We start from the raw sequence: 115,343 nt of genomic DNA on the forward strand, positions 1-115,343 counted from the left end.
TTAAAAAAACTGTCGTACTCGTCACGGAAATTAACCGGCCAATATCGTTCCGTATCTGAATCATATAAGCAAACAACAAATTAAAACCTTATGGAATATAAAAATGAATTTTTATTCCTTAAAGGGATATTGCTGGGATGTATTTTTGCGAGGAATAGCTCAGGAGGAAATACTGGCAGGGCTGGATTCACCAACCCTGCGACAGACGCAGTTAAAGACGTCCGGTATAGTAATAACCTACAAATTTAAGCAATTTAAGCTGACGACGAATACGGCTCGGCTGCGACAGCAGGCGATACAGCCATTCTAACCCTAGATTCTGCCAAACCTTAGGCGCTCGCTTTACATGGCCAGTAAACACGTCATAAGTACCACCTACGCCCATATACAGCGCATTAGGGTGAACCTGACGGCAATCGCGCATAAAGATTTCCTGCTTTGGCGAACCCATAGCCACCGTCACAATCGCTGCGCCGCTGGCAGCAATGCGGGTGAACAAGGCGTCCCGCTGTTCTGGAGTAAAGTAGCCGTCCTGTGAGCCGACGATATTCACATTCCACTGCGCCCGCAGTTTTTCTTCTGTTTCTGCCAGGATTTCCGGCTTACCACCGACCAGAAACACCGGTGTCCCCTGCTGACCAGCACGCTGCATCAAGGCTTCCCACAGGTCTGCCCCTGCAACGCGCGACACTTCAGCACCGGCATACTTACGGCGAATCGCACGTACCATGCTGATGCCGTCGGCGTAGAGATACTCCGCATCGTTCAACTGGGTTCGCAATGCGGCGTCATCTTCCGCCTTCAGCAGCTTTTCCGCGTTCATCGCCACCAAAGTACCGGTTTTTACTTGTTCATTTCCCAGCAGATAATCCAGCACCTGGGCCATATCGCGGAACCCCCAGATATTGAAGCCACGCAGGTTGTACTTAGGAATTGCTGTTTTTTGTTCCATTTCTACACTTAAACCTTACAGTTGACTCGTCGTGTCGGCAGAAGAAGCATTGTTCGCCCCAGTATAGCTGCGACGAATACGTTGCGTTATTAGTCCGCTGACGTCGAATAACCAATACAGCAGTTTCGCTACCACCAGACAGGCGCCGAAAATAATGCAAAAGAAGACCACTCGAGAAACAAACGAATCCAGCCCTTCACGCGCCAATACGATCATATTAAATACGGCTCCGAAGCAGAAGCTTTGCAGAATCGCCGCCTTGTAGCGGTTAGTTTCCGCTTTACCTTGCTCGTATAGCCAGTCAAACCACTTAATAATCAGCCCGACAATAATCGCACCGATAGGGATAAACAGCGCGCCGCCCATAACCACCAGAGAACCAATCAGCGTAGGGGAAATCGCCAGCCCGGAATGGTTATCCAATACGTCCCAGGTGAAGTAGTTCGCGGTATTCAGCACCAAATCAGGACGCCCCGGCCAGAGCCAGCTTGGGATAAACACGTAGAAATCTCGAACTATTGGTGCCAGTCCCTGGAAATCTATCTTGTCGTAATTTTGCAGCAACAGCCCCAGATTTTCCCACGGCGAGAAGGTGTCTCGCGTTAGGTACAGGAAGGTATAGAACGCCTCCGCGCCGCTGACATCCAGGCTATAGCGTTTCAGCGCCAGCCAGAACATACCGACAATACCGAATACGCCAGCTGCCACCAGCATCCACAGCGTAATCCAACCGCGCACAATGCCGATAAACAGGAACAATGCAAAAGCGATAATGATATTGGCGCGGGTTCCCCCCACGATAACATAGGTCAGAATGCCGAAGGCTACGGTGCTGGCGAGGAAAAAGAACCATGCCCGCATATCCTGTTTAAGGAAATACACCACCAACATCGCCGGAATGAAGAAGTAGAAGAAACGCTTCAGAGCCACGCCGGAAACATCACTGGAGAATATCTGGCTATAAGAATTCAGCTTAAATAACAGGAAGCCGTTCTGTAGGAAGAAAATACCTACGGTGCCAATCGCCACCAGCGCCAATAAGATCCAGGTCAGGTTGGTTTCAACCCGATTCATCGTAAATATCGGCCGCCGTGGCTGAGTTCGTGGCTTCCGCAGACGCGTTTTATAGGTGACATAGTAAATGGCGTAAAACGCCGTGGCGGACAGTATGGCGTACAGCAAATAGTCCGCCGGAACTACTGCGACATCAAACTGAAATACCAACATGCAGGTCAGCGGAAAACCGAAGTAAAACGTCAGTAAATACAGCATGGAAAAGAAGACGTTAAAGTTGAAGCGAACCCGCCTGAACTCCTGATAGGTCAACGTGAGGATAAAAATCACTGCGATCAAATAGACGCTCAGCAAGCCGCCAAATTGCCCCAACGTCATGGGTTTTCTCCCGCCGCCAGCGCTAATGCCTGCTGCCAACCATCGATATAATTAGGGTTAAAGAAAGCGATGGATTGCTTATCCAGACCGGCCAATTGCCGTTGTGCTTCACGTATCAAAGCTTCATCCAGCGTATCACCGTAGAACAACACTGGAATATGTTGCTCAGCCAAATCCTGCCAGAACGGATTCAGACGGCTAAGGACAAAAGGCACGCCAAATTGGGTTAACAGACACAAAGTGCCGATTCCCTGCTGACGATTAAAAATAAAATAGCCTAAATCGCATTCGCGCAGAATATTCAGATAGTCATCGAAGGCAATTTGTTCGGTCAGAATACGTAGATTTTCTGCCGGAAATAACTTCAGCCCAGCGGTTCGCACCTGATCGATATAAGCATCATTGTTCGCGGGATAGCCCATCGGCAAAATCACCCGAACATCGGCGCCAAACTGCTGACGAATGGATTTCAGCGCTTCAATATGTCGGTTAGTGGTATCACCGGAATTACCGACCAAAATCGTCATTGGCCCGACTAAAGGCTTCTCAGCCTGAACGCCGGTCAGCGTCGGGTCCATACGCGTTGGGAAATAAAGCAAAGACGCTGGCACTCGCGGATGACGCTGCTGATAGTGAATCAAATCCCCGCGAGTAGCAAAAACGTGCCCGACACGCCCTTGAGCCAAGCGGCGCAGCAGGTAAAACAGGCGGAATTTCCAGCTTTTTGCATCTTCATACAGATCGGCACCCCAAACGTGCCAGAAAACCTGATATGGCTTAATTTTGCCGCTTAATAAAGCCAACCACAGCGTGGCATTAAACTGTCCATGCCAAAAGAAACGGGTATTACGATCGGCCTGCGCGCGCCCAATAACCGCCTCAGCCAACGCTTTCTTATTGGGCAGAGTTTCAATCTCTAAAGCATCAAAAACAGCAAAGGAGGCACTGTCTTTCGCCGCGACCATAAAATGCCGCACCTGTTCGGCGGGCAGGCGCGCGGCCAGCACATCGTTAAAGAAGCGCAGCACCGTCTGGTTATGATGCGGGATGTCAGATCCCAATACGTGAATCAGGGTTTTCATGTTTTTCTAGGTAACGAAGATCTACGGTAAATGACGAATACGCAGCTACACAGGGCAAAATAAACGATATAAGTTGCCATATAAGCCTGGGCTGCGCCAAGAGAACCATGTAACGGAATCAGCCAATGGGCAAAACCGGTCAACAACAGGAACTGGCTAACTTCCGCTAGAATATAAAATCGCAGGGAGGCTTTTGCGATAACCAAATAGCCGAAGACATAAGACCCTACTTTTAGCACGTCACCCACCAACTGCCAGGCAAATAAATCGCGCATCGCGGTAAACTGCTTAGAGAATAACAGCCAAATCGCAAAATCACGCAGTAACCACACCATCATGCTGGCTGCGGCAACCACCGGCAGTACAAACTTCAGCGAGCGTAAAATCTCGCGGGAAATATCCGCTTTATCCTTTAAACGCGACAGCGTCGGCAACAAATAAACGGTAAAAGAGGCGGTAATAAACTGCAGGTAGGCATCTGAAATACTGCTTACCCCTTGCCAAATACCAACTTCATCCCAGCCATACTGTTTTGCCAGAAGATTACGCATCATCACGTAAGCGACAGGAAGCGTTACTGAGGTAATCAGCGCCATTATGGTGAACTTACCCAAATGGCTGGCCAGCGCCTTATCCCAACTTAGTTTAAGGTAGCTGAAGGGAATAGTCTTGCGACGCACCAGAATAAAAGTCGCTGGCACGACGACCAACGCAGGAACCAATGCTAAACCCACTAACGCGCCAAAATAGCCGCCTAATCGGAAGCAAAGATAATAAGCCACTACGCCAATCAGACTACCGCCGATAATCGCCAGCGCGTTGCCCATCGCATCGCGATAACCTTTAAGAATAGCCAGAAACAGGTTCGCGTAGGCGATACCCATTTGAATAAAGGCGACGGCACGCACCACGTTCTCATAATCAGCACGGCCAAATAGCGCCACGCTCACCGGTTTTGCCGCAAATAAAAACAGCAAAGCCAATAAGGTAGAGAAACCCAACACTATCGCCGACGAGGTGCCTAATACCGCACGTAGCCGCTCCGGTTGCTGATGATATTCTGCGACATATTTGGTAACGCCGTTAAAAATACCGGCTCCTGATAATACGCCTAATACCGTAATTAACTGGCGGAAGTTACCCGCCTGTCCTACGCCGCTGGGGCCAAAAGTGACCGCCAGCAGTTTAACTACCAGCAAACCTACGCCGATCTTAATCAGCGTAGAGCCTGCGGTCCAAATAGATGCTTTTGCCAATGACATATCAGGCGAAGAAACTCAGTACGCGGTTAATAATGATTTTCTGGTTGGCCTCGGTCAGCATATAGAAGATCGGTAGACGCACCAGACGCTCACTCTCTTTGGTGGTAAAGCAATCCTCACCGGATAAACGGCCAAATTCGGCACCCGCCGGGCAGGCATGCAACGGAATATAATGGAAGACCGTCAAAATATCGGCTTCTTTCATATAGCTGATAAAGGCCGAACGCTCTTCAATATCACGAAGTTTGATATAAAACATATGAGCATTCTGTTCAACATCAGCAGGGACTATTGGTAAATCGATACGGCCTGCGTCAGCAAGAGGCTTGAATGCAGCGTAGTAATTTTGCCACAGAGACAGTCGACGTTGATTAATCTGTTCAGCAGCTTCCAACTGCCCCCATAGATAGGCAGCCTGTAAATCAGCCATCAGATAGCTAGAACCGATATCACGCCAGGTATATTTATCCACCTGACCGCGGAAGAACTGGCTGCGGTTGGTGCCTTTTTCACGGATGATTTCGGCGCGATCGATCAGAGATGGATCATTAATCAGCGTTGCGCCGCCTTCTCCACCCGCCGTGTAGTTTTTGGTTTCATGGAAGCTAAAGCAACCAATATGGCCAATAGTACCCAGCGCTTTGCCTTTGTAAGTCGACATCACGCCCTGAGCGGCATCTTCAACCACAAACAGATCGTATTTTTTTGCCAGCGCCATGATGGTATCCATCTCGCAGGCAACGCCAGCATAGTGAACGGGCACAATCACTTTAGTTTTATCGGTAATCGCCGCTTCAATTTTGGTTTCATCGATATTCATGGTGTCGGGACGAATATCGACAAATACCATTGTTGCACCGCGCAATACAAAGGCATTAGCGGTGGAAACAAAGGTAAAACTCGGCATGATCACTTCATCGCCGGGCTTAATGTTCAGCAACAAAGCCGCCATTTCCAACGATGCGGTGCAAGAAGGGGTCAGCAAGACTTTCGGGCAGTTAAAACGCTGCTCCATCCACTGCTGGCAACGATGGGTAAAACCGCCATCTCCGCAAAGCTTCCCGCTGTTAATTGCATCTTGCATATAACCCAGTTCGGAGCCAACAACCGGTGGTGTGTTAAATGGAATCATTTCATCCCCTGCATAACCAATAAGCGGTGCTCTCAATAGATGCCCCGCTACGAATATAGAGACGCAAAGCTGCGATGTTACTCATCTGAGTGGCGACATATAGCCGCTGTAACCCGTGATGCTGACACCACTGCTTTGCCGCCGACATAAGTTTTGTACCAATACCTTGCCCTGCGGCTCCCGGAAACGCCGCCAGCAAACCAATTCGAGCCGAGCCATCCTGCAAATTACGCAAAGTGACAAACCCGATAGCCTGATTATGGCTATCGACCACCAGCAAACATTGGTGGTCGAAAGTTCCCAGTACCGCTTTTTCGGCCCATAGCGCGTAGAAACGCCCGCTATCCTGCGACTCATACCAAGGCGCACGGAAACGACTAAGAGCAAAAGCGCGGGCTGCGGCGCTGCGCAACTGAGGAATATCCAATTCAGTTGCGATCCGAACTGAGCCTGCAGCCAGCATATCGGAAAAGGCGGAACTCGCCGTCGTTCCCGAATGGTCAGCGACAGAAGCAGTTTCCGTGCCAATTGGCAGTGAAAGATCGATTTCACTTTCAACCAGACGAAAACCCAGCAGATTAAGGGCATCAACCCAATCCAGACGGTGCGCAGGGATTTTAGCCTGAACCAAAGCATAGGCATCCAATTCTGCCGGGTTCAGCAACGGGGCAGAATCAGATAAATTCAGTTTTGCGCTGTGTCTCTGGAAAAATTCACTTTCCCAGTTCAGCGGTTCAATATTGGCGCGGACGAGCATGCAATAAATCCAGCAGATATTTACCGTAACCCGTTTTTGCAAGAGCGGTGGCAGCGCGTTTTACGCCATCATCATCCAGCCAGCCATTACGCCAGGAAATTTCTTCCAGACAGGCGATTTTAAAGCCCTGACGCTTCTCTACCGTTTGTACGAAGGTACTGGCTTCAATCAGGCTATCGTGGGTACCGGTATCTAACCAGGCAAAGCCACGACCTAGTAGCTCAACCGTTAACTCACCGCGCTCCAGATACATCTGGTTGATGGTGGTAATTTCCAGTTCACCGCGGGAAGAAGGTTTAACCTGCTTGGCAAAATCAACCACTTGATTATCGTAGAAATAAAGCCCGGTTACTGCCCAATTGGATTTAGGCACGCTTGGCTTTTCTTCGATGGAAAGCGCTCGGAAATTATCGTCGAACTCCACCACGCCAAAACGCTCTGGGTCCATCACCTGATAACCGAAAACGGTCGCGCCTTTCTGTCGGGCAACGACACTTTTCAGTTTAGGGCTAAACCCTTGACCAAAGTAGATATTATCCCCAAGAACCAGACAGCAGGATTCACCGTTAATGAACTCTTCGCCGATCAAGAAAGCCTGCGCCAAGCCTTCTGGCTTCGGCTGCTCGGCATAACTTAGGTTAATACCAAACTCAGAACCATCACCCAGCAAACGCCGGAAGGAAGGCAAATCTTCAGGAGTGGAAATAATCAGAATATCGCGAATGCCGGCCAGCATTAAGACTGACAACGGATAATAAATCATCGGCTTATCGTAAACCGGAAGCAGCTGTTTAGAGACGCCGCGAGTAATAGGGTGTAAACGGGTACCGGAACCGCCCGCCAGAACTATGCCTTTCATAGAAACTCCTGATTTGACCTGTAACAACGCGCTGTTCAAATGAAGCAGCGCGTTAGATGGCCGTACAGTGACTTTTAGACGTGCTGGCGAAATTTAATCGCTCAGACCCAAACGTTCGCCGGCATAAGAGCCGTCCTGTACGCGTTGCCACCAGGATCTGTTGCCAAGATACCAATTGACGGTCTTACGAATACCGCTCTCAAAGGTTTCCTGCGGACGCCAGCCCAGCTCTCGCTCAATCTTCCCGGCATCAATGGCATAGCGCATATCGTGGCCTGGGCGATCTTTGACGTAAGTGATCAAATCACTGTAGTGGGCGATTCCCGCGGGTTTGTTGGGCACCAGTTCGTCTAGCAAAGTGCAAATGGTTTCTACCACTTCGATATTTTTGCGCTCGTTGTGCCCGCCGATATTGTAGGTTTCGCCTACTACGCCCTCGGTCACTACCTGATATAGCGCGCGCGCGTGGTCTTCTACATATAACCAGTCGCGAACCTGAGCGCCGTTGCCATAAACAGGCAAAGACTTACCGGCCAGCGCGTTTAAAATCACCAGCGGAATCAGCTTTTCAGGGAAATGGTATGGGCCATAGTTATTGGAACAGTTAGTGACCAACGTCGGCAGGCCATAAGTACGCAACCAGGCTCTAACCAAATGGTCGCTGGAAGCTTTTGACGCAGAATACGGGCTGCTTGGGGCGTAAGGCGTGGTTTCGGTAAAGAGACAGTCCGTGCCGTGCAGATCGCCATACACTTCATCGGTAGAGATATGATGGAAACGAAATGCCTGCTTTTTCTCTGCTGCCAGCGCCTGCCAGTAGTGCCGAGCAGCTTCCAACAGCGTGTAAGTACCCACAATATTGGTTTCTATAAAAGCGGCTGGGCCATCAATGGATCGATCCACGTGGCTTTCAGCGGCCAGATGCATCACTGCATCTGGCTGATACTGCGCAAAGATACGATCCAGCGCGGCGCGGTCGCAAATATCAACCTGCTCAAACGCATAGCGATCGCTGTCTGCCACGACGGTCAGAGATTCCCTATTCCCTGCATAGGTGAGTTTATCAACCACCACAACGCTGTCGGCCGTGTCATTGATGATATGTCTCACCACGGCGGAGCCGATAAAACCGGCGCCACCAGTGACCAGAATACGTCTCAACGCCATACTCCTTTGGTATCAACAATCCACTGTTGCTTCACTTCTTCAGGTTTAATTGCCTTAAACTGGCTGTGATCGACCAGCATCACCAGCACATCTGCTTGCTGCAGCGCTTCCGCCGTGTTTTTCAGCGTAACGTTACCTGCTAATGATTTCGGCAATTGCTCTACGTTCGGCTCAACCACCAAGGTTTCACCCGCATGCCATTCTGCAATCAGGTGTGCGATTTCTACCGCCGGGCTTTCACGTAGGTCATCAATGTTTGGCTTAAACGCCAGACCGAAGCAGGCAATTTTTACTTCTGATGCACGCTTGTCGCTGTTCGCCAGACAATCAGCCACCGCCGCTTTCACGCGGTCGACAACCCATAAAGGTTTGCCATCATTGACCAGACGTGCGGTATGGATCAGACGCGCCTGCTGCGGATTTTGCGAAACGATAAACCATGGATCGACGGCGATACAGTGGCCGCCAACGCCCGGACCAGGTTGCAGAATATTGACGCGCGGATGGCGGTTCGCCAAACGAATCAGTTCCCACACGTTAATGCCCTGGTCGGCACAAATCAGCGACAGTTCGTTAGCAAAAGCAATGTTGACATCGCGGAAGCTGTTTTCAGTCAGTTTGCACATTTCAGCGGTGCGGGCATTGGTCACCACACATTCGCCTTCCAAGAAAATCTTGTACAGCTCACTGGCGCGGGCAGAACATTTTGGCGTCATACCGCCAATCACCCGATCATTCTGAATCAGTTCAACCATCACCTGGCCCGGCAGTACGCGCTCTGGGCAATAGGCGATATTAATGTCTGCTGCTTCTCCAGCCTGCTGTGGGAAGCTCAGGTCTGGGCGGAATTCAGCCAACCACTGAGCCATTTGTTCTGTAGCGCCAACCGGCGAAGTCGACTCCAGAATCACCAGATCGCCTTTCTTCAGCACCGGTGCAATAGATTTAGCCGCAGACTCTACGTACACCATGTCGGGTTCGTGATCGCCTTTAAACGGCGTTGGCACGGCAATCAGGAAAGCATCGGCAGCCAATGGCTTGGTGAACGCCTGCAAATAGCCGCCTTCAACGGCAATTTTGACAACTTTATCCAAATCCGGCTCGACGATATGAATCGCACCGCGATTAATGGTCTCGACCGCATGAGCGTTAACATCGACGCCAATCACCTTTTTCTTGCGCGAGGCAAAAGCGGCTGCGGTAGGTAAACCGATATATCCAAGACCGATAACAGAAATAGTTTCAAAACTCATAGCGTCACCTGATGATTCTTTAATGCTTCTAGGATGCGTTGACAGGCGTGCCCGTCACCGTAAGGATTATGTGCCCGACTCATTTGGTGATATGCATTTTCATCCACCAGCAAATGGGTTACAGCATCTACAATTTTTTTAACGTCGGTGCCCACCAGCAGAACGGTGCCTGAATCTACCGCTTCTGGGCGCTCGGTAGTGTCACGCATAACCAGCACCGGCTTGCCTAGCGATGGCGCTTCTTCCTGAATTCCGCCCGAGTCTGTCAGAATCATATAAGCATGGTTCATCAGGTAGACAAATGGCAGGTAATCCTGCGGATCGATCAGAATGATGTTGTCGACACCGTGCAGGATACGGTTAACCGGCTCGCTGACGTTGGGATTAAGGTGAACTGGGTATACAACCTGCACGTCCGGGTGATTACGGGCAATTTCAGCCAGTGCGCTGCAAATGCGCTCAAACCCGCCGCCAAAGCTCTCGCGACGATGGCCTGTCACCAGAATCATTTTTTTATTGGCATCGAGGAAAGGATAGCGAGCGTCCAGATCCTTACGCAGTTTCTCGTCTTTCAACACCCGATCGCGCACCCAAAACAGCGCGTCAATCACGGTATTTCCAGTCACAAAAATACGATTATCCGGCAGCAACTCACGCAACAGGTTCTGACGCGAATTTTCCGTTGGCGCAAAATGGTACATGGCCAAATGGCCTGTAAGCTTACGGTTGGCTTCTTCTGGCCACGGAGAATAAAGGTCTCCGGTACGCAGGCCCGCTTCAACGTGGCCTACTGGAATTCGCTGATAAAACGCGGCCAAGCTGGTTGCCAAAGTCGTGGTGGTATCACCGTGGACTAAAATGACATCCGGTTTAAATTCGGCCAGAACGGGCTTTAAACCTTCCAAAATACGGCAGGTTATTTCAGTCAGTCCCTGTCCCGGCTTCATGATATTCAAATCATAATCGGGCTCAATTTCAAACAATCTTAGGACCTGATCCAACATCTCTCGGTGTTGAGCAGTGACGCAGACTTTTGATTCAAAGGCTTCATCCTGAGCCAAGGCATGCACCAGAGGAGCCATTTTGATGGCTTCAGGACGGGTGCCAAAAACAGTCAACACTTTCACAGTGAATCTCTTTTAGGTCAGTTAGCCGCAGACAACGCCTGCAAGTTGGGCGCTTACGCGCCCATTAGCAATTTAGTGCTTTACGCCGGGACGACGGGCCAATGCCACGCCAGCTCCGACTAGTGCGCCAATCGCTCCCCACATAATCATCAGGAAAGCGCGACGCGGGCTATCGCGAGTTACCGGATCTTCCGGAGTACGCAGGTAACGGTAGGTCTGGAATTTCTCTTCCAGAGTCGGCCCAACGTTTAATGTTGCCAGCATAGCGCGGTTTTGATCGTAATCGATATCAAAGCTTGGGCCTGATGCTGCCAGAGTTTCTAAACGCGCCTGAAGCATAGGTTTGCCCAGCAGGAACATTTTGGAATCCGGCAGTTGCTCCGCAGGCGTATCCGTTTGGTTACGGCTAATACCCTGTTTTTCGGCCACTTTCAGCGCTTGCTTAACCGCATTCAGCTCACGATCGTAAACCGCCTGCGCTACGGCTTCCTGCCGCTTAACCTGTGCTTTCATTGACTGAGTTCGCGCGGCCCATGCCCCTTGAATTTCATCATTTAAGTGACTGGCAGCACGCTGGCTAGCAAAATCGACATACTCACGTAGCAATTTGTTCGAGTCAGTAGCGGTTTCCGCGGTCAGTTTCACGCTGTCGTTCAGCACTTTTTTGTCATCGTGCGGCGTGAATTGAATATTATTGACCAGCTCATCCAGCAAAGCTGCATCCGCTTTGGCATCCCCTTCCTGACGTTGCTTGTAGTAATCACTCTTCAGCCAGAAGTCACGACGGGTATCGTAAGCCGCTAGTTGAATAATGAACTCATTATAAGCTTCGTCAGAAATACTCGGCTGCTCGCTAGCCGAACCTGAAACTAAACGGGAATCCAGGTTACGCAAAAACTGCTGTTGGGAATAATAGCCGCCCAGATTATTAACTGTTGGCTTATCGGTAATCGCAGTGGCGCTCCACTGCTGCTTCACTAAGTAGGACACGCTTAGGGCAATGACGGCAAACAGAACCGCCATACCGATAATCCAGGCTTTACCACGCCACAGCGTGCAGCAAAGGCCGCGGATATCTAACTCGTTATCGACAGCCAGTTCATTGTTAGTAGACGTTTTTTCTGGTTTCATCACTGCCCAAAAGCCTCTGATTAAGATACATGCTTATTATTAGCCCGCCGCATCCGGCGCTTAATACGCTTGATGAAACGCGCCACTCGCCAGGCTCGTTTGATGCAGTAGCCATACAGGAAGAATGCAAGCAAGAATAATGCCAACATTACCCATTCAGGAACAAATACCAGTCGTTCGCCGATAACACCGACGGCCGCCAGCAAGGCCGCAGCCAAGGTAATTAGGACAAATGCCTGTCGGGAAGTGAAGCCTGCACGCATGATGAGATGGTGGATATGCTGGCGGTCAGGCGAGAACGGACTCATACCTTTACGCAAGCGGCGATACATAATGGCAATCATGTCCATTAGCGGAATCGCGATAATCCACAGAGCGGTAACCGGATTGATCGGATGGGTTTTACCCTGAGTGGTCTGCAACAGAATCCAAATGGCGGTAAAACCAATCAGCGTGCTACCCGCATCGCCCATAAAGACTTTATAGCGGCGCCCCAACAAACCGAGATTTAGCAAGATATATGGCGTAATCGCCGCAATCATCGCAAAACACCAAAACGCCAGTGCCATATGCCCGGCCTGATAGAGCAAGATGCCCATCGCACCGAATGACACGCAAGACAGCCCACCCAGCAGCCCGTCAATACCGTCAACCATATTGAATGCATTGATAGCCGCCCACACGGCAAACAGCGTAACCACGTAACCGAACGGGCCGAGAACCATTTCCCACGGGCCAAGAACGTGTCCAAGGCTGTGCAGATAGAGTCCGGCAAACGCCATCATTACTACACCGACTAAAGCCTGAACAAAAGCGCGGATTTTAACGCTAATATCAAAGCGGTCATCCAAAGCACCAACGAACACTAATAAACCGGCGCAAGCCAGATAGAGTGAACCGAAGGGAATTTGCTGGCTGGATATCAGGAAGGCAAAACAGATACCCGCATACACAGAAATACCGCCGACTAAGGGAATCAGCCCCTGATGGCGTTTACGGTAATTGGGTTTATCGACGAGACCGATTCTCTTTGCCACTTTACGGGCGATGAATAAAAAAGCTAAAGAAAACAGCAGGACGATTAGAATCTCTGTACTCATGGTGAGTAATTTCACGTTAAACAGCTCTCTGCAAAAGATAAGGCAGCTTAGCATGTGAGTAAACTTACTCCACGATGCAAAACAACCTTTCAGTCATTTCCTATTAGGGTGACAGCCTATATTGTTTTTACAACAATATCCTCGTTCTATTCACGGAGAACCTAGAGCTAGATACGAAAATGCCATCACCATTAACGGTGTAGATCTACTGATCAAATAAATAAGCGTATTTATCGTATATTCCAAACGTGAAAAACGCCACGACTGAGCGTGGCGTTTTGTTCGTTTTATTTAAATTACGAACGTCTCATCATATCGAAGAAGTCGTCGTTGGTCTTCGTCATAGCTAATTTATTAATGAGGAATTCCATTGCATCAATTTCACCCATTGGATGGATAATTTTGCGCAGAATCCACATTTTTTGTAATTCTTCAGTCGTGGTGAGCAACTCTTCTTTACGAGTACCGGAACGGTTGTAATCGATAGCAGGGAATACACGTTTCTCAGCGATTTTACGCGCCAAGTGCAATTCCATGTTACCAGTACCTTTAAATTCTTCGTAAATCACTTCATCCATCTTCGAACCGGTATCAACCAGAGCGGTTGCGATGATGGTCAGGCTTCCGCCCTCTTCCACATTACGCGCCGCACCGAAGAAACGCTTAGGACGATGTAGGGCGTTAGCATCCACACCACCGGTCAGAACCTTACCTGAGGCAGGCACCACGGTGTTATAGGCGCGAGCCAGACGAGTAATGGAGTCCAGTAGGATGATAACGTCTTTTTTGTGCTCAACCAGACGTTTCGCCTTCTCAATAACCATTTCGGCTACCTGAACGTGGCGAGACGCTGGCTCATCAAAGGTAGAAGCAATAACTTCACCTTTAACCAGACGCTGCATCTCGGTAACTTCTTCCGGACGCTCATCAATCAACAATACCATCAGCACGCAGTCTGGGTGATTGTAGGCAATGCTGGTTGCAATGTTCTGCAACAACATGGTTTTACCCGCTTTTGGCGGTGCTACGATCAAACCACGTTGTCCGCGGCCAATTGGCGAAGCCAGATCCAACACGCGCGCCGTTAAGTCTTCTGTTGAACCGTTACCGCGTTCCATACGCAAACGTGAATTTGCATGCAGCGGGGTTAAGTTTTCAAACAGAATTTTATTACGGGCGTTTTCCGGTTTGTCATAGTTAACTTCGTTAACTTTTAACAGTGCAAAATAACGCTCGCCTTCTTTTGGCGGACGAATCTTACCGGAAATGGTGTCACCAGTGCGGAGGTTGAAACGGCGAATTTGACTTGGGGATACATAGATGTCGTCGGGACCGGCGAGGTAGGAGCTGTCTGCTGAACGGAGGAAACCAAATCCATCCTGCAATATCTCCAATACGCCGTCACCGAAGATATCTTCTCCACTTTTAGCATGTTGCTTCAGGATAGAGAATATGATGTCTTGTTTACGCATCCGGGCCAGGTTTTCCAGCCCCATATTTTCGCCAAGTGTAATCAGATCAGAAACCGGCGTATTCTTTAATTCGGTAAGATTCATAATGGTGGGTTCTTAAACTCGGGGTATGTCTCGAACTTTAGTCGTGAATGGGTATGGCAGCGTCATCCGTGCCTGTTTAATGGACATTCAATCTCGGCCTTGTGTGCTGCGCGAGTAATAGCTTGCGCAAAATTCGCACTCAACGACGGCAATAAATTGAAGGTACCTTAGACTGATTTTTTAAAACCGTTAGACTGTCAAAAAACCGATTGAGTTCATATATATTCTCAACGCAAATGTTTCGACATAGAGTAAAACTTTAGATTCAAACTATTTAGGTGCTACAGAATTTTTTAGATGCTACAAACCTAGATTCTACTCACAGGTATGTTCTATACGCAGTGGAATAAACTTAACACGCTTCTTTGCAGGCGTCTAGCGGTCAGTGTGAAAATCACACCCACCGCAGGACACCCGGCTTTTGACACTAATATCGACTACAGATTTTCGTCCAGGAACGCTTTCAGCTGGCTCTTGGACAGGGCACCCACTTTAGTTGCCGCAACCGCACCGTCTTTAAACAGCAACAACGTCGGGATACCACGGATGCCGTATTTTGGCGCGGTGCCCGGGTTCTGATCGATGTTCAATTTAGCGATGGTCAGTTTGCCTTCGTATTCTTCGGCAATCTCATCCAAAATCGGAGCAATCATCTTGCACGGACCACACCATTCAGCCCAGAAATCGACCAACACCAGGCCAGTGGCTTCCAGCACGTCAGTGGCGAAGCTGTCGTCACTCAGGTGAATAATTTTATCGCTCATGTTCTACTCCAAAGGATTGTGTCTACCTAGTTGATGTAGCATTAACCAACATTAGGTTGACTTTATTTCACCGGATACGCTTTCGTAAAGCAATAGTTAGCTGATATTCTACCACACTATGAGCAAAACACACTTGACTGAACAGAAGTTTTCCGACTTCGCCCTGCACCCGCTAGTTGTTGAAGCCCTTGAAAACAAAGGGTTTCAATATTGCACGCCGATTCAGGCGTTAGCATTGCCTCTCACCCTGTCTGGGAGAGATGTAGCAGGTCAGGCGCAAACCGGTACCGGAAAGACGCTAGCATTCCTGGCGTCTACTTTTCATTATTTGCTTTCGCACCCAGCAGAAGAGGGTCGTCAGACTAACCAGCCTCGTGCATTAATTATGGCACCGACGCGGGAACTGGCGGTACAGATTCATTCTGATGCTGAAGCCTTATCCCAGATTACCGGTTTGAAACTGGGTCTGGCCTACGGCGGTGACGGCTACGACAAACAGCTTAAAGTGCTGGAAAGCGGCGTCGATATTCTTATCGGTACCACTGGCCGTTTGATCGACTACGCAAAGCAAAACTACATTAATCTGGGCGCTATTCAGGTAGTGGTACTGGATGAAGCCGATCGTATGTACGATTTGGGCTTTATTAAAGATATCCGCTGGTTGTTCCGCCGCATGCCTGCGGTAGAAAAACGTCTGAATATGCTATTTTCCGCTACGTTGTCCTACCGCGTACGTGAACTGGCGTTTGAACAGATGAATAACGCCGAATACGTGGAAGTGGAGCCGTTACAAAAAACCGGCCACCGCATTAAAGAAGAACTCTTCTACCCTTCAAACGACGAAAAGATGCGCCTGTTACAGACGCTGATTGAAGAAGAATGGCCTGACCGCTGCATCATTTTTGCCAACACCAAGCACCGCTGTGAAGAAATCTGGGGCCATCTGGCTGCCGATGGACACCGCGTTGGCCTGCTGACCGGCGATGTCGCGCAGAAAAAACGTCTGCGAATTCTGGAAGATTTCACCAAAGGCGATTTGGATATTCTGGTAGCAACCGATGTTGCGGCTCGTGGCCTACACATTCCGTTGGTGACTCACGTATTCAACTACGACCTGCCTGACGATTGCGAAGATTACGTTCACCGTATCGGTCGTACCGGTCGTGCTGGCGAAAGCGGCCATTCAATTAGTCTGGCGTGCGAAGAGTATGCATTAAACTTACCGGCTATTGAGACCTATACCGGTCACAGTATTCCTGTCAGCAAATACAATAGCGATGCGCTGTTGACTGATTTACCGGCACCAAAACGTCTGGCACGTACCCGCACCGGGAATGGCCCGCGCCGTAATTCTGCCCCTCGCCGTAACGGCGCGCCGCGGAACAACAACCGTAAACGACCAGGCTGATAACGCGATGCTAAGCTCCACCTCACTTTATGCTGCCATCGATCTTGGCTCCAACAGTTTCCATATGTTGGTGGTACGTGAGGTGGCTGGCAGTATCCAAACGCTGGCCCGAATTAAACGCAAAGTCAGGCTGGCCGCAGGATTAGATGCTAATAACCATCTGTCACATGAAGCAATGGAACGCGGCTGGCAATGTTTGAAGCTGTTTTCCGAACAGTTGCAGGATATTCCGCGGCAACAAATTCGCGTGGTCGCCACGGCAACCTTGCGTTTGGCCTCAAACGCCGACCAATTCCTGCAAACGGCCATTGAAATTCTGGGTTGCCCGATTCAAGTGATTAGCGGTGAGGAAGAAGCGCGGCTGATTTATCACGGCGTCGCTCACACTACTGGCGGGCCAGAAAAGCGTCTGGTGGTCGATATTGGCGGTGGCAGTACCGAGCTGGTAACAGGTTCCGGCGCTCAGGCGTCCATATTGGTCAGTCTGTCGATGGGCTGCGTAACCTGGCTGGAACGTTATTTCAGCGATCGCAATCTGCAACAGGAAAACTTTGACCAAGCCGAATTAGCGGCGCGTGAGATGATCAAACCGGTCGCGGCACGTTTTCGTGAGCACGGTTGGCAAATTTGCGTCGGCGCTTCCGGCACGGTGCAGGCTTTACAGGAAATTATGGTCGCCCAAGGCATGGACGAACTGATTACGCTGCCAAAGCTGCAACAACTGAAACAAAGAGCCATTCACTGTGGCAAGCTGGAAGAACTGGAAATTTCAGGTCTGACGCTGGAAAGAGCCTTGGTATTCCCCAGCGGCCTATCGATTTTGATCGCTATTTTCCAGGAATTGGGTATCGAAAGCATGACGTTGGCTGGCGGCGCACTGCGCGAAGGTCTGGTGTACGGCATGCTGCATTTACCTATTGAGCAAGATATTCGCAGCCGCACTATTCGTAATCTGCAACGCCGCTATTTGCTGGATATTGAGCAAGCCCAGCGCGTCGCGCAGTTAGCGGATAACTTTTTTCTACAGGTTGAGAAACAGTGGAAACTAGAGGGTCGATGTCGGGAATTATTGCAAAATGCCTGTTTGATCCACGAAATCGGCCTTAGCGTTGATTTCAAGCTCGCTCCGCAGCATGCCGCCTACCTGATTAGGTATCTGGATCTGCCTGGATTTACCCCCGCGCAAAAACTGCTTCTCTCCGCTCTCTTGCAAAACCAAAGCGGCACTCTGGATTTATCACTGCTTAGTCAGCAAAACGCGTTACCCGTAGTCATGGCGCAGCGTTTATGTCGCTTGCTACGTCTGGCGATCATTTTCTCCAGCCGTCGTCGGGATGACACCTTACCAGCGGTAAGATTACGCGCCAATGGCGACACTCTGTGCGTGCTATTACCACAAGGCTGGCTGCAGCTGCATCCTTATCGTGCTGAATCACTGGTACAAGAAAGTCACTGGCAAAGCTATGTTCAGTGGCCTCTTACTCTGGAAGCGTTTGGTTAAGCATTATCTCGGGCGGTTATAGATAGCCGCCCATTATTTCTCCCTTTTCTTATTCAGTAACCCTCCCTCACCACTATTTCGTCTAAAAAAACAGTAAGCACTCGATATGTGATCGCCTTCATCTTAAAAATAAAACTATGTGTGTATTTTTATAGAACAGCGTTTCTATTTTAAAATTATCTCCTCCATCAGAAGACAGCGCTGTCTGCGACAACTCTCTCCATTTCAATGAGGAATAAGAATGCGCGTACAGCTTCAACGTCGTCATCCCCTGAATATGCTGTTGATTCTTTCTGGTTTGGCACTTGCCCCTGCCACAGCATTGGCCGAACTGAAAGCACCGCAAAATCTACAGGTTCCCACGCTGGCTTATGACGAAAACAGCTTAGTATTAGTGTGGGAAGCGCCGCAAGATAACGGTCAAATCGTCGATTATCAGGTGTATTCCGCAGGGAAACTGCTGGGCCTTGCCAGTGAAAATAATGACCGATACTCTCCGGCCAAACCCTATATCAATCATTTCTACGCAAATGATAAGCAGCAATTTCAGCACAAGATTCTGATACAGAATTTCACCGTACAGGGGCTACAACCTGACACGACTTACTCGTTTAGCGTCAAAGCGCGCTATGCTGACGGTTCACTGTCACCTGACAGTCAGGTGATTACCGCGAAAACAACGGCGTTACCTCAGGTGCTGAATATTCGTGATTTCGGTGCCAAAGACGATGGAAAAACCCTCAATACCCAAGCGATTCAACAGGCGATCAATAGCTGTAAACCTGGTTGCCGCATTGATATTCCCGCTGGGGTGTATAAAACCGGCGCGCTGTGGCTAAAAAGCGATATGACGTTGAATCTTGAGGCTGGCTCGACCTTGCTGGGTTCGGAAAATCCGACGGATTACCCCGCAGGCTATTATCTTTATAGCTATTCCACCGTCCAGCGTCCGGCTTCGCTGATTAATGCCATAAATCCTGATCAGACCGCGCCGGGCACCTTCCGAAATATCCGCATCGTTGGCTTTGGAACTATCGATGGCAATGGCTGGCTCCGCGCGAAAACCGGCGAAATATCAGATGAATTAGGCAATAAGCTGCCGCAATACGCCGTGAGCAAAAATACCAAAGTGCACGAAGACGGCATTCTAGCCAAAAATCAGGTTGAACAGGCTGTTTCCGCAGGAATAGATCTAAAAACGGCTTACGGCCAGAAACGATCCAGTTTGATCACCTTGCGCGGCGTAGAAAATCTGTATCTAGCCGGATTCACCGTTCGTAATCCGGCATTTCACGGCATTATGAATCTGGAAAACCATAACGTGGTGGCTAATGGTTTAATCCATCAAACTTATGATGCTAATAACGGCGACGGTATTGAGTTCGGCAATAGTCAGAATGTCATGGTGTTCAATAACTTCTTCGATACTGGCGATGATTGCATTAACTTTGCCGCAGGCACTGGCGAAATGGCTCAGCAACAGGAGCCAATGAAAGGAGCGTGGTTATTTAACAACTATTTCCGCATGGGCCACGGCGCTATCGTCACCGGCAGCCATACTGGCGCATGGATTGAGGATATTCTGGCGGAAAATAACGTGATGTATCTGACGGATATTGGCCTGAGAGCCAAAAGTACCCGCTCAATCGGCGGTGGCGCGCGCAACGTCACTTTCCGCAATAATGCTATGCAAGATATCGCCAAACAGGCTGTCGTCATGACGCTGGACTATGCGGATAGCAATGCCAATCTGGATTATCCTCCGGCGAAAATTCCTGCTCAATTCTATGATTTTACAGTAAGAAATGTGACAGTGAATAACCAGACAGGAAAAAACGCATCCATTGAGATTAAGGGTGACAGTGACAAACAGGCCTGGCACCGTCTGGTGCATTTCGACAATGTGAAATTCGATCGGGTCACGCCAACGGCAATCAGCGATTTACGTGATAGCCAGTTCAATCAGGTTATTTTCACCCAGCTACGTGGCGAAAACCCTTGGCATTTCAGCGCGATAAAAAATGTAACCGTAGATGGGAAACCCGTGACACCATAGGGTTCATCAACAGATTTCCCTACCCATTATTTCTTGGCATTTGCCAATTGAGCACGAATACTGGCCAGATGACTCTGGCCTTTTTGCATCCGTTCTTCCGGCGTAATCACTTTACGCTCCGATTCCCAGTCCAAATCATCCTGCGGCAATTCCATCAGAAAACGGCTAGGTTCCGGCCGCATTAATTCACCGTATTGCCGGCGTTCCCGACAGTGTGTGAAGAACAGTTCCCGCTGGGCGCGAGTGATGCCAACGTAGGCCAGACGTCGTTCTTCATCCACATTATCTTCGTCGATACTGCTTTGGTGAGGCAGTAGCCCTTCTTCCATGCCGACTAAAAATACGTAGGGAAATTCCAGACCTTTCGAAGCGTGCAAAGTCATTAGCTGCACCTGATCCAACTCTTCGTCGCTTTCTCCGCGCTCCATCATATCCCGCAGGGTGAAACGCGTGACAACCTGGGTCAAAGTCATTTGCTCGTCCAGTTCCGAGCCTTCCAACATTTCCGTCATCCAGCTAAACAGCATGTTGACGTTTTTCATCCGCATTTCTGCCGCTTTCGGGCTGGGAGAAGTTTCAAACAGCCAACTTTCGTATTCCATTCCGTGAAGCAAATCCCGCACTGCGGCAATAGGTTCACGCTCCACCAGCCGAATAATACTCTCCAGCCAGTGGGTGAAACGCTGTAAAGACTCTAGTCCACGGCCTGTCAGATGCTGGCTCAAACCTAAGTCAAAGCTGGCGTGATACAGGCTCTTGTTTCGGATATTCGCCCATTCGCCTAGTTTCTGAATCGTTGCCGGGCCGATTTCTCGTTTAGGCGTATTCACAATGCGCAGGAAGGCGCTGTCATCGTCCTGATTGGTTAAGACACGTAGATAGGCTAGCAAGTCTTTGATTTCAGGGCGAGAAAAGAAAGAGTCTCCGCCGGAAATGCGGTAAGGAATTCGGTTTTGCACCAACAATTTCTCGAAAAGCCGCGATTGATGGTTACCGCGGTATAAAATAGCGTAATCACCGTACTGAGTTTTCTTAATAAAGTGATGGGCGATCAGTTCTCCCACCACTCTTTCGGCTTCATGGTCTTCATTATTGGCGGTAATAACCTTCAGCGGTTCGCCGTAACCTAATTCGGAAAACAGTCGTTTTTCAAAAACGTGCGGGTTATTGGCGATCAAAATATTGGCCGCTTTCAATATCCTCCCAGAAGAACGGTAGTTTTGTTCCAGCTTAATCACCTGCAACTGAGGAAAATCTTGATTCAGCAACACCAGGTTCTGCGGCCGAGCGCCACGCCAGGAGTAAATTGACTGATCGTCATCTCCCACCACGGTAAAGCGCGCCCGATTGCCCACCAGCAACTTAACCATTTGATATTGGCTGGTATTAGTATCCTGATACTCATCTACCAGCAGATAACGTAGTTTGTTCTGCCAGCGTTCGCGCACTTCTTCGTTTTTTTGCAGCAGCAGCGTTGGCAGAGAAATTAAATCGTCAAAATCCAGTACGTTGCAGGCTTTTAAGTGATCGTCATATAAGGTATAGCAGTGAGCAAAGATCTTATCGCGTTCCGAACGCGCCTGTGCAGCCGCGGCGGCCGGAGTCATTAGATCGTTTTTCCAATTAGAGATCGTCGAGATCAACTGCTGTAGCTGAGTTTTATCTTCTTCCAACCACTTGCTGGTAAGATCTTTTAGCAACCCCATCTGATCCTGTGCGTCAAACAGCGAGAAGTTAGATTTCATCCCCAGCGCTTTATATTCTTTCTTAATGATTTCCAGCCCCAAAGTATGGAAAGTTGAAATCATTAAACCGCGAGCTTCTTTACGCCCCAGCGTTTGCGCCACGCGTTCTTTCATCTCGCGAGCGGCCTTATTGGTAAAGGTTACAGCGGCGATATGGCTGGGCTTATAGCCACACTGACGGATCAAGTGCGCGATTTTATTAGTAATTACACGGGTTTTACCCGAGCCAGCACCGGCCAGCACTAGGCAGGGTCCGGTGACAAATTCGACGGCTTGTTGTTGGCTGGGATTTAATCGCATAGCGCTCGGTTACTCACGGTTACTCTGTGGGATGGTGGGGAGGAAGAGTGTAGCAGAAAGAAGCGGGTGAAAAAAAACGCCTGTCATTTTGCTTTCCCGCTTTCAAGCCGCCAAAAGCTTCAATCGTCGGCAAAATACGCTACACTGGCGGCCGATTAAAGGCGATATTCATTCAAATTACATTGTGGTGATAAGTATTATGGCGAACAAAGCTTCTGCGTTGCATATTCTGGTCGATGATGAAAAACAGGCAAATGATATTCTGGCGCAGTTGAACAATGGCGCTAATTTCCAGGAATTAGCCAAGAAATACTCTAATTGTCCGTCTAAACGTAACGGCGGCGATCTGGGCGAGTTTAACAAGGGCGATATGGTGCCAGCTTTTGATAAAGCGGTATTTAGCTGTGAATTGCTACAACCTTATGGCCCGGTAAAAACCCAGTTCGGTTATCACATCATTAAAGTGCTGTACCGTAGCTAATATTGCTGAGCTTGAATGTAAAAAAACCGGCACGCATGGCCGGTTTTTTATAGCGAACATCTCGAGCACTGACCCATCTCAAAATGGCCAGCAAGGTAGCTTGATTAGCCCGCAACCGCGATGCGCTTCATATCCTTCATATACCCACGCAGCTTATGCCCTACCGCCTCAATCGGATGGTTACGAATCGCTTCGTTAACATCACGCAACTGAGCGTTATCTACCGCAGTACCCGCTACGCTTTTGCCCAGATCCCCGGCTTGCAGAGAATCCATAAATTTGGCTTTCAGCAGCGGTACCGCTGCATTAGCGAACAGGTAGTTACCGTATTCTGCGGTATCAGAGATAACCACGTTCATTTCATACAAACGCTTACGAGCGATGGTATTGGCGATCAACGGCAGCTCATGCAGCGATTCGTAATAGGCTGATTCTTCGATAATACCTGAATCAACCATGGTTTCGAACGCCAATTCTACCCCGGCTTTTACCATGGCAATCATCAGCACGCCGTGGTCAAAATATTCCTGCTCGGAGATTTTACCTTCGAACTGCGGCGCGTTTTCAAAGGCCGTTTTACCGGTTTCTTCGCGCCACTTCAGCAGTTTCACGTCGTCTTCTGCCCAGTCGGCCATCATGCCGCTGGAGAATGCGCCGGAAATGATGTCATCCATATGTTTTTGGAACAGCGGCGCCATGATTTCTTTCAGTTGCTCTGACAGCGCGTAGGCACGCAGTTTCGCCGGGTTGGACAGACGATCCATCATCAGAGTGATACCGCCCTGTTTCAGCGCTTCGGTGATGGTTTCCCAGCCGAATTGAATCAGTTTTTCAGCGTAGGCTGCATCAGTACCTTCTGCCACCAGTTTGTCGAAGCACAGCAGGGAACCCGCTTGCAACATACCGCACAGAATGGTTTGCTCACCCATCAGGTCGGATTTCACTTCCGCAACAAATGATGATTCCAACACGCCAGCGCGGTGACCACCGGTTGCAGCAGCCCAGGCTTTCGCGATTGCCATGCCTTCGCCCTTAGGATCGTTTTCCGGGTGAACGGCGATAAGCGTTGGTACACCGAAACCGCGCTTGTATTCTTCACGTACTTCGGTGCCCGGACATTTCGGCGCAACCATCACTACGGTAATGTCTTTACGTACTTGCTCGCCAACTTCCACGATATTAAAACCGTGCGAGTACCCCAGCGCCGCCCCGTCTTTCATCAACGGCTGAACGGCCTGAACCACGGCGGAATGCTGTTTGTCTGGCGTCAGGTTGACCACTAAATCAGCCTGCGGAATCAGTTCTTCGTAAGTGCCAACTTTGAAGCCGTTTTCCGTCGCTTTGCGCCATGATGCCCGCTTCTCTGCGATGGCTTCTTTACGCAGCGCGTAGGCTACGTCCAGGCCAGAGTCGCGCATATTCAAACCCTGATTCAGCCCCTGAGCACCACAACCGATGATCACCACTTTTTTACCTTTCAGGTAGTTCGCTTCATCTGCAAACTCTTCACGTCCCATAAAGCGACATTTACCCAATTGCGCCAACTGCTGACGCAGGTTCAATGTGTTGAAATAATTAGCCATAGTGGTACTCCGTTCGATGTTGTGTTGCGTTATTTTCACATCCCCCAATCTGTGTGAGGGATTCTCTTGAATTCACTATATGTCAGGAAATCCGTTGCTGAAATTGATATATTTACAAGGTGTCGTTGCAGATTTTGCAATATAACAATTTCCTCGCCAACGAGAGCCAGCGCTATGGATTTACGTGACCTGAAGCTGTTTTTACATCTGGCTGAGAGCCGCCATTTTGGCCGCTCGGCCAAAGCAATGCATATCAGCCCATCTACCCTTTCCCGCCAGATTCAGCGGTTGGAAGAAACCATAGGGCAGCCGTTGTTTCTGCGGGATAACCGTACCGTGCAACTCACCGATGCCGGCACCCAGTTGAAAGCCTTTGCTCAACAAACCTTATTGCAATATCAGCAATTGCGTCATGCGCTGGGGCAGCACGGGCCGTCACTGAGCGGCGAGCTAAGACTGTTTTGCTCCGTTACCGCCGCCTACAGCCACTTGCCGCCGATTCTGGATCGTTTTCGCGCCGAACACCCACTGGTGGAAATCAAACTGACCACCGGCGACGCCGCCAACGCCGTAGACAAGGTGCAGTCTAACGAAGCCGATTTGGGGATTGCTGGTCGCCCTGAAACCCTGCCTGGCACGGTAGAATTCACCCAAATCGGCGAGATTCCATTAGTACTGATTGCGCCTGCGCTCCCCTGCGCCGTTCGTACTCAGGCTGCTGAAGCTCATCCTGATTGGAACAATATTCCGTTTATCCTGCCGGAACACGGCCCGTCGCGAAAACGCATCGATTTATGGTTCCGCCGCCATCGCATTACTAACCCACTGATTTACGCCACCGTTTCCGGTCATGAGGCGATTGTTTCGATGGTTGCGCTCGGTTGCGGTATTGCCCTGATTCCGGAAGTGGTGGTGGAAAACAGCCCAGAACCCGTGCGAAACCGTATTTCTTTACTCGATAATATTTCGCTGGTTGAACCCTTTGAGTTGGGAGTCTGCGTGCAGAAAAAACGTTTAAACGAACCCTTGATCGAGGCATTTTGGGGGCTGCTGCACAGCCCCGTTTGATGCAAATTAACCGGCGAGGAAGAATCTAAACGCCGGATTATCGGTTTCATCGTGGCAAATGTAGCCCAGCGCAGTCAGGTGCTGTTCAAATTCCGGCTCGATCTCGGATAGCTCGAAGCCCGCCAGCACCCGGCCAAAATCAGTGCCGTGGCTGCGATAATGGAACAACGAGATATTCCAGTGGGTACCGAGCGTATTGAGGAATTTCAACAGCGCGCCCTGTGATTCCGGGAATTCAAAACTGTACAAACGTTCGCGCAGCGGCTTAGGAGGACGACCGCCAACCATATAGCGCACATGCAGTTTGGCCATTTCATCGTCGGACAAATCCACTACCTGATAACCATCCGCCTGTAATTCAGCGATGATTTCAGCCCGTTCGGCGAATCCTCGGGTCAAACGCACCCCGACAAAAATGCAGGCGTTATCCGCGTCCGCGTAGCGATAGTTAAATTCGGTTACCGCCCGACCGCCCAGCAATTGGCAAAAGCGCAGGAAACTGCCTTTTTGCTCAAGGATCGTTACGGCTAACAGCGCTTCTCGCTGCTCACCTAGTTCACAACGCTCTGAAACATAACGTAAACCGTGGAAATTAACGTTAGCGCCAGAAAGTATATGAGCCAGACGTTCACCTTGAATATTATGCTGCTGAACATATTTTTTCAGCCCCGCCAACGCCAGCGCACCGGAAGGTTCCGCAATCGCACGAACGTCTTCAAAAATATCTTTGAGCGCCGCGCAGATGGCGTCGCTATCCACGGTGATAACGTCATCCAGATATTCCTGACACAGGCGGAAAGTCTCGTCACCAATGCGTTTCACTGCCACACCTTCGGCAAACAGCCCGACGCGAGCCAAATCAACCGGAGCTCCCGCCGCTAATGCCGCTTGCAAACAGGCAGAGTCTTCCGCTTCCACGCCGATCACTTTGATTTGCGGCATCAGTTGTTTAATTAATACCGCCACGCCAGCGGCCAGACCACCGCCGCCAACGGGAACAAAAACCCGATCCAAATGGGCGTCCTGTTGCAGTAGTTCCATCGCCAGCGTGCCTTGTCCAGCAATGACCGCCGGATGATCGAAAGGCGGTATAAAGGTGTAACCCTGCTGGCGGGAAATTTCGATGGCTTTAGCTTTGGCCTCATCAAAATTGGCACCAAACAACAGCACTTCGCCACCAAAGCTACGCACCGCATCCACTTTGATGTCTGCGGTGGCAACCGGCATCACAATCAGCGATTTAATGCCCAGTTTACTAGCAGAAAGCGCCACGCCCTGTGCGTGATTACCCGCAGAAGCGGTCACTACGCCGCAGGCTTTCTGTTCTTCATTCAGCCCCGCCAGCATGGCGTAAGCGCCACGCAGCTTAAAACTGTGTACCGGATGGCGATCTTCCCGCTTAACCAAAATGGTGTTACTCAAGCGAGATGAAATTTTCTCCATCACCTGTAATGGCGTGACCTGCGTAACTTCATATACCGGCGCGCGCAGCACCGCTCGCAGGTACTCTGCGCCACTGGGCGCATCGGGTAACGCTTGTGATTCCGCCATAGCCCTTAACCTCCCAGCTTACTTTTATCACGAACAGCGCCTTTATCTGCGCTGGTTGCCAGTGAGGCATAGGCACGCAAAGCGTAGGAAACCTGGCGTACGCGGTTTTTAGGTGTCCAGGCAGCGGAGCCGCGAGCTAATTCGGCTTCATGACGAGCCGCCAGTTCAGCGGCCGGTACATCTAATACCATGCTGCGCTGAGGAATATCGATATTGATCATATCGCCGTCCTGCACTAGGCCAATCAGGCCACCGCTGGCCGCTTCTGGCGAAACGTGGCCAATAGACAAACCGGAAGTCCCACCGGAGAAACGCCCGTCGGTAATCAAAGCGCAGCTTTTGCCTAAGCCCATAGATTTCAGATAGGTCGTTGGGTACAGCATTTCCTGCATGCCCGGCCCGCCTTTCGGCCCCTCGTACCGAATAATCACTACGTCCCCGGCAACCACTTTTCCACCCAGAATCGCCTCTACGGCAGCGTCCTGGCTTTCATAAACTTTGGCTGGGCCACGGAAAGTCAGGCTTTCTTTATCCACACCGGCAGTTTTTACGATACAGCCGTTTTCAGCCATATTGCCGTACAGCACGGCTAAGCCGCCGTCCTGACTGTAGGCATACTCGCGCGTACGAATGCAACCTTCCTGACGGTCGGTATCCAGCGACGGATAGCGGCAATCTTGCGAGAAAGCTTTGGTGGTACGAATACCCGCAGGCCCCGCGGAATACATGCTTTTGACTTTTTCATCGCTGGTCAGCATAACGTCATAGGCTTTCAGAGTTTCCGGCAGACTCAGCCCCAATACGTTTCGGACTTCGCGGTTCAGCAAGCCGGCTCGATCCAACTCCCCCAAGATCCCTACAACACCACCGGCACGGTGCACGTCTTCCATATGGTATTTCTGAGTACTCGGCGCCACTTTGCATAAATGCGGAACTTTACGCGACAGACGATCGATATCCGTCATGCTGAAATCCACTTCACCTTCCTCCGCCGCCGCCAGCAAGTGCAGAACGGTATTGGTAGAACCGCCCATGGCGATATCCAGCGTCATGGCGTTTTCAAACGCAGCCTTGTTGGCGATATTGCGTGGCAGCGCACTGACATCATCTTGCTCGTAATAGCGTTTAGTCAGCTCAACGATATGTTTGCCGGCATCGAGGAATAATTGTTTACGATCGGCGTGAGTCGCCAGCAATGAACCGTTACCTGGGAGCGCTAAACCTAAAGCCTCATTCAGGCAGTTCATCGAGTTGGCGGTAAACATACCGGAGCAGGAACCGCAGGTCGGGCAGGCGGAACGTTCAATTTGCGCGCTATCTTCGTCGCTGACGTTCGGGTTCGCGCCCTGAATCATCGCATCGACCAAATCCAGCTTGATAATTTTGTCTGACAGCTTGGTTTTACCCGCTTCCATTGGGCCACCGGAAACGAAAATAACCGGAATATTCAGACGCAGAGACGCCATCAGCATCCCTGGGGTGATTTTGTCGCAGTTGGAAATACACACCATGGCGTCGGCACAGTGCGCATTAACCATATATTCCACGGAATCCGCGATTAACTCTCGTGAAGGCAGAGAATAGAGCATGCCACCGTGTCCCATGGCGATACCGTCATCCACCGCAATGGTATTGAACTCTTTTGCCACGCCGCCTGACGCTTCGATTTGCTCGGCCACCAGCTTGCCTAAATCGCGCAAATGAACGTGTCCAGGTACGAATTGGGTAAAGGAGTTAACCACCGCAATAATTGGTTTGCCGAAGTCATCATCGGTCATACCCGTAGCGCGCCAAAGTGCTCGGGCACCAGCCATATTGCGGCCATGAGTGGTGGTATGGGAACGGTACTTAGGCATTATCTCTTCACTCCTGTGTCTTTTATAAAGCAGGTGGCGAACGAACCACCCGCGGGTTCTGTCTGTCACTTTTTAGTTATTATTGATTGATAGGATCCAGCCAGCCGTACTTGTCTTCAGTTTCGCCGGTGAACAGGCCAAAGAACGCCTGCTGGATTTTCTCGGTAATTGGGCCACGTTTACCTATACCGACCTGAATACCATCAACGCTGCGTACTGGGGTAATTTCGGCGGCGGTGCCGGACATAAACACTTCGTCAGCCAGATACAGAGATTCGCGAGACAGCACCTGCTCACGCACTTCCAGGCCCATATCTTTAGCCAGCTTGATAATGGCATCGCGGGTAATACCCGGCAGAGCGGATGAGGTAAATGGCGGAGTGAACAATACTCCGTCTTTCACTTCAAACAGGTTCTCGCCCGCACCTTCGGACAAGAAGCCGTGAACGTCCAGCGCAATCCCTTCCTGATAACCATGACGGCGCGCTTCGCTGCCCACCAGTAAGGAAGAAAGGTAGTTACCACCGGCTTTAGCGGCAGTTGGAATGGTATTCGGCGCAACGCGATTCCAAGATGAAACCATTGCGTCAATGCCCTGTGCCAGCGCTTCTTCTCCCAGATAAGCACCCCAAGGGAATGCGGCGATGATAACGTCGGTTTTGTAGCCTTCCGGCGGATTAACGCCCATTCCCACGTCACCGATAAACACCAGAGGACGGATGTAGGCGCTAGTCAGTTTATTTTTGCGCAGCGTCTCGCGACAGGCTTCCATCAACTCATCGACGGATTGTGAAACTGGCATCCGATAGATCTTGGCCGAATCATGCAAACGCTGCATATGTTCGCGATGGCGGAATACAACCGGGCCTTTATGCTTGGTTTCATAGCAACGGACACCTTCAAAGACTGATGTTCCGTAATGTAACGCATGAGACATTACGTGAACTTTGGCTTCTGCCCACGGAACCATTTCGCCGTTAAACCAAATGTAATCAGCTTTCTTAGTCATTCTGTACTTTCCTTCTAGCGCCTCAGGCGCGTATTTGTAATGTATTGGTCTGCTGGATTTCTACACTCGCAACATCCAACAACTTATTCAACTGAGAAGACAGTAAATCTACCGAACGTTGGCTAGCAACGGTCAGCTCGATATTAATATTTTCGTTATTAAGGATAGGCGACATATTCATAGCACAAACCTGAAAGCCGCGGTGGCGCACCACTCGCAATACGCGCTCTAACATTTCAGGGCGGAAGCGGGCTTGGATCGAGAGCTGATGTTGCATCATGAAATTTTCTCCAGCATGGTTTCGTTACCTGCGCCCGGCGGAACTAACGGCCAGACATTTTCGAGTTCGTCGATGGAAACCTGAAGCAGGTACGGGCCGGTACTGTTAAACAGAGCGTCCAATGCGGCATCGACTTGGTCTTTGCGGGTGATACGTTGGCCGGGAATATCAAAAGCGCTGGCCAAAGTGATGAAATCGGGGTTATCGGATAAGTTGGTCTCACTGTAGCGGGCATCAAAGAACAGCTGCTGCCACTGTCGAACCATGCCCAAACGCTGGTTATCCAACAAAACGATCTTCAGCGGCAACTGTTTGCGCTTTATCGTTCCCAGCTCCTGAACATTCATCATAAAGGAGCCATCGCCGGACACGCAGATAACCATGTCGTCCCGACGAGCCATTTGCGCACCGACGGCCGCCGGAACACCAAAGCCCATCGTGCCCAACCCGCTAGAAGTGATGAAGTTTTCCGGACGGGTAAAACTCATATGCTGTGCAGTCCACATTTGATGCTGACCGACATCGGTAGTGATAACGGTTTCAGGCCCTTTACGATCGGAAATCTGTTTCAGTAACAGCGGCGCATAAATTGCTTGCCCCGGATGGTCATAACGCCAGCTATGCTGCTGCTTCAACGCAATAACTTCATCGCGCCACGGCTGGATGTCCAGAGGTTGCTGCAACGCGGGAAGCAAGGTTTTCAAATCACCCTGCAAAGCAACGTGAGCCTGCCGCAGTTTGTTCAACTCCGTCGGATCGATATCCATATGAATAACTTTGGCTTTCGGCGCGAACGCGTTCAACTTACCGGTCACTCGATCATCGAAACGTGCTCCGACGGCGATCAACAAATCGCACTCCTGCACCGCCAGATTGGCTGCCTTAGTGCCGTGCATACCCAGCATGCCTAAATAGCAAGGATGCTCAGCGTCAGGGGCACCCAACCCCTTCAAAGTCACTACGGCGGGAACCCCGGTTTCAGCGATAAACGCTCGCAAGGCAGGCACCGCCTGTGCCATACCTACGCCACCACCGACATAAACGATCGGTTGTTTGGCCGCACTTAACATGTCGTAAGCCTGCTGGCGTTCGGCACTGGAATCCAGATAGTGTTCTTCCACCGACAGCAAATGCGGATGTAACTCTGCGACAGCTAACTGAATATCTTTCGGAATATCAATCAAAACCGGCCCAGGGCGACCGCTACTGGCGATGGCAAAGGCTTCAGCCATAATGCCCGGCAACGCGTCTAAAGACTCAACCAGAAAACTGTGTTTGGTACAGGCCAAAGACAGCCCCAGCACATCAATTTCCTGAAAAGCGTCGGTGCCGATTAAGGCAGAACCCACCTGACCGGTGATAGCGATAATCGGAACAGAATCCAATAACGCATCTGCCAGACCTGTGATCAAGTTAGTGGCTCCGGGGCCTGAAGTGGCGATGCACACCCCGACCTTTCCGGTTGCACGAGCATAACCGATGGCAGCCATTACTGCCCCTTGCTCATGGCGACACAGTAGATGTTCAACGCCACCGTCATACAAGGCATCGTAGACTGGCATAATTGCCCCACCCGGATAGCCGAATACCGTCTCTACCCCTTGCGCACGTAGCGCTTGAACCACCCACTGAGCACCATTCATAGTTATTTCCCCGAACTTTTGCGAGCGACACAGGATTTTATTCTGTTGTGCATTTTACGTTCACCGCGTCTTTTTACCGGCCAATAAAAAACCCCCGGACCTTTCGGTGCGGGGGTTCTCTTGTGATTAAGGCTTGATTTTTATGCCTTTCTTCGTCCAAGTGCAGCCCCGCACGGTGGGATAATAATCACCACCACGCTAATTAGGACTAGGTTAATCACTTGGACGAAAGCTTTCATAATCGGTTGTTCACATGTCTGTTGTCGAACGAATACCTACAGAGTTATCACAGTTATTATCGCTATGACAATATTTTTTTAAAAAGTCATTTTGTGACCCAAGACTACAATTGCAATAATTGTGTTAATTATCAAACGATAAAACCGATATTTCTTTCCCTGATTTTTGTACAGAAAATTTACGCTTAACGTCCCCATGCTTAAAAAAATGTCAGAGATACTTTTGCACTGAGCCTGAAATTTCTTCATAACCGAGACGTTTTTACGATAGGCCACGCAAAATTCATGTCTTCCCTCGTAATCAAAACGATAGTTTTCGCGCCTTCTCGCAGGCTAAACACCACCCTAATGACAAAAAAACTCAATTCGGCAAGATACCAAACATCAGAAGGGGGAAAACTATGTCACTGGCCGTCATCCATACCCGCGCTTCCATTGGCGTACAAGCACCTCCAGTCACCGTTGAAGTGCACATTAGCAACGGGTTACCGGGGCTGACATTAGTCGGATTACCCGAAACAACGGTGAAAGAAGCGCGGGATAGGGTACGTAGCGCCTTATTAAACAGTGGATTTACCTTTCCGGCTAAACGGATTACCGTCAGTCTGGCGCCAGCAGACTTACCCAAAGAAGGTGGTCGCTACGATTTGCCAATAGCCTTAGCCATCCTCGCAGCCTCAGAGCAGATCCCCGTAGATAAGCTAGGTCAATATGAGTTTCTTGGTGAACTCGCCCTGTCAGGCGGTTTACGCAGCGTTAGCGGCGCTATTTCAGCCGCTCTGGCCAGTACAGGCGCCTCTCGTCTGTTAATACTGCCCTGCGCCAATGAAATGGAAGTTGGCTTAATCGTCAAAGGAAACAGTTTGGTTGCAGAGCATCTTCTGGCTGTTTGCGGTTTTCTGCGTGGAGAAGGCTCACTTTCCTCCCCAAAACAAGCAAGTGATTGGCAGGAATGGGATAACACACTCGACCTGCAGGATATTATCGGCCAGCAACAGGCTAAACGCGCACTGGAAGTCGCCGCTGCCGGAGGACATAACTTACTGTTACTTGGGCCACCTGGCACCGGGAAAACGATGTTAGCCAGCCGATTAAATGGTTTACTGCCACCCTTAAGCAATCAGGAAGCACTGGAAACTGCCACCGTAGCCAGCTTACTGCAAGGGCATCAGGCTCCCACGCATTGGTGCAAGCGCCCATTTAGATCACCACACCATAGTGCATCAATGGCAGCGTTAATTGGCGGCGGTTCCATACCTCGTCCCGGAGAGATCTCGCTGGCACACAACGGCGTGTTATTTTTGGATGAACTGCCTGAATTCGAGCGCAAGGTACTGGACTCATTACGGGAACCCTTAGAATCTGGCGAAGTGGTTATCTCGCGAGCAACGGCAAAAGTGTGTTTCCCGGCCAAAATACAGCTTATCGCCGCGATGAACCCCAGCCCCAGTGGACATTATCAGGGGCGACACAATCGCGCACAGCCACAGCAAATACTGCGTTACCTTGCCAAATTATCCGGCCCATTCCTCGATAGATTTGATTTATCCATTGAAGTGCCATTGCTACCGAAAGGTTTATTGAGGATGCAAAAAAATAGCGGGGAAGATAGCGCAACCGTCAGGCAGAGAGTATTACAGGCAAGAGAAAAACAATTGCATCGTTCAGGAAAGATAAATGCCCAACTCAACAGCAAAGAGGTTGCTCGATTTTGTGCGGTCACGCCGCAAGACGCACAATTTCTTGAACAAGTGCTGCTGAAGCTCGGTTTATCCGTACGAGCCTGGCATAGAATTTTGAAAGTCGCGCGCACGCTGGCCGATTTGGCACAACAGGATGACATTCAAAAGCCACACATTTCTGAAGCCTTGAGCTATCGTTGTATGGATCGTTTACTGTTACAGCTACACAAAGCGTTGACGTAAAAATGGGGCTTTCGCCCCATTTCTATTAGTCATCGCTATCGACATAGTCTTCCGTTGCATCTGCCTGCGGTTTACCGCCAGACAGCGTATGGAAGCGCTTTGGACGCCGGATTCGGGTGATGTATTTGGACCACACTTTTTCCGCATCGCTAACAGGCTCGCGCTCGCCACGACAAACGGCAACAAACAGTTGCTCTTCTTCGTTTGCTGGCTCACGTTTGCCTAAATCCAGCTCGTTGAAAGCATAGCCATGGCGCTCTAGCAATTGCGCCTCTTTAATGGTGAAATCACCGTGACGCGAGAACCCGCGAGGATAGTGTTTGTTATCAAAAAAACGATTGGTTGTGATGAAGCTATCCGCCATCTGACACGCTCCTAATTCTGTCATGGTCGTGCTGTTTATGGCGCGGAGTATTAGATAGGCTTGACATCGTGTAAAACAAAACATTTAAATCTTAACGACAAAAAAAATTGGAGATAGGTGTGGACACCGAATTACTGAAAACCTTTTTGGAGGTCAGTAGAACCCGCCACTTTGGCCGCGCAGCGGAATCTTTATACTTAACACAGTCAGCAGTGAGTTTTCGAATCCGTCAGTTGGAAAATCAATTAGGTGCAAGTTTATTCACTCGCCACCGGAATAATATTCGTCTGACGCCAGCCGGCGAACGTTTGGTGCCCTACGCAGAAACCTTGATGAATACCTGGCAGTTGGCCAAGAAGGAGGTCATACACTCTCTTCAGCATACTGAGCTATCGATTGGCGCAACGGCATCACTATGGGAAGCCTATCTCACTCCATGGTTACAGACACTCTATCTCCAACGAGAAGGGCTGCGACTCGAAGCTCGTATTGCGTTACGCCAGTCTTTAGTGAAGCAATTGCATGAACGGCAACTCGACCTTTTAATCACTACCGAGCCGCCCAAAATGGACGAATTAGCCAGCCAACTGTTAGGGAATTTTTCATTGCGGCTTTTTTCATCAGGTCAGCAAGATAAAACCGAAGAAATGCCGTATATAAAACTGGAGTGGGGGGCAGATTTTCATCAACAGGAAAATCGCCTGTTAGACCATGAGCAAATGCCAGTTCTGACAACGACTTCTGCCCATTTGACGCGACAACTCTTAGACACGACTGGCGGCTGTGCATTTTTACCTGAGCATTGGCAAAAAGATTACCCGCAGCTTGTTGCTAACCCGGAGATCCCCGCAATAGTGAGGCCTATGTACGCGGTGTGGCTACAAAATAGCGATCAGCAGATATTAATCCGCCAATTATTAAAAACTCCGATGAATAACGCCACTGAAGGGGCCACACGGAGTTAATCGAGAAACGCTTAGCCCATGATTGCGGAATCATATAAAAAGCTCTCATTGCCTTCTGGGCGGCAATAAAGCGCAATGACAGAACGGCAATGGTCATCTTCCCCACCATGAACCGACAGTACCGCGAAAGAGAACATAACCCAGGATTAAGTTCTAAATCAGCACGCTAAACAGCGTGCCAACACCCTAGTTAATTAGGTTGCCATCTATCACCATCGCTGCGAGCACATTCTATTCTGCTTCGCTGAGAAACAACGCTTAGCCTATCGAGATGGCAGGAAGTGAAAGTAATTTCAGATAATCTAGCGAGCATTCTGGATAGCATATAGACCTCTGTACTGATGTATTTGTATCCGTACGAATCTCCCCATTCCAGAGCGACTATTTCCATCAATCGCGCAAACGTGGCGCCCAAAATACGGGGAAAAATACCAAAGCCGCGGCTAACAGCATAATCATTGCTAAGGGTGTAAAATAGTTTCTATAGTGAATACAGTGCAACCAAGCTATCCAATCATGGGAATAACGAACTGGGAACCAATGAACGACAGACCAATCTGATTGCACCTAAAGGCAATACTCAACTGACTTGTTGCTGATACCAAACTATCCATAACAGACTGTTTAATATTGTTTTGTGCATTACTATTCGCAATAGACCTGAACAGATATTTCCCGCATAAGTGATTGAATAATAAGAATATTGCCGTTTTAATCCGGCTTCCTCGCCTCGCCATATATCGACAATTGTAAGCGTAATGCCTCGTTTTCTATCATTATGTAAATACTTTCGTTTCCACAAACACCCTGTCTCTTTGAAACCGACGTTAAAAAAATCACGACTGAGAAACAACCTGACCTGCAGTGCATATAGTCGTTACCACACCAGCTGCAAACATTGGTGTCAATTTTCTTATCACAGGGTTCCTTCACGGCACTATCATCTCAAGGTGACAGGTAACATTTCTATATTATTCAAAAAATAAGCAGAGAATTCATAAACAATCTGAGTGGGTCAGAATTGATTCAATCTTTATTGAAGAGAGACAAATGCAGATTATTAATTAATTCTATATACAAGTTATTGTAGTGATAATAAGTAGAATTCCACTATAAATTAACAATGTGCTGTACGAAATTGGCCTTAAAAATGTAATTAATTAACACTGGCTCTTTGAATTTTAAGATTATTTAATATATTTAACGAGAAAATGAGGGCTACTTCGGCGGGATACGAATGAAAATCAGACAATAACAGGAGGTCAGGAGGTCAGGAGGTCAGGAGGTCAGGAGGTCAGGAGGTCAGGAGGTCAGGAGGTCAGGAGGTCAGGAGGTCAGGAGGTCAGGAGGTCAGGAGGTCAGGAGGTCAGGAGGTCAGGAGGTCAGGAGGTCAGGGTAATGGATAATAACTGCAAAAGTGTAGCTTTTATTTGTTTGATCCAAATAAAAAACCCCTCGCTTTCGCGAAGGGTTATTTATTTGGCAGGGGCGGAGAGACTCGAACTCCCAACACCCGGTTTTGGAGACCGGTGCTCTACCAATTGAACTACGCCCCTAAAAGAGGGTGGCGGAACGGACGGGGCTCGAACCCGCGACCCCCTGCGTGACAGGCAGGTATTCTAACCAACTGAACTACCGCTCCACCGATTCTGTTACTTATACTTCCGTATATATTCCCGTTAGGGCCAGCATGTCCTTGCTGTTTAGCCACCAGATGTCACTCTGATAACTTGTGTTTGATGCCTGGCAGTGTCCTACTCTCGCATGGGGAGACCCCACACTACCATCGGCGCTACGGCGTTTCACTTCTGAGTTCGGCATGGGATCAGGTGGGACCACCGCGCTATTGCCGCCAGGCAAATTCTGTTTCAATCAACCCGCCACGTGATTTACACCACACAGCCAGTCAATCCAATCTGTTAACAATGCTGAAAATCAAAACGCTCTCTAAAACACCTTCGGTGTTGTAAGGTTAAGCCTCACGGATCATTAGTACTGGTTAGCTCAATGCATCGCTGCACTTACACACCCAGCCTATCAACGTCATAGTCTTTAACGTTCCTTCAGGGGGCTTAAAGCCCCAGGGAAGACTCATCTTGAGGCAAGTTTCGCGCTTAGATGCTTTCAGCGCTTATCTTTTCCGCATTTAGCTACCGGGCAATGCCATTGGCATGACAACCCGAACACCAGTGATGCGTCCACTCCGGTCCTCTCGTACTAGGAGCAGCCCCTCTCAATCTTCCAACGCCCACGGCAGATAGGGACCGAACTGTCTCACGACGTTCTAAACCCAGCTCGCGTACCACTTTAAATGGCGAACAGCCATACCCTTGGGACCTACTTCAGCCCCAGGATGTGATGAGCCGACATCGAGGTGCCAAACACCGCCGTCGATATGAACTCTTGGGCGGTATCAGCCTGTTATCCCCGGAGTACCTTTTATCCGTTGAGCGATGGCCCTTCCATTCAGAACCACCGGATCACTAAGACCTACTTTCGTACCTGCTCGAGCCGTCACTCTCGCAGTCAAGCTAGCTTATGCCTTTGCACTAACCTCACGATGTCCGACCGTGATTAGCTAACCTTCGTGCTCCTCCGTTACTCTTTGGGAGGAGACCGCCCCAGTCAAACTACCCACCAGACACTGTCCTCACCCCAGATTATGGGGCCGAGTTAGAACATCAAACATTAAAGGGTGGTATTTCAAGGTTGGCTCCACGCAGACTGGCGTCCACGCTTCGATGCCTCCCACCTATCCTACACATCAAGGCTCAATGTTCAGTGTCAAGCTATAGTAAAGGTTCACGGGGTCTTTCCGTCTTGCCGCGGGTACACTGCATCTTCACAGCGAGTTCAATTTCACTGAGTCTCGGGTGGAGACAGCCTGGCCATCATTACGCCATTCGTGCAGGTCGGAACTTACCCGACAAGGAATTTCGCTACCTTAGGACCGTTATAGTTACGGCCGCCGTTTACTGGGGCTTCGATCAAGAGCTTCGCCTTGCGGCTGACCCCATCAATTAACCTTCCAGCACCGGGCAGGCGTCACACCGTATACGTCCACTTTCGTGTTTGCACAGTGCTGTGTTTTTATTAAACAGTTGCAGCCAGCTGGTATCTGCGACTGGCTTCAGCTCCGAGAGCAAGTCTCTTCACCTAGCGCCAGCGTGCCTTCTCCCGAAGTTACGGCACCATTTTGCCTAGTTCCTTCACCCGAGTTCTCTCAAGCGCCTGAGTATTCTCTACCTGACCACCTGTGTCGGTTTGGGGTACGATTTAATGTTACCTGATGCTTAGAGGCTTTTCCTGGAAGCTTGGCATCAACTACTTCTGCACCGTAGTGCATCGTCATCACGCCTCAGGGTTGATGGTTTTCCGGATTTACCAGGAATACCCCCCTACACGCTTAAACCGGGACAACCGTCGCCCGGCTAGCCTAGCCTTCTCCGTCCCCCCTTCGCAGTAACACCAAGTACAGGAATATTAACCTGTTTCCCATCGACTACGCTTTTCAGCCTCGCCTTAGGGGTCGACTCACCCTGCCCCGATTAACGTTGGACAGGAACCCTTGGTCTTCCGGCGTGCGGGTTTTTCACCCGCATTATCGTTACTTATGTCAGCATTCGCACTTCTGATACCTCCAGCAGTCCTCACAGACTACCTTCAACGGCTTACAGAACGCTCCCCTACCCAACAACACCTAAGTGTCGCTGCCGCAGCTTCGGTGCATGGTTTAGCCCCGTTACATCTTCCGCGCAGGCCGACTCGACCAGTGAGCTATTACGCTTTCTTTAAATGATGGCTGCTTCTAAGCCAACATCCTGGCTGTCTATGCCTTCCCACATCGTTTCCCACTTAACCATGACTTTGGGACCTTAGCTGGCGGTCTGGGTTGTTTCCCTCTTCACGACGGACGTTAGCACCCGCCGTGTGTCTCCCGTGATAACATTCTTCGGTATTCGGAGTTTGCATCGGTTTGGTAATCCGGGATGGACCCCTAGCCGAAACAGTGCTCTACCCCCGAAGATGAGTTCACGAGGCGCTACCTAAATAGCTTTCGGGGAGAACCAGCTATCTCCCGGTTTGATTGGCCTTTCACCCCCAGCCACAAGTCATCCGCTAATTTTTCAACATTAGTCGGTTCGGTCCTCCAGTTAGTGTTACCCAACCTTCAACCTGCCCATGGCTAGATCACCGGGTTTCGGGTCTATACCTTGCAACTAGACGCCCAGTTAAGACTCGGTTTCCCTACGGCTCCCCTATACGGTTAACCTTGCTACAAAATATAAGTCGCTGACCCATTATACAAAAGGTACGCAGTCACACCACGAAGGTGCTCCCACTGCTTGTACGTACACGGTTTCAGGTTCTATTTCACTCCCCTCGCCGGGGTTCTTTTCGCCTTTCCCTCACGGTACTGGTTCACTATCGGTCAGTCAGGAGTATTTAGCCTTGGAGGATGGTCCCCCCATATTCAGACAGGATGTCACGTGTCCCGCCCTACTCATCGAGTTCACAGCATGTGCATTTTTGTGTACGGGACTATCACCCTGTACCGTGCGACTTTCCAGACGCTTCCACTAACACACAAACTGATTCAGACTCTGGGCTCCTCCCCGTTCGCTCGCCGCTACTAGGGGAATCTCGGTTGATTTCTTTTCCTCGGGGTACTTAGATGTTTCAGTTCCCCCGGTTCGCCTCGTTAGACTATGTATTCATCTAACGATAGTGCAACGAATTGCACTGGGTTTCCCCATTCGGGTATCGTCGGTTGTAACGCTTCATATCAGCTTACCGACGCTTTTCGCAGATTAGCACGCCCTTCATCGCCTCTGACTGCCTAGGCATCCACCGTGTACGCTTAGTCGCTTAACCTCACAACCCGAAGGTGTCTTTCGACATCATCGTGCTGCGATTATTGAGAGACTCTACCTGCAGGTGACTCCTTGTCTCGGTAAATCTACGGAGAGACAAGTTTTAGCTGCAGTGTTTCAATTTTCAGCTTGTTCCAGATTGTTAAAGAGCAATATTTCACAACATACTGTCCACCTTGCGGCAGCAATATATTTTGAAATAGTTTTATATGGTGGAGCTAAGCGGGATCGAACCGCTGACCTCCTGCGTGCAAGGCAGGCGCTCTCCCAGCTGAGCTATAGCCCCATATAAAAAGCAAATACCTTATTGCTGCAACTCATGTCCAGACAAGGCGCAGACACGCACGTTTATTGTTATAAACGAATGTGACGGTAACGCACTACAGGGATGAGTTGGTGGGTCTGAGTGGACTTGAACCACCGACCTCACCCTTATCAGGGGTGCGCTCTAACCACCTGAGCTACAGACCCAACAAGGTACTAAAGCCCGACTAATCTCTCAGCCCGGCCTTATTTGCTCGTTACTTTCTATCAGACAATCTGTGTGGACACTGCGCAATGCGTATCATTAGGTAAGGAGGTGATCCAACCGCAGGTTCCCCTACGGTTACCTTGTTACGACTTCACCCCAGTCATGAATCACAAAGTGGTAAGCGCCCTCCCGAAGGTTAAGCTACCTACTTCTTTTGCAACCCACTCCCATGGTGTGACGGGCGGTGTGTACAAGGCCCGGGAACGTATTCACCGTAGCATTCTGATCTACGATTACTAGCGATTCCGACTTCATGGAGTCGAGTTGCAGACTCCAATCCGGACTACGACAGACTTTATGTGGTCCGCTTGCTCTCGCGAGTTCGCTTCACTTTGTATCTGCCATTGTAGCACGTGTGTAGCCCTACTCGTAAGGGCCATGATGACTTGACGTCATCCCCACCTTCCTCCGGTTTATCACCGGCAGTCTCCCTTGAGTTCCCACCATGACGTGCTGGCAACAAAGGATAAGGGTTGCGCTCGTTGCGGGACTTAACCCAACATTTCACAACACGAGCTGACGACAGCCATGCAGCACCTGTCTCACAGTTCCCGAAGGCACCGAAGCATCTCTGCTACGTTCTGTGGATGTCAAGAGTAGGTAAGGTTCTTCGCGTTGCATCGAATTAAACCACATGCTCCACCGCTTGTGCGGGCCCCCGTCAATTCATTTGAGTTTTAACCTTGCGGCCGTACTCCCCAGGCGGTCGACTTAACGCGTTAGCTCCGGAAGCCACGCCTCAAGGGCACAACCTCCAAGTCGACATCGTTTACAGCGTGGACTACCAGGGTATCTAATCCTGTTTGCTCCCCACGCTTTCGCACCTGAGCGTCAGTCTTTGTCCAGGGGGCCGCCTTCGCCACCGGTATTCCTCCAGATCTCTACGCATTTCACCGCTACACCTGGAATTCTACCCCCCTCTACAAGACTCTAGCTTGCCAGTTTCAAATGCAGTTCCCAAGTTAAGCTCGGGGATTTCACATCTGACTTAACAAACCGCCTGCGTGCGCTTTACGCCCAGTAATTCCGATAAGCGCTTGCACCCTCCGTATTACCGCGGCTGCTGGCACGGAGTTAGCCGGTGCTTCTTCTGCGAGTAACGTCAATCACTTCACGTATTAGGTGAAATGCCTTCCTCCTCGCTGAAAGTGCTTTACAACCCGAAGGCCTTCTTCACACACGCGGCATGGCTGCATCAGGCTTGCGCCCATTGTGCAATATTCCCCACTGCTGCCTCCCGTAGGAGTCTGGACCGTGTCTCAGTTCCAGTGTGGCTGGTCATCCTCTCAGACCAGCTAGGGATCGTCGCCTAGGTGAGCCATTACCCCACCTACTAGCTAATCCCATCTGGGCACATCCGATGGCGTGAGGCCCTAAGGTCCCCCACTTTGCTCTTGCGAGGTTATGCGGTATTAGCTACCGTTTCCAGTAGTTATCCCCCTCCATCAGGCAGTTTCCCAGACATTACTCACCCGTCCGCCGCTCGCCGGCAAAGTAGCAAGCTACTTCCCGCTGCCGCTCGACTTGCATGTGTTAGGCCTGCCGCCAGCGTTCAATCTGAGCCATGATCAAACTCTTCAATTTAAGATTTGTTTGATTTGCTACCGAAGTAGCGATGCTCAAAGATTACTTTCTGCAAATATGCATTCGAACCGAAGTTCAAATGTTTACTGCTTTGGTCACTCTTCAAGACTTGATATTTCTTCTGCCTGCCGAAACAGGCTTTGATATCGTCTTGCGAGTGCCCACACAGATTGTCTGATAAATTGTTAAAGAGCGTTCGTTACCCGTTCGCTTGCGGCGAATCTTACGGTAACGCGGGAGGCAGATAATACGCTTTCCCGCTGAAGTGTCAAGCTTTTCTTTTCAACTTTCGTTTTAAGAACCGGCGTTTCCGCCTGCTTAACACTTCCTGACCCGGCGAAGTTTGTTTCGTTGTTCCCGGTCAGTGGAGGCGCATTATAGGGAGTTCCTGACAGGCTGCAACCCCTAATTTCAAATAATTTTCCAACCGGCTTTTTTTTAGGCAAAACTCCATTAAATTGCGAGTTTTTTCAGCATTGGAAAGCCATAACCCTGTAAAACGGGCAATAAAGCATCAGTATCCGCATCTAACGCCATGCAATAAGCCACATTATCTTCCTGAGTAGAAATGACATTCTCTTGTGAAGAAATCAGCCAGGCAGTTCTGCGGGCAATCGCAGCACCGGAATCAACCATTCGCGTCCCCTCTGGCAACACCTGCGCCAGCTCTTCAGCTAATAGAGGGAAATGAGTACAGCCTAATACCACGGTGTCCGGCGGCTCACGCATACTCAGCCACGGATTAAGGATTTTCTTTAATGCAGAAAGAGGCACTTCCCCACCGTGTAATTTGGTTTCCGCCAGTTCCACCAGCTCAGATGAACCCAACAGCTCGATTTTGCAATCAGTCGCAAAGCGCGCGATCAGATCCAGAGTATATGAACGGTGCACAGTTGCCCGAGTTGCCAATAGCCCAACGACACCATTGCGGGTTAACCGCGCCGCAGGCTTGATTGCGGGTACGACACCAACAACAGGGAAAGAGAAGCGCTCACGTAAAGCTGGGAGGGAAACGGTGCTGGCGGTATTACAGGCGATGACGACAATGGCAAGGGGATGTTGTTGCTGAACCGCAGTGACGATCTCTACTACACGCTCGACAATAAACTCTTCGGACTTCTCTCCATAAGGAAAGGCGACGTTATCGAAAGCATATATATAGTGAAGATCCGGCAGAAGCTGCCGAATCTCTTGGTACACAGACAGCCCGCCGACGCCGGAATCAAAAATCAGCGCCGTCGGACGAATGGAAGTGTCTGCCTTAGAAGTTATAGCTTCCAGTGAAGTAGTATTCGCGTCCTGGGGTTTGGTAGCCATAAACCGTCTCATAATCTTTATCAAACAGGTTGGCGATTCTACCACGAACCGTAAGATGAGAGGTGACTGGATATGACACAGCAAGATCCCACAAGCTTACACCACCGAGTTTTACCGTTCTTTCAGGGTAAACACTGTAGTCTTTGTCATAACGCTGCCCAAGATACTGATAGGTTATAGACCAATCCAAATCAGCAACTTGCCAGTCCAACTGGTATTTAACCTGTTGTTTAGCACGACGAGTCAGAACTTCATTAGTTTCCGCATTGCGTGGATCCAGATATTCCAAAGTAAGCTGATGCGATAACGGTCCGGTATCGAATGAACCTGTCCATTCCACGCCCTTAATGGTGGCTTGATTGACGTTGAAATAGCTACTGGTCAGATTGCTGTAATCAATAAGTTGTTCAATATCATTACGGTAAGCGGACAAGCGCCAGTTTAACGCCCCGGTCAGCCCTTCGATACCCCCTTCCCATTGCTTGCTTTCTTCTGGCTTGAGATTGGCATTACCACCGAAAGCACTATATAGCTGCATCAGGTTAGGGGCTTTATAGGCCGTTCCATAGGAACCGATAAGCCGATAGCCCTCAACAAACTCCCAACCAGCACTGGTTTGCCATGTGGAATGCCAGCCAAATTGGGAATTATCGTCGCTTCGCACTGAGCCTTCCAAGGTAACATCACTAACTTGCTGCTGCCCTGTCAGATAAATACCGGTATTACGCTGTGTAAAATCAGAGGTGGTATTCGAATTGCTACTCTTACGCTCGGTTTTCTGCTCCTGCCAATCAGCTCCAGCGGCGATCGTGCCATTCGCCACCTGGAAAGTATTACCCCACTGTAGGTTATATTGCTCAGCATCGTCTAAAGAGGCGGTAATATCATGGGGGCCAAAGAGTGGGCTGTAATTATAATCTTTGGTGCGGTTATAGCTGGCTATCAGCTGAGAGGCATAAATACCGTTTTTATAGCGTAGCCCCGTATCATAGGTGCGACTAGACAATTTACGCGTATCTATCAGTGCTAATGGGTTACTGAAATTAGCATAGCCGTCATAGTCACTGCGGTTATCGAAACCGTATACACGGGCAAAACCATTAAACTGCTCGTTAAATTGATGCTCTAATCCTGCCCACAGCATTTTTCCCATAAAACCATCGCGGTCAGGCTGACGTGGGCCACCAGCTTCCGGCATCCCCGCTACAATGTCATATCCTTTGGTGTAGGTATAATTACCAGCCAAAGTGATTGTAGTGTCTTCACCCAACTTTTGCTGTGTTGAACCATCGTAGGTTTGATAACCGTGAGAACCCAGCCCTGCAGATAAAGTTGTGCCCGGGTTCTCACGCGCGGTAAGAATGTTAACAACCCCGCCAATCGCATCAGAGCCATATACCGCAGAGCGTGGCCCACGAATATATTCAATACGTTGTACCAACGAAATCGGAATTTGGCTGAGATCCGATGCGCCAGTGATCCCGGCCTGATTTAATCGAACACCGTCGATCAAAACCAGCACATGCCGGGATTCGGTGCCACGGATAAACAACGAGCTACGCTGCCCCATACCACCGTCTTGCGCAATATCAACACCCGGTAAACGGCGTAAAACATCATTAATACTGGTCGCCTGCCAGCGCACAATATCCTCACGGGTTACGATATTCATTGGCGCTAATACGCTGGATATTGGCTGAGGGAAGCGGTTTGCAGTGACCACCATTTGGTCTCTAGTGTCAGAAGAGGTGTTGGAACTGTCTTGCGCCCAGCCAGAAAAGGCTGTCACAGATAGAGCCGTGAACAGCGTATATTTTTTAATTGTCATGAAAAGCATCCAAACTTAATTGGCGGATGCCGCAGAACCATGGCCGGTAGCACGCGACGGCCACAAATATTGCGACGTAATACCGGCAGGTTTTCGGGCTTGGGATTTATTGCCTCAACCTCCTTATTAAAGTGCGAACTCTTAATAGATGAGGTAAAGCAATACCGGGCGATGACTTCCCATCCGCTATGGACAGTGTCTGTTAATAAACTATCGCCGTGACTTCCCCTTACCGCTGCGCGTCAGCTCTGGATTCACACCAGATTCCCATTTCACTCTCAGCTGGAGGCCGGACGGCAATGCTACGATCAACATAAATAGATGTCTAGACTGCTATGATTGTAACGAGGAATAAACACGACAAAACTGGACTTCATAGTCACATCCCCTACAATCCCGCAGGAATAACCATCCTTTTTACTGCCAGACGAGACGAAACATGACCCCCGACATCCTGCCTACTGAAAATTACGATCACCAATTGGCGGAGAAAATTGCCTCTCTCAAAGAGATGATGTCGCCGTTCAAGGCACCTGAACCGGAGGTTTTTCGTTCTCCGGCAGAACATTACCGTATGAGAGCCGAGTTTCGCGTTTGGCATGATGAAGATGAGCTGTACCACATCATGTTTGATCAGCACACCAAGCAGCGTATTCGCGTTGAACAATTCCCTGTCGCCAGCGTACTGATCAACCGTCTGATGAGCGCGCTAATGACCGCTATCCGCGCGCAGCCTATTTTGCGTCGCAAACTGTTCCAGATTGATTACCTATCAACACGCAGCGGCAAAATCATTGCTTCTTTACTGTATCACCGTCAATTGGACGAAGAATGGCAACAGCACGCCATGGCATTGCGGGATCAGCTGCGTGCTGAAGGCTTTGATTTACAATTGATTGGTCGCGCCGCTAAAACCAAAATCATGTTAGATCATGACTATGTCGATGAAATTCTACCGGTCGCTGGCCGCGATATGATTTATCGTCAGGTAGAAAACAGCTTTACCCAACCAAACGCCGCGGTAAATATTCACATGCTGGAGTGGGCGCTGGACGTCACTCAAGGTGCTAGCGGCGATCTGTTAGAGCTGTATTGCGGTAACGGTAATTTCTCTTTGGCATTGGCGCGAAATTTTGATCGGGTACTGGCTACCGAGATTGCTAAACCTTCCGTTGCAGCGGCACAATTTAATATTGCGGCTAACCATATTGATAACGTGCAGATTATTCGTATGTCGGCGGAAGAGTTTACTCAGGCCATGCAGGGCGTACGTGAGTTCAATCGCCTGAAAGGTATTGATCTGAAAAGCTATAACTGCGAAACCATTTTTGTCGATCCTCCACGCAGTGGCCTGGATGACGAAACCATCAAGATGGTGCAAGAATATCCACGTATTCTCTATATTTCCTGTAACCCGGAAACGCTGCGAGCTAATCTAGAACAACTACAACACACTCATAAAATCAGTCGGCTGGCGCTATTCGACCAATTCCCTTATACCCATCATATGGAATGCGGTGTGTGGCTGGAAAAACGCGACTAATCAGACAGCAAAAAGGGCAACATAGCGTTGCCCTTCTGATTTCAGCCTAATGGATTCCCACTCAATATTTCATGCCATAAGCGGGTATTTCACTGTGATTCTGTTGCTGCTGCTTTACGCGCCTTCAGTTTGAAGAAAATCCAGAATACCAATATCACACACAGGATAGACGGCAAAAAATTCGAGCCTATCTGCGGATACTCGACCCGAATAATGGCACTGTAGGCCAGAATACCCAGCAGGAAACACGCCGAAGCCAGTTTAGGCAGCCCCAACGGCATTGGGTAGTTAAGATAACGCTGATGCAGACAGTAAACGGCCAGAACCAAAGCCAGCAACGGGAATAGCGAAAAAGAAACGAATGAGCTAAACAATGCGGCAAAAGAACCGTTTACTGCAAGCCCGGCAATCAACGCCAATATAAGGGTGCCATTTTCACGGCGAGGTTGTTCCATCATCTTCTTCCTTACTTTACTTTTCTTCAACACGGGATACAGCAAGCCTTTCCTGTTCACGGCGATACCAATAATAAGCGCCCTTGGAAATCATCCGTAACTGCAAGACTAACCGCTCCTCTAACTGTCGCCGTTGTTCAATATCAACGTCCAGCACTTCCGCACCGGCACTGAACACAATTGTGACCATGGCCTCAGCCTGCGCTTCGGTGAAGCTGCGCGGCATATGATTTTCCAATTCGAGATAGTCGGCCAGTTCTGCAATAAAATGCTGAATTTCGCGGGCTACAGCGGCACGGAAAGCCGCCGAGGTACCGGAACGCTCCCGTAGTAGCAAACGGAAGGCATTCGGATTGTTTCCAATAAACTCCATAAAGGTTGAGACCGAGGTGCGGATAACGCTACCGCCTTTGGCTATGCGTTGGCGAGCCTGGCGCATCAGTTGACGCAACATCAGGCCACTTTCATCCACCATAGTCAGGCCCAGTTCATCTACATCGCGGAAGTGGCGGTAAAATGAAGTAGGCGCAATACCGGCTTCGCGGGAAACTTCCCGCAGACTCAAGCTAGCGAAACTCCGCTCCGCACTCAGTTGGCTGAACGCCGCTTCGATCAGGGAACGACGCGTTCGCTCTTTTTGTTGTGCTCTGACGCCCATAATCGTACCCAAAAGATATCCATTTTCTTTAGCTAAGCCATATAGTAAGCAATATACCAAACTTTATAGTAACAACGACTATACAAACACATCATCCTTATCCGCGTAAGAACGAATTTACAGCAGGAGCCAAAGCCAACTGCCTAATGATGATTGGGTTATTTATAGGATGATGTTAATGTATCGTTGTAATTTTGTATAAAAATAGGTCTCTCCTACATGCAACAGCACTTCCATTTTGATGCCATCGTTATTGGCTCGGGCCCTGGCGGTGAAGGTGCCGCTATGGGATTGGTGAAACAAGGGGCTCGCGTTGCCGTGATTGAACGGTATAACAATGTGGGCGGTGGATGTACCCACTGGGGTACCATTCCTTCCAAAGCCCTGCGCCATGCCGTTAGCCGTATTATTGAATTCAACCAGAACCCACTTTACAGCGACAACTCGCGTGCCATCAGCTCCTCTTTCTCCGATATTTTGCGCCACGCCGATCGGGTCATTAACCAGCAAACCCGCATGCGACAAGGTTTTTACGATCGTAACCATTGTCAGATGTTTTCCGGTGATGCCAGCTTTGTCGACGCCAAAACCCTTAACGTACGTTACGCCGACGGCACGTCCGATCGCCTGACGGCCGATAACATCGTTATCGCGACCGGTTCGCGGCCTTATCGCCCGGAGAACGTTGATTTTACCCACGAGCGTATTTACGACAGCGACACTATTTTGCAGCTCAGCCACGAGCCACAGCACGTCATTATTTACGGTGCGGGAGTGATTGGCTGTGAATATGCATCGATCTTCCGGGGATTGAGCGTCAAAGTTGATTTAATCAACACCCGTGATCGTCTGCTGGCATTTCTCGATCAGGAAATGTCCGATGCGCTCTCCTATCACTTCTGGAATAACGGCGTGGTTATCCGCCACAACGAAGAGTTTGAGCAGATTGAAGGCACTCCTGATGGCGTTATCGTCCACCTGAAGTCCGGCAAGAAAGTGAAAGCCGATTGCCTGCTGTATGCCAACGGGCGTACCGGCAACACCAGCGGACTCGGTTTGGAAAATATCGGTCTGGAAGCGGACAGTCGTGGTCTGCTGAAGGTCAATAGCATGTACCAAACCGCGTTGCCTCATGTCTATGCCGTAGGAGATGTGATTGGCTATCCAAGTCTGGCATCCGCCGCTTACGATCAGGGCCGAATTGCTGCGCAGGCCATGATTCAAGGGGAAGCGCAGGTTCATCTGATTGATGATATTCCTACCGGAATTTATACCATTCCTGAAATCAGCTCCGTCGGGAAAACTGAGCAGGAACTGACAGCGATGAAAGTGCCTTATGAAGTTGGCCGGGCGCAGTTTAAGCATTTGGCTCGGGCGCAGATCGTCGGTATGGATGTTGGTAGCCTGAAAATTTTATTCCATCGGGAAACCAAACAGATTTTGGGTATTCATTGCTTTGGCGAACGCGCCGCAGAGATTATTCATATCGGTCAGGCCATTATGGAACAAAAAGGTGAAGGTAATACCCTGGAGTATTTCGTGAATACTACCTTCAACTATCCAACCATGGCCGAAGCCTATCGCGTTGCGGCTCTCAATGGCTTAAACCGCCTGTTCTAACGGCGCGCTCATGCGAATTTGCATGTGATCGCGTATCGCCTCGGCTAGTTGCTCATAGCGGCCACGCAATGGGGAGCCGGGGCGATAAACCAGAGCAATAGTGCGCTTCGGCTCCGGTTTGTAGCATTCCAGATAGCAGACACCGTCGCGCTCTTTTTCTTTTGGTACCGCCAGTGATGGCAATAAGGTGATGCCGCTGCCCGCCGCGACCATATTGCGCAGAGTTTCTAAACTGGTCGCGCGAAAATGGGTATCTTCCTCAGCACCCGCCTGGAAGCAAAAACCCATTGCCTGATCGCGCAAGCAGTGACCATCTTCCAGCATCAATAATTTTTCTCCTGCTAATTCATGCATTTGCACGCGGTCACGCTTCGCCCATGGATGGTCGGAATAAACCGCCAGATTCATTGGCTCATCAAATAACGGCACTTCGATAAAAGCTTCGGTCTCTTTGACCAACGCTAAAATAGCGCAATCCAGTTTACCGCTGTCCAGCTGTGCCAACAGATTATGAGTCTGCGCCTCGTGTAGATACATCTCCAGCTTTGGAAAAGCCTGATGCAGCATCGGAATAATTTGAGGTAATAAATATGGCCCGACAGTGGGAATCAAACCAATATGTAGCGGCCCGGACATACTCTCGCCCTGCAAACTGGCCATCTCTTTGAGCACTTTTACTTCCCGCAATACGGTTCTGGCCTGATCCACCAACAGCAAGCCAGCCTGGGTAAACAGCACCTTACGGCTGGTTCGCTCCAGCAGCATCACACCCAGTTCATCTTCCAACTTACGAATCTGGCCGCTTAAGGTCGGCTGGCTGACATGGCAGGAATCCGCAGCACGTCGGAAATGACGAAACTCGGCCAAAGCCACCAGATACTCGAGATCGCGAATGTTCATCTGCTCTCCACTTTATGATAGTCAATAACGATAGGTAAGATAGCAACCAGTGATTAGATCTATCAAGAGATAAAGTAAATAATGTGTCTCAAGAAAGAAAAGCCTAACTAAATGAAAAATTATGTTTTCTAATTAAGGAGTTACACATGTTTACCAGCCAAGAAGGTAAAAAAGTCCCACAGGTTACTTTCCATACCCGTCAGGGCGACCAGTGGGTTGACGTAACGACTGATGACCTGTTTAAAGATAAAACCGTTATCGTATTTTCACTGCCGGGCGCGTTCACCCCGACCTGTTCTTCCAGCCATTTACCGCGCTACAACGAGTTATCCGGCGTGTTCAAACAGCATGGCGTAGACAGCATTCTGTGCATTTCGGTCAACGACACTTTCGTAATGAACGCCTGGAAAGCCGACCAACATGCCGAAAATATTACTTTCGTGCCAGACGGCAACGGTGAATTCACCAAAGGCATGAACATGCTGGTAGAGAAGGCCGACCTTGGCTTTGGCCCACGCTCATGGCGTTACTCCATGCTGGTACGCAACGGCGTGGTAGAAAAAATGTTCGTTGAACCAAACAAACCGGGCGATCCGTTTGAAGTGTCCGACGCTGACACCATGCTGAAATATTTAGCGCCAGAATACAAAGTGCAGGAATCCGTGGCTATTTTCACCAAACCGGGCTGCCCATTCTGTGCTAAAGCGAAACAAATGTTGCAGGATCGCGGTATACAATATGAAGAAATCGTACTGGGTAAAGACGCAACTACCGTGAGTCTGCGCGCCGTCAGCGGCCGTTCAACTGTACCGCAAGTGTTTATCGGTGGCCGTCATATTGGTGGCAGCGACGATTTAGAAACCTATCTGCCAGCCTGATTACATCAATAAAAAAGAAGCCAACGTGAAGTATTTTGGTAGGCCTCGGCCTACCCTTTTTTCCTGTTAGGAGCGGATATGAAAACCTTAAACGTAGATGTCGCCGTAATCGGTGGCGGCACCGCCGGTCTGGGCGCTTATCGCGCAGCTAAACTTTCCACCCCCAGCGTGGTAATGATTGAAGGCGGCGAATACGGCACAACCTGTGCCCGCGTAGGCTGTATGCCTTCCAAGTTATTGATTGCAGCCGCCGAAGCGGTGCATGAAATTGAAAAGGCGCCCGGCTTTGGGATCTATCCGCAGGGAAAAACGCTGATTAATGGACGCGAAGTCATGGATCGCGTGAAACGTGAACGTGACCGTTTCGTAGGCTTCGTATTGGAAGGTGTCGAGAGCATTCCTGCCGTGGATAAAATTCAGGGCTACGCTCGCTTTATTGATGACAACACCCTGCAAGTGGACGATCACACCCGTATCGTAGCGCAACGTATTGTTATCGCAACGGGTTCTCGTCCGAGCTGGCCTGCACCCTGGAACGATTTGGGCGATCGCCTTATCGTGAACGACGATGTATTCAGCTGGGATGACTTACCTGAATCCGTCGCCGTGTTCGGCCCTGGCGTGATTGGCCTCGAATTAGGCCAAGCCCTACACCGCTTGGGCGTAAAAGTAAAAATGTTTGGCGTGGGTGGAGCCGTTGGCCCGCTAACTGATAGCGTAGTACGCGAATACGCCGCCAACACGCTAGGCGATGAGTTCTATCTCGATCCTGATGTAAAAGTCGAATTGATTCAGCGAGAAGGCGATAAAGTCTTTATTCGCTATCAAAATCTGGATGGAGAAATGCAGGAAATCATGGTGGACTACGTATTGGCCGCCACCGGTCGCCGTCCGAACGTCGATAAATTAGGGCTGGAAAATACCGGTCTGGAGCTAGATGAGCGCGGTGTACCTAAAGCCGACCGATTAACCATGCAAACCAGCGTACCGCATATTTTTATCGCCGGCGATGCCAGTAATCAGCTTCCTTTATTACATGAAGCCAGCGATCAGGCACGCATTGCCGGTGCAAATGCCGGTAGTTTCCCGGAAGTGTTGCCCGGTTTACGCCGAAGCCCGATTTCCGTCGTATTTTCCGATCCGCAAATCGCAATGGTAGGTTCGACTTTCCGTCAATTGAGCCAGAAATTCAGCGTCTGCGGCTGTTTTGAAATCGGTGAAGTTTCTTTCGAGAATCAGGGGCGTTCACGAGTTATGCTGCGTAATAAAGGCATACTGCGGGTTTACGGCGAGCAGGGTACAGGGCGCTTCCTCGGAGCCGAAATGATAGGACCAAGCGCTGAGCATATTGCTCACTTGCTGGCTTGGGCACATCAGCAGCAAATGACCATCGACCAGATGCTGGATATGCCGTTCTATCACCCGGTGATTGAAGAGGGTTTACGTACCGCACTGCGTGACCTGCAATCCAAGCTGAAACTTGGAACCGACGAGGCAGAACGCTGCCTACGTTGTCCGGGCGAGTAATTCGCCTCTCTATTACCTTTCTCTCAGCAAAAACCGGGGTCTTGCCCGGTTTTTGCTTTCTACATTCTTTTTCTCCGCGCCGAATTTAAATTATTTCTGCGGGACGCCTCCCTGAAAAGCTCCGCCCTGATTGCCCCGCTGCAAAAAATTCCCCACTGTACTTTTCTCACCGCGAATAACAGAGATGTACTTGAAACAGTATTAACAGTACTGCATTGGAATTGGAGGCGTAATGAAAGGCATGGAAAGCCGGATTGCTCGTATCAAAGCGAACCCATCGGGAGTGAAGTTCAGTGAACTGGCAAAAATTTGCAGTTATTACTTAGGACCACCTCGACACAACTCAGGCAATCATCATGTCTACAGCATGCCTTGGCAAGGCGACCCACGAATTAACATTCAACTCGGCAATAACGGAATGTCGAAGTTTTATCAAGTGAAACAAGTAATTACATCTCTAGGAAAGTTAGAGGAGATGATCCATGGTTAATATTGAACACTACACCTACCGCATTACCTGGTCGGCAGAGGACGCGGAATTTATTGGTTTATGCGCCGAATTCCCCAGCGTGTCATGGTTAGCGCCTACCAGAGTACAGGCGCTGGATGGAATAACGGTAGTAGTGGCAGATATTCTGGCCAAAATGGTTCGCTCCGGTGAAACACCGCCGATACCGTTATCAGAGAAGCACTTCAGCGGGAAATTAGTGCTGCGTATGCCTCCCGACCAACATCGGCGTTTAGCCATCAATGCGACAGGAGAAGGGATTAGCTTAAATCGTTATTTATGCTCACGTTTGGCCTGTTAGTCACAGAAATCGTCTCGTTAGAGTCTGCTCGCCAATGGGCTTGCTGTGTGCAACAAAACTAACCGACTGAGCTTGTATTCGCAAAGCTGGAAACTCGTTTAGGCAGTTGGTGAATGCGTGATGAGCGCCGAAAGTACATATTTATCTGGCGGCTTCGGCTCTCTGTTTTATCTCGAAATCTACCGGCAGCGAGATAATCACCTGCCCACCAGATAACAATTCAGTCGGCGGAAAAGGTAGGGGCTGGGCACGTTTTAAAATAGCTAATGCCTCACGATCTAATAAAAGAGTGCCGCTGCTACTGGTCAAAGTAGCGGATAGCACTCGCCCTTTGCTATCAACGATAAATTTAACGATCGCGGTGCCCTGCCGCTTTTGCTTTCTGGCTCCGGGAGGGTAGCGCTTGAAGTTAGCTAAATGGCTTTGTAAAACGCCAGCCCAGTTTGCTCGTGCCTGAACATGTTGTAATGAGTGACTATTATTAGGTGCCGATACGCGCTGGGCTGTCCCTGATAACGGCGAACTCTTGCTCATCACAGTCGACAGTCTTTCATTATTTTCTTGATTTATAACGGTTTTAGATTTAAGCGCGTTAGCCTTTTCACTTGGCTTTTTTGCTATTTTCGGTTTTAGTTTCAAGGCGGGTAATACGGAATCAAGGGAAGGCTCTTCTGCCAAAAAGTTATTATTTTCAATATGTTGTTCTGTCTGCGATTCACCGACGGGTAAAGTTGGCTCTTGTTCAACGCCTACCTGAATTTTTTCAAGGCTTGGTGCAAATTCTGCTTCCGCTGACAGCGTTAGCACTACGGCGGACAGGGAATCTGGCGGTAACGGAGAAACAGATCGCTCTGCCAAAAACCACAGCCCGGTCAAATGCAACGCAAAAGATAACAACCCGCCGCACCACAAAGATATCGCCGAGGAGCCACGACAAACTGAAGAGTGAGTATTTTCCACGGATAAAATCATCACATTCCTTTGTTATTCAATTAATAGCGTAACTTTCATTAGGTAAGAGCAGCCGTTTACTCTTCTGCCAACGCGGCATACAGACGATCGGCCAAGGGTTTCAGTAAATAGCTCAGTAGTGAACGCTCTCCGGTGCGAATAAAAATATCGACGGACATACCTGACTGGATTTTTTCTGTGTGAGTTTGCTGTGCTTCATCCGTATTGATCGACACAGTTAATGGATAATAGGGCTGTAAGCTGCTTGGGTTATTCAATCGGTCAGCGCCTATATGCAGAACGCTTCCCTGCAATCGAGGAGAATGGCTTTGGTTGAAAGCGGAAAAAATAAGTTCTACAGGTAAATCTACCGCAACTTTATCGATTAATTCGATGGGTAGCTGAGCTTCAATCAACAGTGGGCGCCCGCTAGGAACAATTTCCATCAGTTGCTGCCCAAAGCCGATAACGCCCCCCACGGTGTGCTGTGCCAAGGCGATAATGATGCCGCTTTCTGGTGCATAAATGCGCATATTGGCCAGATCATATTCCGCTACGCGAATTTGCTGATCTAAATCCTGCAACCGTCGCTGAGTTTTAGCTAACTGCTCATGAATATCTGCCTGATATTGCTCAACCTGCTGTAATAATCGTTGCTCATTCGCCTTAATTTGCTGACAAGTTTCACTAATATGGCCACGGTGCTGATCCACCAAAGCCTTCAATGCAATAGCCTGGCTTTCCATATCAAGCTGGTGTTTAAGCGCCACATAGCCGCTTTTTGCCAGCGTACGCACACCTTTTAACTGTTGCTGAATTAAATCGGACTGAAGTTGGTTATTTGCTCGTTGTCTATGCAACCCGGCATGGCGAGCGCGTAAAAGAGCTATTTCCGCTGACAAACGCGCTATTTCCGCTTGTTGAGCCTGATATCGGTGGTAGAAAAGTTGCTGTTGTAAAACCATGAGCTCAGCAATATGGGGCTTCTCACGCTGCGTTAATAATGCGACTGGAAAGCGGATCTCCGCCTCATGATTTTTCTCAGCAATTAAACGCGCCTCTAGCGAGAGTAAGGAAAAATACTGCTGCTGTAGATTATCTCGCTGACTCCGTTCCGTTGTATCATCCAGCGAAATCAGCAATTGTCCCTTTTCTACCCATTTACCTTCGGCAATATGTAGCTGACTGATTCGCCCGCTTTGCGAAGACTGAACCACCTTTCTATTTTCTGTGACCACCACAACTCCGGCGACAGCGACGCCTTTATCTAGTGGCGCAAAACCGGCCCAAATAAAAAAACCAATAAACCAAATCAACACCAGCAGCCCGCCAATATAAAGATAGCGTCCGCTATTAATTTGCAGCGGTTCCTGAGCGGTGGCAAACGGCATGATTTCGCCCCTTTCCGTGGCTTTTGGATTAGTCACCTTGTGATGTTCTCCCGGCGGGAACAAACCGATAATTCGCCACGTTACCCCAGACATTTTTTTTATCTGCTTTTCGCGTCGAAGCGATATTATCTTTGGCGTAAAAACTGCTGAGCACTGCCGCAGTGCGATCAAACAGCTGCTGTTGCCCGTTTTTTAGAAGCAATAAAAAATCACTGCCAGACAATAATTCAGGCTTATGAGTGATCATAACCACCGTACTACCCTGCCGTTTTAGCTGTTCAATGCTCGCTAATAACGCCTTTTCTCCGCCTTCATCTAGGCTGGCATTCGGTTCATCCAACACAATCAGCCGCGGCATCCCGTACATAGCCCGCGCCAGCGCAATTCTCTGGCTCTGTCCTCCGGACAGTCCTTCCCCACCATCACCCAGCTGAGTGTCATAACCCTTTGGCAAATGTAGAATCAAATCATGCACATCCGCCATCTTTGCAGCAGCCACAATCTGGGATGAATCCAGCACGCCAAAACGAGCAATATTTTCAGCCACCGACCCTTGGAATAACTGCACATCTTGTGGCAGATAGCCGATGAATTTTCCCAGTAAGGATTTGTTCCAATGAGAAATTTCTGCTCCATCTAGTCGTATTGATCCACTGAATGCTGTCTGACTAGCAACCAGTAACCTCGCCAGCGTGGATTTACCGCTTCCTGATGGCCCCAAAACGCCAAGAACCTCCCCCGGTTGCAGGGTAAAATTGACGGAATGCAGGATAGGAACCGAAGTGCCAGCTCGGCAGGCGAGTAATTGAGTGACGGTTAACTGACCCAGAGGGTCAGGCAAAACTATTTCTGTCGTCAATGAGGATTGCTGATTAGCCAGCAAATCAGTTAAACGCTGATAAGCCAGACGGGCATGGCTCCAGTGTTTCCAGACTGCAATCAATTGATCGATCGGCCCCAATACTCGCCCGATCAATATTGATCCCGCAATCATCACTCCAGCCGTAATTTCTCCTCGAATAACCAGCAATGATCCTAATCCCAGCATCATTGATTGCAGCGTTAACTTGCTGGACTTGGCTAACGCACTAATGCGGCTGCTTCTGTCACTGGCAATATTTTGCAGATAAAGGAAGCGGCAATGCTGAGTTAGCCATCGTTCCCGCAAAGCTTTTAGCATCCCCATCGCCGCGATGGTATCGGCATTACGTAAATGGGCGTTTGCCTGCAAAGTTGCCCGCGAAGTGATTTCAGAGGCCTGTTTTAATGGTTTTTTACATGCCCAGTGATTAGTGCAAGCCAGTAGAATCAGCACGCCTGCCCCAATGGTTGCCATCGCTCCAAGCCAAGGGTGCAGCAGATAAATCACCAATAAATAGAAGGGAAACCAGGGCGCATCAAAAATGGCAAACAACGCATTGCCGGTGGCGAACTGGCGTAGCGTCGTCAGATCGTTAAGTGCCTGCGCGGCCTGAATTTTGTTACCTTGCAAAATTGATTGGAAGGTCGAGTTAAACACCTGCTGATTCAACTGCATATCGGCTCTGGTGCCTAAACGAATAACGACGGCTCCTCTCACCCATTCTAATAAGCCAATCAAAGCAAAAGCGCCCAAAACTAATAAAGTCAGCATCAGTAACGTCATGGTGTTTGCTGAGGCCAAGACGCGCTCGTAGACCTGTAACATATATATTGCGGGAGCCAACATCAGCAAATTGATAATTGCGGTGAATATCCCTATTCCCCATAGACTGGTTTTATCACAGATTAAAACCGCTAAAATCGGAGGTAAGGTCGTTTGAGAGGTATTAGCTAATGGCATGGGTCCGTTTCCACACTGTAATCACACTTTTAATTCGCACCGCAGCTACCATTCCAAAAGAGCAGTACAACTCGTAAAAATGCTTGAACAATGTATATCAAAATCACCACCGCACCTTATTTCCCTATTGGCACGGCGGTGACATTTTCATTCAGTCAAAGGGGTATTTCCCAGCAGCGCTTTATCAGGCGGCTAACAACATTTCGTTGTACTCTGCCACACCAATTGCTTCGATAAATGGTGCGTCATCTATCACGTCGCCAGAATTATACTGGCTAGCTATAGATAACGTGTTGAAGGCGCTGTCAACATCCACCCCACTCGTTTTGAGAATTTCCAGCATCGGATCAGGGTCTCCTTTCATTAAACCGTATAACGTTTTGTGCAAATCGCTCTGATGATTTTGTTCCTCAGTGAGCGCAGGATCATATTGCCCAGTGATAGCCAGACCACTAAAGGTGACCTCCGTTTTTACGATGTGTCTTCCCCCGCCGACGCTAGGTTCTAGCCCTTCACCAAACTGCACCTCATCAATATTGCCATGGAGCGTATGCTGAGGATAAAAGGTGTAATGTAAGTTACCCTTCGCTATCAGGCTGGTTTCCGTATTATGCGAACTGCCAATAGTAAATTGATGGCCATTAAAACCATCCGATCCCCCGTAAAATTGCCCACGATCTTTAACCGGAGCCAGTTCGATATTACCGAACCCCGCAGCCCACGCTTTTAGGTAAGATGAAACACTAAATTCGGCAAATTCTTCTTGGTATTTAATTGTTATACTCATAAATAATTTCCTTTTAGTAAATGGGATATAACTTAGAATATGATTATTAATATAACCATACATACCAACAGGGGTTAATTAACACACCTGAAGACTTTAAAATTTGTATTCAAATCCACCCTGAATAGTTCGGCCACGGCTAGCAGAAAATGACAGTGAATCGCCATAATTAACCAGATAAGCACGATTACTGATATTTTCTATTGAAGTACGTAATATCAAATTATTTGTTATTTTATAGCTGGCATATAAATCAAACACTATGTATTTCGGCCAGTCAGCGACATAAGCCGTACCTGGATAGCCATAACCATTAAGCACTGATAAATCTTGATACCCACGGTTATAACGGATTACGGTACCAAAATCTAACAGTTTATTTAATGCTCTTCCCCCCAACGTTAAACTGCCACGATCGCCCGGTAAATAAGCTGATGATCCGAATACCGCCCCATGTCTACAGAGAATGAAATCATTAAGATGGTTACCATCGACACCATACATTCCTATCCCTTTTGTATTTTTAACCGATTGAATACCGCCCAACCAGGCTGGTTTTGAGCAAGTATCGTTATGACCTATCATTCGGGTATAATTCAGACTGGTATAAAAAAAACCGGCATCGTAACTTAATTGATATTCCAATCCGCGAAAGCGACTTTTAAGTAAATTATTAACGTAAGCAGCATAGGCAAATGATTGGCTTCCGCGCAGAGGTAATGCTCGCTCTAATTCCAAGTTGATATAGTTCGTCACCCGGGTATCAAAGTAGGCCATTTTTGCGCCAAATTTATCGCCGCTAATGAATAAATCTTCCTGTTGAATATTCAACCCAGATTCCCAGGTGCGGGAGCGCTCTATGGCCAGATTAGGATTTGGGAACAAAAAACCCGAACCGTGGGCACTGCCGGTAGCCAGAGTTTCTGTTATACCCGGTGGCCGCCATGATTGACCGTAGTTGCCAAAAAACTCCAGCCATTGCACTCCTGGCTTCACCCCAATGCCCAAGGTTGGCAATATTTGCTGCTCATGGCGATCAACATCCCAGGTCATTGTCACAGGGACTTTTTTACAGGTATTTCTTTTTCCCCCGCCATGTTGGGGGTTACATGGGTTTTGCCGTGTATAAGGCATTTTTGATGTGTATAGCCAGGTATGCCCTTGTAATCGAGAATGTTCGAAACGCAGCCCGCCATCCAGCCGTAACCAGTCATCGTAGTGGTAATCAAACTGAGTGAAAACGCTAGTCAGACTGCGCTGGCCAGACGGAGTCACACCCTGCATGAGATCTTTGTTCGTGTGGCCGCTGGAACGATCGCTAAACCAATCCATACCATATTGAAGGCTCAATAAATGGTTATCCGGCAGCATGAAACGTTGAGTATTTTGTAGCTGGAGACCGCGCGTAGTTAAACGCGTGCGAGTGGTATATTTCCGACAGAAAATAGGATCAGAACACAAAGTATTGGTTTTATCATCGGTATCAACGTAATAGGCTTTTGCCTTGGCATCCAACCAGGGTAGATGCTCGGGCTGTAAGCTGTAATCCAATCCGAAATTCTGCGTTATGACATCGCTAATACTGCTGGTTTTCCAGCCGACGCCGCTTTTATTCGGTGAGTTTTTTACACTTACCAGAAAGCCGCCGTTAGGGCTGCTTACCTGAGTTTGCAGGTAACTGGCAACCAAACGCTGCTCCGCAGGCAAGTTCCAGCCCACTTTAGCCAGTCGGGTATGCATTTGGTAGCCGGAATTGAGCACTTTCATGTGCTTTAACTCATCACCGATTGAGTTTTTCCCCTTATTTCCATATCCAAAACGTAGCTCGCCCAGACTACCGATGTTTCCCGGCCAATAATCACCAAAGTTCCGCTCACTTATGGCTATCAATAAATCTCCGGTTTCATGACCAAATGCCAATGTTCCGCCACCTATAAATCGGGTACCGTTATCGCCCGTTGTGGCTCGCAGATTACCGCCAAGCTCTTTTCCTGGCTCAAGAAAATCCGCCGCGTTTATCGTATTAAAAGTAGCAATACCGCCAATTACGCCGGCGCTACCGATACCGCTGGTCGGCCCTTTTTCAATCACCACATTGCTAAGAATATCCGGATCAATAAACATCACGCCGTTACGTCCGCCGTGACCACTTTTCATAAAGTTTTGCCGCATACCGTCAATATTCATATTTATACGACCAAAATCTTGAATACCGCGAATATTGACCGATAAAGCAGGATCTTGTTGGTCTACGGCAGAATAGACGCCGGCAGTTTGCTCCAATATATCAGCCGCATGGCGGGCAGGACGGTTATCTAATTGTTCTTTAGTTATTTCACTAACAGAGCGAGGTTCATCATATATCCAATCGTCAGAATATTGCAGACCGCCACCTTCTATTTTTAGCGGTTCTAATACCACATTATTATCATCTATCTTTGAAGAGGGGATATTAACATCAAGCTGTTCCGAGTAACTTTTATCACTAAATAAATAAAAAATAAAAAAAAGAATGATACTGATTAAACCATTAGGCTTAATTTTATTCACATAATTATTATGCATATTTTTGCTTCATCCTTGGAAAAATAATGCGACAGCCAACTTAGTTATTTCACTAAATCAACAGTTTAAAAATAAAGTCTTACATTAGCGCTTTATTTATATTTCAACAATTGAGAATGATTATCATAATCACTTAATGAAATAAACTCAACTTCCTACAGGAAGAAATAAAGAAATAGCGCCAATGAATGACAGTAAATGTGAATACTCGCCCTAATGCTAAAGGAATGAATGGTTAATTATCGCAGATGAACCCAATATATTAATTAAAGGGATGTTTAATTACGACTGACAGTTAGCCTATAGCTAACATATTCACAGGGAAGGGAATATTTGGCAATAAAGCGGATGGTAAGCGTGCCATCCGCAATGCGTAAGGAATTAATTAAAACAAACGCTCTTTAGCTTCAGCAATGGCTGATGCCACCTGCAGTGGCGATACGCCGCCCTTGGCCACACGTTTATCCAGACAGGATTGTAAAGCCAGTATTGGGTACACGTCGTCGCTAATAATGGCGCTGAATTTTCGCAAATCCTGCAACGGCAACGCTTCCAGTGCTTTACCCTGACGAATGGCTTCAACCACCGCTTCGCCGACAATATGATGCGCTTCACGGAAAGGCACGCCTTTCGCTACCAGATAATCCGCCAATTCGGTCGCATTCGCATAACCCTGCTCGGCAGCTTCTTTGCAACGCGGACGTTTCACCTGAATACCATCCAATACCAGCGCCGCCATATGCAGGCAATCCAGCCAGGTATCCAATGCGTCAAACAGCCCTTCTTTATCTTCCTGCATATCTTTGTTGTAAGCCAAAGGCAGGCCTTTCAATGTCATCATCATCCCGGTCAATGCGCCTTGTACACGGCCACATTTACCCCGAATCAGTTCCAACGCATCCGGGTTTTTCTTCTGCGGCATCAGGGAAGAGCCTGAAGTGACGCGGTCAGATAAATCGACAAAGGCCGCTTCGCCACTGTTGAAGAAAATCAAATCTTCGGCAAAACGAGAGAGATGAACCATACCAATGCTGGCATTTGACAGTAATTCCAGCACATGGTCGCGATCGGAAACACTATCCAGACTGTTGCGGGTCGCAGAAGCAAAACCCAGCCAATCGGCCAGCTGTTCGCGATCGATGGCGTAAGCTGTTCCCGCCAGCGCTCCACAGCCCAATGGGCTCACGTCCAAACGCTTTAAAGTGTCTTGCAACCGACTTTCATCACGAGCCAGCATTTCGCTATAAGCCAAACACCAGTGAGCAAAGGTCACCGGCTGAGCGCGTTGCAGATGGGTATAACCCGGCATGACCGCGTCCTGATTGGCTTCCGCAGTGATAACCAACGCCTGTTGCAGCTGGCGTACCGCCGATTGCAGCTCCGTCACTTGGAATTTGCACCATAGTTTTAAATCGGTAGCGACCTGATCGTTACGGCTACGTCCGGTATGCAGCTTTTTACCTAAATCGCCGACTTTGGCAATCAGTTTGGTTTCTACCCAGCTATGAATATCTTCCGCATCGCTGGTCAGAATGGCTTGTGGATCGGCCTGAACCTCTTCCAATAATACGGTCAACGCCTGTTCGAGTTGTAATTGCTCTTCGGCGCTCAACACGCCTACGGTAACCAGCGCTTTTGACCAGGCAACAGAGCCGAAAATATCCTGTTCTGCCAATCGGTAATCAAACCGCAGAGAATCGTTAAATTGCTTAAACCGCTGATCTGCTGCCTGACTGAACCGTCCGCCCCACAATGCCATAACTTGATTTCCTTAAACTGATAAACCGATAATCCTGATAAACGATGCTAAAACAGTGAGATGCGAGCGCAAGCAGAGCTGCACTCGCAAAGGTCACCGCATTACTTCTTCGCGTTCAGCGCACGAATACGGGAAGACAGCGAGAACAGACGGATAAAGCCGCCGGCGTGGCTGTGATCGTAAACTTCATCTTCACCGAAAGTAGCAAACTCTTCGGAATACAGGCTGTTAGAAGACGTTTTCTGAATTGCAGTCACCTGACCTTTATACAGTTTTAGAACCACTTCACCGTTAACTTCCTGCGCCAATACTTCGGCCGCAGCCTGCAAGGATTGACGCAATGGGGCGAACCAACGGCCATCGTAAACCACGTAGGACATTTCCAGACCTAACTGCTCACGCCATTTAAAGCTATCGCGATCCAGCACCAGTTGCTCAACGCCACGCAGCGCAGCCATCATGATGGTGCCCCCCGGCGTTTCGTAACAGCCACGGGATTTAATGCCAACCAGACGGTTTTCCACGATATCGATACGGCCAATACCGTGTTTAGCGCCCAGCGTATTCAATGCATCCAGACATTGGAACGGGCTCATCGCTTTGCCATTAACCGCAACCACTTTGCCTTTTTCAACGGCAACGGTGACCAGCTCAGGTTCGTCCGGCGCGTCTTCTGGCGCTACGGTCCAAACCCAGCAATCTTTGTTTGAAGCATTAGCCGGGCTTTCCAACACGCCGCCTTCAGTAGAGATATGCCACGCATTCTCGTCACGGCTATAGATTTTTTCCAAGGATGCCGTAGTCGGAATATCACGCTCTTTCAGGTAATCCAGCAGCGCTTCACGGGAACGCAGATCCCACTCACGCCAAGGCGCAACCACTTTCAGTTGTGGCGCCAGCGCGGTATAGGTGCTTTCGAAACGCACCTGATCGTTACCTTTACCGGTCGCACCGTGGGCTACCGCATCAGCACCCAGTTTCAACGCTAGCTCAACCTGCGCTTTAGCAATTAACGGACGCGCCATTGAAGTGCCCAGCAGGTAAGTACCTTCGTACAGAGCGCCCGTTTGCAGCACTGGATACACGTAATCTTTGATAAATTCTTCACGCAGGTCAGCCACATAGCAGGCTGAGGCACCCGTTCGCAGCGCTTTTTGTTCAATCCCTTCCAGATCGGCACGTTCCTGCCCGATATCCGCAACGAAGGCGATCACTTCGCAGTTATCATAGTTTTCTTTCAGCCATGGAATGATTGCCGAAGTATCTAAGCCGCCGGAATAAGCCAGAACAATTTTGCTGATGCCTTTAGTTTGCATTTTCATTTCCTTGAATCTCAATTCAGATAAAACAATAGAAGAAGAATCTGTAATCACCGGAGCGACGAGGCTCAGGCCAGAATACGTGTACCTATCGGTACCCCGTTAAACAGAGCAGGAAGCTGGTCAGCATGACGCCAGCTGGCAATATCCACCGGACGCCCCAGTGAACGGGCTGCATCCAACGCCGCGTTCACTTTCACCACCATACCATCAGTAATAATGCCCTGAGCAATCAGTTGCTCTGCTTTTTGCGCCGTCATTTCGGCAATGCGTTGCCCTTTGCCATCCAGAATGCCGCTAACATCAGACAACAGGATTAAATCCGCGCCTAAGGTTGCCGCCAGCGCGGTTGCCGCCTGATCCGCATTCACATTCATTAGCTCGCCAGAGGCGGTAATGCCGATAGAACTAATGATCGGCATGTAGTTAGCAGCCAGTAGGGTTTGTACTAACGTCGGTGAACCCGGTTGAGCACCTCCAACGTGACCCAACTCCGCATCTAGCGGCGTTACTGTGACCGTATTACCATCGCCCAAACACAGGCCAACGGCGGCGATATGATGTTTCACCGCCCAGGCTAACAGGGTTTTATTGGCAGTCCCCGCCAGTGCACCGGTGATGATGTCGATCTGGTCGGCCGGCGTCACCCGCAGGCCATTTTTCTTCACGACAGGCAGAGCCAGTTTTTTCATCAAGTCGTCTACCAGACAGCCGCCGCCATGCATAATGACCAGCGGACGCTGATGCTTTTCGCGGTAGATCACCAAGGCATTAAACAGGCGCTCCAACGCCTCTTCGCTGTCCAATAACACCCCACCTAATTTAATGACTAACGGATTCATCATGGTCTGCGCCTCAATTGCGTCTTGAAAATATAGGGGTGAGCGAGAATACGTTGCGGGAGAATTTCGCTACCGTCCCTGATTAAAGCAAAGCCTGAGTTTCCGGGAAACCAAAGCGTATATTCATGCACTGAACAGCCTGAGCTGCCGCGCCTTTCAGTAAGTTATCTTCCGTCGCGACCACAATCAGATGTTCGCCCTGAACCGAAAAGCCGATATCGCAAAACGGTAACCCAACCACGGCTTTCAGTGCGGGAACGCCCTGCTGATACAAACGCACCAGAGGTTTATCCTGATAGGCGTTGTGATAGGCCTCGGCGATATCCTGTGCGGTGACGCCAGCGTTTAGGCGACAGGTAATGGTAGCCAGAATGCCGCGGGCAAAATTCCCCAGATGCGGAGTGAAAATGACCGGCGTACCCAAATGAGCCACAATTTCAGGCTGATGACGATGAGTAAACAAGCCGTAAGGCTGCAAACTGACTTCGCAGAAGCTGTTGCCGACGCTGGCTTTACGCCCCGCGCCGCTCACGCCGCTTACTGCATTAATCACTGGCCACTGTTCCTGATTTAGCAAACCGTTTTCTACCAGAGGCTTTAACGCCAACTGGGATGCCGTGGGATAACAACCCGGCACGGCAATCAACTGAGCTTGTTTAATTTTATCCGCCTGCCATTCCGCCAGGCCGTAAACTGCCTGCTCCAGCCATTCGGCATGCTGATGTTCAAAACCGTAATAAGTGGTATAAAAATCAGGGTCCTGTACGCGATACGCACCGGACAAATCGAATACTACGCAGCCCGCCGCTAGAAATTGCGGAGCCAAATCGTGGCTAACTTCATGAGCGGTTGCCAGAAACACCACATCCACGTTTTTCGCAGCTTGAGCCACATCAACCAAGGGTTGCAGCGGTAAATCGATGATGCCTTTTAACTGCGGGTGCAGATCGGAAAGCAATTTTCCTGCATCTGCACTTTGCGCTGAAACCGTTAAACCGGTTATGTTCATATGTGGGTGACGATTCAGGTAAGCCGTAAGTTCAGCTCCGGCATAACCGCTGGCACCAACAATCAGCGTATTCAACATGGATTCAGTTCACCTTCTGACTAACTGTACATAAGTACGCAAAACGAGTTGCAGGGTTTATCAGCAAGTTTTTACTGTTTCCCTACGCGATTGAGCATTGACATTTTCGTAAATTCAAGGGCGTTTCTGGTTCCCTTACGCTCATGCTTGCTGTATTTTCATTCAAATAGTTATTCACAATAACTGCATGAATATTGATACTACCCTAACCAAAGGCTGTCAACAGTGAAGATGAAATTACCTCCATTTATTGAGCTGTACCGGGCGTTAATCGCAACGCCCTCTATTAGCGCAACCGATAGCGCTCTGGATCAAAGTAATGAAGCGTTAATCAACTTGTTGGCCGAATGGTTTAGCGAACTAGGTTTTCGCGTGGAAATCCAACCAGTGCCGGAATCCCGCAACAAATTCAACCTGCTGGCCAGCATTGGTGAAGGCAGCGGCGGGCTGCTGCTGGCGGGTCATACCGATACAGTACCTTACGATGAAGGCCGCTGGACGCGCGATCCGTTCACTTTGAGCGAACATGACAACAAGCTGTACGGTTTAGGTACTGCGGATATGAAAGGCTTCTTTGCCTTTATTCTGGATGCGGTGCGCGATATCGACGCCAGTAAACTGACCAAACCGCTGTATATTCTGGCTACCGCGGATGAAGAAACGACTATGGCCGGAGCGCGTTATTTTGCGGCTTCCACCCAACTACGCCCCGATTTTGCCATTATCGGCGAGCCAACCTCGCTGAAACCGGTGCGTGCCCATAAAGGCCATATTTCTAGCGCTATTCGCATCGTGGGTCAGTCCGGTCACTCCAGCGATCCGGCGCGCGGCGTCAACGCCATAGATCTGATGCATGAATCCATCACCCATTTGATGGCGCTACGCAACACATTGCAGGAGCGTTACAACAATCCGGCCTTCAATATTCCCTATCCCACCATGAACTTTGGCCACATCTCCGGCGGTGACGCGGCAAACCGTATTTGTGCCTGCTGTGAATTACATATGGATATTCGCCCGCTACCGGGGCTGACGTTGAGCGATTTAAGCGAATTGATGAATGAAGCGCTGGCACCGGTGAGCCAACGCTGGCCGGGTCGCTTGACCATCGACGAGCTACACCCGCCGATTCCGGGTTACGAATGCCCAACCGATCACGCTATGGTGGCGGTGATTGAGAAACTGCTGGGCAGCCGTACCGAGGTGGTGAATTACTGCACCGAAGCACCGTTTATTCAGCAGGTATGCCCTACACTGGTGCTTGGCCCTGGCTCGATTAATCAGGCACATCAGCCAGATGAATATATAGACACCGCTTTTATTGAACCGACCCGCGAGCTGATTTCCCAGTTGGTCGATCACTTCTGCCAGCAGTAAGCAAGCTACCCGAACGCATGTGTTATCGGGTAAGCACGTGTTATCAGATAAAAAAGTGGATGGGAGATCGCTACCCATCCACAGATAGCCCATTTCGATCAATATCGATGATTAGCCAGACTGATAACCTGCGACCAGTAATTAAATTTCAGAAATACCCCCAATTTTGATGTTTTTTTGCTAAAAATAGTGTCAATTGGGTTATTGGAATTGAACGCGGCGAGATTCGTAATCAGTCTCAGCCTCTTGGGTGAAATTAATTTACAAAAAGAAACCATAAAAGGTTATACCTCTAATTATGAGGGTTATAGGCAAGCGGCCAACAAACGCATCCGATGAGCTTACTCTGGTCAGCCATTCACATGAGCGAGCGTAACCAACATGTCTGTAACCTCAAATACGCAGGGTATATATGGGTCAGGGGTCATATGAACGAACAATATTCCGCAATGCGAAGTAACGTCAGTATGCTCGGCACACTACTCGGAGACACAATTAAGGAAGCGCTGGGCGAGCACATCCTTGACCGGGTAGAAACCATTCGTAAGTTATCTAAATCTTCGCGAGCCGGTAATGAAGCGCACCGTCAGGAGCTGCTTTCGACGCTGCAAAACCTTTCTAACGACGAGTTATTGCCCGTCGCTCGTGCGTTTAGCCAGTTTCTTAATCTGACGAACACCGCTGAGCAATACCACAGCATTTCGCCGCATGGTGAAGCGGCAAGTAATCCAGAAGCCTTGGCCCAGCTGTTTAATCGTCTGAAAGATAAGAATCTAAGCAATAAGGATATGTGCAAAGCGGTGGATGAACTGTCCATCGAACTAGTTCTTACTGCGCATCCAACCGAAATTACCCGCCGTACTCTGATTCATAAACTGGTTGAAGTGAATACTTGCCTGAGCCAGTTGGATCACAATGATTTAGCCGATTACGAACGCAACAAGATCATGCGTCGTTTGCGGCAGTTAGTTGCACAATCTTGGCATACCGACGAAATTCGCAAACTGCGACCGTCACCTATCGACGAGGCCAAATGGGGTTTTGCCGTTGTTGAAAACAGTCTGTGGGAAGGGGTTCCGGCTTTCCTGCGTGAATTCAATGAGCAGTTGGAAAATTCTCTCGATTACCGACTGCCGGTAGAAGCGGTGCCGATTCGCTTTACCTCGTGGATGGGCGGCGACCGCGACGGCAACCCGAACGTTACCGCCGAAGTCACCCGCCACGTTCTGCTACTCAGCCGCTGGAAAGCGACCGATCTGTTCTTGCGCGATATTCAGGTGCTGGTTTCCGAACTGTCGATGTCGGAATGTACACCGGAACTACGCAAACTGGCCGGTGGCAAAGAGGTGCTGGAACCTTATCGCGAATTGATGAAACGAATTCGTACCCAGCTAATCAACACCCAAACTTATCTGGAAGGCCGCCTGAAAGGCGATCGCGTATTACCTCCGGAAGATCTGTTGATCAGCAATGAACAACTGTGGGAACCGTTGTATGCCAGCTATCAATCGCTAAAAGCCTGTGGGATGGAAATTATCGCCAACGGCCAGTTGCTGGATACGCTGCGCCGCGTGCGCTGCTTCGGCGTGCCGCTGGTGCGTATCGACGTTCGTCAAGAAAGTACCCGTCACACCGATGCTATTGCCGAACTGACTCGCTATTTGGGTCTGGGTGATTATGAAAGCTGGTCAGAATCAGATAAACAAGCGTTCCTGATTCGCGAACTTAACTCCAAGCGCCCGCTGGTACCATTAAAGTGGGAGCCCAGCGCCGAGACTCAGGAAGTGCTGGAAACCTGCCGGGTTATCGCCGAAGCGCCGGAAGGCTCCATCGCCGCTTACGTGATTTCCATGGCGAAAGTCCCTTCTGACGTACTGGCCGTGCATTTACTGCTCAAAGAAGCCGGTTGTCCATTCACTCTGCCCGTTGCGCCGCTGTTTGAAACTCTCGACGATCTGAATAACGCCGATGACGTGATGAAACAGTTGCTAAGCATTGACTGGTATCGCGGCCTGATTCAGGGCAAACAGATGGTTATGATCGGTTATTCCGATTCAGCCAAAGACGCGGGTGTCATGGCCGCTTCGTGGGCGCAGTATCGTGCTCAGGATGCCTTAATTAAAACCTGTGAGAAAGCCGGTGTCGCTTTGACGCTGTTCCACGGTCGCGGCGGTTCTATCGGTCGCGGTGGCGCACCTGCTCATGCGGCGCTGCTCTCCCAGCCTCCGGGTAGCCTGAAAGGTGGCCTGCGCGTCACCGAGCAAGGCGAAATGATTCGCTTTAAATTCGGTTTACCTGAAGTCACTATCAGCAGTCTGGCGCTGTACGCCGGGGCGATTCTGGAAGCCAATCTATTGCCACCGCCGGAACCGAAGAAAGAGTGGGTCGAAGTCATGGATCTACTGTCTGAGGCATCCTGTGATATGTATCGCGGCTATATTCGTGAAAATCCTGACTTTGTGCCTTATTTCCGTGCGGCAACGCCGGAACTGGAATTGGGCAAATTGCCGTTGGGTTCTCGCCCGGCGAAACGCCGCCCGAACGGTGGTGTGGAAAGTCTGCGCGCTATTCCGTGGATTTTCGCCTGGACGCAAAACCGCCTGATGCTGCCCGCTTGGCTGGGTGCCGGGGCCGGTTTGCAAAAAGCCATTGATGCAGGAAAACAGGATGAGCTGGCAACCATGTGCCGCGATTGGCCATTCTTCTCCACTCGCATCGGCATGCTGGAAATGGTCTTCGCTAAAGCCGATCTGTGGCTGGCTGAATATTACGATCAGCGTTTGGTCGACAAAAAGCTCTGGCCGTTAGGTAAGCAATTGCGCGATCAGCTCGCCGCCGATATTAAAGTGGTGTTAACCATCGCCAATGACGATCATTTGATGGCCGATCTACCGTGGATTGCCGAATCTATCGCGTTACGCAACGTTTATACCGATCCATTGAACGTGCTTCAGGCGGAATTACTGCACCGTTCCCGTCAGCAGGAACATCCGGATGCCCGCGTTGAACAGGCGTTGATGGTGACTATTGCTGGCGTCGCCGCAGGTATGCGTAATACCGGCTAGTTTCTGATGGGGGAGCAATCCCCCAAATGATGAAATCGCAAAATCGTTATTGTAAGGACGACAAAGGGGCTAATTAGCCCCTTTTGCATATTGAAATCTATAATGTCGACAATAAGTTAAGGCCTAACACCCAAAGTATGGCAAATGGCGTAGCTCATTTCTGCCCGATTCAGGGTATAGAAATGGAAATCCTTTACTCCTTCGCGGCTCAGAATTTTCACCATATCCATAGCGATAGAAGCGCCCAGCATTTTGCGCGTCTCAGGGTCGTTATCCAGCCCTTCAAATACGCTGGTCATCCAATGAGGAACGCGCACGTTGGTCATGGTGGCAAAGCGCTGTAGCTGCTTAAAGTTGGATACCGGCAAAATTCCCGGCACGATTTCTACGTCAATTCCCGTCGCCACACAGCGATCGCGAAAACGCAGGTAACTTTCTACGTCGAAGAAAAACTGAGTAATGGCACGGTTAGCACCGGCATCAATCTTACGCTTAAGATTAATCAAATCCGCCTGAGCGCTCTTAGCCTCAGGATGTACTTCCGGATAAGCTGCCACGGAAATATCAAAATCGCCGACGTCTTTCAGCAAAGCAACCAGATCGGTTGCATACATTTCCGGCTTACCGCTGCCCTCCGGCAAATCACCGCGTAACGCCACAATATGACGAATGCCATTGCGCCAGTAATCCTGCGCAATCTCACGCAGCTCACCCGCCGAGGCGTCAATGCAGGTCAAATGCGGTGCAGCATCCAGACCGGTACGCTCTTTAATGTCTTTAATAATGCTGTGAGTACGGTCGCGCTCACCGGAGTTAGCCCCGTAAGTCACTGAAACAAACTTAGGTTTCAGTGTGCTTAAACGGTCAATCGAGCTCCACAGGGTGTCTTCCATCTCGCTGGTACGCGGCGGGAAAAACTCGAAAGAGACGTTAATCTGACCCTGCAACTCTGCCAGACTCTGATTCAGCGCTTCCCGCTGGTTTGCGTGAAAAAAACTCATACCCTGTCTACCTCGTCACCCATCGTTATCGATATCGCGGTTTAGTTTCTCCGCATTTACCATTCTAAGCGTCCATACGTTTAGACGTCTAGATAGAAAATGACCGATCTTATCGCTGGAGTCAACGCTTATATTAGTTTAGCCCGATGATTAATCTTCACTCAGTACACGCAGGAAATTCATGTGTATAAAAACGGGCAAACATGCTCGAAATGAGCCGCGGTAGACAGGGGAAATAACAGAATATTGATATGAATAACAGGCCGCTAGCCAGATAGAAACTCTGAATAGCGACCTGCCAGAAGTACGATTACAACAGCTGAGACAAACGGTTCAAATCGGACTGGATAGCGCCGGCGGTTACGTCTCGCCCCGCTCCCGGCCCGCGAATCACTAATGGGTTATCACGATACCAACGACTTTCAATGGCAAACACATTATCGCATGGCAATAACGAGGCCAGCGGATGTTCAGGACGAACGGCTTCCACGCCAACCCGCGCTTTACCATTGGCATCAAAACGCGCGACGTAACGTAATACCAGCCCCATTTCGTTGGCCGCCTCCAGACGCTGAATCATTTGCTGATTTAACGCTTCGCCATTTTCGAAGAATTGATCGACAGAACCTGTCTCAGTACCCGCAGGCACCAGGGACTCGACCCGCACTTGATTAGGTTCGATGTCGTAACCCGCTTCGCGAGCCAGAATCACCAGTTTGCGCATGACATCCTGTCCGGAAAGATCGACGCGCGGATCGGGTTCGGTTAATCCTTGCTGCCACGCCTGATCCACCAGCTCGGTGAAAGGTACTGTGCCGTCAAACTGTAGGAACAACCAGGATAAAGTACCGGAGAAAATGCCGCTAATTGCCAGAATGCTGTCACCGCTGTCGCGCAGATCCCGCACCGTATGGTTGACCGGCAAACCGGCACCCACGGTGGCGTTGTACAACCAATGGCGACCCGTTTTGGCGAAAGCATCGCGAATCTGTCGATAAGTATTGCTGCTGGATGCGCCCGCCAGCTTATTGGCGCTAATCACGTGGAAACCATAGCTGGCAAAGTCCAGATATTGCTCCGCCAGCGACTGACTGGCCGTGACATCCAATACCACCAAATCATCGAATGGATGCGCACGCATCCACAGGAAAAGTGATTCTTCATCCTGCTCTTTGGCTTCATCATCGTAGAAAGCCAAGGTGCGGCTGGCGTCCAGCCCGTCGTAACTCAGCAAGCTGCGGCGGCTATCAACCACACCTGCCAGTACAAATTCGAATCCGCTGCGAGCCGAAATGTTTTTTTGTTCGCGGGCAAAGAGCTCCAGCCAGCGAGCACCAATATTACCTTTGCCGAACAGCATCAGCCCGATACGTTTTTCCGCCCGGAACAGAGTCTGGTGTAGGCCTTGAATCAAATGTTGGGTCGGCCCCAGACGCAGTACCGCAACGATGCTGATACCGTCTTCGGCCTGCCAGATAAACTCAACCGGCTGATCTTTAAGCTGTTGATAGAAACGATGGCTGTGCAACGGATTCTTGCAAACGCCTGCGCCTACTAATGCCACCAGTGCCAAGCCTTCCCGTAGCGATAATTTCCCCGGCAGCGTGGCATCTTCCAACACCCGCAGGGCGCTATTGACGACTTCAGAGGTATAGCAAAGCTGCAATAGGTTACGATCGGGATGAATCCCCGTCGCTAACGGTTTGATTTGTGAGCGTTTCAGCAGCAGGTCTATCTCTTTTTGCGCCAGCGAGAAATCGTGGTGACGGGCTATCTGCAATTCAATCAGGCAGACATCATCATGACTGGTCACTATTTTTGCACCGGTGCCTGATGCCAGCACGCGTTCGATGCGAGTAGAGCCTTGCTCCGGCTGGTAGCTACAGCGCAGCTGCAAATCGATATCACTGCCAGAAACCGGCTGCAAAGTACGCGTATGCAATACCGGCGCAGCCAGACGCGCCAGCTCGCTAGCTTCATCCAAACGCAGCAACGGCAACAAACAGGCATCTTTAACTTTGCGCGGATCGGCGCTATATACGCCAGCGACGTCACTCCAGATGGTTACCCGCTCGGCGGCGGCCAATGCCCCAACCTGAGTTGCCGAATAGTCACTGCCATTACGACCAAGCAGTACGGTTTCACCTGCATCGTTACGCGAGATAAAACCGGTGACCACTAAACGTTGATGAGGATGTTGCGCCAATAGCTGTTGCAGCAGCGGATAAGATCGCCCTTCGTCGATCTGTGGCTGTGCTGCCCGCTCTGCCCGCAGGAAGCTGCGCGCATCCAGCCAGGTGGCATCCATATCCTGCTTTTGCAGTACCGCCGCCATCAGGCGCGCTGACCAGATTTCTCCATGGCCAACCACTTCGGCATAAATAGCATCGTCAACGCGGTTATCCAATAATCCAGCCAGACGCTCCAGATCCTGAATAAAGGCTGCAATCAACGGCTCGGCGGCCTCCGGTGGCAATAATCCATTAATCAAATCCTGCTGATAGCGGCGCAGCGCTTGCTGCACCTGATGCGCAGACAAACGATCGCTTTGGCTTAGTTTTAGCCAGTTTATCAATTGGTTGGTCGTACTGCCTGCGGCAGATACCACCATTAAATCACCCGGTTTACTGTAGTTGGCCATAATTTCGGCCACTCGCAGGTAACACTTCACGTCAGCAAGGCTGCTACCACCAAATTTATGCAGTTGACGCCCAGTGACCGCCCCTGCTATCGCTATTGCATTCATGCTTACCTCGTTACCGCCAACCGGAAGGCATTTTCCAGATCGGCAATCAAATCTTCGCTGTCTTCAATACCCACGGAAATGCGTAACAAGCTGTCGGTGATACCCGCAGCAGTCCTTGCTTCCGCCGCCATACCCGCGTGAGTCATGGTAGCGGCATGGGAAATCAGGCTTTCCACGCCGCCTAATGACTCTGCCAATGTGAATAATTCCAAAGCAGAAAGGAAGCGGCGCAGCACCTGTTCATCTCCATCCAGTTCAAAACTGAGCATCGCACCGAAGCCAGACTGTTGGCGACAGGCAATTTCGTGGCCGGGATGTTGTGGCAGAGAAGGATGATACAGCTTTTTTACTAAAGGCTGCTGTTGTAAATAACCAACAATGTCATCCGCGTTGCGCTGCTGTTGAGCCATTCGCGGTGAAAGCGTTCGCAGGCCACGTAATAACAAATAGCTGTCGAAAGCCGCGCCGGTCACGCCAATATTATTCGCCCACCACGCCAGCTCTACCGCCAGCGCTGGGTCTTTGGCAATCACCGCGCCGGCAACCACGTCCGAGTGACCGTTGAGATATTTGGTGCAGGAATGGATCACCAAATCGGCACCCAGCGCCAGCGGTTGCTGCAATACCGGGCTGAGGAAGGTATTATCCACCACGGTCAGCGCGCCCACGGCCTGCGCCGCCTGGCAGATGGCTGCAATATCTACCACCCGCAATAATGGGTTGCTTGGGGTCTCAATCAGTACCAGCTTGGGTTTTTCCGCCAGCGCACGTTTTAACGCCGCTTCATCCCCTTGATCGACAAACAGCACCCGATAGGCACCGCGCTTACTCAGACTATCAAACAGACGATAGCTACCGCCGTAGCAGTCATGGGGCGCAACCAGTAAATCACCCGGCTGCAATAGCGTAGTGCAAACCAAATGAATCGCAGACATACCGGAGCTGGTCATTACCGCTCCCGCACCGCCTTCCAGCTCAGCCAGAGCACGTTGTACCACGTCGCGCGTCGGGTTGCCGCGTCGGGAATAATCGTGCGTTCTGGGCTGATTAAAATCGATAAAGTTATAGGTACTGGAGAGGTGAATCGGCGGAACAACACAGCCATATTGCTCGTCATCATTCAACCCGCTACGGACTGCTATTGTTGCCTGTTTACGTGTCATATTGGTTTCTGCCTGCCGGGACGCTAAAAATGTTACGTCAGATTAGACGCACAAAGAATGGACGTCAATACATCTGGACATCTAAACTTCTTTGCGTATAGATTGAGCAATGGAATAATACCCGCTAAAATTATAGCGGCTTTAAGTATCATTATGATGTCACGCTGATTTCAGCTATGCCCCGTGCAACAATCAGGGTATTAAGCAACAGGTTGAGTCTATTAATCACGGGCAAATTGCGTCCTTTCAGTGACTCTGGTCGAGTAAAACCGACATTTATTTAGTGAGAACACGGAAGATCGGGCATAATTGGCCGGTTTTCAGAATTTTGTATTTTTCCGACAAATTTAAGGTGTCCCATGGCTGAGTGGAACGGCGAGTATGTCAGCCCTTACGCTGAACACGGCAAGAAGAGCGAACAAGTCAAAAAAATTACGGTATCCATTCCTCTGAAGGTATTAAAAATCCTCACCGATGAGCGGACCCGACGCCAGGTGAATAACCTGCGCCATGCGACCAACAGTGAATTACTGTGCGAAGCATTTCTGCATGCCTTTACCGGGCAGCCGTTGCCGAATGATGAAGATCTGCGTAAAGAACGCAGTGATGAAATTCCTGAAGCAGCGAAGATTATTATGCGTGAGCTGGGTGTTGATCCCGACACTTGGGAATATTGATTTCGCAGTAATACCCAAAACAGCGGGTAACATGCTATCGAGACAATCTATCGACCTATCGACTCGACGAAGTCGCCTTCTGTCCACAGTAGGCGGCTTTATCCTACGTCAGGACATGATTTATATGGAATGACTGATTGGCAGACCTGAATCCTGCGATATACACAGTATTTAGGCAGATTGATGATGATTGAGAAGCAGAAATGAAAAAAGGCGCTAAAAGCGCCTTTTTCGTCTGACGGGCAGAGATTACTTCTTGGCACCCGGCACGCTGAAACGCTTGTTGAAGCGGTCAACACGGCCACCGGTAGCAACGTCACGCTGCTTGCCAGTGTAGAACGGATGGCATTCACCACACACGTCCAGATTCAGGTCATGACCAACAGTAGAGTTGATCTTGATTACGTTACCGCAAGAACAAGATGCAGTAACCAATTCGTATTTAGGGTGGATACCTTTTTGCATGGGAAACCTCTAATTTAGGCCGTGTCGCTATCCAGCCCTGTTCCGCCAGACACCACACGTAGTTAATAATAGGATTTGATATCGGATTATATCAAAGGCGGCGAATCATACAGAATTTGAGCAGCCCTCGCAATCGAATCCGCACATTGTGAATCACACAGTGTAAACTGTTCAATCTTTTTTTATCCAGGATGGTGTCATGTCCGTTGTTCAAGTTGCATTGCCGGTACCGCTTGCACGCTCATTCGACTACCGCTTAGGCAGTAATATGAGCAGCCCGGCGATCGGCGGGCGCGTTAGCGTCACCTTCGGCAAACGCAAAGCTATCGGAATCGTGGTGGGTCTTAGCGAAACCAGCGATTTCCCTCTTGAGCAGCTCAAACCTATTGAAGAAGTTCTGGATCAGGAAAGTTTATTCCCACCAAGCCTGTGGCGTATTTTGCGCTGGGCTGCGGATTATTATCACTATCCCATTGGAGAAGTGCTGTTTCACGCCCTGCCAATATTGCTACGACAGGGGAAACCGGCTCAATCCGCACCGCTTTGGCAATGGTTTGCAACCGAACAAGGCCGGGCTACGCCGCCGGAAAGCCTGAAGCGCGCCCCTAAGCAACAGCAGGCTCTGGCCGCGCTACTACAAAAACCTGTTTATCGTCATCAGGTTAATGAACTCGCCCTGACAGAAAGCGCCTTGCAGGCGTTACGCTCCAAAGGATTAATCGACCTCCGGGCGCAGGAACCGGCAACCACCGACTGGCGTACTCATTTCGAAGTGCTGGGCGACCGGCTGCGCCTCAATACCGAGCAGGCCACCGCCGTGGGTGCGATTCGCAGCGAAGATACTCAGTTTGCCGCCTGGCTGCTGGCTGGCGTCACCGGTTCAGGTAAAACCGAAGTTTACCTGAGCGTACTGGAAAATATTCTGGCGCAAGGGCGTCAAGCATTGATTCTGGTGCCAGAGATTGGCCTGACGCCGCAAACCATCGCCAGATTCCGCGAACGCTTTAATGCACCGGTGGAAGTCCTGCATTCCGGCTTGAACGATAGCGAACGTTTATCGGTTTGGCTGCGGGCGCGTAACGGCGAAGCGGCCATCGTTATCGGCACGCGTTCTGCGCTGTTTACGCCGTTTTCTCGCCTTGGCGTCATTATTATCGATGAAGAGCACGACAGTTCCTATAAGCAACAGGACGGCTGGCGCTATCATGCGCGGGATTTAGCCGTGTTTCGCGCTCGCGAAGAAAATATTCCCATTGTGATGGGGTCTGCCACGCCCGCGCTAGAAACCCTGCATAACGTGCAACTGGGTAAGTATCGTCAGTTAACCCTGACTAAGCGTGCCGGGAATGCCAAACCGGCGGCGCAGCATTTACTGGATTTAAAGGGTCTGCCGCTCAAAGTGGGCCTATCCCAGCCGTTATTACAGCGCATGAAAGATCATCTTAAAGCTGATAATCAGGTAATTCTGTTTCTTAACCGCCGCGGTTATGCTCCAGCGTTGCTGTGCCACGAATGCGGTTGGATCGCCGAATGCCAGCGTTGCGATCACTATTACACTTTGCATCAGAATCAGCGCCAGCTGCGGTGTCACCATTGTGACAGCCAGCGTCCGGTGCCTCATCAGTGCCCTCACTGCGGCTCTACCCATATGGTTTCCGTTGGCGTAGGAACCGAACAGTTGGAAAATGAGTTGGCACCGCTGTTCCCAGATGTACCGATCACCCGAATCGACCGCGATACCACTAGCCGTAAAGGCTCATTGGAACAGGCTTTGGCCGAGGTACATCAGGGTGGCGCGCGCATTCTGATCGGTACGCAAATGCTGGCTAAGGGTCACCATTTTCCCGATGTCACACTGGTGGCATTACTTGATGTGGACGGCGCGCTGTTCTCCGCCGATTTCCGCTCAGCCGAACGTTTTGCTCAACTGTATACGCAGGTTTCTGGCCGAGCCGGACGAGCAGGCAAAAAAGGCGAAGTGATCCTGCAAACCCATCATCCGGAGCACCCCTTGCTGCAAACCCTGCTGCAACGCGGCTACGATGATTTTGCCAAACAGGCTCTGGCAGAGCGCCAAAGCGTTTTTCTGCCGCCTTACACCAGCCATATTATTGTACGCAGCGAAGATCACGATAATCGACAGTCAGCGCTATTCCTGCAACAGCTACGCAATCTGCTGGAAGCCAGTCCGATGAAAGATGATGCTCTGTGGATCATGGGGCCAGTACCGGCGCTACAGGCCAAACGCGGTGGGCGTTTCCGCTGGCAACTCCTGCTCCAGCATCCATCCCGTCAGTTTCTACAAAAATTGATAAAAAGCAGCCAACCGCTAATCAACACTTTGCCTCAGGCAAGGAAAGTTAAGTGGACTTTAGACGTCGATCCCATAGACAGTTAGTCTTTAGCTTGTTAATTAATAGATACAGGTAGGGTTACAAGGCAAACGTTTACGGTGTGATCTGCGAGGCATATCGAAAAAAACTACTTATGTCACATTTTTCATGCAAATTAGGTAACAAATTGACCTCACTATCTGTATAGAATGACGTAAGGCATTAATTTTACCGAGACCACTCGGCTTGGAACGAACATCACCTCGCCGATCGGGAATCCCATTCGCGTGCGATAAAACATTAATATTCCGTGCTATTGGTAACAAACTATCTCAAAGCGTTGGTGCTGGCTCGGAGCCAGAGCAAGGAGAAAGGCGTTGGAACATAAGAAAGAATTCAGTATGGCGACCATGAAAGACGTTGCTGAAATGGCCGGTGTTTCAACCGCGACGGTTTCTCGGGCATTAATGAATCCGGAAAAAGTCTCGACCATGACGCGACAAAAAGTAGAGCAAGCCGTCCTCGCCGTGGGTTATTCCCCCCATGCCTTATCCCGAAATATCAAACGCAACGAGTCGCGTACTATTCTGGTCATTGTGCCGGACATCAGCGATCCCTTTTTTGCCGACATTGTTCAGGGTATTGAGCAAACCGCCGCCCAACAAGGCTATTTGGTGTTAATTGGCGACTGCGCGCAGCAAACCCAGCAGGAACGCACTTTCGTCAATTTGATTATTACCAAACAGATTGATGGGATGCTGTTACTCGGTTCCAACCTGCCGTTTGATGCCAGTAAAGAAGAACAACGCAACCTTCCACCGATGGTGATGGCTAACGAATTCGCGCCAGAGCTGGAGCTGCCGACGGTTCATATCGATAACTTAACCGCCGCTTTTGAAGCCGTACATTATCTGCATCAGTTGGGTCATACGCGCATTGCCACCATCGCCGGGCCAGAGACAATGCCGCTGAGCCATTATCGCTTACAGGGTTACGTACAAGCGCTGCGCCGTAATGGGATTGCCATTGAGCAAACTTATATTTTGCGGGGCAATTTCAGCTATGAAGCCGGTGCAGAAGCCTTTGCCGAACTGATGTCACTGCCGAAACCGCCAACGGCGATTTTCTGCCACAACGACGTCATGGCGATCGGCGCTATCTGGCAAGCGAAGAAGATGGGGATTCGTATTCCCGAAGATGTATCACTGGTTGGTTTTGACGATCTCAAACTGTCGCAATACTGCGATCCGCCATTGACCACGGTAGCGCAACCTCGCTACCAAATTGGTCAGCAAGCCATGTTACTATTACTGGAACAGCTACAAGGGAATAACGTTCAAAGCGGTTCTCGACTGTTAGATAGCGAATTAATCATTCGAAACAGTACCTGTAAGCCTAAAAGCTAGGCAAATATTATAGGGTTAAGTAACATGACTGACTTACTCCAACATCAAAACGCAGCGAAACGATAGTGGCACAAAGAGATTATGTAAGCCGAGGGCGCTCAGGAGCGCGGCGCAAGAGCACCAGCAAGAAGAAAAGCAGTGCTCCAAGAATATCGAAAACCCTGGTGGCGCTAGCCGGCGCCTTGTTGGTGGTATTCGTTGGTGGCCTCTATTTCATTACTCATAACAAACCGGGTGAACTCCCGCTGTTACCCAGCCATGATCCGCGCACGGGCAATGGATTACCGCCTAAGCCGGAAGAACGCTGGCGGTATATCAAAGAACTAGAAAATCGTCAGATTGGTGTAACGACGCCAACCGAACCTTCTGCTGGCGGCGGCATCGATGCAAAAACCCAGTTAACCAACGAACAGCGCCAATTATTAGAACAAATGCAGGCCGATATGCGGCAACAACCGACACAACTGTCGGAAGTGCCTTATAACGATGCCACTCAGGTTCCTCGTTCTCAGGTAACAATCAAGCCGCCAGTGAATGTTCAGCCACAGATTCAGCAACCGGTTAGCCAACCGCGCCAAACCGCGCCGGTAACAGCGCCATCAGCGCAGCAGCGGATGTTGCCGTCTAATCCGGCTCCGGTTACTCCGGCGGTAACGCCACCGAAGCCGGAAAAAGAGAAGGAAAAAGAAAAAACCCAGCGCTGGATGTTGCAGTGTGGTTCCTTCAAAGCAATGGATCAGGCCGAATCAGTGCGCGCGCAGCTGGCATTTGAAGGTATTGAGAGCCGGATTACTACCGGTGGCGGTTGGAATCGCGTGGTTCTGGGGCCTTATAGCACCCGCCCTGCGGCAGATAAAATGCAGCAACGATTGAAAGGCGCAGGTGTATCCAGCTGTATTCCCCTCTCTATTGGGGGTTGAAAAGTATCAATCCCCCCCCATTTATAATCTCAATATGCCTCGCGTTGTGTTGAACGATACAACGCGGGGGCTCATTCCGTCTGCAACGAGGGTTCGCTCGTGACAACAATTGTAAGTGTACGCCGAAATGGCCATGTAGTAATTGGTGGTGATGGTCAGGTCACTCTGGGCAATACCGTGATGAAAGGGAACGCTAAAAAAGTTCGCCGCCTATATAACAATAAGGTCATTGCCGGTTTTGCAGGTGGCACCGCTGACGCTTTCACTTTATTTGAACTCTTTGAGCGCAAACTGGAAATGCATCAGGGTCATTTGACCAAGGCCGCCGTTGAGTTAGCCAAAGACTGGCGAACCGACCGCATGCTGCGCAAACTCGAAGCGCTGCTGGCAGTCGCGGATGAAACCGCTTCGCTTATCATCACCGGTAACGGTGACGTCGTGCAGCCAGAAGATGATTTGATCGCTATCGGCTCCGGTGGGCCATACGCTCAATCCGCCGCGCGCGCGCTGCTGGAAAACACAGAATTAGGTGCTCGGGATATCGTTGAGAAATCACTGAGTATTGCGGGGGATATTTGTATCTATACCAACCGCTTCCAAACTATTGAAGAATTAACTTACAAGGCGTAAGGATAGAATATATGTCTGAGATGACCCCACGCGAAATCGTCAGTGAGCTTGATAGCTACATCATTGGCCAGGACAAAGCTAAGCGCGCAGTGGCGATCGCCCTGCGTAACCGCTGGCGTCGTATGCAGCTTAACGAAGAGCTGCGCCATGAAGTGACCCCGAAAAACATTCTGATGATCGGCCCAACCGGCGTCGGTAAAACCGAAATTGCCCGCCGTCTTGCAAAACTGGCGAACGCGCCGTTTATCAAAGTTGAAGCCACTAAATTCACCGAAGTTGGCTATGTTGGTAAAGAAGTGGACTCTATTATCCGCGATCTGACCGACGCCGCCGTGAAAATGGTCCGTCATCAGTCCATTGAAAAAAACCGTTACCGCGCTGAAGAACTGGCGGAAGAACGTATTCTGGATGTGCTGATTCCACCGGCTAAAAACAACTGGGGCCAGGTTGACGAATCTCAGGAGCCTTCCGCTACCCGTCAGGCATTCCGCAAAAAACTGCGTGAAGGCCAGTTGGACGATAAAGAAATCGAAATCGATCTGGCTGCCGCACCGATGGGCGTTGAAATCATGGCACCTCCTGGTATGGAAGAAATGACCAACCAGTTGCAATCCATGTTCCAGAACATTGCTGGTCAGAAACAAAAACCGCGTAAAATCAAAATCAAAGAAGCATTCAAGCTGTTGATTGAAGAAGAAGCGGCCAAACTGGTTAATCCGGAAGAGCTGAAACAGCAGGCTATCGATGCCGTTGAACAGCACGGTATCGTGTTCGTGGACGAGATCGATAAAATCTGTAAGCGCGGCGAAACCTCCGGCCCGGATGTCTCCCGCGAAGGTGTGCAGCGCGACCTGTTGCCGCTGGTTGAAGGCTGTACCGTTTCGACCAAGCACGGCATGGTGAAAACCGATCACATTCTGTTCATCGCTTCAGGCGCTTTCCAGGTTGCCAGCCCGTCGGATTTGATTCCTGAGCTTCAGGGTCGTCTGCCAATCCGCGTAGAGCTACAGGCACTGACCACCGAAGATTTTGAACGCATTCTGACCGAGCCTAGCGCTTCCTTGACCGAGCAATACAAAGCGCTGATGGCAACCGAAGGCGTTACCATCGATTTTACTGCAGAAGGTATTCGTCGCATCGCAGAAGCCGCATGGCAGGTTAATGAGCGTACCGAAAATATCGGTGCCCGCCGTCTGCATACCGTTCTGGAACGTTTGATGGAAGATATTTCCTTCGATGCCAGCGAAAGTAACGGTTCATCCGTGACTATTGATGCTGAATACGTTGGGAATCATCTGGATGAGCTCGTAGCAGATGAAGATCTGAGTCGATTTATTCTATAATTTGGTTCTATTAGCGTCCGCTGGATAGATAAAAGTGGGAGGCTTGGCCTCCCCTTTTTGTCTCTGGCTGACATGGACTCACACAGACCGAAGCGAATTATGAGCTCATCAACTTCTACCAGCCAAGCTCAAGCCTGGCTAGAAAGCCTGCGGCCACGGACTTTACCACTGGCTTTTGCCTCTATTGTTACCGGCTCCGCCCTGGCTTATTGGCTCGACAGTTTTAAACCTGCGGTAGCGCTACTGGCCTTGATTACTGCCGGTATGCTGCAAATTTTATCTAATCTGGCCAATGACTACGGCGACGCGGTGAAAGGTAGTGATACCGAAGAACGCATCGGGCCACTGCGCGGAATGCAAAAAGGCATCATAACCCGCGAGCAGATGAAGAAAGCGCTGATTCTCACCGTTATTCTCACCATTATTTCCGGCGTAGCGCTGATTGCCGTTGCCTGTGAAAAACCGAGCGATATTCTGGGCTTTCTGGTACTCGGCTTGATGGCGATTGTCGCCGCCATCACCTACACCATTGGTAGTAAACCTTACGGTTATATGGGTTTGGGGGACATTTCGGTACTAATGTTCTTCGGCTGGCTAAGCGTGGCCGGTACCTATTATCTGCAATCGGGCCATTTTGACAGTCTGGTGATGCTACCGGCTACCGCCTGCGGTTTATTGGCCACTGCGGTGTTAAACATTAATAATCTGCGCGATATCGAAAGCGATGCGGCCAACGGCAAAAATACCCTCGCCGTGCGTTTGGGCCCACAGCGCGCCCGTTATTATCACGCCGTATTAATCACCGCCGCGATTGCCTGTCTGGCGTTGTTTAGCCTGCTTTATCTGCACCGCTGGACCGGCTGGATCTTTGTTCTGGCTATTCCGCTACTGGTAAAACACGCGATTTATGTACTGCGCGAGCCAACCGCCGCAGGCATGCGTCCGATGCTGGAACATATGGTAAAAGCTGCGCTGCTCACCAATATCCTGTTTGCCGTTGGTCTGGTATTTAACTAACGCGCCTTTTTCTGCCAATTCCCAGAAAACCCTGCGGATTGGCAGAATTTAACAATTGATGATTTTGCCAACAGTAGCCAGAAAGGGATATACTGACTATCCCAGCCGCAACCAGACATTAATCCTATGAAATATGATACTTCCGAACTCTGTGACATCTATCATGAAGAGATAAATGTGGTAGAACCTCTGTTCTCCAATTTTGGCGGACGTACTTCATTTGGTGGCCAAATCACGACCGTAAAATGCTTCGAAGACAACGGGTTACTCTTTGACCTACTTGAGGAGAACGGGCGTGGACGCGTGCTGGTCGTTGACGGAGGTGGTTCAGTGCGCCGAGCGCTGGTCAACGCAGAATTGGCTAGCTTGGCGGCCGCGAATGAATGGGAAGGCATTGTGGTTTACGGTGCCGTCCGTCAGGTAGACGATCTGGCCGAACTGGACATTGGCATTCAGGCTATGGCTGCTATTCCGGTAGGTGCTGCTAGCGAAGGCATCGGCGAAAGCGATATTCGCGTGAACTTCGGCGGCGTAACTTTCTTCTCCGGCGATCATCTGTATGCTGATAATACAGGGATTATTCTGTCGGAAGATCCGCTGGATATCGAATAACACCGACTCGGTTATACCAAACGAATTCTATAAGAAAGGGCGATATAAATATCGCCCTTTTGCTTTTGCGCTTAATCGGTTGCCAGCGCTATGGATGCCGAGAATAACCTCAGACCTCTTCCATTTTACCCAGCAGTGCGCGCAGACGATCCTGCCATACGTGCTGTTCTTGCTTTAGCTGCTCATTTTCACGCACTAACGCTTCACGGTTACCCGCTGCGTCCTGAACCTCTTGGGACAGGGTGTTGTTTTTTTCTTTCAGCTCTTCAATTTCCATCTGCAACAAAGTGATGGTATCAATCGCCTGCTGAACTTTACCTTCCAGTTTCTCAAATACTTCAAATGACATTCTTTAGTCCCCTCATGATCGCAAGGCGTACATCTATTGGTAGCGGTCGCATTTTGAAGATGCAACCACTGCGAATATCCATCGCGCTATATATTCATCGAACTCGGTAACAAGCGCTGTATTTTAACGCGCCCCCGTAAACAGCGGCGCAGCTTGATTAAAACGATTGTATGTAGCCTGTCTCCCCCTGTCTAGCGACATACCGGCACAAAGCACAGTCTCTCGCAATTTACCTAGCGCCACTATCAGCAAATGCTGAAAACCTGCGGCCTGTTATCGCGTCATATTTTACATATTTACAACAATGGAAAGTAAAAGCACTGGTCTGATCACACTTTCAGAAAGCACTAACACCCACGCGTTACGCGAATTCGCTCATTTTTATGACAAGGCACACAGATTTCGATTTCGCTATTTCTCGTTTGTGCTCGTTAACGATAAATTCACATAAACCCCAAGGATGAATTTGGGGAAAAAACAATAAATACCCTATAACTCTCTGTCTGTAGGACATCACTATGAGCCAAACATCAAGTCCGACCCTAAAAGGCCAGTGCATTGCGGAATTTCTTGGCACCGCTTTGCTGATATTTTTTGGCGTTGGCTGTGTTGCCGCATTAAAATTAGCCGGTGCAAGTTTCGGCCAATGGGAAATCAGTATTATCTGGGGTCTAGGCGTCGCCATGGCCATTTATCTAACGGCAGCCATTTCAGGGGCGCACCTTAACCCCGCCGTCACTATCGCTCTGTGGCTGTTTGCCTGTTTTGATCGCAAAAAAGTCCTTCCTTATATTGTGGCTCAGGTTGTTGGCGCATTCTGCGGCGCGGCTCTGGTCTACGGCCTGTACTACGGCCTGTTTGTTGATTTCGAACAAACCCACCAAGTGGTACGCGGCGGTAGCGAAAGCCTGAATCTGGCAGGAATTTTCTCTACTTACCCAAATGCCCACATCACCGTTTTCCAAGCTTTCCTGGTTGAAACCGTGATTACCGCCATTCTGATGTGCCTGATTCTGGCGTTGACCGACGACGGTAACGGCATTCCACGCGGCCCGCTGGCTCCCCTGCTGATTGGTATCCTGATTGCGGTTATTGGTGCTTCGATGGGGCCATTGACTGGCTTTGCGTTGAACCCGGCTCGTGATTTCGGCCCTAAGGTATTTGCTTATCTGGCTGGCTGGGGCGATATCGCCTTCACGGGCGGGCGTGATATTCCTTACTTCCTGGTACCGATTTTCGGACCTATAGTAGGCGCATTATTAGGTGCATTCGGCTACCGCGCACTGATTGGCCGCCATTTGCCATGTGACGTCTGCGTTGTGGAAGAAGATGCTTCCACCAGCACCACCGAACGTAAAGCGTAATCCAGACACTGGAATAAACGGTAACTAAAGCAGGCTTATTATTATGACAACAGAAAATAATACTGAAAAAAAATACATCGTTGCTCTCGACCAAGGCACCACCAGCTCCCGCGCCGTTGTGCTGGATCATGACGCCAACATCGTGAGCGTTTCCCAACGGGAATTTACCCAAATTTATCCAAAAGCCGGCTGGGTTGAACACGACCCAATGGAAATCTGGGCTACGCAAAGCTCAACTCTGGTAGAAGTGCTGGCAAAAGCCGATATTCGCTCCGATCAAATCGCCGGTATCGGTATCACCAACCAGCGTGAAACCACCATCGTATGGGAAAAAGAAACCGGTAAGCCAATTTATAACGCCATTGTCTGGCAGTGTCGTCGCACCGCAGAAATCTGCGAAAAACTGAAAAAAGACGGGCTGGAAGAGTATATCCGCCACAATACCGGCCTGGTGGTTGATCCCTATTTCTCCGGCACTAAGGTGAAATGGATTCTGGATCACGTGGAAGGCGCTCGTGAACGCGCCAAACGCGGCGAACTATTATTCGGTACCGTGGACACATGGTTAGTGTGGAAGATGACCCAAGGACGGGTACACGTCACGGATTTCACCAACGCATCTCGTACCATGATGTTCAACATTCATCAGTTGGATTGGGATGAGCGCATGCTGGAAGTGCTGGATATTCCGCGCGCCATGCTGCCAAAAGTGCGTTCTTCTTCTGAGATTTATGGGCAAACCAACATCGGTGGTAAAGGCGGTACTCGTATTCCAATCGCCGGTATCGCGGGTGATCAGCAGGCCGCGCTGTATGGCCAGCTGTGCGTTCAACCTGGTATGGCGAAGAATACCTATGGTACCGGCTGCTTCTTGCTGATGAACACCGGCAAAGAGGCGGTACGCTCCAATCACGGCCTGTTAACCACTATCGCCTGCGGCCCACGCGGCGAAGTGAACTATGCGTTAGAAGGGGCGGTGTTTATCGGCGGGGCTTCCATTCAATGGCTGCGTGACGAATTGAAACTGATCAGCGATGCCGCCGATTCCGAATACTTCGCCACCAAAGTGAAAGACAGCAACGGCGTTTACGTCGTGCCAGCCTTCACTGGACTGGGCGCGCCTTACTGGGATCCGTATGCCCGTGGCGCAATCTTCGGTCTGACTCGCGGCGCGAACAGCAACCACATTATTCGCGCAACGCTGGAATCCATCGCTTATCAAACTCGCGACGTGCTGGATGCGATGCAGGCCGATGCCAATACACGCCTACAATCCCTGCGCGTAGACGGCGGTGCGGTAGCCAATAACTTCCTGATGCAGTTCCAGGCAGATATTCTGGGCACTCGCGTTGAACGTCCTGCCGTACGTGAAAGCACCGCATTGGGTGCCGCTTTCCTCGCTGGTTTAGCCATCGGTTTCTGGAACGATCTGGACGAAGTTAAGAGCAAAGCAACCATTGAGCGGGAATTCCGCCCAAGCATCGAAACGACGGAACGTAACTACCGTTACAGCGGTTGGAAAAAAGCCGTGGCCCGTGCTCAAGCCTGGGAAGAACACGACTAATATTGTCAACTTTCGCATCGCAGCAGCCAGAGCTGTAATTTGAAAGAGTACATGCATGACCCATCACGCGCTGTCGCTCCCCCCGGCAGCGCGTTTTTTATCCCTTCGCCCCTGCCGCCACGCCCCAGTGTGATAGAATTCCCGCTCTATATCCGTTTTCCCATTCTGCAATTAACAGGTCGAGCCATGAAACGTGAATTAGCCATCGAATTCTCCCGCGTAACCGAAGCCGCCGCCTTGGCGGGCTACAAATGGTTAGGTCGGGGTGACAAAAATGCCGCCGACGGCGCTGCCGTACGAGCTATGCGCATTATGCTCAACAAGGTCAATATCGATGGCCGGATCGTGATCGGCGAAGGGGAAATTGATGAAGCCCCGATGCTGTTTATCGGCGAAAATGTCGGGACTGGCGAAGGAGATACGGTAGATATCGCCGTTGACCCTATTGAAGGCACCCGCATGACCGCAATGGGCCAATCTAACGCTCTGGCTGTTTTGGCGGTTGGTGATAAGGGCACCTTCCTACATGCGCCTGATATGTATATGGAAAAACTGGTGGTCGGCCCGGGAGCCAAAGGCGCAATTGATCTCAATTTACCGTTGGCTGATAACCTGAAAAATATCGCCCATAAACTCAATAAACCGTTATCAGAACTGACGGTTATTACGCTGGCTAAGCCACGCCACGACGGTGTGATTGCCCAAATGCAGCAAATGGGCGTCAAAGTGTTTGCCATTCCTGACGGTGACGTCGCGGCCTCTATCCTAACCTGTATGCCGGAAAGCGAAGTGGATGTGATGTACTGCGTCGGCGGCGCGCCGGAAGGGGTTATTTCCGCAGCGGTCATTCGCGCACTGGACGGCGATATGCAAGGGCGTTTGTTGCCGCGTCATGAAGTCAAAGGGGACAACGAAGAAAACCGTCGTTTAGGAGAGCAAGAGCTGGAGCGCTGTCTGAGCATGCGCATCGAGGCGGGTAAAGTACTGCGTCTGGACGATATTGCTCGTAACGATAACGTGATCTTCTCAGCGACCGGTATTACCAAAGGGGATTTGCTGGAAGGTATTTATCGTAAAGGGAATATGGCCACCACGGAAACCCTGTTGATTCGCGGTAAATCCCGCACCATACGCCGCATTCGCTCTACTCACTTCCTCGATCGTAAAGACGAAGCCTTGCACGAATATCTGCTGTAATTCATCCGACTAAGCAAAAAAATGATAAGGGCACCGAATCACAAGTGCCCTTAACGTCACTAAACCATATGTTCCTGGCGCTGCATCCGATGAGATAGCGGCCACCAGCACAGCAAAATCAACAACGCCATAGCAAACATCAGCAACCCAAGACTAAACTGCCCGGTCTGCGGTAACATCGCCGATAGCCAGGTTGTCAGGCCGGAGCCGATATTCTGCAAGCCTCCCACCAAAGCACCTGCGGCACCCGCCAGGTATGGGAAAGGTTCCATCGCCCCGGTCGTTGCCAGCGGGAATAACATACCCGCGCCAAAGAAGAACAAAGCGGCAGGAATGATCAGCGTCCAGATATTCATGATGCCAAACCAACCGGGAATCCACATCATCAGCCCCGCCAGCAGGCAGCTAATCACTGAGTGCCACATTAAATTATGGAAAGTTCGCCCTTCCCGCCCCGCATACCAAGCCCCGAAAAATGCCGCCGGTATTGGCAGGATAAATAGAATACTGACCGTCAGGCCGCTGAGACCCAATACGCCGCCCATTAATACGCCGGAGCTGGCTTCAAACACCGCAATCCCAGCCAGAGCGCCAATCAGCATCACCAGATAACAGCTAAAAGAACGATCAGATAACAAGGTATAGAAACTGGCCAGCATGCGCGGTTTCTCCGCTCGTTCAGGGCGCGTTTCTGGCAGCCAGCGGAACATGCAAAAAGCCACGCCGCTGCACAATAAGAGTAAAAAAGCGTAGCAGGCGCGCCAGCCAAACCAGCTTGCCAACACGCCACCAATAATGGGTGCCAATAGCGGGCTGACCAAAATCCCCATATTCAACATACTGTTGGCATAACGTAGCGAAGTACCGGCGTATAAATCACGCGGCATGGTACGCGCCATCACACCTGCGACACCGGTGCCCATGCCTTGCAAAGCGCTGGCCGCCACCAACATCGGTAAATTATTAGAGAACAAAGCGCCTAACGCACCGAGCATAAATATCGTCATCCCCGCCAGAATAACTGGACGGCGACCAATGCGGTCAGATAAAGGCCCGTAAATCAACTGCGAAGCACCATAGGTCAACAGATATGCAGCCATAACCCGCTGTACGGCTCCGGGGCGTACGGCAAGATCCTGAGCGATTTCAGCAATCACCGGGACATAAATGGTCTGGGCCATCTGGCCGACAGCAACCAGAATGATTAACATCAGCAGCAGGTGAAAATTCTCTATTTTTCTCATGGTCTTAAGTAATATCTCAATGCAGATTACATGCTTTTTCCTGCGAAAATTTCGGGCAAATCGCAGTACACCTTTAGTTATGGCGCATAAGCTATCAAATTCATAACTTATATCCAGCTAGAGTAAGATTTTGGCAAATAGTACTTTGGCAGTAAAAACGACCGCAACGTAAATTAATCTGTACATCATCAACTGGATTTTAATAAAAATACCCACACTTTATGCTGATAACATTTAATCGATAATGGTTTCGAGCCAAATCCCATAAAATGCCTCCATCGCTATTTACATCATGAGCACATCTGAATAACGGGAGTTGTAAGCATGGCTGAATGGGTCAGTGGTAAAATCACGCACGTTGAACATTGGACGAACGCCTTGTTCAGCATTCAGGTTGACGCGCCAATAGATACCTTTACTGCCGGTCAGTACGCCAAACTGGCACTGGATGTCCACGGTGAACGGGTACAGCGAGCCTATTCCTACGTTAATGCTCCCAGTGATAACAAGCTTGAATTCTATTTGGTCAACGTTCCGGAAGGGAAACTCAGCCCTCGCCTACGTCAGCTTCGGGTCAACGATGAAATTATGGTGACCAAACAAGCCGCAGGTTTCTTCGTTCTGGAAGAAATCCCTGACTGCAACACCCTGTGGATGTTAGCGACGGGTACCGCCATTGGCCCTTATCTGTCGATTTTGCAGGAAGGTCGCGATTTGGAACGTTTCAACAATCTGGTACTGGTTCACGCCGCACGCTTTGCTCAGGATCTCAGTTACCTGCCGCTAATGCAGCAACTGGAGCAACGCTACAATGGCAAACTGAGAATTCAAACCGTGGTCAGTCGTGAAGAGTCCCCCGGTTCTCTGACCGGACGCGTACCTGCGCTGATTGAACATGGCCTGCTGGAAGCGGCGGTAGGTTTGAAGATTGATAGCGAACGCGATCACATCATGCTGTGCGGCAACCCGCAGATGGTCCGCGATACGCAACAGACGTTGAAAGATCAGCGTCAAATGAAAAAACACCTGCGTCGCAAACCCGGCCATATCACCAGCGAACATTACTGGTAACTCGAATCAGCCGTTAAATTTGGTCGAAAAAAAGGGCGCTAAGCGCCCTTTTTCATCTAAATAGCCCGTTATTGTTTTTTCTCAGGCAAAAACTTCACCGGATCTGGTTCCGGGCCAAAACGATTATCGCCTTCGTGACCCAGAAATGCGCCGCAATCAATCAGCATCATGACAATAATCAGCGTGGGAATGAAACGCCCAACGCCCCACTGCCAGATCGGCGCCAACATTTGCCAGTTTCCAGCCATCAGCATCCAGGCCAGCACCACCAACAGCGCCCACCAACCGACTTTATTGCGATCGTGCAGGCGTTTTACCACAACTGCCGCCGTTGGCCACAGCAGAAAAACAATCGCAAAGGCGGCGGTTTGCATCGGCAATATCTCTTGCCCGGCAAGCGTAAAAATAGTCGCCATGGCCAGTAGCCACAGGCCGATCCAAATCCAAAAATCACGACGGCCAATCCGGCCTTTAAACGAAAAACACCATTGCTGAATGGTCATAGAGATTCGATTCCATTTCTTCGAAATTATTGCGCCAAAGTGTACCCTAACGCCGAGCTTAACGAATAATCTTTGCGAGGATTTTTGACAACGGCTACCGAATACCGTTTTAATCTTCCACACACTCCCTTAACTACGGCGTAAGTCATGAGAAATACCATAGCCGCTGTGCTCGCCATTTTAGTGCTAATGGCCACGGTTAGCCGCACAGCTCATGCTGACCCAACGGATAATAGCGGCGCTCCGGTGCCGAACAACCAACCCACTGCGCCCTATCTGCTATCAGGGGCACCGACTTTTGATTTAACCCTGGTAAAATTTCGCGAAAGCTACAACCAGGCCAATCCATCATTACCTATTAATGAATTTCGGGCCATTAGCGCTAAAGATGAGGGCAGCAATCTGACCCGTGCTGCCAGCAAGATTAATGAAAATCTTTATGCCTCAACGGCGCTGGAAAAAGGCACCGGTAAAATAAAAACTCTGCAAATTACTTATTTACCGATTAAAGGTGATGAAGAGAAAGCTGCAAGGCTGGTCGCTATCAGCTATATGGCAGCGTTGATGCGTCAGTTTGAACCCACCTTATCGCTACAGCAAAGTCTGGATAACGTACTCAAACTGCTAGCGCAGGGAAAAGGCTCCCATTTCCATAGCCATGCTGTCGGTGCGATCCGCTATGTAGTGGCAGATAACGGCGAAAAAGGGCTAACTTTCGCTATTGAACCGATTAAGCTGGCACTATCCGAGCCATAATCTCGGCGTAATTAATGACAAAAAGCAAAGCCATTGCCATTAATCATCTCTATACTGTTGGGCAGGTAAACTGCCGGTCCGGCAGTCATTATTATTGACCCTCGCGTCCCTGGTTGGAGGAAGAAACATGCGTCATCCATTAGTTATGGGTAACTGGAAACTGAACGGTAGTACTCACATGGTTAACGAGCTGATCGCTGGCCTGCGTAAAGAACTGAGCAATGTTGACGGCTGTGGCGTTGCCATTGCTCCACCAGCAATCTATCTGAGCCAGGCTAAACACCATCTTTCCGGTAGCCGTATTGCTCTGGGCGCTCAGAACGTCGATGTTAATCTTTCCGGCGCATTTACCGGCGAAACTTCAGCAGAAATGCTGAAAGATATCGGTGCTAAATACATCATTATCGGTCACTCCGAGCGTCGTACTTATCACCACGAAAGTGATGAGTTCATCGCCAAAAAATTCGGCGTACTGAAAGACGCTGGCCTGATCCCAGTACTGTGCATCGGTGAATCTGACGCAGAGAACGAAGCGGGTCAAACTGAAGCCGTTTGCGCTAAGCAACTGGACGCAGTGCTGAACACTTTGGGTGCAAAAGCATTCGAAGGCGCGGTTATCGCTTACGAACCAATCTGGGCCATCGGTACCGGCAAATCAGCCACCCCAGCGCAGGCGCAGGCTGTTCACAAATTCATTCGTGACCATATCGCCAAACAAGATGCTGCAGTAGCTGAACAAGTTATTATTCAGTACGGCGGTTCTGTTAACGATAAAAACGCTGCAGAACTGTTCGCTCAGCCGGACATCGACGGCGCATTGGTTGGCGGCGCATCTCTGAAAGCTGACGCTTTCGCAGTTATCGTTAAAGCCGCAGCTAAAGCGAAAAAAGCATAATTCACGTTTAAATACGTAAAAATGCAAAAACCCCGGTAACGGGGTTTTTTTATGTCTGAATCTCAATGCCGTTTAGCGCTTATTGATCTCGTCAAATACGCCGCCGGTAGCAAAATGCACCTGTTGGGCTTTGGTCCACCCGCCGAAAACCTCATCTATGGTAAATAATTTCAATGTTGGGAATTCGCTGGAAAATTTGGCCGCTACTGTCGCATCACGCGGACGATAGAAGTTTTTCGCCGCAATGGTCTGGCCTTCTGGCGAATACAGATACTTCAGGTAAGCATCGGCGACTTCACGGGTTCCACGTTTATCGACGACTTTGTCCACTACCGAAACCGTCGGCTCAGCCAGAATGGAAACGCTCGGCGTCACAATATCAAACTGGTCTTTGCCCAATTCATTCACCGCCAATAGGGCTTCATTCTCCCAGGCAATCAATACGTCGCCAATACCGCGCTCAACGAAGGTATTTGTCGCGCCACGCGCACCGGAGTCCAGCACTTCAACATTTTTATACAGCGTTTTGACGAATTCCTGCGCCTTCGCCTGATCGTTATTGTTGTGCTCCAGAGCGTAGCCCCAGGCCGCCAGATAGTTCCAGCGAGCGCCACCGGAAGTTTTCGGATTCGGCGTAATCACGGAAATCCCCGGTTTTACCAAATCTGACCAATCGTGAATTTGCTTGGGATTACCTTTACGCACCAGAAAAACGATGGTTGAAGTATAAGGAGCAGAATTATCCGGCAGGCGCTTAATCCAGTTCTTATCAATCCGACCACGTTCAGCGATTGCGTCCACATCGTAGGCCAAAGCTAGCGTCACGACATCGGCTTCAATACCATTGATAACTGAGGTTGCCTGCTTACCAGAGCCGCCGTGCGACTGACGTACCGTGACTTTATCCCCAGTTTGCTGCTGCCAGTGTTTACTGAAAGCCTGATTATATTCCTGATAGAATTCCCGCGTTGGGTCGTAAGAAACATTCAACAACTGAATATCTTTTGCCACGGCACCTGATGCCACCAGCATTAATGTTAAACCTACACCCCATTTGCGCATCGCCCGCTCCCCAGAATTTATATAATCAACCCCAATAGGTTGGATAAGATAAAGCCTGCCAGAAACTAAGCTAACGATTAAAGAATAAAAAATACCCTATTATATCTTTAAGAAATATACGTTCCGTAAAATGCAAAAAACCCCCGCGAGCGGAGGCTTTTTTCAGACCTGGAACGTGGATTAGAACAGTTTTTTCGCTGTGTCGTACCAGTCTTCTTTGAATTTGCTTTTCTTGTTCTTCGGATCGATACACACAGAAATCAGGTCGTTAACCATTTTCTCATTCTGTACGCCGACGCAAAGACCGCCTTTGCTCTGATCAACATTTTTCATCAGCAGTTCAACCGCATAAGCACCCATACGGGAAGCCAGAATTCGGTCATAAGCTACCGGTGAACCACCGCGCTGAATGTGGCCCAGTACGGTTGCACGGGTTTCACGGCCAGTTTCTTTCTCGATATATTTAGCCAACTCATCGATATCACAGAGTTTTTCGGTGATAGCCACGATGGCATGTTTTTTACCTTTGGCGATACCGGCTTTGATCTCACAAACCAGATCGTCCGGATTGAAAGGCACTTCCGGAATCGCGATAAACTCACAACCACCGGCGATAGCTGCAGCCAGAGTCAAATCGCCACAGTAGCGTCCCATCACTTCAACGATAGAAATACGTTGATGAGAAGAAGAGGTGTCACGTAAACGGTCAATGGCCTCAACCACAGTATCCAACGCAGTGAAGAAACCGATGGTGTAGTCAGTACCCGCCACATCGTTATCAATGGTGCCCGGCAGGCCAACGCAGGAAATACCGCCTTCCGCCTGCAGTAAATCAGCACCGGCATAAGAACCATCGCCGCCGATAACAACCAATCCATCGATACCGCGCGCTTTCATGTTCTCAATGGCTTTTGCACGAATGGCCGGATCGCGGAACTCAGGGAAACGCGCAGAACCCAGGAAAGTACCGCCCCGGTTGATCATGTCTGAAACGCTGTAGCGATCCAGCTGTTCCATGCGATCTTCATACAAGCCGAGGTAACCATCATAAATACCGAAAACTTCCAGCCCTTCAGACAAAGCAGCGCGAACCACCCCACGAATTGCCGCGTTCATACCTGGCGCGTCACCGCCGCTTGTTAGCACACCGATTTTCTTTACCATGACTACCTCTGAACTTGTAGATGCGATTTTTTGAGAATTCTTTATTAGCCGATTATGCCATGAGCACGATACTAGTACATAAAATCAACGCTACGACCATGATATTGGATATTATAGCAAAAACACTATGCTGAATTGATTCAAGTCACACGAAGTAACGGTAAATATTTCCATCATTCTGTAACACAGTTTCAAGAATCAACGCAAAATTACAGCTCCCAATGAGCATGGCGCTCTTTTGGCACTACCGAGCAAGGATCTTGATGGATAAGCACATCAGCACCCGGAAAACGGTGTAACAACGCGCGTTCAACCTGTTCAGCTAAAATATGCGCCTGCATCAACGGTAGATCGTCTTCCATCTCCAGATGCAGCTGGATAAAACGAGTCGGCCCGGATTGCCGCGTACGTAGATCATGAGCGCCAATCACTCCCGGCCAGGAAGTCACAGTATCAATAATGGCCTGCCGTTCTTCATCAGGTAAGGCCCTATCAAGCAATGACTGTACCGCTTCATAGCCCATACGCAGGGCGCTATATAAAATATAAACGCCTATACCCAGCGCAAATAACGCATCGGCGCGGTGAAAACCGTACCAACTTAAAGCCAATGCTATAAGAATAGCACCATTCATCATCACGTCTGATTGATAATGTAGCATGTCGGCCCGTATCGCCTGGCTTTGGGTTTTACGCACCACCCAGCGCTGAAATGTGACTAAAATCAGGGTACTGAATAACGCGACTAAAGTAACGCCGACGCCTATACCGGGATCTTGTAAGGGTTCCGGCGAGGCGAGATGCTGGAAGCCGGTTAAAAACAGGAATAAAGCGGAGCCAGAAATAAACATACTTTGAGCCAAAGCGGCCAAAGACTCGGCTTTGCCATGACCAAAGGTATGCTCTTCGTCCGCTGGTTGCAGGGAGTAACGCACCACAAACAGATTAGTGAGAGAGGCAGCCAGATCCACCAGTGAATCGACCAAAGCCGCCAATACGCTGACAGAACCGGTCGCCCACCAGGCAAATATTTTAATTAACAGTAGAATTGATGCTAGTGCAGTAGCCGATAAGGCCGCAGCTTTAACCAGCCGCGCATATTGCAGATCCATAACTTGTCCCAAATTGAATCTTAGGGGGCAAGTATAACGGATACCGGCAAAAAAAAGCCCTCCATCATGGAGGGCTAAAAGACAGGGATGGTGTCTATGGCAAGGAAAACAGGGTATTACTGGGTAGTACCTTACGGTACTGGATAGTACTTTACTTCTGGGCAGAAGCCGGTTGTGCTGCTGGAGCCTGCTGCACTGTAGCCATCCGCTGTTTATGCATCTGGTTTAAGGCAGTTTTTTGCTCTGGCGTCAGCAGGTTGTACATTTGGTTGCGTACTTTGGCCATTTCGACCTGACGCTCAACCTGTTGTTTAGACATTTTTTCAGCCTGCGCTCGAACTGCGGCTTCATCAAATTTATCTGCGGTAATCAGACTATGCATTGCTTCCCGATCAGCGACAGGCATTGCCGTTTTAGTTCCGCGATGCTGGCGCATCAGATCGCGCATCTGCTGACGCTGTTGCTCAGTCAGGTTCAAGCCTTCAAACATGTTATGGTGGCCGCGACCACCTTTCATCATTTTGCCGTCGAAGTCGTGACACCAGTTGCCAGCGGTTGCAACAGTATCAGCGGCAAATGCGGCGGTAGAGCCGAAGGCCAACATTGACGCTATAACTAACGTTGTTACTTTACGCATGATTAACTCCTGGATTCACTCTGCTATGCAATTCAATGTTAAGCAGTGTATAGGTCTGGCTGAAAACTAGCGTCAGTGCATGTAAAACTGAGGTCAGGGGATGTAAATCTAGGTAAAGTCATAGAATCGCGGCAATTGTTAACGTATTTTGCGTCTAGAGGTGAAATAACTATGCATAAAATTCTACTTGTTGATGACGATCGCGAACTAACTTCGCTATTGAAAGAATTACTTGAAATGGAAGGCTTCAACGTTGTTGTTGCCTATGACGGCGAGCAAGCGCTAAACCTGCTGGACAGTTCGATCGACCTGCTTTTGCTGGACATTATGATGCCGCGTAAAAACGGTATCGAAACCTTAAAAGAGCTACGTCAACATCACCAAACGCCGGTGATTATGCTGACCGCGCGCGGCAGTGAATTGGACCGGGTTCTGGGTCTGGAGTTAGGCGCAGATGACTATTTGGCCAAACCGTTTAACGATCGTGAATTGGTAGCACGCATACGCGCTATTTTGCGTCGTTCCAATTGGAGCGAACAGCAGCAGAATGTAGATCAAGGCGCACCAACGCTAGAAGTTGACTGCCTGCAACTGAATCCGGGTCGTCAGGAAGCCAGCTTTGAAGGTCAGGTACTAGATTTAACCGGCACAGAATTTACCTTGCTGTATTTACTCGCTCAGCATCTGGGCCAAGTGGTTTCGCGTGAACTTCTCAGCCAGGAAGTCTTGGGCAAACGACTGACGCCATTTGATCGCGCCATTGATATGCATATTTCCAACCTGCGTCGTAAGTTACCGGAACGTCAGGATGGTTTACCTTGGTTCAAGACCTTGCGTGGCCGCGGATATTTGATGGTATCTGAAACATGATCAACAGTTTGACGGCGCGAATCTTCGCTATTTTCTGGTTTACTCTAGCGCTAGTGCTCATGCTAGTGCTGATGGTGCCTAAGCTGGATTCGCGGCAGTTAACGCCGTTATTAGAAAATGAGCAGCGGCAGGGCGTCATGCTGGAACAGCATATTGAAGTTGAACTGGCCAACGATCCTGCCAATGATTTGATGTGGTGGCGGCGGCTGTATCGCGCCATTGAGAAATGGGCCCCCCCCGGCCAGCATCTGGTGTTAGTGACCAGCGAAGGCCGGGTGATTGGCGCTGAACGTCATGAAATGCAGATTGTACGTAACTTTATTGGCCAATCGGATAATGCCGATCAGCCGAAAAAGAAAAAGTATGGTCGATCAGAAATGGTCGGGCCATTTTCTATTCGTGATGGTGATGACAACTACCAACTCTATTTAATTCGACCAGCAAGTAGCCCACAGTCCGACTTTATCAACCTGATGTTTGATCGGCCGTTACTGTTACTGATTGCCACCATGTTGATCAGTGCGCCTCTGCTTCTCTGGCTGGCATGGAGCCTGGCTAAACCGGCTCGTAAACTGAAAAATGCCGCCGATGACGTGGCTCGCGGAAATCTGAAACAGCATCCTGAACTGGAATCCGGCCCGCAGGAATTCCTAGCCACGGGTGCCAGTTTCAACCAAATGATCAGTGCGTTGGAACGAATGGTTGCCGCACAACAGCGGTTGATTTCCGATATTTCCCATGAGCTTCGCACCCCGCTGACTCGCCTTCAGTTGGCGACAGCGTTGATGCGCCGTCGCCATGGAGAGGGAAAAGAGCTGGAACGCATTGAAACAGAAGCTCATCGGTTGGACAGTATGATCAATGATCTGCTAGTGCTTTCCCGTAACCAGCATAAGAATGAGCTAGCACGAGAGCCGATTAAAGCTAATGACCTTTGGTCTAACGTGCTGGAAAATGCGCAATTTGAAGCCGAACAGGTGGGTAAAACGCTGGAAATCTCTGCTCCACCGGGCCCTTGGACGCTATTTGGTAATCCGTCGGCGTTGGATAGCGCGTTGGAAAATATTGTTCGTAATGCTCTGCGGTATTCTCACCACCATATCGCAGTAGCGTTCCAAGCTGATAATCAAGGCGTAACCATCACTGTTGATGATGATGGCCCTGGCGTCAGCGCAGAAGACCGCGAACAGATTTTCCGTCCGTTCTACCGCACTGACGAAGCCCGCGACCGCGAATCCGGCGGTACAGGCCTAGGTTTAGCCATTGTTGAAAACGCCGTAAGCCAGCATCGTGGCTGGGTTAGGGCGGAAGATAGCCCGCTTGGCGGCCTGCGCTTGATTCTCTGGCTTCCTCTACACCCATTCAAAGCCTAGTCATTTGGCCGATCCCACAGGTTCGGCCAGATCGACACATTTTCTCACTGGCCAAATCTGCCCATATCAACGGATGCCCACTGCACCAAATCGGAGTTTCTGGTATCCTGCGCCCCTCTTTACTGGGGGGCCTATGCTGAATATTGTTTTATTTGAACCGGAAATCCCACCGAACACCGGCAATATCATTCGTCTGTGCGCCAATACCGGCTGCCAGCTTCATTTGATCAAGCCCTTGGGCTTTACCTGGGATGACAAAAGGCTGCGCCGAGCGGGCCTCGATTATCATGAGTTTACGAATATTAAGCATCATCATGATTATCAGGCTTTTCTCGACAGCGAAAAACCCGAGCGCCTGTTCGCACTGACCACCAAAGGTACGCCAGCTCATAGTGCGGTGAGTTATCAGGATAAGGATTTTCTGTTATTTGGCCCAGAAACTCGCGGTTTACCTGCCAGTATTCTGGATGCGTTACCGGCACAGCAAAAAATCAGGATTCCAATGCAACCAGATAGCCGCAGTATGAATCTATCGAACGCAGTTTCTGTGGTGGTATATGAGGCATGGCGCCAGCTGGGATATAACGGCGCATTGGTGAAAGAGTAAGAAATTTGTCAGAAAGGGGCTCAGAGTGGCCCCGTTCGATTAATAGCAGGAATCAGATACCGTCGCCGTATTCAAAACCTTGGCTGACGCCGTTGAAGTGCTGGTCCATATCCAGGGAGGGTTTATCACTGTCCGGTTTACCCACGATCCGAGCCGGTACACCCGCCGCAGTGGTATGAGGCGGAACCGCTTGCAATACCACAGAACCCGCACCAATTTTAGCCCCTCGACCTACCTCAATATTGCCCAGAATTTTCGCCCCGGCACCAATCATCACGCCTTCGCGAATTTTAGGATGTCGATCGCCGCTGGTTTTACCGGTACCGCCCAAGGTGACGGATTGCAAAATAGAAACGTCATTTTCAACAACTGCCGTTTCACCAATCACAATACCTGTGGCGTGGTCCAGCATGATGCCGCAGCCAATGGTTGCCGCAGGGTGGATATCAACACCGAAAGCCACAGAGACTTGATTTTGCAGATAAATAGCCAGCGCTTTACGCTCTTGCGCCCATAACCAATGGCCAATTCGATAGGCTTGTAATGCGTGAAAACCTTTCAGATACAGCAGTGGCGTAGAGTATTTATCCACCGCAGGGTCACGCAAGCGCACAGCCAAAATATCGCGCGCGGCGGAAACAATCATATGGGGATCGCTGCGGTAAGCGTTTTCGACCACTTCCCGGATAGCAATAGCAGGCATTATGGGATCGGCTAATTTATTCGCCAGAATATAGCTTAGGGCACTGCCTAAATTCTCATGCTTTAGCAATGTCGCATGAAAAAAGCTGGCCAGCATGGGTTCACAATCAGCCAGCGCCCGCGCTTCTGATTTAATGCTGCTCCAGACCTGCTCTAATTCTTCTGACGACATGCCTTACTCTCCCTATGATACAAACAAGTCACCCCGAGGAAACCCCAAGGTGACTTAGTACGCATTGATCTAACGGGTTAAACGCCGCTTTTTTCGTCTTTTTTGGTGCGCCCTAATAAGGTCAGGGCAGCTTCGCGGGCATTTTTATGGCAGTACAGCACCTGATAGATCTGTTCGGTAATGGGCATTTCAACACCATACCGTTGCGCCAGAGCTAATACTTCCTTGGTATTTCGATAACCTTCGACAACCTGGCCAATCTTGTCCTGCGCTTCTTGAACCCCTGCGCCCTGGCCCAGCATGATACCGAATCTGCGGTTGCGAGATTGATTATCCGTGCAGGTTAGCACCAAATCACCCAGCCCCGCCATGCCCATAAAGGTGGAAGGATCGGCACCCAACGCGGAACCCAAACGGCTCATTTCGGCCAAACCACGGGTAATCAGCGCCGTTCGCGCATTCGCGCCAAAACCGATGCCGTCAGACATACCTGCACCAATGGCAATCACGTTTTTCACCGCGCCGCCGAGCTGCACGCCGATAAAATCTGGGTTGCTGTAAACCCGGAAACTTTTACCGCAGTGGAGCAGCGCTTGCAGGTCTTCGCTGAACTGAGCGTCCGTTGAAGCCAATGCAATCGCCGTGGGCATTCCTGCCGCCAGCTCTTTAGCAAAAGTCGGCCCGGAAACAACCGCCAGCGGAATTGTATCGCCGAGGATTTCCCGTGCTACATCCTGTAGCAAACGCCCGGTTTCAGCTTCCAACCCTTTGGTTGCCCAAACGATACGCGCATCGCTGCGTAAATGGGGTTTTAACTGATGTAAAACGTTGCCAAAAACGTGGCTCGGCACTACCACCAGAATATTACGACTGACCGCCAGTGCGCGGGACAAATCGGTTTCTAGCAATAATGTGTCGGGGAAAGGGACGTCCGGTAGAAAAGCCTGATTACAGCGAGCATCCTGCAACGCCTGAATGTGTTTGGGATCGTGTCCCCACAACACAACGGTGTGACCATTACGCGCTAACGTGATGGCTAATGCGGTGCCGTAAGATCCGGCACCGATTACAGTCATTGAAGCATCAGTGGTGTTCATCAGGCATCCTGACGTTGTTCGGCACCTTCGCCTTCAGTTTGAGCCTGCTGCTGCAAATAGTTCATGAACAGGGCATCAAAATTAACCGGTGCCAGATTCAGCTGAGGGAAAGTACCGCGGGAAACCAGGCTGGTGATACATTCACGGGCATACGGGAACAAAATGTTCGGGCAGTATGCGCCCAGGCAATGTGCCAGTTGGGTGCCATCGATGCCAGCAATGGAGAAAATACCGCCTTGCTGAACTTCACACAAGAATGCAGTTTCTTCGCCCAGAGAGGCCGTAACTGTTACGCGCAGTACCACTTCATACACATCTTCAGCCAGCTGACTGGAAGCAGTATCAAGATCAAGTTTAACTTCTGGCTGCCAATCCTGCTGGAAAACCTGCGGTGCATTTGGCGCTTCGAAAGAGATATCCTTGGTATAAATACGTTGGATCTGGAAAGCCATCTCTGTGTTGTTTTGTTCTGACATGTGTAAAAGTACCCTTAGTTAGACATCCTTATTAAACAGCACTACCGCCGTGGGAATCCCCATCGACGAGTTTAAAGCAGTGGGTCAAGCCCACCGCGCGCATCCAGCGCATGTAAATCATCGCAGCCACCTATGTGCTGCCCATCAATAAATATCTGAGGTACGGTGGAACGTCCGCTGCGTTCAATCATAACTTCACGCGTCGCCATATCACCATCAATCGCGATTTCCTCGAACGCTGCACCTTTGCTGTTTAACAGCGCTTTTGCGCGAACGCAAAACGGGCAGGTCGCTTTGGTGTATATCTCAATTTTCGCCATTGACAAAACCTCAGTTATATTAATATTCCGTTGATAAAGCGATGGTTTTATTACTTACCACGTTTTATTTACCGCGAGCCAGAGGCAGATTTTCACCGCTCCAGCCAGAGATACCCTCTTTCAGAGTAAATACAGGTTCAAAACCGGCTTTGTTCAAATTTTCGGCAGACGTACGAGACGCAGTACCGTTAGCACAAACAACAATAATAGGCTGCGCTTTATGCTTTTCCAACTCGCCCAAGCTGCCGTTTTTAATTTCAGTCGGCGTTAGGTTAATGGAGCTGGCGATATGGCCCTTGCGGTAATCTTCGCGCGAACGGGTATCGACAACAACCGCATCTTCTTTGTTAATCAAACGCGTAGCTTCACCACGAGTGATTTCTTTTACTTTAGACAGGCTGCTTTTAAAGGTGGTGACGATCACGGCAACCAGCAAAGCCACCCAAGCCAGACTCAAAATAGGATGCTGGCTAATGAATTGCATAATTTCTTGCAACATAGGGGGAAAAACTCCCGTTAGTTAGGGGTCAATATTCAAGGTCACAGAGTATACCTGCGCGTTGCAGCAAATACAGCCAGTAAGCAAGTGGTATTGCAGAAACTGAGAGGGATCGCGGAAAGTTTTCATCATTTAAACCACCACAATCACGCCCATCCCACGCCAACCTTGATCTCTTTGGGCTATTTTTAACCTGCTTTGTAGTAAAATTACGAAAGCGATAAGTGTCAATAGCCATGAGCGACCCACGTATAACCCATGCCTATTAACACTTGGACTTATAAGAAAATGAGGTTAAGCAATGTCGAGCAATAAAAAACCATTAGTTCTGACTATTCTGGATGGCTATGGCCACCGTGAAGACCATCAGGATAACGCTATTTTGAATGCCAAAACGCCAGTGATGGACCGCTTGTGGCAGCAAAATCCGCACACGCTGATTGCTGCTTCCGGTCTGGACGTCGGGTTGCCAGACGGTCAGATGGGTAACTCTGAAGTTGGCCACGTCAATCTGGGCGCGGGTCGCATTGTTTATCAGGATTTAACCCGCCTAGATAAAGAGATCAAAGAGGGCGATTTCTTTGTTAACCCGACGCTGACCGCCGCCGTTGATAAAGCAGTAAAAGCTGGCAAAGCGGTACACATCATGGGCCTGCTATCCGCCGGTGGGGTTCACAGCCACGAAGCGCATATTCTGGCGATGGTCGAGCTGGCTGCCCAACGCGGTGCCGAGAAAATCTACCTGCACGCCTTCCTCGATGGCCGTGATACGCCGCCGCGTAGCGCCGAGTCCTCTTTGAAAATGTTTAGCGATAAATTTGCTGCATTAGGCAAAGGCCGTATCGCCTCCATTATTGGTCGTTACTACGCAATGGATCGCGATAACCGCTGGGATCGCGTCCAACTGGCTTATGACCTGCTAACTCAGGCCAAGGGCGAGTTTACCGCAGCCAACGCCATGCAGGGTTTGGCTGATGCCTATACCCGCGGCGAAAACGACGAATTTGTAAAACCGACGGTGATTCAAGCCGCTGGCGAACCCGATGCCGCTATGAATGATGGCGACGCGCTGATCTTTATGAACTTCCGCGCCGACCGCGCTCGTCAGATCACTCGCACCTTTATTAATCCAGACTTTGACGGCTTCAAGCGCGATAAAGTAGTTAACTTCGGCGATTTCGTGATGTTGACCGAGTATGCAGCCGATATCAATGCTGCCTGCGCTTATCCGCCAGCATCACTGGTTAATACCTTTGGCGAATGGTTAATGAAGCACGATAAAACCCAGTTACGCATTTCTGAAACTGAGAAATATGCTCACGTCACCTTCTTCTACAACGGCGGCGTTGAAGAACCATTTAAAGGTGAAGACCGTATTCTAGTGAATTCACCGAAAGTGGCGACTTATGATCTACAGCCAGAAATGAGTTCTGCCGAGCTGACCGAAAAACTGGTCGGGGCGATCGGCAGCGGTAAATACGATGTCATCATCTGTAACTATCCAAATGGCGATATGGTTGGTCATACCGGTGATTATGATGCGGCAGTAAAAGCGATCGAAACGCTGGATGGCTGTATTGCACAGGTTGTTGATGCAGTTAAAGCTGCTGACGGTCAGTTGCTGATTACCGCAGACCACGGCAACGCCGAGCAAATGCGCGATCCGGCGACAGGTCAGGCTCACACCGCCCACACCAGCCTGCCGGTTCCGCTGATTTACGTCGGCAATAAACCGGTTGCCGCGGTGGCTGGCGGTAAGCTTTCTGATATCGCGCCAACCATGCTGTCACTAATGGAAATGGAAATCCCGCAAGAGATGACTGGTAAGCCGCTGTTCATCGTGGAATAATCCTTTCTTATGAAGGATAAGGCGTTATTTGCACGTTTGATGGTGACTGAAAACGCAACCCCCGGCAGCAGCCAATCCCCAGTGGGCCTGCTGCCAACCCGGTTTACGCGTCGTCCGTTAGCCATACTGTACGCCAGCGTTTTTTGCGCTGGCGTCTTGCTATTGCCATTATCCAGCCAGGCTGCAGATGCTCCCGTTGCTGCAAAAACGGCCGATAACAAGAGCCAATTGAAAACTATTCAGCAAAATATTGCTGAAAAAGAGAAAAGCGTTCAGCAACAAAAACAGCAACGCAGCGCACTGCTCGATCAGCTGAAACAACAAGAAAATACTATTGCCCAAGCCAGCCGTAGCCTGCGCGACACCCAAGCCACTTTGACTGAGTTGGGTAAAGACGTCGCCAAGCTCAACGGCTCGATTGAAAAACTGCAAAGTCAGCAGTCACTCCAGCAAAATATTCTAGCTAAACAGTTGGATGCAGCCTTTAAACAAGGGCAGCACAGCGGATTGCAACTCATTCTTAGCGGTGAGGAAAGTCAGCGTAGCGAACGCATTCTGGCCTATTTCAGCTATCTGAATGAAGCCCGTCTGAAATCAATCAATACGTTAAAACAGACTCGAAGCGATCTCGCGGTGCAGAAAAAAACGCTGGTAGAAAAACAGCAACAGCAGAAATCCCTATTGAACGAACAACAGTCTCAGCAACAGAAGCTGGAACAGGCTCGTTCAGCACGTAAAAAAACGCTGATTTCTCTGGAAGCCTCGCTGGAAAAAGACCAGCAGGGTCTGGCGGAACTGAAACAGAATGAAACCCGTCTGCGCGATCAAATAGCCAAAGCAGAACGGGAAGCCAAAGCCCGCGCTGAACGAGAAGCCAAAGAGGCCGCGCGGGTTCGAGAGCAGATTAAGCTTAAAGAGCAACAAGCGAAGAAAACCGGCTCTAGCTATAAGCCGAGCGAAAGTGAGCGCTCTCTGATGGCACGTACCGGCGGTTTAGGTCGCCCAAGTGGGCAGGCTTTGTGGCCAGTACGCGGTAATGTTACACATAGATTTGGTGAAGTATTACAGGGAGAACTACGCTGGAAAGGTATGGTTATTTCCGCGCCAGAAGGCAGCGAAGTCAAAGCCATTGCCGATGGCCGCGTCCTGCTGGCCGACTGGTTACAGGGCTACGGTCTCGTCGTCGTCGTTGAACACGGTAAAGGCGATATGAGTTTGTATGGTTATAACCAAAGCGCGTTAGTCAGCGTTGGGACTCAGGTTAGAGCCGGCCAGCCGATTGCTCTGGTCGGTACCAGCGGAGGCCAGGGTGAGCCTTCTCTGTATTTCGAGATCCGTCGTCAGGGACAGGCGGTCAACCCACAACCCTGGTTAGGAAGATAGGGAATTGAATTAGGGAAAAAGCATTGCGCTATTTTAAAGCTCGCTCACTGTTTGTATTCGGCACTTTGCTGATAGCCTGCTCCGCGCAGGCAGGAAAATTATCTATTGTTATCGATGACTTCGGTTATCGCCCGCAGAACGAAAACAAAATTCTCCAGATGCCGTTACCGATCTCGGTGGCCATCTTGCCTAATGCTCCCCACGCCAAAGAAATGGCCATCAAAGCCCACAGCCAAGGGCGTGAGGTTCTTATCCATCTGCCGATGGCACCCTTGAGCAAGCAGCCATTAGAACGGGATACTTTGCAGCCTAATATGAGCAGCGAAGAAATTCAGCGCATTATTCGTCAGGCGGTAAACAACGTTCCTTACGCCGTAGGTATGAATAATCATATGGGTAGCGCAATGACTTCCAGCCTGTCCGGAATGCAAAAAGTCATGCAGGCGCTGGAACATTATCAGCTGTATTTTCTGGATAGCGTGACAATCGGCAATACTCAGGCCAGCCGGGCAGCGGAAGGCACTGGCGTTAAAGTCATAAAACGCAAAGTTTTTCTGGATGATGTGCAGAATGATGCGGCTATTCGTCAGCAGTTCAATCGCGCCATTCAGCTAGCGCGTAAAAATGGTTCGGCTATTGCCATCGGGCATCCTCATCCCTCTACCATTCGGGTATTGCAGCAGATGCTGCCGGAATTACCGTCAGATATCGTATTGGTTCGCCCTAGTGCGTTACTGAATGAACCGGTGCAGCATAATTCAGGCACGCTGACGCCAGTCAAGCCGGTTAAATCACGCGATCCGTTTAAAGACAGCAGGTTAAAAGCCATTAAGCAATGTAAAATGAAAGCGGGACATACGCCAGAGAAAATCTACGCCGACGAGATGTTTAAAATTCTGGGGGAAAGTCTGATACAAAGCCCAGTGGCGACTTTCGTGCAGCAGCGCTGGCATTTCTGGTTTAACAAAACCAAATAAAACAATGCCGGGTCATCATGCCCGGCATTGTTTATCTACCTGATAGAATCTCAGTTAGCCGTTAATCCCAGCTCAATACGACTTTCCCTGATTGACCAGAGCGCATAGCGTCAAAGCCTTTCTGGAACTCATCGATAGAGAAACGGTGAGTAATGATTGGTGTTAAATCCAGACCAGACTGAATTAATGCAGCCATTTTGTACCAGGTTTCGAACATCTCGCGACCGTAGATACCTTTAATAAACAGCCCTTTAAAGATAACCTGATTCCAGTCGATAGACATATCGGATGGCGGTATCCCTAGCATGGCAATGCGGCCGCCGTGGTTCATCGCATTCAGCAAAGTACGGAAAGCTGGCGGCGCGCCGGACATTTCCAGACCCACATCAAAACCTTCGGTCATACCCAGATCAGTCATCACGTCGTTCAGGTTTTCTTTACTAACGTTTACCGCGCGAGTGACGCCCATTTTGCGCGCCAAATCGAGGCGATATTCATTCACGTCAGTAATAACCACGTTACGCGCACCGACATGTTTACACACCGCTGCGGCCATGATGCCAATAGGACCAGCGCCGGAAACCAGCACATCTTCCCCCACCAGATCGAAGGACAATGCAGTGTGAACCGCGTTACCAAACGGATCGAAAATGGCGGCCAGCTCATCGGGAATGTTGTCAGGAATTTTGAACGCATTGAAGGCAGGAATCACCAGATATTCAGCGAATGAACCCGGGCGGTTAACACCGACGCCAATGGTATTACGGCACAGGTGAGTGCGGCCTCCGCGACAGTTACGGCAATGTCCGCAGGTAATATGCCCTTCGCCAGAAACGCGATCGCCAATGGAAAAACCTTTAACTTCCTGACCGATAGCGACAATTTTACCGACGTATTCATGCCCTACAACCATAGGAACCGGGATAGTTTTTTGTGACCATTCATCCCAGTTATAAATATGCACATCCGTACCGCAAATCGCCGTTTTAGCGATTTTGATCATAATGTCATTGTGACCCAATTCAGGCTGAGGCACATCGGTCATCCAAATGCCTTCTTCCGCTTTCAGCTTAGATAGTGCTTTCATTGAAATTCCTTATGCAATAACGCCTAGTTGTTTACCAATGCGCACGAATGCATTGATGGTACGTTCAACCTGCTCAGTCGTGTGTTCAGCAGACATTTGGGTGCGAATCCGCGCCCGACCTTTCGGCACGACCGGATAAAAGAAACCGGTAACGTAAATACCTTCCTTCAGCAACGCGTTAGCAAATTCCTGCGCTAATTTAGCTTCGCCCAGCATTACCGGAATAATCGCATGGTCGGCTCCTGCCAACGTGAAACCAGCCGCCGTCATTTTTTCGCGGAATAGACGGGCGTTAGCCCACAGGCGTTCCCGCAGAGCATCCCCTTGTTCCAGCAGAGAAAGGACTTCAATGGACGCTGCAACAATCGCCGGAGCCAATGAGTTAGAGAACAGGTACGGACGTGAACGCTGGCGCAGCCATTCCACCACTTCTTTACGGCCTGCGGTATAGCCGCCGGATGCGCCGCCCAACGCTTTACCCAAAGTACCAGTGATAATATCAACACGACCCATCACTTCGCAGTATTCATGGGTGCCGCGCCCGTTGGCACCAACAAAGCCTACTGCGTGGGAATCATCAACCATCACCAGCGCTTTATATTGATCGGCCAAATCACAAACGCCTTTCAGGTTAGCAATCACGCCGTCCATAGAAAACACGCCATCAGTGGCGATCATGATATGACGAGCGCCGTCCGCTTTTGCCTGCTTCAGTTGGGTTTCCAGCTCAGCCATATCATTGTTAGCGTAGCGATAACGCTTGGCTTTACACAGACGCACGCCGTCAATAATTGACGCATGGTTTAACGCATCGGAAATAATGGCATCTTCCGGCCCCAACAGCGCTTCAAACAGCCCGCCGTTGGCATCAAAACAGGAAGAATAGAGAATGGCATCTTCCATCCCCAGGAAGCTGGCGATCTTCTGCTCCAGCTGCTTGTGGCTGTCCTGCGTACCGCAAATAAAGCGCACGGAGGCCATACCAAAACCGTGTGTGTCCATCCCTTTTTTCGCGGCAGCGATCAGCGCCGGATGGTTAGCCAGCCCCAGATAGTTATTAGCACAGAAATTGATTACATGACTTCCATCAGCTACAGCGATATCGACTTGCTGGGCGGAAGTGATAATCCGCTCTTCTTTATACAAACCTTCAGCACGGGTAGTAGCCAGTTGTTGTTCTAGTTGTTGATAGAAAGACGCGGGCATTCGGTTATCTCCAGATTTGGCAATTTCGCCTCACATTTTACTAAGTTGCTGGCTTACTGACGAGAAACCTTGTTAGAGAATGTAAGAAATGCAGCATATATCACGGGGAACTATCCTAAAGCCCCATACAAAAAGGGCGATTACCCCCCTTCCGGCTGTGCGCTTACGCATGAAATGTTATGATGGCACCAAATAATGTGTAGGGCATTGTGCCCAACCAAGCAGATTAATAAGGGTGAACCTGATGATTATCGTCACTGGCGGCGCCGGTTTTATTGGCAGCAACATCGTTAAGGCACTGAATGATATAGGATATAAAGATATTCTAGTGGTAGATAACCTGAAAGACGGCACTAAGTTCGTCAATCTGGTCGATCTGGACATCGCGGATTACATGGATAAAGAAGATTTTGTCGCTAGCATTGTTGCCGGTGATGATATGGGCGATATCGACGCCATCTTCCATGAAGGCGCTTGCTCCTCTACCACCGAGTGGGATGGCAAGTACATGATGGATAACAACTATCAGTACTCCAAAGACATTCTGCATTTCTGTCTGGATCGCGGTATTCCATTCCTGTATGCCTCTTCAGCTGCAACTTACGGTGGCCGAACCGATAATTTCATTGAAGATCGCCAATATGAGCAGCCACTGAACGTTTACGGCTACTCAAAATTCCTGTTCGATCAATATGTTCGTGAAATTCTGCCGCAAGCGGATTCACAAATTTGTGGCTTCCGCTATTTCAACGTCTACGGACCGCGCGAAGGCCATAAAGGCAGCATGGCGAGCGTTGCTTTCCACCTGAACAATCAAATCAACGCTGGTGAAGCACCTAAACTGTTCGCTGGCAGCGAGAACTTTAAACGCGATTTCATCTATGTCGGTGACGTAGCTGCGGTCAATCTGTGGTTCTGGCAGAACGGCGTTTCCGGTATTTTCAACTGCGGAACTGGCCGTGCCGAATCCTTCCAGGCAGTGGCGGACGCCGTGGTGGAATACCATCAGAGCGGGCCAGTGGAATACATTCCATTCCCGGAAAAACTGAAAGGTCGCTATCAGGCATTCACTCAGGCCGACCTGACCAACCTACGCGCAGCCGGTTATGACAAACCGTTCAAAACCGTCGCCGAAGGGGTAAAAGAGTATCTGGGCTGGTTAAATCGCCCTATTTAAGTCATTCGCTGCAAGGAATTGATAACGGTATGAGAATACTGGTCATCGGCCCTTCTTGGGTTGGCGATATGATGATGTCGCAAAGTTTGTACCGCACCCTGAAGGCCGAATATCCGGCAGCAGAGATTGATGTGATGGCACCCGCGTGGTGCCGTCCACTTCTGGCCAGAATGCCAGAGGTGCGCCGCGCTATCCCAATGCCGCTCGGTCATGGGGTATTTAATCTGGAAGGCCGTCGCCGTTTGGGTATCGCTTTGCGCGAGGAAGCCTATGATCGCGCCTATGTCTTACCCAATTCGTTCAAATCTGCGTTAATACCCTACTTTTCCGGTATTCGTCAGCGTACAGGCTGGCGCGGTGAAATGCGTTATTTCCTGCTCAACGATATGCGCATTCTGGATAAACAGGCTTTCCCGCTGATGGTTCAGCGTTATGTTGCGCTGGCTTACGATAAGTCGCGAATTACTTCCGAAGCCGATCTGCCGCAGCCCATTCTCTGGCCGCAGTTACAGGTGCAGGATGAAGAAATTGCGGAAACCACCGCCGCTTTTAATCTCAGCGATAATCGGCCAATCATCGGTTTTTGTCCCGGTGCCGAATTTGGCCCAGCCAAACGTTGGCCGCACTACCATTACGCCACTTTGGCACAAAAACTCATTGATGACGGTTATCAAATCACCCTGTTTGGTTCTGAAAAAGACCATAAAGCGGGAGAAGATATTCGTCAGGCACTTCAGGCAGAAAGTCGCGATTTCTGCCTGAATCTGGCTGGGCAAACGACGCTGGATCAAGCGGTAATACTGATTGCCGCCTGTAGCGCCGTGGTGAGCAACGATTCCGGCCTGATGCACGTTGCCGCCGCGTTGAACAAACCTTTGGTGGCCTTATATGGCCCAAGCAGCCCAGCCTTCACACCGCCACTTTCAGATAAAGCGACGGTTATTCGTTTGATTACCGGCTACCACAAAGTGCGCAAAGGAGATGCCGATCAAGGCTACCACCAAAGCCTGATCGACATTCAGCCAGAGCAGGTTTTGGCCGCACTACAGCTGCAGTTGGCAACACAGTCTTCAACGGTAAATGAGGCGCACTGATGCACGTATTGATCATTAAAACCTCATCGATGGGTGACGTTTTGCATACGTTACCCGCTCTGACCGATGCAATGAGCGCCATTCCCGGAATCCGTTTCGATTGGGTGGTAGAAGAAGGGTTTACTCAGATTCCCAGTTGGCATCCGGCGGTGGATAAAGTGATTCCGGTGGCCATTCGCCGCTGGCGCAAAAACTGGTTTGGTAGTGATACACGGCAAGAACGCTGTGACTTCAAACGAATCGTGCAAGAGCGCAGCTATGATTTGGTGATCGATGCTCAGGGCCTGATAAAAAGCGCGGCGCTCATCACCCGCATTGCCAAGGGCACCCGACACGGCCCAGATTGCAAAAGCGCCCGGGAACCCTTCGCCAGTTGGTTTTATAACTGCCGTCATGAAATAGACAAGCAGCTACATGCCGTTGAGCGTACTCGCCAGCTCTTTGCTAAAAGTCTGGGTTATACCAAGCCGGAAACCGTCGGTGATTACGCTATCGCTCAGCGTTTCCTCAGCCAGTTACCGCCAGACGCTGGGCAATATCTGGTTTTCCTACATGCGACGACCCGTGACAGTAAGCACTGGCCGGAAAGCCATTGGCGTCAGTTAATTCAGTTGGTTCAACCTACTGGGCTGAAAATTAAACTGCCGTGGGGCGCAGAGCATGAATATCAACGCGCAGTGCGTCTGGCCGATAATTTCCCTCACGTGGAAGTGCTGCCAAAACTGAGTTTACAGCAAGTTGCCGAGGTATTAGCCGGTGCCAAAGCTGTGGTTTCCGTTGATACCGGGCTAAGTCATCTAACGGCAGCGTTAGCGCGGCCTAACATCACGCTGTTTGGCCCAACCGATCCCGGATTAATTGGCGGTTATGGTGAAAATCAGGTATCCGTTATCTCTAAAGAGAAAAGCATGGATACCATTCAAGCCAAAATTATCATGGCAGAATTGGATAAAATCATCGTCTAAGTGACCGAATCCCCTCATCTGCGCAGCCTCTCTCGCTGCGCAGTTTTCTCTTAACTCTCACTGATTACCCTTTATCAGACGAATATTTTGCCGCTCGCTTCGCTGCGGAAAATATTAATAATATGCTGTTAGTTTTTACCGTGATAATTAACTATTACATGCATGAGAAAATGATATTTAAGTAAGAATAAGTCATTTATCCGCAGCGATATTCCGGCGATTAACGAAAGTAATTAAAGGAAATCTCTAATAAAGGCGATCATCTTCATAACGACCAATGGGTTAAGCAATGTCATGAAGCACTCAGATATTTTATCTCTCTGTAATACGGATATTTTCAGGTTAATAGATAAAAAATAATCACCAATAAACTTCTCACTCTTATATGCTGTTTTTCGCCTTTTTACTGTAATCAGTCTTATTCTCGATAAGATAAAAATACCCGTTCAAACCAGGGAACGGGTTCGGTTTTTATACTGATTAATATATGAGCGGGTAAAATAGATCGGCGCTAGCCACCATTGGACATTACATAACCGGAAGAGAGCCTTTCTTCAGCAGTTATGGTATTATTCTGAATAACTCATATAAATGAATTTGATAGAATGTTGCTGCGTTTATATCAGGTACTCCTCTACCTAATCCAACCTTTGATTTGGCTGCGATTGTTGCTACGTAGCCGTAAAGCCCCTGCTTACCGTAAGCGCTGGGGAGAACGTTATGGTTTCTGTGCCGGTAAAGTGGTCTCTGGCGGCATTATGCTGCATTCCGTTTCTGTCGGTGAAACTCTCGCGGCTATTCCGTTGGTTAGAGCTTTACGCCACCGCTATCCCTCATTGCCGATTACGGTAACGACCATGACGCCAACCGGTTCTGAGCGAGTGCAATCTGCCTTTGGCAAAGACGTTCATCACGTTTATCTCCCTTATGATCTTCCCGGTTCCGTAAATCGTTTTCTCGATCAGGTTAATCCTAAGCTGGTTATCATCATGGAAACCGAGCTATGGCCAAACCTGATTAATGCGCTGCACCACCGTAAAATTCCATTAGTTATCGCCAATGCGCGACTTTCTGCACGTTCAGCCGCAGGTTACAAAAAGATTGGCGGTTTTATTCGCAATATATTGCGACGTATCACGCTGATTGCCGCGCAGAATCAGGAAGATGGTGAGCGTTTTATCGAATTGGGTCTGAAACGATCTCAGTTGACCATTACTGGCAGCCTTAAGTTTGATATCTCGGTCACACCAGAACTGGCCG

94 protein-coding genes, 4 tRNA genes, 3 rRNA genes and 1 riboswitch (1 of these 102 only partly in view) are annotated in these 115,343 nt (G+C 49.8%); of the genes, 39 read left to right on the top strand and 62 right to left on the bottom strand.

Annotated features, from left to right (window positions below; translation table 11 throughout):
* Positions 1-211 precede the first annotated feature (211 nt).
* From wecG to trxA, 14 genes are all read right to left on the bottom strand, one after another.
* Entirely contained in the window at positions 212-952 is a 741-nt protein-coding gene (gene wecG, locus PL78_RS07515) for a lipopolysaccharide N-acetylmannosaminouronosyltransferase (RefSeq protein ID WP_064514436.1), read from the bottom strand.
* Between the two features lie 15 nt (positions 953-967).
* Positions 968-2,344 carry an ECA oligosaccharide polymerase gene (gene wzyE, locus PL78_RS07520; protein WP_064514439.1) on the bottom strand — a complete coding sequence of 459 codons (1,377 nt, stop codon included), beginning with the start codon at positions 2,342-2,344 and terminating at the stop codon, positions 968-970.
* Complete coding sequence (locus PL78_RS07525; RefSeq protein ID WP_064514443.1) at positions 2,341-3,426, bottom strand: TDP-N-acetylfucosamine:lipid II N-acetylfucosaminyltransferase; 1,086 nt, start codon at positions 3,424-3,426, stop codon at positions 2,341-2,343. The genes wzyE and PL78_RS07525 overlap by 4 nt, the downstream gene beginning before the upstream one ends.
* Complete coding sequence (gene wzxE, locus PL78_RS07530) at positions 3,423-4,688, bottom strand: lipid III flippase WzxE (RefSeq protein ID WP_064514446.1); 1,266 nt, start codon at positions 4,686-4,688, stop codon at positions 3,423-3,425. The genes PL78_RS07525 and wzxE overlap by 4 nt, the downstream gene beginning before the upstream one ends.
* Position 4,689: 1 nt before the next feature.
* The gene (gene rffA, locus PL78_RS07535; protein WP_064514449.1) at positions 4,690-5,820 is read right to left on the bottom strand and encodes a dTDP-4-amino-4,6-dideoxygalactose transaminase; all 1,131 of its coding nucleotides are present in this window, start codon (positions 5,818-5,820) and stop codon (positions 4,690-4,692) included.
* A 1-nt stretch (position 5,821) separates the two neighbouring features.
* The gene (gene rffC, locus PL78_RS07540; protein WP_064514452.1) at positions 5,822-6,577 is read right to left on the bottom strand and encodes a dTDP-4-amino-4,6-dideoxy-D-galactose acyltransferase; all 756 of its coding nucleotides are present in this window, start codon (positions 6,575-6,577) and stop codon (positions 5,822-5,824) included.
* On the bottom strand, positions 6,555-7,436 hold the full coding sequence (gene rfbA, locus PL78_RS20215) for a glucose-1-phosphate thymidylyltransferase RfbA (protein WP_064514455.1): 882 nt from the start codon (positions 7,434-7,436) through the stop codon (positions 6,555-6,557). Before rfbA ends, rffC begins: the two co-directional genes overlap by 23 nt.
* A gap of 93 nt (positions 7,437-7,529) precedes the next feature.
* Positions 7,530-8,603, bottom strand: a complete 1,074-nt coding sequence (rffG, locus tag PL78_RS20220) for a dTDP-glucose 4,6-dehydratase (RefSeq protein WP_179207962.1) — start codon at positions 8,601-8,603, stop codon at positions 7,530-7,532.
* Positions 8,594-9,856 carry a UDP-N-acetyl-D-mannosamine dehydrogenase gene (wecC, locus tag PL78_RS07555; RefSeq protein ID WP_064514458.1) on the bottom strand — a complete coding sequence of 421 codons (1,263 nt, stop codon included), beginning with the start codon at positions 9,854-9,856 and terminating at the stop codon, positions 8,594-8,596. The genes rffG and wecC overlap by 10 nt, the downstream gene beginning before the upstream one ends.
* Positions 9,853-10,983, bottom strand: a complete 1,131-nt coding sequence (gene wecB / locus PL78_RS07560) for a non-hydrolyzing UDP-N-acetylglucosamine 2-epimerase (protein WP_064514461.1) — start codon at positions 10,981-10,983, stop codon at positions 9,853-9,855. Before wecB ends, wecC begins: the two co-directional genes overlap by 4 nt.
* 72 nt (positions 10,984-11,055) lie before the next feature.
* Entirely contained in the window at positions 11,056-12,114 is a 1,059-nt protein-coding gene (gene wzzE, locus PL78_RS07565) for an ECA polysaccharide chain length modulation protein (protein ID WP_064514463.1), read from the bottom strand.
* Between the two features lie 20 nt (positions 12,115-12,134).
* Positions 12,135-13,229 (bottom strand): UDP-N-acetylglucosamine--undecaprenyl-phosphate N-acetylglucosaminephosphotransferase, encoded by a 1,095-nt coding sequence (wecA, locus tag PL78_RS07570; protein ID WP_120806496.1) that lies wholly within the window; start codon positions 13,227-13,229, stop codon positions 12,135-12,137.
* A 281-nt stretch (positions 13,230-13,510) separates the two neighbouring features.
* Positions 13,511-14,770, bottom strand: a complete 1,260-nt coding sequence (gene rho, locus PL78_RS07575; RefSeq protein ID WP_049600753.1) for a transcription termination factor Rho — start codon at positions 14,768-14,770, stop codon at positions 13,511-13,513.
* Positions 14,771-15,207: 437 nt separating this feature from the next.
* On the bottom strand, positions 15,208-15,534 hold the full coding sequence (gene trxA, locus PL78_RS07580; protein ID WP_049600750.1) for a thioredoxin TrxA: 327 nt from the start codon (positions 15,532-15,534) through the stop codon (positions 15,208-15,210).
* Positions 15,535-15,652: 118 nt separating this feature from the next.
* Between trxA and rhlB the strand changes: the two genes are divergently transcribed.
* The 3 genes from rhlB to PL78_RS07595 all read left to right on the top strand — a co-directional run bounded on the left by rhlB (position 15,653) and on the right by PL78_RS07595 (position 20,499).
* Complete coding sequence (rhlB, locus tag PL78_RS07585) at positions 15,653-16,942, top strand: ATP-dependent RNA helicase RhlB (protein ID WP_064514466.1); 1,290 nt, start codon at positions 15,653-15,655, stop codon at positions 16,940-16,942.
* A gap of 7 nt (positions 16,943-16,949) precedes the next feature.
* Positions 16,950-18,443: a guanosine-5'-triphosphate,3'-diphosphate diphosphatase gene (gene gppA / locus PL78_RS07590; RefSeq protein ID WP_064514468.1), complete on the top strand. Its 1,494-nt coding sequence runs from the start codon at positions 16,950-16,952 to the stop codon at positions 18,441-18,443.
* 277 nt (positions 18,444-18,720) lie between these two features.
* Positions 18,721-20,499 (top strand): glycosyl hydrolase family 28 protein, encoded by a 1,779-nt coding sequence (locus PL78_RS07595; protein WP_371112918.1) that lies wholly within the window; start codon positions 18,721-18,723, stop codon positions 20,497-20,499.
* 26 nt (positions 20,500-20,525) lie between these two features.
* Here the strand turns inward: PL78_RS07595 and rep are convergent, their stop codons facing one another.
* Complete coding sequence (gene rep, locus PL78_RS07600) at positions 20,526-22,544, bottom strand: DNA helicase Rep (RefSeq protein ID WP_064514472.1); 2,019 nt, start codon at positions 22,542-22,544, stop codon at positions 20,526-20,528.
* 199 nt (positions 22,545-22,743) lie between these two features.
* Between rep and ppiC the strand changes: the two genes are divergently transcribed.
* Entirely contained in the window at positions 22,744-23,025 is a 282-nt protein-coding gene (gene ppiC / locus PL78_RS07605; RefSeq protein ID WP_042526483.1) for a peptidylprolyl isomerase PpiC, read from the top strand.
* 104 nt (positions 23,026-23,129) lie between these two features.
* On the opposite strand, the gene ilvC is transcribed toward ppiC, so the two are convergent.
* On the bottom strand, positions 23,130-24,608 hold the full coding sequence (gene ilvC / locus PL78_RS07610) for a ketol-acid reductoisomerase (protein WP_064514474.1): 1,479 nt from the start codon (positions 24,606-24,608) through the stop codon (positions 23,130-23,132).
* Between the two features lie 174 nt (positions 24,609-24,782).
* On the opposite strand from ilvC, the gene ilvY reads away from it, so the two are divergent.
* Positions 24,783-25,676, top strand: a complete 894-nt coding sequence (gene ilvY, locus PL78_RS07615) for an HTH-type transcriptional activator IlvY (RefSeq protein ID WP_064514476.1) — start codon at positions 24,783-24,785, stop codon at positions 25,674-25,676.
* Between the two features lie 6 nt (positions 25,677-25,682).
* Here ilvY and ilvA read toward each other — a convergent pair whose 3' ends face one another.
* From ilvA to ilvL, 6 genes are all read right to left on the bottom strand, one after another.
* Positions 25,683-27,227, bottom strand: a complete 1,545-nt coding sequence (gene ilvA, locus PL78_RS07620; RefSeq protein ID WP_064514477.1) for a threonine ammonia-lyase, biosynthetic — start codon at positions 27,225-27,227, stop codon at positions 25,683-25,685.
* Positions 27,228-27,232: 5 nt separating this feature from the next.
* Positions 27,233-29,083: a dihydroxy-acid dehydratase gene (ilvD, locus tag PL78_RS07625; RefSeq protein WP_064514479.1), complete on the bottom strand. Its 1,851-nt coding sequence runs from the start codon at positions 29,081-29,083 to the stop codon at positions 27,233-27,235.
* Positions 29,084-29,162: 79 nt separating this feature from the next.
* A complete protein-coding gene (locus PL78_RS07630) occupies positions 29,163-30,092 on the bottom strand; it encodes a branched-chain amino acid transaminase (RefSeq protein WP_064514481.1) in 930 nt (309 codons plus the stop codon).
* 22 nt (positions 30,093-30,114) lie between these two features.
* On the bottom strand, positions 30,115-30,372 hold the full coding sequence (gene ilvM / locus PL78_RS07635) for an acetolactate synthase 2 small subunit (RefSeq protein ID WP_064514483.1): 258 nt from the start codon (positions 30,370-30,372) through the stop codon (positions 30,115-30,117).
* Positions 30,369-32,015 carry an acetolactate synthase 2 catalytic subunit gene (gene ilvG / locus PL78_RS07640; protein WP_064514485.1) on the bottom strand — a complete coding sequence of 549 codons (1,647 nt, stop codon included), beginning with the start codon at positions 32,013-32,015 and terminating at the stop codon, positions 30,369-30,371. Before ilvG ends, ilvM begins: the two co-directional genes overlap by 4 nt.
* 140 nt (positions 32,016-32,155) lie before the next feature.
* Positions 32,156-32,254: an ilv operon leader peptide gene (gene ilvL, locus PL78_RS19550; RefSeq protein WP_071889786.1), complete on the bottom strand. Its 99-nt coding sequence runs from the start codon at positions 32,252-32,254 to the stop codon at positions 32,156-32,158.
* A 401-nt stretch (positions 32,255-32,655) separates the two neighbouring features.
* On the opposite strand from ilvL, the gene PL78_RS07650 reads away from it, so the two are divergent.
* A complete protein-coding gene (locus tag PL78_RS07650; RefSeq protein ID WP_064514489.1) occupies positions 32,656-34,179 on the top strand; it encodes a YifB family Mg chelatase-like AAA ATPase in 1,524 nt (507 codons plus the stop codon).
* Between the two features lie 25 nt (positions 34,180-34,204).
* Here the strand turns inward: PL78_RS07650 and PL78_RS07655 are convergent, their stop codons facing one another.
* Positions 34,205-34,543, bottom strand: coding sequence for a MaoP family protein (locus PL78_RS07655; protein WP_064514491.1), 339 nt, complete (start codon positions 34,541-34,543; stop codon positions 34,205-34,207).
* A gap of 119 nt (positions 34,544-34,662) precedes the next feature.
* Here PL78_RS07655 and hdfR point away from each other — a divergent pair, with 119 nt between their 5' ends.
* Positions 34,663-35,508: an HTH-type transcriptional regulator HdfR gene (hdfR, locus tag PL78_RS07660; RefSeq protein ID WP_064514494.1), complete on the top strand. Its 846-nt coding sequence runs from the start codon at positions 34,663-34,665 to the stop codon at positions 35,506-35,508.
* A gap of 1,480 nt (positions 35,509-36,988) precedes the next feature.
* Here the strand turns inward: hdfR and PL78_RS07665 are convergent.
* The 9 genes from PL78_RS07665 to btuB form a co-directional block, all read right to left on the bottom strand.
* Positions 36,989-37,064: transfer RNA gene (locus PL78_RS07665), tRNA-Trp, on the bottom strand.
* Positions 37,065-37,073: 9 nt separating this feature from the next.
* A tRNA-Asp gene (locus PL78_RS07670) sits at positions 37,074-37,150 on the bottom strand.
* 99 nt (positions 37,151-37,249) lie between these two features.
* Positions 37,250-37,365 (bottom strand): 5S ribosomal RNA (gene rrf / locus PL78_RS07675).
* 111 nt (positions 37,366-37,476) lie between these two features.
* Positions 37,477-40,383, bottom strand: a 23S ribosomal RNA gene (locus tag PL78_RS07680).
* A gap of 209 nt (positions 40,384-40,592) precedes the next feature.
* Positions 40,593-40,668 (bottom strand) — tRNA-Ala (locus PL78_RS07685).
* A gap of 108 nt (positions 40,669-40,776) precedes the next feature.
* Positions 40,777-40,853, bottom strand: a tRNA-Ile gene (locus tag PL78_RS07690).
* Positions 40,854-40,955: 102 nt separating this feature from the next.
* Positions 40,956-42,498 (bottom strand): 16S ribosomal RNA (locus tag PL78_RS07695).
* Together the 16S, 23S and 5S rRNA genes with 4 tRNA genes alongside form the textbook arrangement of a ribosomal RNA operon.
* Positions 42,499-42,951: 453 nt before the next feature.
* Complete coding sequence (gene murI / locus PL78_RS07700) at positions 42,952-43,815, bottom strand: glutamate racemase (protein WP_064514496.1); 864 nt, start codon at positions 43,813-43,815, stop codon at positions 42,952-42,954.
* Positions 43,760-45,643: a TonB-dependent vitamin B12 receptor BtuB gene (gene btuB / locus PL78_RS07705; protein ID WP_064514498.1), complete on the bottom strand. Its 1,884-nt coding sequence runs from the start codon at positions 45,641-45,643 to the stop codon at positions 43,760-43,762. The genes murI and btuB overlap by 56 nt, the downstream gene beginning before the upstream one ends.
* 67 nt (positions 45,644-45,710) lie before the next feature.
* Positions 45,711-45,952, bottom strand: a riboswitch (cobalamin riboswitch).
* A 130-nt stretch (positions 45,953-46,082) separates the two neighbouring features.
* On the opposite strand from btuB, the gene trmA reads away from it, so the two are divergent.
* Positions 46,083-47,186 carry a tRNA (uridine(54)-C5)-methyltransferase TrmA gene (gene trmA, locus PL78_RS07710; RefSeq protein ID WP_064514500.1) on the top strand — a complete coding sequence of 368 codons (1,104 nt, stop codon included), beginning with the start codon at positions 46,083-46,085 and terminating at the stop codon, positions 47,184-47,186.
* Between the two features lie 89 nt (positions 47,187-47,275).
* Here the strand turns inward: trmA and PL78_RS07715 are convergent, their stop codons facing one another.
* Together PL78_RS07715 and fabR are read right to left on the bottom strand one after the other, a co-directional pair.
* Positions 47,276-47,641, bottom strand: a complete 366-nt coding sequence (locus PL78_RS07715; RefSeq protein WP_064514501.1) for a YijD family membrane protein — start codon at positions 47,639-47,641, stop codon at positions 47,276-47,278.
* A 16-nt stretch (positions 47,642-47,657) separates the two neighbouring features.
* Positions 47,658-48,299 (bottom strand): HTH-type transcriptional repressor FabR, encoded by a 642-nt coding sequence (gene fabR / locus PL78_RS07720; RefSeq protein WP_049601644.1) that lies wholly within the window; start codon positions 48,297-48,299, stop codon positions 47,658-47,660.
* Positions 48,300-48,518: 219 nt separating this feature from the next.
* Between fabR and sthA the strand changes: the two genes are divergently transcribed.
* Positions 48,519-49,919, top strand: a complete 1,401-nt coding sequence (sthA, locus tag PL78_RS07725) for a Si-specific NAD(P)(+) transhydrogenase (protein ID WP_049601641.1) — start codon at positions 48,519-48,521, stop codon at positions 49,917-49,919.
* Here sthA and oxyR read toward each other — a convergent pair.
* Positions 49,902-50,819: a DNA-binding transcriptional regulator OxyR gene (gene oxyR / locus PL78_RS07730; protein WP_064514503.1), complete on the bottom strand. Its 918-nt coding sequence runs from the start codon at positions 50,817-50,819 to the stop codon at positions 49,902-49,904. The genes sthA and oxyR overlap by 18 nt on opposite strands.
* Positions 50,820-50,965: 146 nt before the next feature.
* Here oxyR and PL78_RS07735 point away from each other — a divergent pair, with 146 nt between their 5' ends.
* The 4 genes from PL78_RS07735 to PL78_RS07750 all read left to right on the top strand — a co-directional run bounded on the left by PL78_RS07735 (position 50,966) and on the right by PL78_RS07750 (position 54,033).
* Positions 50,966-51,697: a glutathione peroxidase gene (locus PL78_RS07735; protein WP_064514505.1), complete on the top strand. Its 732-nt coding sequence runs from the start codon at positions 50,966-50,968 to the stop codon at positions 51,695-51,697.
* A gap of 78 nt (positions 51,698-51,775) precedes the next feature.
* Positions 51,776-53,224 (top strand): dihydrolipoyl dehydrogenase, encoded by a 1,449-nt coding sequence (locus tag PL78_RS07740; RefSeq protein WP_064514507.1) that lies wholly within the window; start codon positions 51,776-51,778, stop codon positions 53,222-53,224.
* Positions 53,225-53,456: 232 nt separating this feature from the next.
* The gene (locus tag PL78_RS07745) at positions 53,457-53,714 is read left to right on the top strand and encodes a hypothetical protein (protein ID WP_064514509.1); all 258 of its coding nucleotides are present in this window, start codon (positions 53,457-53,459) and stop codon (positions 53,712-53,714) included.
* Positions 53,707-54,033, top strand: a complete 327-nt coding sequence (locus PL78_RS07750) for a type II toxin-antitoxin system HicB family antitoxin (protein WP_064514513.1) — start codon at positions 53,707-53,709, stop codon at positions 54,031-54,033. Before PL78_RS07745 ends, PL78_RS07750 begins: the two co-directional genes overlap by 8 nt.
* 141 nt (positions 54,034-54,174) lie before the next feature.
* On the opposite strand, the gene PL78_RS07755 is transcribed toward PL78_RS07750, so the two are convergent.
* From PL78_RS07755 to argC, 9 genes are all read right to left on the bottom strand, one after another.
* On the bottom strand, positions 54,175-54,840 hold the full coding sequence (locus tag PL78_RS07755; RefSeq protein ID WP_158513760.1) for an energy transducer TonB: 666 nt from the start codon (positions 54,838-54,840) through the stop codon (positions 54,175-54,177).
* 221 nt (positions 54,841-55,061) lie between these two features.
* Positions 55,062-56,375 carry an HlyD family type I secretion periplasmic adaptor subunit gene (locus PL78_RS07760; RefSeq protein WP_064514517.1) on the bottom strand — a complete coding sequence of 438 codons (1,314 nt, stop codon included), beginning with the start codon at positions 56,373-56,375 and terminating at the stop codon, positions 55,062-55,064.
* 28 nt (positions 56,376-56,403) lie between these two features.
* Complete coding sequence (locus PL78_RS07765; RefSeq protein ID WP_064514519.1) at positions 56,404-58,197, bottom strand: type I secretion system permease/ATPase; 1,794 nt, start codon at positions 58,195-58,197, stop codon at positions 56,404-56,406.
* Between the two features lie 184 nt (positions 58,198-58,381).
* Complete coding sequence (locus PL78_RS07770; RefSeq protein ID WP_064514521.1) at positions 58,382-58,984, bottom strand: heme acquisition protein HasA; 603 nt, start codon at positions 58,982-58,984, stop codon at positions 58,382-58,384.
* Positions 58,985-59,080: 96 nt separating this feature from the next.
* The gene (locus PL78_RS07775; protein WP_064514523.1) at positions 59,081-61,549 is read right to left on the bottom strand and encodes a TonB-dependent hemoglobin/transferrin/lactoferrin family receptor; all 2,469 of its coding nucleotides are present in this window, start codon (positions 61,547-61,549) and stop codon (positions 59,081-59,083) included.
* 385 nt (positions 61,550-61,934) lie between these two features.
* The gene (gene argH / locus PL78_RS07780) at positions 61,935-63,308 is read right to left on the bottom strand and encodes an argininosuccinate lyase (RefSeq protein ID WP_064514525.1); all 1,374 of its coding nucleotides are present in this window, start codon (positions 63,306-63,308) and stop codon (positions 61,935-61,937) included.
* A 101-nt stretch (positions 63,309-63,409) separates the two neighbouring features.
* The gene (locus PL78_RS07785) at positions 63,410-64,624 is read right to left on the bottom strand and encodes an argininosuccinate synthase (protein WP_049601613.1); all 1,215 of its coding nucleotides are present in this window, start codon (positions 64,622-64,624) and stop codon (positions 63,410-63,412) included.
* Positions 64,625-64,695: 71 nt separating this feature from the next.
* Positions 64,696-65,472, bottom strand: a complete 777-nt coding sequence (gene argB / locus PL78_RS07790) for an acetylglutamate kinase (RefSeq protein ID WP_179207947.1) — start codon at positions 65,470-65,472, stop codon at positions 64,696-64,698.
* Between the two features lie 79 nt (positions 65,473-65,551).
* Positions 65,552-66,556: an N-acetyl-gamma-glutamyl-phosphate reductase gene (argC, locus tag PL78_RS07795; protein ID WP_064514527.1), complete on the bottom strand. Its 1,005-nt coding sequence runs from the start codon at positions 66,554-66,556 to the stop codon at positions 65,552-65,554.
* Positions 66,557-66,787: 231 nt separating this feature from the next.
* On the opposite strand from argC, the gene argE reads away from it, so the two are divergent.
* Together argE and ppc are read left to right on the top strand one after the other, a co-directional pair.
* The gene (gene argE, locus PL78_RS07800) at positions 66,788-67,933 is read left to right on the top strand and encodes an acetylornithine deacetylase (RefSeq protein ID WP_064514529.1); all 1,146 of its coding nucleotides are present in this window, start codon (positions 66,788-66,790) and stop codon (positions 67,931-67,933) included.
* Between the two features lie 428 nt (positions 67,934-68,361).
* Entirely contained in the window at positions 68,362-70,998 is a 2,637-nt protein-coding gene (ppc, locus tag PL78_RS07805) for a phosphoenolpyruvate carboxylase (protein WP_064514531.1), read from the top strand.
* Between the two features lie 116 nt (positions 70,999-71,114).
* On the opposite strand, the gene metF is transcribed toward ppc, so the two are convergent.
* The 3 genes from metF to metB form a co-directional block, all read right to left on the bottom strand.
* Positions 71,115-71,999: a methylenetetrahydrofolate reductase gene (gene metF / locus PL78_RS07810; RefSeq protein WP_049601603.1), complete on the bottom strand. Its 885-nt coding sequence runs from the start codon at positions 71,997-71,999 to the stop codon at positions 71,115-71,117.
* A 310-nt stretch (positions 72,000-72,309) separates the two neighbouring features.
* Positions 72,310-74,745, bottom strand: coding sequence for a bifunctional aspartate kinase/homoserine dehydrogenase II (locus tag PL78_RS07815; protein WP_064514532.1), 2,436 nt, complete (start codon positions 74,743-74,745; stop codon positions 72,310-72,312).
* A gap of 2 nt (positions 74,746-74,747) precedes the next feature.
* Positions 74,748-75,908, bottom strand: a complete 1,161-nt coding sequence (gene metB / locus PL78_RS07820; protein WP_064514534.1) for a cystathionine gamma-synthase — start codon at positions 75,906-75,908, stop codon at positions 74,748-74,750.
* A gap of 359 nt (positions 75,909-76,267) precedes the next feature.
* Here metB and metJ point away from each other — a divergent pair, with 359 nt between their 5' ends.
* A complete protein-coding gene (gene metJ / locus PL78_RS07825; RefSeq protein WP_049601594.1) occupies positions 76,268-76,585 on the top strand; it encodes a met regulon transcriptional regulator MetJ in 318 nt (105 codons plus the stop codon).
* A gap of 249 nt (positions 76,586-76,834) precedes the next feature.
* Here the strand turns inward: metJ and rpmE are convergent, their stop codons facing one another.
* Positions 76,835-77,050 carry a 50S ribosomal protein L31 gene (gene rpmE, locus PL78_RS07830; protein ID WP_049601591.1) on the bottom strand — a complete coding sequence of 72 codons (216 nt, stop codon included), beginning with the start codon at positions 77,048-77,050 and terminating at the stop codon, positions 76,835-76,837.
* 199 nt (positions 77,051-77,249) lie between these two features.
* On the opposite strand from rpmE, the gene priA reads away from it, so the two are divergent.
* From priA to rraA, 7 genes are all read left to right on the top strand, one after another.
* Complete coding sequence (gene priA, locus PL78_RS07835) at positions 77,250-79,448, top strand: primosomal protein N' (RefSeq protein ID WP_064514536.1); 2,199 nt, start codon at positions 77,250-77,252, stop codon at positions 79,446-79,448.
* Between the two features lie 312 nt (positions 79,449-79,760).
* Positions 79,761-80,789, top strand: coding sequence for a DNA-binding transcriptional regulator CytR (gene cytR / locus PL78_RS07840; protein WP_064514539.1), 1,029 nt, complete (start codon positions 79,761-79,763; stop codon positions 80,787-80,789).
* Between the two features lie 65 nt (positions 80,790-80,854).
* Positions 80,855-81,709 (top strand): cell division protein FtsN, encoded by an 855-nt coding sequence (gene ftsN / locus PL78_RS07845; RefSeq protein WP_064514541.1) that lies wholly within the window; start codon positions 80,855-80,857, stop codon positions 81,707-81,709.
* Between the two features lie 99 nt (positions 81,710-81,808).
* Entirely contained in the window at positions 81,809-82,339 is a 531-nt protein-coding gene (gene hslV, locus PL78_RS07850) for an ATP-dependent protease subunit HslV (RefSeq protein ID WP_004719528.1), read from the top strand.
* 11 nt (positions 82,340-82,350) lie between these two features.
* Positions 82,351-83,682: an HslU--HslV peptidase ATPase subunit gene (hslU, locus tag PL78_RS07855; protein WP_064514543.1), complete on the top strand. Its 1,332-nt coding sequence runs from the start codon at positions 82,351-82,353 to the stop codon at positions 83,680-83,682.
* Positions 83,683-83,781: 99 nt separating this feature from the next.
* Positions 83,782-84,699 carry a 1,4-dihydroxy-2-naphthoate polyprenyltransferase gene (locus tag PL78_RS07860; RefSeq protein WP_064514545.1) on the top strand — a complete coding sequence of 306 codons (918 nt, stop codon included), beginning with the start codon at positions 83,782-83,784 and terminating at the stop codon, positions 84,697-84,699.
* 126 nt (positions 84,700-84,825) lie between these two features.
* Positions 84,826-85,311, top strand: a complete 486-nt coding sequence (gene rraA, locus PL78_RS07865; protein WP_064514546.1) for a ribonuclease E activity regulator RraA — start codon at positions 84,826-84,828, stop codon at positions 85,309-85,311.
* 109 nt (positions 85,312-85,420) lie between these two features.
* On the opposite strand, the gene zapB is transcribed toward rraA, so the two are convergent.
* A complete protein-coding gene (zapB, locus tag PL78_RS07870; RefSeq protein WP_049601572.1) occupies positions 85,421-85,660 on the bottom strand; it encodes a septal ring assembly protein ZapB in 240 nt (79 codons plus the stop codon).
* Positions 85,661-86,178: 518 nt separating this feature from the next.
* Here zapB and PL78_RS07875 point away from each other — a divergent pair.
* From PL78_RS07875 to glpX, 3 genes are all read left to right on the top strand, one after another.
* A complete protein-coding gene (locus PL78_RS07875) occupies positions 86,179-87,024 on the top strand; it encodes an MIP/aquaporin family protein (RefSeq protein ID WP_064514548.1) in 846 nt (281 codons plus the stop codon).
* Between the two features lie 43 nt (positions 87,025-87,067).
* A complete protein-coding gene (gene glpK / locus PL78_RS07880) occupies positions 87,068-88,588 on the top strand; it encodes a glycerol kinase GlpK (RefSeq protein ID WP_049601565.1) in 1,521 nt (506 codons plus the stop codon).
* Positions 88,589-88,774: 186 nt separating this feature from the next.
* Complete coding sequence (gene glpX, locus PL78_RS07885; protein ID WP_064518323.1) at positions 88,775-89,785, top strand: class II fructose-bisphosphatase; 1,011 nt, start codon at positions 88,775-88,777, stop codon at positions 89,783-89,785.
* 59 nt (positions 89,786-89,844) lie between these two features.
* Here the strand turns inward: glpX and emrD are convergent, their stop codons facing one another.
* Positions 89,845-91,029: a multidrug efflux MFS transporter EmrD gene (gene emrD, locus PL78_RS07890; protein WP_064514550.1), complete on the bottom strand. Its 1,185-nt coding sequence runs from the start codon at positions 91,027-91,029 to the stop codon at positions 89,845-89,847.
* Between the two features lie 324 nt (positions 91,030-91,353).
* Between emrD and fpr the strand changes: the two genes are divergently transcribed.
* Positions 91,354-92,100 (top strand): ferredoxin--NADP(+) reductase, encoded by a 747-nt coding sequence (fpr, locus tag PL78_RS07895; RefSeq protein WP_064514552.1) that lies wholly within the window; start codon positions 91,354-91,356, stop codon positions 92,098-92,100.
* Positions 92,101-92,168: 68 nt separating this feature from the next.
* Here the strand turns inward: fpr and PL78_RS07900 are convergent, their stop codons facing one another.
* Entirely contained in the window at positions 92,169-92,603 is a 435-nt protein-coding gene (locus PL78_RS07900; RefSeq protein WP_064514554.1) for a DUF805 domain-containing protein, read from the bottom strand.
* Between the two features lie 147 nt (positions 92,604-92,750).
* Here PL78_RS07900 and PL78_RS07905 point away from each other — a divergent pair, with 147 nt between their 5' ends.
* Positions 92,751-93,359 (top strand): DUF1454 family protein, encoded by a 609-nt coding sequence (locus PL78_RS07905; protein WP_064514559.1) that lies wholly within the window; start codon positions 92,751-92,753, stop codon positions 93,357-93,359.
* A 127-nt stretch (positions 93,360-93,486) separates the two neighbouring features.
* Positions 93,487-94,254: a triose-phosphate isomerase gene (tpiA, locus tag PL78_RS07910; RefSeq protein ID WP_064514561.1), complete on the top strand. Its 768-nt coding sequence runs from the start codon at positions 93,487-93,489 to the stop codon at positions 94,252-94,254.
* A gap of 72 nt (positions 94,255-94,326) precedes the next feature.
* Here the strand turns inward: tpiA and PL78_RS07915 are convergent, their stop codons facing one another.
* From PL78_RS07915 to cpxP, 4 genes are all read right to left on the bottom strand, one after another.
* Complete coding sequence (locus PL78_RS07915; RefSeq protein ID WP_064514563.1) at positions 94,327-95,316, bottom strand: sulfate ABC transporter substrate-binding protein; 990 nt, start codon at positions 95,314-95,316, stop codon at positions 94,327-94,329.
* Positions 95,317-95,496: 180 nt separating this feature from the next.
* Entirely contained in the window at positions 95,497-96,480 is a 984-nt protein-coding gene (gene pfkA, locus PL78_RS07920) for a 6-phosphofructokinase (protein ID WP_064514565.1), read from the bottom strand.
* A 209-nt stretch (positions 96,481-96,689) separates the two neighbouring features.
* Positions 96,690-97,592 carry a CDF family cation-efflux transporter FieF gene (gene fieF / locus PL78_RS07925; RefSeq protein WP_064514568.1) on the bottom strand — a complete coding sequence of 301 codons (903 nt, stop codon included), beginning with the start codon at positions 97,590-97,592 and terminating at the stop codon, positions 96,690-96,692.
* 151 nt (positions 97,593-97,743) lie between these two features.
* A complete protein-coding gene (gene cpxP / locus PL78_RS07930) occupies positions 97,744-98,229 on the bottom strand; it encodes a cell-envelope stress modulator CpxP (RefSeq protein ID WP_064514570.1) in 486 nt (161 codons plus the stop codon).
* A 171-nt stretch (positions 98,230-98,400) separates the two neighbouring features.
* Between cpxP and cpxR the strand changes: the two genes are divergently transcribed.
* From cpxR to trmL, 3 genes are all read left to right on the top strand, one after another.
* A complete protein-coding gene (gene cpxR / locus PL78_RS07935; RefSeq protein WP_064514572.1) occupies positions 98,401-99,099 on the top strand; it encodes an envelope stress response regulator transcription factor CpxR in 699 nt (232 codons plus the stop codon).
* The gene (cpxA, locus tag PL78_RS07940; protein WP_064514574.1) at positions 99,096-100,472 is read left to right on the top strand and encodes an envelope stress sensor histidine kinase CpxA; all 1,377 of its coding nucleotides are present in this window, start codon (positions 99,096-99,098) and stop codon (positions 100,470-100,472) included. The genes cpxR and cpxA overlap by 4 nt, the downstream gene beginning before the upstream one ends.
* 133 nt (positions 100,473-100,605) lie before the next feature.
* A complete protein-coding gene (gene trmL, locus PL78_RS07945) occupies positions 100,606-101,079 on the top strand; it encodes a tRNA (uridine(34)/cytosine(34)/5-carboxymethylaminomethyluridine(34)-2'-O)-methyltransferase TrmL (RefSeq protein ID WP_064514576.1) in 474 nt (157 codons plus the stop codon).
* Between the two features lie 52 nt (positions 101,080-101,131).
* On the opposite strand, the gene cysE is transcribed toward trmL, so the two are convergent.
* The 5 genes from cysE to PL78_RS07970 all read right to left on the bottom strand — a co-directional run bounded on the left by cysE (position 101,132) and on the right by PL78_RS07970 (position 104,345).
* Positions 101,132-101,953 carry a serine O-acetyltransferase gene (gene cysE / locus PL78_RS07950; RefSeq protein WP_064514578.1) on the bottom strand — a complete coding sequence of 274 codons (822 nt, stop codon included), beginning with the start codon at positions 101,951-101,953 and terminating at the stop codon, positions 101,132-101,134.
* Between the two features lie 77 nt (positions 101,954-102,030).
* Positions 102,031-103,050 carry an NAD(P)H-dependent glycerol-3-phosphate dehydrogenase gene (gene gpsA / locus PL78_RS07955; RefSeq protein ID WP_064514581.1) on the bottom strand — a complete coding sequence of 340 codons (1,020 nt, stop codon included), beginning with the start codon at positions 103,048-103,050 and terminating at the stop codon, positions 102,031-102,033.
* Entirely contained in the window at positions 103,050-103,526 is a 477-nt protein-coding gene (gene secB, locus PL78_RS07960) for a protein-export chaperone SecB (RefSeq protein ID WP_049601518.1), read from the bottom strand. Before secB ends, gpsA begins: the two co-directional genes overlap by 1 nt.
* Positions 103,527-103,597: 71 nt before the next feature.
* Positions 103,598-103,846 carry a glutaredoxin 3 gene (grxC, locus tag PL78_RS07965; protein ID WP_064514583.1) on the bottom strand — a complete coding sequence of 83 codons (249 nt, stop codon included), beginning with the start codon at positions 103,844-103,846 and terminating at the stop codon, positions 103,598-103,600.
* A 64-nt stretch (positions 103,847-103,910) separates the two neighbouring features.
* Positions 103,911-104,345: a rhodanese-like domain-containing protein gene (locus PL78_RS07970; protein ID WP_064514585.1), complete on the bottom strand. Its 435-nt coding sequence runs from the start codon at positions 104,343-104,345 to the stop codon at positions 103,911-103,913.
* A gap of 301 nt (positions 104,346-104,646) precedes the next feature.
* Between PL78_RS07970 and gpmM the strand changes: the two genes are divergently transcribed.
* The 3 genes from gpmM to PL78_RS07985 are packed head-to-tail and all read left to right on the top strand — an operon-like array spanning position 104,647 to position 108,554.
* On the top strand, positions 104,647-106,194 hold the full coding sequence (gene gpmM, locus PL78_RS07975; protein ID WP_064514587.1) for a 2,3-bisphosphoglycerate-independent phosphoglycerate mutase: 1,548 nt from the start codon (positions 104,647-104,649) through the stop codon (positions 106,192-106,194).
* 9 nt (positions 106,195-106,203) lie between these two features.
* On the top strand, positions 106,204-107,577 hold the full coding sequence (gene envC / locus PL78_RS07980; protein ID WP_064514588.1) for a murein hydrolase activator EnvC: 1,374 nt from the start codon (positions 106,204-106,206) through the stop codon (positions 107,575-107,577).
* A 23-nt stretch (positions 107,578-107,600) separates the two neighbouring features.
* Positions 107,601-108,554: a divergent polysaccharide deacetylase family protein gene (locus PL78_RS07985; protein WP_064514590.1), complete on the top strand. Its 954-nt coding sequence runs from the start codon at positions 107,601-107,603 to the stop codon at positions 108,552-108,554.
* Positions 108,555-108,615: 61 nt separating this feature from the next.
* On the opposite strand, the gene tdh is transcribed toward PL78_RS07985, so the two are convergent.
* Positions 108,616-109,641, bottom strand: a complete 1,026-nt coding sequence (gene tdh, locus PL78_RS07990; RefSeq protein WP_064514592.1) for an L-threonine 3-dehydrogenase — start codon at positions 109,639-109,641, stop codon at positions 108,616-108,618.
* 9 nt (positions 109,642-109,650) lie between these two features.
* Complete coding sequence (kbl, locus tag PL78_RS07995; protein ID WP_064514594.1) at positions 109,651-110,847, bottom strand: glycine C-acetyltransferase; 1,197 nt, start codon at positions 110,845-110,847, stop codon at positions 109,651-109,653.
* A gap of 244 nt (positions 110,848-111,091) precedes the next feature.
* On the opposite strand from kbl, the gene rfaD reads away from it, so the two are divergent.
* From rfaD to waaA, 4 genes are all read left to right on the top strand, one after another.
* Positions 111,092-112,024 carry an ADP-glyceromanno-heptose 6-epimerase gene (gene rfaD / locus PL78_RS08000; RefSeq protein WP_064514596.1) on the top strand — a complete coding sequence of 311 codons (933 nt, stop codon included), beginning with the start codon at positions 111,092-111,094 and terminating at the stop codon, positions 112,022-112,024.
* A 29-nt stretch (positions 112,025-112,053) separates the two neighbouring features.
* On the top strand, positions 112,054-113,118 hold the full coding sequence (rfaF, locus tag PL78_RS08005) for an ADP-heptose--LPS heptosyltransferase RfaF (RefSeq protein ID WP_064514598.1): 1,065 nt from the start codon (positions 112,054-112,056) through the stop codon (positions 113,116-113,118).
* Positions 113,118-114,083 carry a lipopolysaccharide heptosyltransferase RfaC gene (gene rfaC / locus PL78_RS08010; RefSeq protein ID WP_064514600.1) on the top strand — a complete coding sequence of 322 codons (966 nt, stop codon included), beginning with the start codon at positions 113,118-113,120 and terminating at the stop codon, positions 114,081-114,083. Before rfaF ends, rfaC begins: the two co-directional genes overlap by 1 nt.
* 605 nt (positions 114,084-114,688) lie before the next feature.
* Positions 114,689-115,343, top strand: the 5' portion of a protein-coding gene (waaA, locus tag PL78_RS08015) for a lipid IV(A) 3-deoxy-D-manno-octulosonic acid transferase (protein WP_064514602.1). The gene runs 623 nt beyond the window's last position; only the first 655 of its 1,278 coding nucleotides appear in the window; the start codon lies at positions 114,689-114,691; its stop codon lies off the right edge, out of view.

This window comes from Yersinia entomophaga (assembly GCF_001656035.1).
In the GTDB taxonomy this organism is placed as follows: domain Bacteria; phylum Pseudomonadota; class Gammaproteobacteria; order Enterobacterales; family Enterobacteriaceae; genus Yersinia; species Yersinia entomophaga.

What these genes read in the sequence shown, in the direction of transcription:
- PL78_RS07760 (WP_064514517.1), bottom strand. Translation starts at nt 56,375, where the DNA reads ATGCCGTTTGCCACCGCTCAGGAACCGCTGCAAATTAATAGCGGACGC.
- PL78_RS07860 (WP_064514545.1), top strand. Translation starts at nt 83,782, where the DNA reads ATGAGCTCATCAACTTCTACCAGCCAAGCTCAAGCCTGGCTAGAAAGC.
- PL78_RS07655 (WP_064514491.1), bottom strand. Translation starts at nt 34,543, where the DNA reads ATGGCGGATAGCTTCATCACAACCAATCGTTTTTTTGATAACAAACAC.
- tpiA (WP_064514561.1), top strand. Translation starts at nt 93,487, where the DNA reads ATGCGTCATCCATTAGTTATGGGTAACTGGAAACTGAACGGTAGTACT.
- rfaC (WP_064514600.1), top strand. Translation starts at nt 113,118, where the DNA reads ATGCACGTATTGATCATTAAAACCTCATCGATGGGTGACGTTTTGCAT.
- kbl (WP_064514594.1), bottom strand. Translation starts at nt 110,847, where the DNA reads ATGCCCGCGTCTTTCTATCAACAACTAGAACAACAACTGGCTACTACC.
- rfaF (WP_064514598.1), top strand. Translation starts at nt 112,054, where the DNA reads ATGAGAATACTGGTCATCGGCCCTTCTTGGGTTGGCGATATGATGATG.
- ilvC (WP_064514474.1), bottom strand. Translation starts at nt 24,608, where the DNA reads ATGGCTAATTATTTCAACACATTGAACCTGCGTCAGCAGTTGGCGCAA.
- wzzE (WP_064514463.1), bottom strand. Translation starts at nt 12,114, where the DNA reads ATGAAACCAGAAAAAACGTCTACTAACAATGAACTGGCTGTCGATAAC.
- wzyE (WP_064514439.1), bottom strand. Translation starts at nt 2,344, where the DNA reads ATGACGTTGGGGCAATTTGGCGGCTTGCTGAGCGTCTATTTGATCGCA.
- cysE (WP_064514578.1), bottom strand. Translation starts at nt 101,953, where the DNA reads ATGTCGTCAGAAGAATTAGAGCAGGTCTGGAGCAGCATTAAATCAGAA.
- PL78_RS07745 (WP_064514509.1), top strand. Translation starts at nt 53,457, where the DNA reads ATGAAAGGCATGGAAAGCCGGATTGCTCGTATCAAAGCGAACCCATCG.
- rhlB (WP_064514466.1), top strand. Translation starts at nt 15,653, where the DNA reads ATGAGCAAAACACACTTGACTGAACAGAAGTTTTCCGACTTCGCCCTG.
- PL78_RS07650 (WP_064514489.1), top strand. Translation starts at nt 32,656, where the DNA reads ATGTCACTGGCCGTCATCCATACCCGCGCTTCCATTGGCGTACAAGCA.
- trmL (WP_064514576.1), top strand. Translation starts at nt 100,606, where the DNA reads ATGCTGAATATTGTTTTATTTGAACCGGAAATCCCACCGAACACCGGC.
- metB (WP_064514534.1), bottom strand. Translation starts at nt 75,908, where the DNA reads ATGACACGTAAACAGGCAACAATAGCAGTCCGTAGCGGGTTGAATGAT.
- PL78_RS07525 (WP_064514443.1), bottom strand. Translation starts at nt 3,426, where the DNA reads ATGAAAACCCTGATTCACGTATTGGGATCTGACATCCCGCATCATAAC.
- PL78_RS07595 (WP_371112918.1), top strand. Translation starts at nt 18,721, where the DNA reads ATGCTGTTGATTCTTTCTGGTTTGGCACTTGCCCCTGCCACAGCATTG.
- metJ (WP_049601594.1), top strand. Translation starts at nt 76,268, where the DNA reads ATGGCTGAGTGGAACGGCGAGTATGTCAGCCCTTACGCTGAACACGGC.
- trmA (WP_064514500.1), top strand. Translation starts at nt 46,083, where the DNA reads ATGACCCCCGACATCCTGCCTACTGAAAATTACGATCACCAATTGGCG.
- ppiC (WP_042526483.1), top strand. Translation starts at nt 22,744, where the DNA reads ATGGCGAACAAAGCTTCTGCGTTGCATATTCTGGTCGATGATGAAAAA.
- ilvL (WP_071889786.1), bottom strand. Translation starts at nt 32,254, where the DNA reads ATGAAAGCTTTCGTCCAAGTGATTAACCTAGTCCTAATTAGCGTGGTG.
- PL78_RS07875 (WP_064514548.1), top strand. Translation starts at nt 86,179, where the DNA reads ATGAGCCAAACATCAAGTCCGACCCTAAAAGGCCAGTGCATTGCGGAA.
- cpxR (WP_064514572.1), top strand. Translation starts at nt 98,401, where the DNA reads ATGCATAAAATTCTACTTGTTGATGACGATCGCGAACTAACTTCGCTA.
- wecC (WP_064514458.1), bottom strand. Translation starts at nt 9,856, where the DNA reads ATGAGTTTTGAAACTATTTCTGTTATCGGTCTTGGATATATCGGTTTA.
- PL78_RS07770 (WP_064514521.1), bottom strand. Translation starts at nt 58,984, where the DNA reads ATGAGTATAACAATTAAATACCAAGAAGAATTTGCCGAATTTAGTGTT.
- glpK (WP_049601565.1), top strand. Translation starts at nt 87,068, where the DNA reads ATGACAACAGAAAATAATACTGAAAAAAAATACATCGTTGCTCTCGAC.
- priA (WP_064514536.1), top strand. Translation starts at nt 77,250, where the DNA reads ATGTCCGTTGTTCAAGTTGCATTGCCGGTACCGCTTGCACGCTCATTC.
- rffA (WP_064514449.1), bottom strand. Translation starts at nt 5,820, where the DNA reads ATGATTCCATTTAACACACCACCGGTTGTTGGCTCCGAACTGGGTTAT.
- PL78_RS07785 (WP_049601613.1), bottom strand. Translation starts at nt 64,624, where the DNA reads ATGCAAACTAAAGGCATCAGCAAAATTGTTCTGGCTTATTCCGGCGGC.
- PL78_RS07915 (WP_064514563.1), bottom strand. Translation starts at nt 95,316, where the DNA reads ATGCGCAAATGGGGTGTAGGTTTAACATTAATGCTGGTGGCATCAGGT.
- hslU (WP_064514543.1), top strand. Translation starts at nt 82,351, where the DNA reads ATGTCTGAGATGACCCCACGCGAAATCGTCAGTGAGCTTGATAGCTAC.
- PL78_RS07715 (WP_064514501.1), bottom strand. Translation starts at nt 47,641, where the DNA reads ATGGAACAACCTCGCCGTGAAAATGGCACCCTTATATTGGCGTTGATT.
- cpxA (WP_064514574.1), top strand. Translation starts at nt 99,096, where the DNA reads ATGATCAACAGTTTGACGGCGCGAATCTTCGCTATTTTCTGGTTTACT.
- rraA (WP_064514546.1), top strand. Translation starts at nt 84,826, where the DNA reads ATGAAATATGATACTTCCGAACTCTGTGACATCTATCATGAAGAGATA.
- argB (WP_179207947.1), bottom strand. Translation starts at nt 65,472, where the DNA reads ATGATGAATCCGTTAGTCATTAAATTAGGTGGGGTGTTATTGGACAGC.
- rpmE (WP_049601591.1), bottom strand. Translation starts at nt 77,050, where the DNA reads ATGCAAAAAGGTATCCACCCTAAATACGAATTGGTTACTGCATCTTGT.
- argH (WP_064514525.1), bottom strand. Translation starts at nt 63,308, where the DNA reads ATGGCATTGTGGGGCGGACGGTTCAGTCAGGCAGCAGATCAGCGGTTT.
- wecG (WP_064514436.1), bottom strand. Translation starts at nt 952, where the DNA reads ATGGAACAAAAAACAGCAATTCCTAAGTACAACCTGCGTGGCTTCAAT.
- gpmM (WP_064514587.1), top strand. Translation starts at nt 104,647, where the DNA reads ATGTCGAGCAATAAAAAACCATTAGTTCTGACTATTCTGGATGGCTAT.
- PL78_RS07970 (WP_064514585.1), bottom strand. Translation starts at nt 104,345, where the DNA reads ATGTTGCAAGAAATTATGCAATTCATTAGCCAGCATCCTATTTTGAGT.
- emrD (WP_064514550.1), bottom strand. Translation starts at nt 91,029, where the DNA reads ATGAGAAAAATAGAGAATTTTCACCTGCTGCTGATGTTAATCATTCTG.
- ilvA (WP_064514477.1), bottom strand. Translation starts at nt 27,227, where the DNA reads ATGGCGGAATCACAAGCGTTACCCGATGCGCCCAGTGGCGCAGAGTAC.
- rfbA (WP_064514455.1), bottom strand. Translation starts at nt 7,436, where the DNA reads ATGAAAGGCATAGTTCTGGCGGGCGGTTCCGGTACCCGTTTACACCCT.
- rep (WP_064514472.1), bottom strand. Translation starts at nt 22,544, where the DNA reads ATGCGATTAAATCCCAGCCAACAACAAGCCGTCGAATTTGTCACCGGA.
- envC (WP_064514588.1), top strand. Translation starts at nt 106,204, where the DNA reads ATGAAGGATAAGGCGTTATTTGCACGTTTGATGGTGACTGAAAACGCA.
- btuB (WP_064514498.1), bottom strand. Translation starts at nt 45,643, where the DNA reads ATGACAATTAAAAAATATACGCTGTTCACGGCTCTATCTGTGACAGCC.
- PL78_RS07900 (WP_064514554.1), bottom strand. Translation starts at nt 92,603, where the DNA reads ATGACCATTCAGCAATGGTGTTTTTCGTTTAAAGGCCGGATTGGCCGT.
- PL78_RS07765 (WP_064514519.1), bottom strand. Translation starts at nt 58,197, where the DNA reads ATGCCATTAGCTAATACCTCTCAAACGACCTTACCTCCGATTTTAGCG.
- glpX (WP_064518323.1), top strand. Translation starts at nt 88,775, where the DNA reads ATGAAACGTGAATTAGCCATCGAATTCTCCCGCGTAACCGAAGCCGCC.
- tdh (WP_064514592.1), bottom strand. Translation starts at nt 109,641, where the DNA reads ATGAAAGCACTATCTAAGCTGAAAGCGGAAGAAGGCATTTGGATGACC.
- argC (WP_064514527.1), bottom strand. Translation starts at nt 66,556, where the DNA reads ATGTTGAATACGCTGATTGTTGGTGCCAGCGGTTATGCCGGAGCTGAA.
- fabR (WP_049601644.1), bottom strand. Translation starts at nt 48,299, where the DNA reads ATGGGCGTCAGAGCACAACAAAAAGAGCGAACGCGTCGTTCCCTGATC.
- murI (WP_064514496.1), bottom strand. Translation starts at nt 43,815, where the DNA reads ATGGCTACCAAACCCCAGGACGCGAATACTACTTCACTGGAAGCTATA.
- trxA (WP_049600750.1), bottom strand. Translation starts at nt 15,534, where the DNA reads ATGAGCGATAAAATTATTCACCTGAGTGACGACAGCTTCGCCACTGAC.
- secB (WP_049601518.1), bottom strand. Translation starts at nt 103,526, where the DNA reads ATGTCAGAACAAAACAACACAGAGATGGCTTTCCAGATCCAACGTATT.
- PL78_RS07815 (WP_064514532.1), bottom strand. Translation starts at nt 74,745, where the DNA reads ATGAATGCAATAGCGATAGCAGGGGCGGTCACTGGGCGTCAACTGCAT.
- argE (WP_064514529.1), top strand. Translation starts at nt 66,788, where the DNA reads ATGAAATTACCTCCATTTATTGAGCTGTACCGGGCGTTAATCGCAACG.
- ppc (WP_064514531.1), top strand. Translation starts at nt 68,362, where the DNA reads ATGAACGAACAATATTCCGCAATGCGAAGTAACGTCAGTATGCTCGGC.
- PL78_RS07750 (WP_064514513.1), top strand. Translation starts at nt 53,707, where the DNA reads ATGGTTAATATTGAACACTACACCTACCGCATTACCTGGTCGGCAGAG.
- ilvD (WP_064514479.1), bottom strand. Translation starts at nt 29,083, where the DNA reads ATGCCTAAGTACCGTTCCCATACCACCACTCATGGCCGCAATATGGCT.
- gppA (WP_064514468.1), top strand. Translation starts at nt 16,950, where the DNA reads ATGCTAAGCTCCACCTCACTTTATGCTGCCATCGATCTTGGCTCCAAC.
- cpxP (WP_064514570.1), bottom strand. Translation starts at nt 98,229, where the DNA reads ATGCGTAAAGTAACAACGTTAGTTATAGCGTCAATGTTGGCCTTCGGC.
- metF (WP_049601603.1), bottom strand. Translation starts at nt 71,999, where the DNA reads ATGAGTTTTTTTCACGCAAACCAGCGGGAAGCGCTGAATCAGAGTCTG.
- pfkA (WP_064514565.1), bottom strand. Translation starts at nt 96,480, where the DNA reads ATGGTAAAGAAAATCGGTGTGCTAACAAGCGGCGGTGACGCGCCAGGT.
- PL78_RS07630 (WP_064514481.1), bottom strand. Translation starts at nt 30,092, where the DNA reads ATGACTAAGAAAGCTGATTACATTTGGTTTAACGGCGAAATGGTTCCG.
- rffG (WP_179207962.1), bottom strand. Translation starts at nt 8,603, where the DNA reads ATGGCGTTGAGACGTATTCTGGTCACTGGTGGCGCCGGTTTTATCGGC.
- ilvM (WP_064514483.1), bottom strand. Translation starts at nt 30,372, where the DNA reads ATGATGCAACATCAGCTCTCGATCCAAGCCCGCTTCCGCCCTGAAATG.
- grxC (WP_064514583.1), bottom strand. Translation starts at nt 103,846, where the DNA reads ATGGCGAAAATTGAGATATACACCAAAGCGACCTGCCCGTTTTGCGTT.
- PL78_RS07775 (WP_064514523.1), bottom strand. Translation starts at nt 61,549, where the DNA reads ATGCATAATAATTATGTGAATAAAATTAAGCCTAATGGTTTAATCAGT.
- zapB (WP_049601572.1), bottom strand. Translation starts at nt 85,660, where the DNA reads ATGTCATTTGAAGTATTTGAGAAACTGGAAGGTAAAGTTCAGCAGGCG.
- PL78_RS07735 (WP_064514505.1), top strand. Translation starts at nt 50,966, where the DNA reads ATGTTTACCAGCCAAGAAGGTAAAAAAGTCCCACAGGTTACTTTCCAT.
- fpr (WP_064514552.1), top strand. Translation starts at nt 91,354, where the DNA reads ATGGCTGAATGGGTCAGTGGTAAAATCACGCACGTTGAACATTGGACG.
- PL78_RS07740 (WP_064514507.1), top strand. Translation starts at nt 51,776, where the DNA reads ATGAAAACCTTAAACGTAGATGTCGCCGTAATCGGTGGCGGCACCGCC.
- ilvY (WP_064514476.1), top strand. Translation starts at nt 24,783, where the DNA reads ATGGATTTACGTGACCTGAAGCTGTTTTTACATCTGGCTGAGAGCCGC.
- gpsA (WP_064514581.1), bottom strand. Translation starts at nt 103,050, where the DNA reads ATGAACACCACTGATGCTTCAATGACTGTAATCGGTGCCGGATCTTAC.
- rho (WP_049600753.1), bottom strand. Translation starts at nt 14,770, where the DNA reads ATGAATCTTACCGAATTAAAGAATACGCCGGTTTCTGATCTGATTACA.
- wzxE (WP_064514446.1), bottom strand. Translation starts at nt 4,688, where the DNA reads ATGTCATTGGCAAAAGCATCTATTTGGACCGCAGGCTCTACGCTGATT.
- rfaD (WP_064514596.1), top strand. Translation starts at nt 111,092, where the DNA reads ATGATTATCGTCACTGGCGGCGCCGGTTTTATTGGCAGCAACATCGTT.
- PL78_RS07905 (WP_064514559.1), top strand. Translation starts at nt 92,751, where the DNA reads ATGAGAAATACCATAGCCGCTGTGCTCGCCATTTTAGTGCTAATGGCC.
- sthA (WP_049601641.1), top strand. Translation starts at nt 48,519, where the DNA reads ATGCAACAGCACTTCCATTTTGATGCCATCGTTATTGGCTCGGGCCCT.
- fieF (WP_064514568.1), bottom strand. Translation starts at nt 97,592, where the DNA reads ATGGATCTGCAATATGCGCGGCTGGTTAAAGCTGCGGCCTTATCGGCT.
- ilvG (WP_064514485.1), bottom strand. Translation starts at nt 32,015, where the DNA reads ATGAATGGTGCTCAGTGGGTGGTTCAAGCGCTACGTGCGCAAGGGGTA.
- rffC (WP_064514452.1), bottom strand. Translation starts at nt 6,577, where the DNA reads ATGCTCGTCCGCGCCAATATTGAACCGCTGAACTGGGAAAGTGAATTT.
- oxyR (WP_064514503.1), bottom strand. Translation starts at nt 50,819, where the DNA reads ATGAACATTCGCGATCTCGAGTATCTGGTGGCTTTGGCCGAGTTTCGT.